Origin of the sequence: Spirosoma flavum (assembly GCF_042686045.1) — a bacterium.
GTDB classification, from domain to species: Bacteria; Bacteroidota; Bacteroidia; order Cytophagales; family Spirosomataceae; genus Spirosoma; species Spirosoma flavum.
Window position 1 is genome coordinate 992,741 of record NZ_JBHUOM010000002.1, and the last position, 115,343, is coordinate 1,108,083.

Annotated in this window: 92 protein-coding genes (2 of these 92 running past the window's edge); 57 read left to right on the plus strand and 35 right to left on the minus strand. The window is 47.4% G+C overall.

Features of this window, described 5'->3' with window-relative positions:
• The 12 genes from rpmA to ACFS25_RS09720 all read left to right on the plus strand — a co-directional run.
• On the plus strand, positions 1-38 hold the 3' end of the coding sequence (gene rpmA / locus ACFS25_RS09665) for a 50S ribosomal protein L27 (RefSeq protein WP_381499273.1). Its footprint begins 280 nt before the window's first position; the window shows 38 of its 318 coding nt (coding positions 281-318); its start codon lies beyond the left edge, outside the window; the stop codon is at positions 36-38.
• Between the two features lie 140 nt (positions 39-178).
• Positions 179-781, plus strand: coding sequence for a NifU family protein (locus ACFS25_RS09670; RefSeq protein ID WP_381499276.1), 603 nt, complete (start codon positions 179-181; stop codon positions 779-781).
• 165 nt (positions 782-946) lie between these two features.
• A complete protein-coding gene (locus ACFS25_RS09675) occupies positions 947-2,368 on the plus strand; it encodes a DUF5723 family protein (RefSeq protein WP_381499279.1) in 1,422 nt (473 codons plus the stop codon).
• A 168-nt stretch (positions 2,369-2,536) separates the two neighbouring features.
• Positions 2,537-4,645, plus strand: coding sequence for an ATP-dependent DNA helicase RecG (recG, locus tag ACFS25_RS09680; protein WP_381499282.1), 2,109 nt, complete (start codon positions 2,537-2,539; stop codon positions 4,643-4,645).
• Positions 4,646-4,796: 151 nt separating this feature from the next.
• Positions 4,797-8,084, plus strand: a complete 3,288-nt coding sequence (locus ACFS25_RS09685) for a SusC/RagA family TonB-linked outer membrane protein (protein ID WP_381499285.1) — start codon at positions 4,797-4,799, stop codon at positions 8,082-8,084.
• An 18-nt stretch (positions 8,085-8,102) separates the two neighbouring features.
• Complete coding sequence (locus ACFS25_RS09690) at positions 8,103-9,953, plus strand: RagB/SusD family nutrient uptake outer membrane protein (RefSeq protein WP_381499288.1); 1,851 nt, start codon at positions 8,103-8,105, stop codon at positions 9,951-9,953.
• A 184-nt stretch (positions 9,954-10,137) separates the two neighbouring features.
• On the plus strand, positions 10,138-13,515 hold the full coding sequence (locus tag ACFS25_RS09695) for a VCBS repeat-containing protein (RefSeq protein WP_381500840.1): 3,378 nt from the start codon (positions 10,138-10,140) through the stop codon (positions 13,513-13,515).
• Between the two features lie 76 nt (positions 13,516-13,591).
• Positions 13,592-14,887, plus strand: a complete 1,296-nt coding sequence (locus ACFS25_RS09700; protein WP_381499291.1) for an McrC family protein — start codon at positions 13,592-13,594, stop codon at positions 14,885-14,887.
• A gap of 20 nt (positions 14,888-14,907) precedes the next feature.
• Entirely contained in the window at positions 14,908-16,224 is a 1,317-nt protein-coding gene (locus tag ACFS25_RS09705; RefSeq protein ID WP_381499294.1) for a gluconate:H+ symporter, read from the plus strand.
• 279 nt (positions 16,225-16,503) lie between these two features.
• The gene (locus ACFS25_RS09710; protein WP_381499297.1) at positions 16,504-16,674 is read left to right on the plus strand and encodes a hypothetical protein; all 171 of its coding nucleotides are present in this window, start codon (positions 16,504-16,506) and stop codon (positions 16,672-16,674) included.
• The gene (locus tag ACFS25_RS09715; protein WP_381499300.1) at positions 16,664-17,110 is read left to right on the plus strand and encodes a hypothetical protein; all 447 of its coding nucleotides are present in this window, start codon (positions 16,664-16,666) and stop codon (positions 17,108-17,110) included. Before ACFS25_RS09710 ends, ACFS25_RS09715 begins: the two co-directional genes overlap by 11 nt.
• Positions 17,111-17,305: 195 nt before the next feature.
• Positions 17,306-18,325 carry a potassium channel family protein gene (locus ACFS25_RS09720; protein WP_381499303.1) on the plus strand — a complete coding sequence of 340 codons (1,020 nt, stop codon included), beginning with the start codon at positions 17,306-17,308 and terminating at the stop codon, positions 18,323-18,325.
• Positions 18,326-18,687: 362 nt separating this feature from the next.
• Here the strand turns inward: ACFS25_RS09720 and ACFS25_RS09725 are convergent, their stop codons facing one another.
• Positions 18,688-19,116 carry a DoxX family protein gene (locus ACFS25_RS09725; protein WP_381499305.1) on the minus strand — a complete coding sequence of 143 codons (429 nt, stop codon included), beginning with the start codon at positions 19,114-19,116 and terminating at the stop codon, positions 18,688-18,690.
• An 85-nt stretch (positions 19,117-19,201) separates the two neighbouring features.
• Here ACFS25_RS09725 and ACFS25_RS09730 point away from each other — a divergent pair, with 85 nt between their 5' ends.
• Positions 19,202-19,558, plus strand: a complete 357-nt coding sequence (locus ACFS25_RS09730; RefSeq protein WP_381499308.1) for a winged helix-turn-helix transcriptional regulator — start codon at positions 19,202-19,204, stop codon at positions 19,556-19,558.
• Between the two features lie 77 nt (positions 19,559-19,635).
• On the opposite strand, the gene ACFS25_RS09735 is transcribed toward ACFS25_RS09730, so the two are convergent.
• A complete protein-coding gene (locus ACFS25_RS09735; RefSeq protein WP_381499311.1) occupies positions 19,636-20,550 on the minus strand; it encodes a helix-turn-helix domain-containing protein in 915 nt (304 codons plus the stop codon).
• A gap of 98 nt (positions 20,551-20,648) precedes the next feature.
• Positions 20,649-21,527, minus strand: coding sequence for an NmrA family NAD(P)-binding protein (locus tag ACFS25_RS09740; protein WP_381499315.1), 879 nt, complete (start codon positions 21,525-21,527; stop codon positions 20,649-20,651).
• Between the two features lie 1,205 nt (positions 21,528-22,732).
• On the opposite strand from ACFS25_RS09740, the gene ACFS25_RS09745 reads away from it, so the two are divergent.
• From ACFS25_RS09745 to ACFS25_RS09760, 4 genes are all read left to right on the plus strand, one after another.
• Positions 22,733-22,915 (plus strand): hypothetical protein, encoded by a 183-nt coding sequence (locus ACFS25_RS09745; RefSeq protein WP_381499317.1) that lies wholly within the window; start codon positions 22,733-22,735, stop codon positions 22,913-22,915.
• A gap of 10 nt (positions 22,916-22,925) precedes the next feature.
• Entirely contained in the window at positions 22,926-26,522 is a 3,597-nt protein-coding gene (locus tag ACFS25_RS09750; RefSeq protein ID WP_381499320.1) for a PAS domain S-box protein, read from the plus strand.
• 35 nt (positions 26,523-26,557) lie between these two features.
• Positions 26,558-26,713 (plus strand): hypothetical protein, encoded by a 156-nt coding sequence (locus ACFS25_RS09755; protein WP_381499322.1) that lies wholly within the window; start codon positions 26,558-26,560, stop codon positions 26,711-26,713.
• A gap of 137 nt (positions 26,714-26,850) precedes the next feature.
• Positions 26,851-28,212 (plus strand): sensor histidine kinase, encoded by a 1,362-nt coding sequence (locus tag ACFS25_RS09760; protein ID WP_381499324.1) that lies wholly within the window; start codon positions 26,851-26,853, stop codon positions 28,210-28,212.
• A gap of 417 nt (positions 28,213-28,629) precedes the next feature.
• Here ACFS25_RS09760 and ACFS25_RS09765 read toward each other — a convergent pair whose 3' ends face one another.
• The gene (locus tag ACFS25_RS09765; RefSeq protein ID WP_381499326.1) at positions 28,630-30,285 is read right to left on the minus strand and encodes a GH35 family beta-galactosidase; all 1,656 of its coding nucleotides are present in this window, start codon (positions 30,283-30,285) and stop codon (positions 28,630-28,632) included.
• Positions 30,286-30,866: 581 nt separating this feature from the next.
• On the opposite strand from ACFS25_RS09765, the gene ACFS25_RS09770 reads away from it, so the two are divergent.
• Complete coding sequence (locus ACFS25_RS09770) at positions 30,867-32,171, plus strand: glucuronyl esterase domain-containing protein (protein WP_381499328.1); 1,305 nt, start codon at positions 30,867-30,869, stop codon at positions 32,169-32,171.
• Positions 32,172-32,267: 96 nt separating this feature from the next.
• Here the strand turns inward: ACFS25_RS09770 and ACFS25_RS09775 are convergent, their stop codons facing one another.
• The 4 genes from ACFS25_RS09775 to ACFS25_RS09790 form a co-directional block, all read right to left on the minus strand.
• Positions 32,268-33,680: a DUF418 domain-containing protein gene (locus ACFS25_RS09775; protein ID WP_381499329.1), complete on the minus strand. Its 1,413-nt coding sequence runs from the start codon at positions 33,678-33,680 to the stop codon at positions 32,268-32,270.
• Positions 33,681-33,694: 14 nt separating this feature from the next.
• A complete protein-coding gene (locus ACFS25_RS09780; protein WP_381499331.1) occupies positions 33,695-35,098 on the minus strand; it encodes a DUF418 domain-containing protein in 1,404 nt (467 codons plus the stop codon).
• Positions 35,099-35,709: 611 nt separating this feature from the next.
• Positions 35,710-37,440 (minus strand): T9SS type A sorting domain-containing protein, encoded by a 1,731-nt coding sequence (locus ACFS25_RS09785; protein ID WP_381499333.1) that lies wholly within the window; start codon positions 37,438-37,440, stop codon positions 35,710-35,712.
• A gap of 26 nt (positions 37,441-37,466) precedes the next feature.
• Positions 37,467-39,971 carry a hypothetical protein gene (locus tag ACFS25_RS09790; RefSeq protein WP_381499335.1) on the minus strand — a complete coding sequence of 835 codons (2,505 nt, stop codon included), beginning with the start codon at positions 39,969-39,971 and terminating at the stop codon, positions 37,467-37,469.
• Positions 39,972-40,657: 686 nt separating this feature from the next.
• On the opposite strand from ACFS25_RS09790, the gene ACFS25_RS09795 reads away from it, so the two are divergent.
• The 5 genes from ACFS25_RS09795 to ACFS25_RS09815 all read left to right on the plus strand — a co-directional run bounded on the left by ACFS25_RS09795 (position 40,658) and on the right by ACFS25_RS09815 (position 50,221).
• Entirely contained in the window at positions 40,658-42,334 is a 1,677-nt protein-coding gene (locus ACFS25_RS09795; protein WP_381500843.1) for a M14 family zinc carboxypeptidase, read from the plus strand.
• A 396-nt stretch (positions 42,335-42,730) separates the two neighbouring features.
• Positions 42,731-43,516: a 2Fe-2S iron-sulfur cluster-binding protein gene (locus ACFS25_RS09800; RefSeq protein WP_381499338.1), complete on the plus strand. Its 786-nt coding sequence runs from the start codon at positions 42,731-42,733 to the stop codon at positions 43,514-43,516.
• A 21-nt stretch (positions 43,517-43,537) separates the two neighbouring features.
• The gene (locus ACFS25_RS09805) at positions 43,538-44,545 is read left to right on the plus strand and encodes an FAD binding domain-containing protein (protein ID WP_381499340.1); all 1,008 of its coding nucleotides are present in this window, start codon (positions 43,538-43,540) and stop codon (positions 44,543-44,545) included.
• A gap of 20 nt (positions 44,546-44,565) precedes the next feature.
• Positions 44,566-46,692 carry a xanthine dehydrogenase family protein molybdopterin-binding subunit gene (locus ACFS25_RS09810; RefSeq protein ID WP_381499342.1) on the plus strand — a complete coding sequence of 709 codons (2,127 nt, stop codon included), beginning with the start codon at positions 44,566-44,568 and terminating at the stop codon, positions 46,690-46,692.
• Between the two features lie 790 nt (positions 46,693-47,482).
• Positions 47,483-50,221 carry a PQQ-dependent sugar dehydrogenase gene (locus tag ACFS25_RS09815; RefSeq protein WP_381499346.1) on the plus strand — a complete coding sequence of 913 codons (2,739 nt, stop codon included), beginning with the start codon at positions 47,483-47,485 and terminating at the stop codon, positions 50,219-50,221.
• Positions 50,222-50,285: 64 nt separating this feature from the next.
• On the opposite strand, the gene ACFS25_RS09820 is transcribed toward ACFS25_RS09815, so the two are convergent.
• Positions 50,286-50,414, minus strand: coding sequence for a hypothetical protein (locus tag ACFS25_RS09820; RefSeq protein ID WP_381499350.1), 129 nt, complete (start codon positions 50,412-50,414; stop codon positions 50,286-50,288).
• A 230-nt stretch (positions 50,415-50,644) separates the two neighbouring features.
• Between ACFS25_RS09820 and ACFS25_RS09825 the strand changes: the two genes are divergently transcribed.
• The 3 genes from ACFS25_RS09825 to ACFS25_RS09835 all read left to right on the plus strand — a co-directional run bounded on the left by ACFS25_RS09825 (position 50,645) and on the right by ACFS25_RS09835 (position 55,726).
• Entirely contained in the window at positions 50,645-51,805 is a 1,161-nt protein-coding gene (locus ACFS25_RS09825; RefSeq protein ID WP_381499352.1) for a glycoside hydrolase family 43 protein, read from the plus strand.
• Positions 51,806-52,392: 587 nt separating this feature from the next.
• Positions 52,393-54,459, plus strand: coding sequence for a glycoside hydrolase family 3 protein (locus ACFS25_RS09830; protein ID WP_381500846.1), 2,067 nt, complete (start codon positions 52,393-52,395; stop codon positions 54,457-54,459).
• Positions 54,460-54,799: 340 nt separating this feature from the next.
• Entirely contained in the window at positions 54,800-55,726 is a 927-nt protein-coding gene (locus tag ACFS25_RS09835) for a Nif3-like dinuclear metal center hexameric protein (RefSeq protein WP_381499354.1), read from the plus strand.
• A gap of 549 nt (positions 55,727-56,275) precedes the next feature.
• Here the strand turns inward: ACFS25_RS09835 and ACFS25_RS09840 are convergent.
• Positions 56,276-56,965, minus strand: coding sequence for a response regulator (locus tag ACFS25_RS09840; protein WP_381499357.1), 690 nt, complete (start codon positions 56,963-56,965; stop codon positions 56,276-56,278).
• Positions 56,966-57,538: 573 nt separating this feature from the next.
• Here ACFS25_RS09840 and ACFS25_RS09845 point away from each other — a divergent pair.
• The 3 genes from ACFS25_RS09845 to ACFS25_RS09855 are packed head-to-tail and all read left to right on the plus strand — an operon-like array spanning position 57,539 to position 63,275.
• On the plus strand, positions 57,539-58,621 hold the full coding sequence (locus ACFS25_RS09845; protein ID WP_381499360.1) for an efflux RND transporter periplasmic adaptor subunit: 1,083 nt from the start codon (positions 57,539-57,541) through the stop codon (positions 58,619-58,621).
• Positions 58,622-58,645: 24 nt separating this feature from the next.
• Positions 58,646-61,849, plus strand: a complete 3,204-nt coding sequence (locus ACFS25_RS09850) for an efflux RND transporter permease subunit (protein ID WP_381499363.1) — start codon at positions 58,646-58,648, stop codon at positions 61,847-61,849.
• Positions 61,842-63,275 (plus strand): TolC family protein, encoded by a 1,434-nt coding sequence (locus ACFS25_RS09855; RefSeq protein ID WP_381499366.1) that lies wholly within the window; start codon positions 61,842-61,844, stop codon positions 63,273-63,275. The genes ACFS25_RS09850 and ACFS25_RS09855 overlap by 8 nt, the downstream gene beginning before the upstream one ends.
• Before the next feature lie 432 nt (positions 63,276-63,707).
• On the opposite strand, the gene ACFS25_RS09860 is transcribed toward ACFS25_RS09855, so the two are convergent.
• Together ACFS25_RS09860 and ACFS25_RS09865 are read right to left on the minus strand one after the other, a co-directional pair.
• A complete protein-coding gene (locus ACFS25_RS09860; RefSeq protein WP_381499369.1) occupies positions 63,708-64,706 on the minus strand; it encodes a vanadium-dependent haloperoxidase in 999 nt (332 codons plus the stop codon).
• Entirely contained in the window at positions 64,607-65,038 is a 432-nt protein-coding gene (locus tag ACFS25_RS09865) for a hypothetical protein (RefSeq protein ID WP_381499370.1), read from the minus strand. Before ACFS25_RS09865 ends, ACFS25_RS09860 begins: the two co-directional genes overlap by 100 nt.
• Before the next feature lie 1,007 nt (positions 65,039-66,045).
• On the opposite strand from ACFS25_RS09865, the gene ACFS25_RS09870 reads away from it, so the two are divergent.
• Positions 66,046-66,435 carry a hypothetical protein gene (locus ACFS25_RS09870; protein WP_381499373.1) on the plus strand — a complete coding sequence of 130 codons (390 nt, stop codon included), beginning with the start codon at positions 66,046-66,048 and terminating at the stop codon, positions 66,433-66,435.
• A 22-nt stretch (positions 66,436-66,457) separates the two neighbouring features.
• On the opposite strand, the gene ACFS25_RS09875 is transcribed toward ACFS25_RS09870, so the two are convergent.
• The gene (locus ACFS25_RS09875) at positions 66,458-66,994 is read right to left on the minus strand and encodes a hypothetical protein (protein ID WP_381499376.1); all 537 of its coding nucleotides are present in this window, start codon (positions 66,992-66,994) and stop codon (positions 66,458-66,460) included.
• Between the two features lie 634 nt (positions 66,995-67,628).
• On the opposite strand from ACFS25_RS09875, the gene ACFS25_RS09880 reads away from it, so the two are divergent.
• The 3 genes from ACFS25_RS09880 to ACFS25_RS09890 all read left to right on the plus strand — a co-directional run bounded on the left by ACFS25_RS09880 (position 67,629) and on the right by ACFS25_RS09890 (position 69,999).
• A complete protein-coding gene (locus tag ACFS25_RS09880) occupies positions 67,629-68,117 on the plus strand; it encodes a ferritin-like domain-containing protein (RefSeq protein ID WP_381499379.1) in 489 nt (162 codons plus the stop codon).
• A 130-nt stretch (positions 68,118-68,247) separates the two neighbouring features.
• Entirely contained in the window at positions 68,248-68,877 is a 630-nt protein-coding gene (locus ACFS25_RS09885; RefSeq protein WP_381499382.1) for a DUF4142 domain-containing protein, read from the plus strand.
• 213 nt (positions 68,878-69,090) lie between these two features.
• A complete protein-coding gene (locus tag ACFS25_RS09890; protein ID WP_381499384.1) occupies positions 69,091-69,999 on the plus strand; it encodes a manganese catalase family protein in 909 nt (302 codons plus the stop codon).
• 83 nt (positions 70,000-70,082) lie between these two features.
• Here ACFS25_RS09890 and ACFS25_RS09895 read toward each other — a convergent pair whose 3' ends face one another.
• Genes ACFS25_RS09895 through ACFS25_RS09915 form a run of 5 tightly spaced genes read right to left on the minus strand, consistent with a single transcriptional unit; the run spans position 70,083 to position 72,543 of the window.
• Positions 70,083-70,373: a hypothetical protein gene (locus tag ACFS25_RS09895; RefSeq protein ID WP_381499387.1), complete on the minus strand. Its 291-nt coding sequence runs from the start codon at positions 70,371-70,373 to the stop codon at positions 70,083-70,085.
• A gap of 29 nt (positions 70,374-70,402) precedes the next feature.
• Positions 70,403-70,585 carry a hypothetical protein gene (locus ACFS25_RS09900; RefSeq protein ID WP_381499390.1) on the minus strand — a complete coding sequence of 61 codons (183 nt, stop codon included), beginning with the start codon at positions 70,583-70,585 and terminating at the stop codon, positions 70,403-70,405.
• Between the two features lie 36 nt (positions 70,586-70,621).
• Entirely contained in the window at positions 70,622-71,119 is a 498-nt protein-coding gene (locus ACFS25_RS09905) for a hypothetical protein (protein WP_381499393.1), read from the minus strand.
• Positions 71,120-71,130: 11 nt separating this feature from the next.
• Positions 71,131-72,285 carry a zinc-dependent alcohol dehydrogenase gene (locus ACFS25_RS09910; RefSeq protein ID WP_381499396.1) on the minus strand — a complete coding sequence of 385 codons (1,155 nt, stop codon included), beginning with the start codon at positions 72,283-72,285 and terminating at the stop codon, positions 71,131-71,133.
• Between the two features lie 42 nt (positions 72,286-72,327).
• Positions 72,328-72,543 carry a hypothetical protein gene (locus ACFS25_RS09915; protein WP_381499399.1) on the minus strand — a complete coding sequence of 72 codons (216 nt, stop codon included), beginning with the start codon at positions 72,541-72,543 and terminating at the stop codon, positions 72,328-72,330.
• 493 nt (positions 72,544-73,036) lie between these two features.
• Here ACFS25_RS09915 and ACFS25_RS09920 point away from each other — a divergent pair, with 493 nt between their 5' ends.
• From ACFS25_RS09920 to ACFS25_RS09940, 5 genes are all read left to right on the plus strand, one after another.
• Positions 73,037-73,225, plus strand: a complete 189-nt coding sequence (locus ACFS25_RS09920; protein WP_381499402.1) for a hypothetical protein — start codon at positions 73,037-73,039, stop codon at positions 73,223-73,225.
• Between the two features lie 214 nt (positions 73,226-73,439).
• Positions 73,440-73,616, plus strand: a complete 177-nt coding sequence (locus tag ACFS25_RS09925; protein ID WP_381499405.1) for a hypothetical protein — start codon at positions 73,440-73,442, stop codon at positions 73,614-73,616.
• Positions 73,617-74,241: 625 nt separating this feature from the next.
• A complete protein-coding gene (locus tag ACFS25_RS09930) occupies positions 74,242-75,555 on the plus strand; it encodes a sensor histidine kinase (RefSeq protein WP_381499408.1) in 1,314 nt (437 codons plus the stop codon).
• Positions 75,556-75,781: 226 nt separating this feature from the next.
• Positions 75,782-76,195, plus strand: coding sequence for a response regulator (locus ACFS25_RS09935; protein ID WP_381499411.1), 414 nt, complete (start codon positions 75,782-75,784; stop codon positions 76,193-76,195).
• A gap of 5 nt (positions 76,196-76,200) precedes the next feature.
• On the plus strand, positions 76,201-77,049 hold the full coding sequence (locus ACFS25_RS09940; protein WP_381499415.1) for a LytTR family transcriptional regulator DNA-binding domain-containing protein: 849 nt from the start codon (positions 76,201-76,203) through the stop codon (positions 77,047-77,049).
• Between the two features lie 15 nt (positions 77,050-77,064).
• Here ACFS25_RS09940 and ACFS25_RS09945 read toward each other — a convergent pair whose 3' ends face one another.
• Positions 77,065-77,553: a response regulator gene (locus tag ACFS25_RS09945; protein ID WP_381499418.1), complete on the minus strand. Its 489-nt coding sequence runs from the start codon at positions 77,551-77,553 to the stop codon at positions 77,065-77,067.
• Positions 77,554-77,790: 237 nt separating this feature from the next.
• Between ACFS25_RS09945 and ACFS25_RS09950 the strand changes: the two genes are divergently transcribed.
• The 4 genes from ACFS25_RS09950 to ACFS25_RS09965 all read left to right on the plus strand — a co-directional run bounded on the left by ACFS25_RS09950 (position 77,791) and on the right by ACFS25_RS09965 (position 82,051).
• The gene (locus tag ACFS25_RS09950) at positions 77,791-79,041 is read left to right on the plus strand and encodes a glycosyltransferase family 1 protein (protein ID WP_381499420.1); all 1,251 of its coding nucleotides are present in this window, start codon (positions 77,791-77,793) and stop codon (positions 79,039-79,041) included.
• A 330-nt stretch (positions 79,042-79,371) separates the two neighbouring features.
• A complete protein-coding gene (locus ACFS25_RS09955) occupies positions 79,372-80,280 on the plus strand; it encodes an LEA type 2 family protein (protein WP_381499422.1) in 909 nt (302 codons plus the stop codon).
• Positions 80,281-80,655: 375 nt separating this feature from the next.
• The gene (locus ACFS25_RS09960) at positions 80,656-81,102 is read left to right on the plus strand and encodes a hypothetical protein (RefSeq protein ID WP_381499424.1); all 447 of its coding nucleotides are present in this window, start codon (positions 80,656-80,658) and stop codon (positions 81,100-81,102) included.
• Between the two features lie 280 nt (positions 81,103-81,382).
• Positions 81,383-82,051, plus strand: a complete 669-nt coding sequence (locus ACFS25_RS09965) for an SGNH/GDSL hydrolase family protein (RefSeq protein WP_381499427.1) — start codon at positions 81,383-81,385, stop codon at positions 82,049-82,051.
• Between the two features lie 126 nt (positions 82,052-82,177).
• On the opposite strand, the gene ACFS25_RS09970 is transcribed toward ACFS25_RS09965, so the two are convergent.
• Both ACFS25_RS09970 and ACFS25_RS09975 read right to left on the minus strand, forming a co-directional pair.
• Positions 82,178-83,614: a DUF1501 domain-containing protein gene (locus ACFS25_RS09970; RefSeq protein WP_381499430.1), complete on the minus strand. Its 1,437-nt coding sequence runs from the start codon at positions 83,612-83,614 to the stop codon at positions 82,178-82,180.
• Between the two features lie 41 nt (positions 83,615-83,655).
• Positions 83,656-86,013 (minus strand): DUF1549 domain-containing protein, encoded by a 2,358-nt coding sequence (locus ACFS25_RS09975; protein WP_381499433.1) that lies wholly within the window; start codon positions 86,011-86,013, stop codon positions 83,656-83,658.
• Positions 86,014-86,184: 171 nt separating this feature from the next.
• Between ACFS25_RS09975 and ACFS25_RS09980 the strand changes: the two genes are divergently transcribed.
• Complete coding sequence (locus ACFS25_RS09980; protein ID WP_381499435.1) at positions 86,185-88,071, plus strand: heparinase II/III domain-containing protein; 1,887 nt, start codon at positions 86,185-86,187, stop codon at positions 88,069-88,071.
• Between the two features lie 63 nt (positions 88,072-88,134).
• Here the strand turns inward: ACFS25_RS09980 and ACFS25_RS09985 are convergent, their stop codons facing one another.
• The 6 genes from ACFS25_RS09985 to ACFS25_RS10010 form a co-directional block, all read right to left on the minus strand.
• Complete coding sequence (locus tag ACFS25_RS09985; protein WP_381499438.1) at positions 88,135-88,908, minus strand: DUF2490 domain-containing protein; 774 nt, start codon at positions 88,906-88,908, stop codon at positions 88,135-88,137.
• Positions 88,909-88,967: 59 nt separating this feature from the next.
• Complete coding sequence (locus ACFS25_RS09990) at positions 88,968-90,122, minus strand: DUF3179 domain-containing (seleno)protein (RefSeq protein ID WP_381499440.1); 1,155 nt, start codon at positions 90,120-90,122, stop codon at positions 88,968-88,970.
• Positions 90,123-90,213: 91 nt separating this feature from the next.
• Positions 90,214-92,376, minus strand: a complete 2,163-nt coding sequence (locus ACFS25_RS09995; protein ID WP_381499443.1) for an outer membrane protein assembly factor BamB family protein — start codon at positions 92,374-92,376, stop codon at positions 90,214-90,216.
• Between the two features lie 147 nt (positions 92,377-92,523).
• Positions 92,524-93,957, minus strand: a complete 1,434-nt coding sequence (locus ACFS25_RS10000; RefSeq protein WP_381499446.1) for a DEAD/DEAH box helicase — start codon at positions 93,955-93,957, stop codon at positions 92,524-92,526.
• 201 nt (positions 93,958-94,158) lie between these two features.
• Positions 94,159-94,932 (minus strand): SDR family NAD(P)-dependent oxidoreductase, encoded by a 774-nt coding sequence (locus ACFS25_RS10005; protein WP_381499449.1) that lies wholly within the window; start codon positions 94,930-94,932, stop codon positions 94,159-94,161.
• A gap of 86 nt (positions 94,933-95,018) precedes the next feature.
• A complete protein-coding gene (locus ACFS25_RS10010; RefSeq protein ID WP_381499452.1) occupies positions 95,019-95,834 on the minus strand; it encodes a phytanoyl-CoA dioxygenase family protein in 816 nt (271 codons plus the stop codon).
• A gap of 177 nt (positions 95,835-96,011) precedes the next feature.
• Between ACFS25_RS10010 and ACFS25_RS10015 the strand changes: the two genes are divergently transcribed.
• Positions 96,012-97,151 carry a BamA/TamA family outer membrane protein gene (locus ACFS25_RS10015; RefSeq protein ID WP_381499455.1) on the plus strand — a complete coding sequence of 380 codons (1,140 nt, stop codon included), beginning with the start codon at positions 96,012-96,014 and terminating at the stop codon, positions 97,149-97,151.
• On the opposite strand, the gene ACFS25_RS10020 is transcribed toward ACFS25_RS10015, so the two are convergent.
• Positions 97,130-97,816: a phosphatase PAP2-related protein gene (locus ACFS25_RS10020; RefSeq protein ID WP_381499457.1), complete on the minus strand. Its 687-nt coding sequence runs from the start codon at positions 97,814-97,816 to the stop codon at positions 97,130-97,132. The two genes, ACFS25_RS10015 and ACFS25_RS10020, sit on opposite strands and share 22 nt — an antisense overlap.
• Before the next feature lie 231 nt (positions 97,817-98,047).
• Here ACFS25_RS10020 and ACFS25_RS10025 point away from each other — a divergent pair, with 231 nt between their 5' ends.
• From ACFS25_RS10025 to ACFS25_RS10040, 4 genes are all read left to right on the plus strand, one after another.
• The gene (locus ACFS25_RS10025; protein ID WP_381499460.1) at positions 98,048-99,160 is read left to right on the plus strand and encodes a BamA/TamA family outer membrane protein; all 1,113 of its coding nucleotides are present in this window, start codon (positions 98,048-98,050) and stop codon (positions 99,158-99,160) included.
• Between the two features lie 34 nt (positions 99,161-99,194).
• Positions 99,195-99,392 carry a hypothetical protein gene (locus ACFS25_RS10030; protein WP_381499463.1) on the plus strand — a complete coding sequence of 66 codons (198 nt, stop codon included), beginning with the start codon at positions 99,195-99,197 and terminating at the stop codon, positions 99,390-99,392.
• Positions 99,393-99,496: 104 nt separating this feature from the next.
• Positions 99,497-100,069 carry an IS5 family transposase gene (locus ACFS25_RS10035; RefSeq protein ID WP_381499466.1) on the plus strand — a complete coding sequence of 191 codons (573 nt, stop codon included), beginning with the start codon at positions 99,497-99,499 and terminating at the stop codon, positions 100,067-100,069.
• A 212-nt stretch (positions 100,070-100,281) separates the two neighbouring features.
• Entirely contained in the window at positions 100,282-101,286 is a 1,005-nt protein-coding gene (locus tag ACFS25_RS10040; RefSeq protein WP_381499468.1) for an IS110 family RNA-guided transposase, read from the plus strand.
• Positions 101,287-102,020: 734 nt separating this feature from the next.
• Here ACFS25_RS10040 and ACFS25_RS10045 read toward each other — a convergent pair.
• Both ACFS25_RS10045 and asnS read right to left on the minus strand, forming a co-directional pair.
• A complete protein-coding gene (locus ACFS25_RS10045; protein WP_381499471.1) occupies positions 102,021-103,103 on the minus strand; it encodes a complex I subunit 1/NuoH family protein in 1,083 nt (360 codons plus the stop codon).
• A 68-nt stretch (positions 103,104-103,171) separates the two neighbouring features.
• Positions 103,172-104,626 carry an asparagine--tRNA ligase gene (gene asnS, locus ACFS25_RS10050; RefSeq protein ID WP_381500848.1) on the minus strand — a complete coding sequence of 485 codons (1,455 nt, stop codon included), beginning with the start codon at positions 104,624-104,626 and terminating at the stop codon, positions 103,172-103,174.
• Between the two features lie 314 nt (positions 104,627-104,940).
• Between asnS and ACFS25_RS10055 the strand changes: the two genes are divergently transcribed.
• The 3 genes from ACFS25_RS10055 (at position 104,941) to gloA2 (ending at position 106,098) form a co-directional block, all read left to right on the plus strand.
• Complete coding sequence (locus ACFS25_RS10055; RefSeq protein ID WP_381499474.1) at positions 104,941-105,444, plus strand: SixA phosphatase family protein; 504 nt, start codon at positions 104,941-104,943, stop codon at positions 105,442-105,444.
• 64 nt (positions 105,445-105,508) lie between these two features.
• Positions 105,509-105,703: a hypothetical protein gene (locus ACFS25_RS10060; protein ID WP_381499477.1), complete on the plus strand. Its 195-nt coding sequence runs from the start codon at positions 105,509-105,511 to the stop codon at positions 105,701-105,703.
• A 5-nt stretch (positions 105,704-105,708) separates the two neighbouring features.
• Positions 105,709-106,098 carry an SMU1112c/YaeR family gloxylase I-like metalloprotein gene (gloA2, locus tag ACFS25_RS10065; RefSeq protein ID WP_381499481.1) on the plus strand — a complete coding sequence of 130 codons (390 nt, stop codon included), beginning with the start codon at positions 105,709-105,711 and terminating at the stop codon, positions 106,096-106,098.
• 130 nt (positions 106,099-106,228) lie between these two features.
• Here the strand turns inward: gloA2 and ACFS25_RS10070 are convergent, their stop codons facing one another.
• A complete protein-coding gene (locus tag ACFS25_RS10070; RefSeq protein ID WP_381499483.1) occupies positions 106,229-107,443 on the minus strand; it encodes an aminotransferase class V-fold PLP-dependent enzyme in 1,215 nt (404 codons plus the stop codon).
• A gap of 82 nt (positions 107,444-107,525) precedes the next feature.
• On the opposite strand from ACFS25_RS10070, the gene ACFS25_RS10075 reads away from it, so the two are divergent.
• The 4 genes from ACFS25_RS10075 to ACFS25_RS10090 all read left to right on the plus strand — a co-directional run bounded on the left by ACFS25_RS10075 (position 107,526) and on the right by ACFS25_RS10090 (position 109,899).
• The gene (locus ACFS25_RS10075) at positions 107,526-108,068 is read left to right on the plus strand and encodes a hypothetical protein (RefSeq protein ID WP_381499485.1); all 543 of its coding nucleotides are present in this window, start codon (positions 107,526-107,528) and stop codon (positions 108,066-108,068) included.
• Between the two features lie 201 nt (positions 108,069-108,269).
• Entirely contained in the window at positions 108,270-108,836 is a 567-nt protein-coding gene (locus ACFS25_RS10080; protein ID WP_381499488.1) for a deoxycytidylate deaminase, read from the plus strand.
• Complete coding sequence (locus ACFS25_RS10085) at positions 108,833-109,453, plus strand: acyl carrier protein phosphodiesterase (RefSeq protein ID WP_381499491.1); 621 nt, start codon at positions 108,833-108,835, stop codon at positions 109,451-109,453. The genes ACFS25_RS10080 and ACFS25_RS10085 overlap by 4 nt, the downstream gene beginning before the upstream one ends.
• Positions 109,450-109,899: a rhodanese-like domain-containing protein gene (locus ACFS25_RS10090; protein ID WP_381499494.1), complete on the plus strand. Its 450-nt coding sequence runs from the start codon at positions 109,450-109,452 to the stop codon at positions 109,897-109,899. Before ACFS25_RS10085 ends, ACFS25_RS10090 begins: the two co-directional genes overlap by 4 nt.
• A 90-nt stretch (positions 109,900-109,989) precedes the next feature.
• Here the strand turns inward: ACFS25_RS10090 and ACFS25_RS10095 are convergent, their stop codons facing one another.
• The 4 genes from ACFS25_RS10095 to ACFS25_RS10110 form a co-directional block, all read right to left on the minus strand.
• Complete coding sequence (locus ACFS25_RS10095) at positions 109,990-111,369, minus strand: APC family permease (RefSeq protein ID WP_381499497.1); 1,380 nt, start codon at positions 111,367-111,369, stop codon at positions 109,990-109,992.
• A gap of 90 nt (positions 111,370-111,459) precedes the next feature.
• Positions 111,460-112,383 (minus strand): heme-dependent oxidative N-demethylase family protein, encoded by a 924-nt coding sequence (locus ACFS25_RS10100; RefSeq protein WP_381499500.1) that lies wholly within the window; start codon positions 112,381-112,383, stop codon positions 111,460-111,462.
• Positions 112,384-112,405: 22 nt separating this feature from the next.
• Entirely contained in the window at positions 112,406-113,476 is a 1,071-nt protein-coding gene (locus ACFS25_RS10105; protein ID WP_381499503.1) for a mandelate racemase/muconate lactonizing enzyme family protein, read from the minus strand.
• Positions 113,466-114,530: a DUF1611 domain-containing protein gene (locus tag ACFS25_RS10110; RefSeq protein WP_381499506.1), complete on the minus strand. Its 1,065-nt coding sequence runs from the start codon at positions 114,528-114,530 to the stop codon at positions 113,466-113,468. Before ACFS25_RS10110 ends, ACFS25_RS10105 begins: the two co-directional genes overlap by 11 nt.
• A gap of 155 nt (positions 114,531-114,685) precedes the next feature.
• On the opposite strand from ACFS25_RS10110, the gene ACFS25_RS10115 reads away from it, so the two are divergent.
• Both ACFS25_RS10115 and ACFS25_RS10120 read left to right on the plus strand, forming a co-directional pair.
• Positions 114,686-115,159, plus strand: a complete 474-nt coding sequence (locus ACFS25_RS10115) for an Lrp/AsnC family transcriptional regulator (RefSeq protein ID WP_381499509.1) — start codon at positions 114,686-114,688, stop codon at positions 115,157-115,159.
• 5 nt (positions 115,160-115,164) lie between these two features.
• Positions 115,165-115,343: the start of a serine hydrolase gene (locus ACFS25_RS10120; RefSeq protein ID WP_381499512.1), read on the plus strand. It continues 2,353 nt past the right edge of the window; the window shows 179 of its 2,532 coding nt (coding positions 1-179); the start codon lies at positions 115,165-115,167; the stop codon falls past the right edge of the window.

Sequence of the window (115,343 nt, forward strand, 5' to 3'; positions counted from 1 at the left end):
TAGCCACTGCTCCTGTTGAAGAAATGGCAGTTGCCTAAAGATAATCAATCAATCATTGAAGCCCGTTTAACAATCGTTGAACGGGTTTTTTTGTGCGTAAAAACTAAAAAAACGACTGAGTTGTTACACCTGTACCAATACCGGTCGATTTATCGGTAAACTGAAAACTTTCTCGACAATGAATCCTACGCTAAGCCGTCCCGTATCCATCTTTACGGAAGGAAGCCCTAACCCGAACTCCATGAAGTTCGTCGTTAATTTTGAACTAGTACCCGCCGGACTTTCGTTCGATTACGCCACGCCGGGAGATGCGTTGCTCGACGGGAAAGCCTCTCCTTTGGCCGTGGCTCTTTTTGGTTTTGACTTTGTGCGCCGGGTATTTATATCGGCCAACTTTGTTACGGTCACCAAAGACGATGAGACTGATTGGGACGAGGTAATGTTTGAGATTAAACTGTTCCTTAAAGAGTATTTTGGCGACCAGAAGCCCGTTTTTGCGCAACGGACAGTGGATACCAACACGACTAAGCTGGACATGGACTCCGAGACCGTTCAGAAGATCAAGGCTGTGTTGGATCAATATATTAAACCAGCCGTTGAGTCGGATGGGGGAGCTATTAGCTTTTACTCATTCGATGAGCCAAGCGGTACGGTAAAAGTACTCCTTCAAGGTTCGTGCAGCGGTTGTCCTTCATCCACGCTAACCCTCAAAGCAGGTATTGAAAACCTCCTGACTCGCCTGGTGCCTGAGGTGAAATTAGTAGAAGCAGAAGGCGTGTAATTCGGCAATTACTGGATAGCAACGAGAACAGGTAGAGAAAGGAAATAGCTTCCCTTTTAGCTCCAATGTCTCGTATAGAATAAAAATAAATCCGCCATTGGCTAACTGCCTGTGGCGGATTTGCGTTTCTTTTGCAAAACGTGTTTTTATTCATTTAGTCACTGCATGAAGTATTTGTTCATTTTTGCCTTATTTTTAGTTAGTTCAACTGCCGGGTCTGCCCAGAATCTGCTCGGTATTTCTACCAGCCGTTACGGCGGAACCAACCGGCTTTACATCAACCCTGCCTTAGCCGCCGACTCTCCTTCTAAATTTTATCTAAACGTTTTTACTGGCAACGGTCACGTCGACAATAATTATGTTCGGTATCAGGCTCCATTCTCATTATTACGCCTGATTACCGGAACTGTACCGGCTCAATACAAAAGCGCGGATGGCTCGGTTCGATTTGCTACCGACTACACGCGGGAAATGCTGGATGGCAGCACCAAAAATGGAACGATCTCGGGCGAAATACGTGGGCCGTCGTTTCTGATGAAAACCGGAAAATATGGAGCATTTGCCGTAACGACGCGCTTTCGGGCGGTTGGGCAAGTGGTTGGCGCATCGGAGTCGCTACTGTCGGCCATGCGGGCTAGCTTAAACGATGGGGCTCTGTATAGTATTCCAAGCAACGACAATAAATTTAGTGCTAATACCAATACGTATGCCGAACTGGGGCTAACCTATGCTGGAACCCTTTGGACAGGCGATGGTCGAAAACTTCTGTTGGGAGCAACAGCGAAATTTCTACTAGGCTACAATGCTCAGCAACTCATTAATCGGGGATTGAATTACCGCATTATAACGGACCCAAATAACTTGAATAGTGCCTTGCTGGAGGTCAATAAGTTAGACGCTACCCTTGCCTATACAACGTTTCTGCAAAACCGGAGCCTAACTCCTCAAACCCTGTTTAGTACGGCGGCTCCCGGCAAAGGAGTTGGCGTAGATATCGGGCTAACGTATATTGATCAGTACGATGAGGATAGCCCAACCCTGCAACTGGGCGTAGCCATAACAGACATTGGGGGGCTCACGTACACGGGTCTGGAGTATAATTACACGGATATCGGCACGAATCCAGCGCGGTTTAAGGGAAGTGATTTTAACGGTATCAACGGCCCTCAGGCCATTGCCGAGGTTATTCAGAACAAGCTGAATACAGGCCGTACCGCTGACCGAAATCGCTTTAACGCGGGTTTGCCTACATCACTTAACTTCACCGCTGATTATCAACTACCCGGTGGTTTGGGTATCAATCTGACCTATCTGAAAGATGTCCGGTCAGTGCAGGCAACAGCTATTCATCAACCAACATTACTGGCCGTAACGCCCCGGTACGACGCTCGATGGCTTAGCTTAGCCGTTCCCATCGCCTATCTGAATGGCGGATTTACAGCAGGAACATCGATCCGGGTCGGACCGGGATGGTTAGGTACAGATAATTTGCTGGGAATACTTGGCAACAGCGCCAACGGTATACAACCGCGTGGGTTAGATATTTATGCCGGATTCGCCTTTGGTATTGGGCGCGTGGATGAATAAAGCGTCTACTTTGTCGGCTTCGTACAATGGGTCTGTTTATTTTATTAATTCTTGCCTTTACAATTGGGTAGAAACGAATGGTCAACTCTGTTTGCAAGTTTTTATGTAATTTTGACTGAATCCTGCCCGTAAACAAGGATTTATTGGTCAATCCCGACCGGGCCTGTTATGACCGAACGAGCTACTTTTTTCGATACATCGCTACTTTACCTGAAAGGGTTAGGGCCGCAGCGTACAGAACTACTTAATAAAGAGTTGAATCTGTTCACCTATGGCGACCTGATTCAATATTACCCATTCCGTTACGACGACCGAACGCGCTATTATACCATCAGCGAATTGATGGAGTCAATGCCTTCGGCGCAGATTCGGGGGCGGCTTCGCGACTGGTACATGGAAGGCGAAGGCCCCAAAAAACGCTTAGTGGCTACGTTCACCGATAGTACCGGCTCAATGAGTTTGGTTTGGTTTCAGGGCGTTACATACATCGAGAAAATTCTCCGGCGCGATGGTGAATACATTGCTTACGGTAAACCACAGTCATTCAACGGCCAGTTCAGTATTGTTCACCCCGAACTGGAAAACGCAAATACGACATCAGAAAACGAGCCGGGTTTCTTTCCGGTTTATAACCTCACCGAAAAACTTCGAAAACGCCACCTCGATAGCAAAGCTATTGGCAAGGTGATGCGGGTACTACTCGAACAGGCATGGCCGCACATTCACGAAACGCTGCCTGAATCGCTCGTGCAACAGTACCGGCTTGTGGGTAAGCGCGAGGCTATGTGGAATATTCACCTGCCTCAAAATCAGGCATGGTTAAAACAGGCTCAACGGCGACTAAAGTTCGAAGAATTATTTTACAACCAGCTACGGCTAATTAAGAACAAACTCCTTCAGAAAGAGGAATTTCCGGGGCAGATATTCCGGGATACCACGCTCATGAAGCACTTCTATAACGACTTACTGCCGTTTGAACTAACGGGCGCCCAGCAGCGAGTTATTAAAGAAGTTTACGCTGATTTCTTGACCGGTAAGCAGATGAACCGGCTTTTACAAGGCGACGTGGGCAGCGGAAAAACCATTGTGGCGTTCATTGCCTGTCTGATGGCGGTTGGAAACGGGGCTCAGGCTTGCCTGATGGCTCCAACCGAAATTCTGGCCGATCAGCATTATAACGGACTTAAACCATTTGCCGAAGCTTTGGGGCTAAATCTCGGTATTCTGACGGGGTCAACTAATAAAAAACGCCGGGTTGTGCTGCATGACGAACTGCAATCGGGCAAAATGCATATTCTGGTTGGTACCCATGCGTTGCTGGAAGATGTTGTGCAATACAAAAATCTCGGCTTGTGCATCATCGATGAGCAGCATCGCTTTGGCGTAGCGCAACGGGCCAAACTCTGGCGCAAAAATGAAACGGTGCCGCCCCATATTCTGGTCATGACGGCAACCCCCATTCCGCGAACGCTGGCCATGACCCTGTACGGTAACCTCGATATATCCATAATTGACGAATTACCGAAGGGCCGAAAACCGATTAAAACGGTTCATAAATACGACAAGCACCGCTCAGAAGTGTTCGGATTTATGCGGCAACAGATTGAGCTTGGTCGCCAGGTGTACGTTGTGTATCCACTTATCGAAGAATCAGAAACTCTAGATTACAAAGACTTGATGGATGGCTTTGAAGGCATGCAGCGCGCTTTTCCGCGACCAAAGTATGAAATTGGTATGCTGCATGGTAAGATGCTGCCTTATGAAAAAGACGATGAGATGAAGCGGTTTCTGAAGCAGGAAACGCATATCATGGTTGCCACCACGGTAATTGAAGTAGGTGTTAACGTGCCCAATGCCAGTGTGATGGTCATTGAAAGTGCCGAACGGTTTGGTCTGTCGCAGTTGCACCAGTTGCGGGGTCGGGTAGGGCGGGGAGCCGACCAATCGTATTGTGTGATGATGACAGGTTACAAACTTAGCAGCGACACCCGTACACGACTCGAAACGATGGTACGGACTAATAACGGCTTCGAAATCGCTGACGTAGACTTGCAATTGCGCGGTCCCGGCGACCTGACCGGTACGCAGCAGAGTGGCGTCATGGACCTGATGATCGCCGATCTGGCCAAGGATGGGGCAATTCTGGCGGTAGCCCGCGAGTCGGCGCAGGCAATCCTATCCGAAGACCCCGAACTTCTACTACCTAAACATGCCCCCATTCGTACCCATCTGGATGGATTAAAACAAACAGAGAGCAATTGGGGGCGTATTTCATAATTGGTAACTTATTGAATGGTGATTGTAGTATAGGCTGATTAAATATAAATATTGTTAAAAAAGAGTATGTTTTGACCAAAAATAGATAGGTATATACCCCTAAGTAATGTGCTTTAACCTGTAATTAATCCCTATTAAAAGCAGGTTAACCATGATAAAACAATTTACACACCAAAAGGTCGTCTACAGACGAGACGAAACCTTCCCAAAAGGCATGAACAGGCCCCGCCGGACTGTAGTCTGTCTTTTGCTGCTTCTCGGTTTGTTTTCATCGATTGGCGCGTTTGCCCAATCGAAAATTACCGGGAAGGTAGTTGATGCCCAGGGCTTATCACTGCCGGGTGTTAGTATCGTAGTGAAAGGAACGACTACTGGCACGGTCTCATCGGCGCAGGGTGATTACGCACTAAACCTTGCCAAGGGAAGTGAAACATTAGTATTCTCCTACATTGGATTTATCAGCCAGGAGGTTGCTGTAAATAATCGGACATCTCTCGACATTACGCTGGCTTCAGATGACAAAATGTTGAGTGAAGTCATTGTGGTTGGGTATGGCGAGCAGAAGAAAGAAACCGTAACGGGTGCCGTTGCAACGGTAAAAGGCTCTGATCTGATTAAATCACCAGCCGTGAATCTGAGTAATTCCATTGCGGGACGGATGCCGGGTGTTGTTGCAATGAACGCTGGTGGACAACCGGGAAGTGATGGGTCAACCATTCGGATTCGGGGTTCCAATACGTTGGGTAACAACGATGCCCTGATCGTAATTGACGGTGTACCAGCTCGGGCAGGGGGTATTGATCGCCTAAACCCGGCTGATATTGAAAGCATGTCTGTTCTAAAAGATGCCTCGGCGGCTATCTATGGTTCGCGGGCAGCTAACGGTGTTATTCTGGTAACAACCAAGCGGGGTAAAAGCGGCAAGCCCGAACTATCCTATAGTTTCAACCAGGGTTTCGCACAGCCAACGGTTATTCCGAAAATGGCGAATGCGGCTGAATATGCTCAGTTAAACAACGAGATCAACCTGTATAACATACCTTCCCAGTACTGGAAAGATGGGTCAGCGGCTTTTAAAGCAACGGGTAGCTATACACTGCCAGACGGATCCATTGCTAAAGCTGCCTATACACCTGACGACATCAAGAAGTTTCAGGATGGTTCGGACCCCTGGGCACACCCCAATACCGATTGGTTTGGTGCTGCTCTGAAAACATGGTCTCCTCAAACCCGGCACACGCTGCAATTAGTTGGGGGTAGCGAAAATATTAAATACCTGACGTCAGTAAACTATCAGAATCAGGATGGATACTACAAAAACTCGGCAACGGGTTATAAGCAATACGATTTTCGTCTGAATCTGGATGCTAAAGTAAGTAAGTACATCAATCTGGTAACGGGTGTTGTAGGTCGTCAGGAAAACCGATTCAATCCAACAGTGGCAGCCGGTGATATTTTTCGGATGCTGATGCGGGGCTACCCTAACAAGCCAGCCTTCTGGCCAACGGGTCAGCCCGCCCCTGATATTGAGAATGGTCAACAACCAGTGTTGGTCACAACCAGCGCAACGGGCTATGATAAGGATACCCGCTATTATCTGCAAAGTAATGCTAGTATTAACATCACCAACCCCTGGATTCCAGGTTTGAAGTTGACCGGTAGTGTTGCACTGGATAAATACATTCAGCAAGGGAAAACCTGGCAGACACCCTGGACCGTTTATAGCTGGGATTATACGTCCTACGACGCAAACAAGCAACCTATTCTGCAACCGGTTCAGAAGGGACCGGCTCAGGCAACGCTCAATCAGTACACAAACGATCAGTTCAACTCATTGCTGTCGGGTCTGTTAACATACGACCACGTATTTGCCGGCAATCATGCCATAACTCTGCTGGCGGGTATCACCAAAGAGCAGTCTAATTCAAATGGGTTCTCTGGCTATCGGAAATATTTTTCTTCGACGGCTATCGATCAGCTGTTTGCTGGTGGTAGCGCCGAGAAAAATAGCAATACCACCGCTGCCTGGCAACGTGCCCGGATGAGTTATTTCGGTCGGGCGGCTTACAACTACAAAGAAAAATACATTGCGGAGTTTCTGTGGCGGTACGATGGCTCGTATATGTTTCCGGCATCCAGCCGGTGGGGTTTCTTCCCCGGCGTAACGGCGGGCTGGCGTGTATCAGAAGAAGATTTCTTCAAAAAAGCCCTACCAGCCGTCAGTTCGCTAAAACTTCGCGCATCGTGGGGGCAGTTGGGTAACGATCAGGTGTATTTCGGAAATCCATCCGTATTACGCGAGTATGACTACTTACCAACCTATGCCTATGGCGACGCAGCTAACTCAGCCTGGGGCTATGTGACGGGCGGCCAGGTAGCACAAACACTCTATGAAAATGGCGTACCAAATACCAAACTAACTTGGGAAGTAGCCAACAACACTGACATTGGTCTGGAAGGATCGTTGTTGAATGGCAAGATCTTCTTCGAGTTCGATGTTTTCCAGAATAAGCGGTCGAACATCCTATGGCGTCAAAGTGCATCTATTCCGCAAACAACCGGCGCTACGTTGCCTGCGACAAACATTGGTAAGGTGACCAATAAAGGCTATGAGTTCCGGATTGGTTACAATGGTCAGGCCGGTGAACTGAAGTATAATGTAAGTGTGAATGGTGGTTACGCAAAGAACACCATTACGTTTTGGGATGAAGTGCCGGGTGCTCCAGAGTGGCAGCGGTCAACGGGTAAGCCTATTCCAAGCGACGTGAACAACCCGAACAATGCCAATGGTACGCTCCTGTACCAGTACGACGGTATTTTTTCTACACAGGCTGAAATCGACGCTAACAAGCTGGATTACAGTGCTGCAGGGGCTAGTTTGCTCCGTCCCGGCGACATGAAGCTTAAAGATATTGATGGCAATGGTAAAATTGACGGAAACGACCGGGTACGGAACGACCGGAACAACCAACCCCGTTTTCAAGGTGGTTTCAATGCCAGTCTGCGCTACAAGAACTTCGATTTCAGCATGCTGATTCAGGCATCAGCCGGTGGCCAGATCTTCCTGCAAACGGAATCAGGTACGATTGGTAACTTCCTGCAATACAGCTATGATCACCGCTGGACTGTTGATAATCCAAGCACGGTTGATCCACGTATCGTGGACCGGAGTAACCAGTATTTCTCGAACGGAACCAGCTACTGGCTGAAAAGCACAGACTACGCCCGTCTGAAGAATGTTGAACTGGGTTATACGCTACCGGGTACAATTGGCAAGAAGATTGGCCTGAACAGCCTTCGTATTTATGTGAACGGCCTCAACTTGGCGACCTACTCACCCGCTATGAAAGGCCTGTTCGATCCTGAGTCGACCAGTGGCAGCGCACAGTATTATCCCCAGGCGCGGGTTATCAACACGGGTGTATCACTTAGTTTCTAAACGATCAATCAGCACATTATGAACTATATAGTAAAGTGCCTATCGTTCGGCCTGTTTTTGGGTGTAACGATGGTGGGCTGTAATGCGGATTTTTTGAATACGCAACCGCTCGATAAAGTGCCAGCGGATGCTGTCTGGTCTGACGCATCCCTGTCGGAGGCTTTCGTAACCGATGTCTACAATGGACTTCGTGATGGCATTCTTAGCCAGATGAACTTCGACTGCCAAACCGACAACGCCCTCTATAGCTTTGGGAAACAAGCAGTTAATGAGGCAACCGTGAGCCCGTCGAATCTAGGGGATATCCCAGTCATGACGGAATGGAGCGCTCTATACGCCCGCATTCGGGCAGCTAACATTGCGCTGACTAATCTGACAAAACCCAAGTTTGATGATCGTAGTGGTGTTGCCAGCCGGATGAGAGGAGAAATGTATTTCATGCGGGCCTATTTTTATCAACAACTGCTGCGCTACTACGGAGCAATTCCAATCATTAAGACGTCGTACACGTTAAATGAAGGCGATTTTACCGTTGCCCGGAATACTTACGAAGAATGCGTAAATGCAATCGTGACTGATCTGGATTCGGCTGCTGTATTACTGAAAGGTAAATCATTAACCAGTGGACGGGCAACCACAGGGGCTGCCCTGGCGCTGAAAGCGCGTGTGCTGTTATATGCGGCTAGTGACCTGCACGATATCCCGACGGCTAAAAGTAAGTCGGCTGTCATTGCTGCTGCTACAAAGCCTGAATTACTGGGCTACATGACTGGTGACCGGGCAGCGCGTTGGCAGAAAGCTAAAGATGCTGCTAAAGCCGTTATAGATTTGAACCAGTATGGTTACAAATTGAATCTGACGGCTCCGGTAACGGCGGCAGAAGGGCAGCAGAATTACATCAATCTATTTCTGTCGCGGAATGGGGGCGAAGCCGATGGCATTTTCCTGAAATACAACATACGTACTTCCTTCGATGACTGGGCTTCCTGGTATCCACGCAACAATATGCCGAACGGCTATCATGGCTGGACATCGAGTGAGCCAACCCAGAATCTGGTCGATAACTACGAGATGATGGATGGTTCCAAGTTTGACTGGAAGAACCCCGCTCAGGCGGCTGCGCCTTACGTAAATCGTGACCCTCGTTTCTACGCATCCATTCTGTATGACGGAGCCCAATGGAAACCACGCACCGCCGATGGAGCCGGTATCGATCCCGCCGGTCAGATTCAAATGGGCCAGTATGAAGTTGGAACTGCTGGTGCTACCACACCTTATAACGGTCTGGATTCTCGTAACAGTACTATCGAGAACTGGAACGGTACCTGGACGGGCTACGCTATTCGTAAGTTTATGGACCCCGACCCAACCCTGGTAGATCAGAATATTCGTCAGGAAGTACCGTCTATTCAGATCCGCTTTACGGAAGTTGTCTTGAACTATGCCGAAGCGTGTATGGCACTTGGGCAGGATGCTGAAGCTAAAAAGTGGATTAATGCCGTTCGGTTTCGGGTGGGTATGCCCGCTATCACAGAATCGGGGGCAGCCCTTGTCGCGCGTTATCAAAACGAACGGAATATTGAAATGCTGTTTGAAGAGCAGCGGTTCTATGATGTTCGGCGCTGGATGATTGCTCCGGCTGTCTTAGGCAAACAAGCCCAAATTATCGTCATCACGGGAAAACTGAAGCCGGGTAAAACGGTAACGACCTATAAGTACAACACGGACAACTATTCATATGCCTACAGTGTCCAGGACTTAGGTACGGGTAAGGAAAATCGAACATGGAAGGATAATATCTATTTCATGCCGATTAGCCGGGATGAGATTAACCGGAACAGTAAATTGATTCAGAACCCCGGTTATTAATAAGAACGACTGAGCTATTCGTTTGCTAAAAATGCCAGTACTCATGGGTACTGGCATTTTTAATTTATTTTTATAGGATTTTGTAACGCGGACGGTCTGCCGTGGGTGGAAACCCGCGTTACGTCAAAATAAAAGCCTACCGTACGTGAAAACGATTCTTCGTTTACTTTTCTTTAATGGTGTTATGTTTTTAATGGGTTGTACCAATTCGGACTCAACCCAAAAAAACACTGAAGCGGCTGGCCCTCCGCTTTTTACATCGCTGACGCCTGAGCAGACCGGCGTTACGTTTGCTAACAACCTCACCGAAGGACTGAATACCAACGTGCTGATGTACGAGTACTTCTACAACGGGGGGGGCGTGGCGGTGGGTGATCTGAACGGCGATGGATTAGACGACATTTACTTCAGCGGTAACATGGTGCCCAATCAGTTGTACCTGAATAAAGGGGGGATGAAATTTGCCGATGTAACGATGCCTGCGGGTGTGGCCGGACGCGAAGGCCCCTGGCGAACGGGCGTGTCAATGGCCGATGTGAACGGCGACGGACGACTTGATTTATTTGTGTGTTACTCCGGGAGTTTGCCGCCCCAAAAACGAATCCCCCAACTGTTCATCAACGACGGAGCAGATGCCCAAGGCGTTCCTCATTTTACAGATCAGACAGCGCAATATGGCTTGGACAAACCAGGTCAAACCACACAGGGGACATTTCTTGATTATGACCGCGACGGTGATCTCGACTTGTTTTTGCTGAACCACAATCCGCGCCTGTTGCCGATACTCGATCCGGATGCTACAGCCGCTATAATGAAACAACCTAATCCGGAGATTGGCGTTCGGTTGCTCCGAAATACGAATAATCATTTCGACGATGTAACTGAGCAATCGGGTCTGAGTAGTTCGGTACTGAGCTATGGGTTAGGCGTTGGCGTGTCGGATTTTAATGCCGATGGCTGGCCTGATCTGTATATATCAAACGATTATGGTGTGCCCGATTACCTCTACATAAACAATCATAACGGTAAGTTTACCAATCAGTTGAAGACTAGTATCGGCCACACATCCCACTTTTCAATGGGTAACGATGTTGCCGATGTGAACAATGACAGCCGCCCCGATATCATGACGCTCGACATGTTGCCTGAAGACAACCGGCGGCAGAAACTGTTGATGGCTCCAGACAATTACGACAAATTCGACCTTAGTGTTCAGTCGGGGTTTCATTATCAGCACATGCGAAACATGCTGCAAATCAATGAAGGTATTGGCAGCATGGAGCCTAGGGAAAAGGGTAATTCATTGATCGTGTCTGCCCCCTTATTTAGTGAAGTTGGCCAATTAGCTGGCGTTTCGAATACCGATTGGAGCTGGTCCCCGCTGCTAGCCGATTACGATAATGATGGTTGGAAAGACCTGTATGTAACAAACGGCTACGTTCGCGACTATACCAACCAGGATTTCCTGAAGTATATGACCGACTACATGCAGAACCGCCCGTCGAATTTCCGACGTGAAGATGTACTGGAACTGGTACATCGAATTCCTTCCTCGAACGTGATGAACTACATGTTTCAGAATCGTGGGAACCAGTCAGACGAGGTGACTTTTACCAACGTCGGTTCGGCCTGGGGATTAACTCAACACTCCAACAGCACAGGTGCCGCCTACGCAGATTTAGACAACGATGGTGATCTGGATCTTGTCGTAAATAATACAAACCAACCCGCTTTTATCTTTCAAAACCAAGCGAATAAGGAACGTAAACACCATTACTTGGCCGTTCAACTCGCAGGAAGCGGGGCTAATACGCAGGGTGTTGGCGCAAAAGTGACTCTCTATCGTAAAGGCAAACAACAATACATTGAACAGATGCCCATACGGGGTTATCAATCGAGTATGTCACCCCGGCTGCATTTTGGCTTAGGTACTGATCCTGTAATCGATTCACTGAGAGTCGTTTGGCCATTGGGTAAACAGCAATTGCTCACGAATGTAAAAGCCGATCAACTGCTTAAGGTTGATGAAAAAGAGGCCCACTCAGTGTACAGGAATCCTGAGTCTGCACCCGCACTTTTTCGGGAGGTGAAAACACCCATAGCTTATATCGATCTAACTAAGAAAATCAACGATTTCAAGCGGCAATCTCTGTTAGTCAACGCGCAATCGTTTAATGGTCCATGCCTGGTCAAAGCCGATGTAAATGGGGATGGTCGTGAAGATTTGTATGCGGGAGGCAGTGGCGGACAGGCCGGTGCTTTATTTATCCAACAGGCATCCGGTCAGTTCAGCCTCAAGGTACAACCTGCTTTTGAGGCTGACAAGATGAGTAATGATGCTGATGCTGTTTTCTTCGATGCTAACGCCGACGGTTTTCCTGATCTCTATGTATGCAGTGGCGGTTATGACGATCTTTTACCCGATGACCCGCGCTTGCAGGATCGGCTATATTTGAATGATGGGAAAGGCACTTTTAGCAAAACTCCTGACGCCCTGCCTGTCATGCATACCAGTTCGGGTTGCGTACGGGTAGCTGACATCAACGGCGATGGCCAACCTGACCTGTTCATTGGTGGGCGCGTGGTACCGGGCCGCTACCCCGAAACTCCCCGAAGTTATCTGCTTGTCAATGACGGGAAAGGGCGGGGCGGCCATCCAAAGTTTACCGATCAAACGGCTCAGTTAGCCCCCATGCTATCCACACTCGGTATGGTAACCGATGCCGCCTGGGTTGATCTCAACGCCGACAAGAAACCCGAGTTAGTAGTGGTGGGCGAATGGATGCCTGTAACCGTACTGGGTTTAACTACGGGTGGACACGGTCAACTAACTGACCAGACAAAAACGTATTTTGAGAAAGAGTACCGGGGCTGGTGGAATAAACTGCTGGTTGATGACTTTAACGGCGACGGTCGGCCCGATTTGGTAGTTGGTAATCAGGGCCTTAATACTCAATGCCGGGCCAGCGACACAGAACCTGCCGAACTGATTTATAAGGACTTCGATAACAACGGCAAAATAGATCCAATTCTGTGTCTCTATGTGCAGGGAAAATCATATCCCCACGCCACCCGCGACGAACTGCTCGATCAGCTTGGTATGCTGCGCCACCGCTTCACCAACTACGACAAGTATTCAAATGCTACGCTGGCTGATGTGTTTACTGAAGCCGAGTTAACCGGCGCTGGTAAGTTGACAGCTAATCAGTTGAAAACAACCTATTTTGCCAGTAATGCCACTGGAAAGTTAGTTGAGAAGCCGTTACCAGTGGCGGCACAGCTTGCGCCTGTCTTCACCCTAACCGCGTTAGATTTTGACCATGATGGCCGGAAAGACCTCTTGCTCTGTGGGAATACCACGCAGGCTCGCTTACGGTTCGGGCGGTCAGATGCGAATGCCGGTTTATTGCTGAGGGGAGACGGGCGAGGGAGTTTCTCAGTGGTGCCACAACTACAATCGGGCTTTCGGCTAGCGGGTGATGTACGGGCCGTACTGCCAATAGGAAATACATTTCTATTCGGTATCAATCAGCAGACAGTGCGGGCTTATCAAGCAAAATAAAAATCAGTTAACTATTATCTTAGGCCCTCGACCGTCTTTTAGAGGGTAGGAGCAGACTGAAAAAGTAGCGCGTAGTATGACCACCCTGATTTCGGTTGTTGAGAATAGTTTAATTGGTGATGCCGGTCAATTGACTGAGCCACCACCGGGTGGAATACTCGTGCCTGATACGGTTTTTGGGGCACTGCGCCGATTCGTGTTTGAGAATGAAAACGCCGATGGATTACTGGCATTCACTGTGCAAAAAGGGCGCGAGTTCATTCGCGTACGTAATTATGTTGGTTTGCTACCCTTGTCTGATGGAACGCAACTCGAAATTCTGCCAAAAATTGAGCAGCAAACCAACGCCCGCCCCATGCTGCTTGCCATGCTTCGGCACCTGCGCCATAGCCCGTTCCGAACGCTCAGAGTAGCCCATACAGGAGCTGTCGATTTACCTTTGTGGGAGATTTTTATCACCGCTTTCCTCGACTCGGTAGAATCATTGGCCCGGCAGGGTATACAACGGGCGTATGTAGCTGTTGAATGTAATGAACGCTTTTGGAAAGGCAAATTTCAGGCCACTCGCCAGCTGCGCGAAAATGCCTGCCATGCTGAGCGATTGGCGGTTATGTACGACGTTTTGACCGCTAATGTGCCTCCTAACCGTATCCTAAAAACCGCACTGCTCTATCTAAATGGGAAAACAGCAGATAGGGCAAACCAGCGTCGAATCCAGCAGTTACTAGGGGGTCTTGATGAGGTATCGGTTACCGATTCTATAGTGGGTGATCTGAACGCTATTCGGCGAAGCAGTCGCCTGTTTGTACGGTATAAATCGGCTTTGAGTTGGGCGGAAACGCTGTTGCTTGGGCAGGGTCTTGGTGTAAAAACGGGTCAGATACAAAGTCTGTCGCTGCTGTTTCCGATGGAACAGGTATTTGAAGATTACGTTGCTCACGGCATACGAATGTACTGGCCAAATGCCGACGACGTACGGGTGCAGGAGTCGTCAGCGCATTTAGTCGATGAACATGTTGGCATGCCCAAGTTCAAGCTTCGACCCGACATTGTAATTCGGCATGCCGACCGAACATTTGTACTGGACACTAAATGGAAACAGATAAATGGGCAAGAGTCGAACGCGGCACAAAATACGGGCAACTACGGTATTGAACAGGCTGATATGTATCAACTGTATGCGTATGGTAAGAAATATGCCGCCGACGATCTGTTTTTGATTTATCCAGCTAATACAACCTTCCGTCAGCCGTTGGCCGTATTTGGCTACGACGCCACCACGCGGCTGCACGTTGTGCCTTTCGATGTGACCAATTCGCTGGTAAATGAAGTAGAAAAGTTGTCTATTTACGCTTTGACAAGCAGAAAATAGTTAACCGACCACCGTACAGTATGCCCCTTCTCCTGACCTTAATTGGTATTCTAACTCTTGTTGTTCTAGTCGCCTTTGTTCGCTTAGATACCTTTATCTCATTTGTTATCGTGTCGCTCGGCATTGGTTTGGCCTCCGGTATGGATGTTGTTGCGGTTGGTAAATCGATTCAAACCGGTATTGGCGGCACGCTGGGCGAACTGGTGCTAATCATTGGTTTTGGAGCAATGCTGGGCCGTTTAGTGGCCGAAAGTGGGGCCGCCCGTCGTATTACCAATGTATTGATCGGCTGGTTTGGCATCAAAAACATCCGGTGGGGATTGGCCTTAGCGGGCTTTGTGATTGGTATTCCCCTATTTTATAATGCTGGCTTTATCATCGTTGTTCCCCTGATTTTTACTATTGCCGCTTCATCGGGATTACCCTTAATGTCGGTAGCCGTCCCGATGCTGGCCGCCCTATCAGTCGCACATGGCTATCTGCCTCCGCACCCATCACCTTCGGCGGTGGCGAGCCAGCTCAATGCTAATATTGGGCAAACACTCATCTACGGTATTATTGTTGCCATTCCGGCCATTGTCATTGCCGGGCCATTATTTGGTAAAACACTCCTGCATATCAAGGCGACACCCAACCGGCAATTATTCAACATTCGCGAAATACCCGACCATAATCTGCCGGGCGCGGGCATTAGCTTTTTTGTGGCTCTATTACCGGTGCTTCTATTGACGACATTCGGCCCGCTTAAAAATGCATTACCCCCCGAATCGCCACTGAAAACCATCGTTACCTTGCTGGCCGAGCCCTATATAGGTATGTTGGTGTCGGTATTAACGGCCATGTATGCACTGGGTATCCGGCAGGGGCTGACAATGAAGGCTATTACAAAAGACCTGGAAGAAGCGGTGAAAGCCATTGCCCCGATTCTATTGGTTATTGCTGGGGCAGGGGCGCTGAAGCAGGTTTTCAGCGACAGCGGCACCAGCAAATACATCGGCAGTTTACTGGCTGATGTAGCCATTCCGCCCTTACTATTGGCTTGGGGTATTGCGGCTTTTATCCGGGTATGCGTTGGTTCGGCCACCGTTGCCGGTTTAACAACGGTGGGTATTATTCTGCCACTGGTGCAATCGCAGGCCATAAAACCTGAACTGATGGTGTTGGCTATTGGATCGGGAAGTCTGATGTTTTCGCATATCAACGATGGGGGATTCTGGCTGTTCAAAGAGTATTTCAACCTGACGATTGGGCAAACCATCCGAACGTGGTCGCTGATGGAAACAATCGTCTCCATCGTTGGCTTACTGGGTGTGCTGGCGTTAAATATGGTGGTGTAGTAAGGACAGGTCAGACTACATTTAGCTTTAGCGAAGTACCAGGAAGATTCACCATTGATGATATCCATTATCTAGTTGATAATCAGGACTTATTGCCTGTCTCGGATACACCTTTTTGCCAGCGATGTAGTGTTTAAATACAGCAACGCCAATCTTATATTGTAGGTAGAAGAAAAAGCAAAAAGCCGGGTAAAGGCATCGGACGTAACTTCCATCTCAACTAATGATATACTGACTGGTGGTCTGCAAAGGATAAGTGAAAAATTGAAAGATTGTAAGGTGGGAACCGTATGTATTGTCAATGCCACTAGTTATAAAGGCGTTGGGGTTGTTGTTATGAAACTGATGCTGGCCGAAAAGTCAGAGAAAATAGTTCTGCATCGCAGTTCGGCGACGATTCTTACCGGAATTTTACGAACAACAGATAAAATTATCAAAAATGGTCAATGAAAAACTGCAGCAAGTAATCAATAAAATGCTTGACAGCCTGTCGGCTCAAATACCAGCCTTCATAAGCAGTGAAGTAGATTGGCGTATTTCAGAGGGAAATGTGGCGGTTTGTATCATTGATGATGCCGGAACTATTTATGGAAAAATTTGGGGTACTGATAAAGTAAGAGGACGCGGGTTCTATGATGTGGCTTATCGGAAAGCCTCACAGGTTTGGATAACCGGCTATAAAACCGGCGAGTATGAACGATTGGTATTCTCTGATCAACTCAATCATAAAGATTTTGGTATAGAATTGCCCGACCTGATGGGTTGGGAAGGTGGCCAGCCTATTCAATTGGATGCTGAAACCCGTATATCATGCGGATTCAGTGGTTTTCAGGGTGTTAATGACCTGGCCATAGTGAAAAAAGCAGCAGAGGAAGCCATGAAGTAAGTGTACTTACCCGGTTGCCGGAGAACATGGTCCTTATCCATATGCCGGTTCCTTTAGTCAAACACGCACAATAGAGCGTATGGGTGAATATAGTATGTCTTATATGATACCAAATATAATTCTGCCTTTATAATCTATTGTAGACGTATATTTCGTATATTTCCCTGTCATTGATAATATATAGTAAGGATAAACATGTTCTCGAAGCTAAAGCAACCTTTTTCGCTTCTTTCGCCCTTACTGGTTATACTTGGGATTTCGTTGCTGGGAATTATCGGCTACATGTACATCGAACAATACAATTTTGTTGATGCGCTGTACATGACCGTTATTTCCATTACAACGGCGGGATATACGGAGGTACGGCCTTTATCGCCAGCAGGACGTCTTTTTACCGTCTTTTTGCTGATTTCCAGTTTTACAACCTTTGCGTATGCGCTGGCTCTCATCACTCAATATATAGCCAGTGGCGAACTGACCCACTATTTTGTACAACGAAAAATGACCAGCCAGATTGACGCACTAAGCAACCATGTTATTCTGTGTGGCCTTGGACGTAACGGTCATGAAGCCGCTATTACACTACGCCAGCACAAAGTACCCTTTATTGTTATTGAGCAAAACGACGAACGTATCCGGGCTTATGAGTCAAAAGATGCGTCGTTGCTCTACGTAATTGGCAACGCGACGGAAGACGAAATTCTCGTAAAAGCAGGAATCGGGCGCGCAAAGGCTCTATTAACTGCCCTTCCTACCGACGCTGATAATGTATTTATTGTGCTCAGTGCCCGCAGCCTTAATGATAAATTGACGATCATCAGCCGGGCTTCACAATACTCTGCCATTAGTAAATTGCGAAAAGCCGGAGCTAATAACGTCGTTATGCCCGACAAGATAGGAGGGGCACATATGGCCAGCATCGTGAGCCATCCTGACGTTATGGAGTTTCTGGACTACCTAACCGGCAATGCAGAAAATGGCTCAATTATAGATGTTATGGAGATAAACAAGCTGGTAAAAAATTACCGGGGACTTTCGCTACAACAACTAATCGACGATCATCTGGCCGAAGGCGTGGTCATTGCTATCCGAACAGCTACTGGATTTCTCATTACACCCGAGCCAGGTTTACTGCTTCAGGCTGATATGAAATTGTTCTTTCTGCATCAGGCTTCCGTTCAAAACAATTCGGCTTCACTGGAGCGGCTTGCTTAGCTCACAGGTTGAACCATATATAATGGGTGGACAAATAGTATTCAACAGCCTGAATGATAAGCCGTTTCGGTAATGGTATGGTCTGACGGCTCCATACTGGTAGCTAAGATTGTCACCCTGTTCTCGAAAGTTCTTCATCTATTGCTCATAGTAATATCTGCTATTGCTGGTCGATAGACGCATAACAGTATTCTTTCCGTGACCAACACTCGGGGGAAACATAGGCTTTGTAAAAGGAGAATTTAATGAGACAACCGTGATTTAGATGACTTTTTAGCCTGAATAAATCTTGCCCTGTTCCAACGACTGGCATTGTTGAGTTTACGGCGGTAACACGAGGGTATATACGCGATAGGAAATGTTTATGCCAAGGAGCCTGCTTTACCCCGAGGGTTGATTGGTGCTTTCATACGACGTCCCCAAAAAACGAAAAGGACGAGTGCCAGCATGACAAGGTTAAAAGGCGTGTTTGCTGCCTCGCCACGAGACAAATGAAAGCCAATGGCGCACATCAGAAGTACAGCGCAACCCAAGGCTGCAAGTACAGTCAACTCTGGTTTGATACGGGTAAGCGCCGGTAAAACGATACCTATGCCGCCACATAGATCAATTACACCCGTTAAACGAAGGAGGTTCGGGTATTCTCCTGCCCAGGGCCACATTCCGGCGAGCGTAGGAATAGGCGTAACCGACTTAAATAGTCCCGTGCCGATAAAGACCAGGGCAACCAGTGCCTGGACGATCCACAAGGCAATGTGAAGGGTTTTTGATTTCTTCTGCTGACTTATCATACTGGTTAAGTAGTAGTTGATTGGTCTAGCAAAGGTCCCTACTTTTACTTTCAAAAAAGTAATCAGTTACCTGAACGTAAGCAGTATGATTTTAACAGAGGGCAAAACGAAGCATGTCGATTGTATAGAACAGATGCTCCCGATCCGTGATGCGCTGGATGTTATAAGCGGCAAATGGAGAATGTTGATTTTAACGTCAATTATGCATGGCAACCGGCGTTTTAAGGAAATAGAGACGAGCATTCCCAAAATCAATCCCAAGGTTCTTTCCAAAGAATTGAAAGATATGGAAGAACATCAGTTGATTAAACGAATAGTCCATAACGACCATCCTATTTTAATTGAATATATAGCCACCGATTATTCACGTTCGTTAAAAAAAGTAATGATGGAACTGCATACCTGGGGTGTTAATCACCGTAAACAACTATTCGGAAAATAACTGCCAGCCAAATTCAGCATAAAAGTTGTACCGTGGCACAACTGCTTAATTACGTCCTACATAGAGCTAATAATTTATTAATTAAAGGAATTGCGAAATTCTAAAGGCGAAAAATTAGTTTTGTTCTTGAATAATTTGCTAAAAGACTGCGAATGTTCAAATCCTAATTCATAGGCAATTTCGCTTACGGTTAAATCGGTAGTGGATAATTTTTCCTGCGCCTTTTCTATCAATTTATCGTGTATATGTTGCTGCGTAGTTTGACCTGTCAATACTTTTAACAACACACTTAAATAATTAGGTGACATGTTCAACGCTTCGGCAATATATTGAACAGTTGGTACTCCTTTTTTTGCTAAAGTATCGCTGTTGAAATAGTCTGTAAGAATACCTTCCAAGCGATTAAGAAGCTTATGGTTTGTGATTTTTCGGGTTATGAATTGACGATGATAAAACCGTTCAGCATACGTCAATAATAATTCAAGCTGAGCAATAATTAAATCCTGGCTGAATTTGTCAATAGCCGAGTGATACTCCTGCCCAATGTTTTGCATAATGCCCGTAATCATGGCTTCTTCTTTTCCTGAAAGATGCAACGCTTCATGTACCGAATAGCTAAAATATTCGTATTGCTTTATTTTTTTTGCTAAAGGTGTATTCCATAAAAAGTCGGGATGAATGAGTAATAACCATCCTGTATGTTTTAAATCCTCATCTGCCTCGATTGAAAAAACCTGACCGGGCGAAATGAAAATTAGTAAACCTTCGTCAAAATCATATTCCTGCTGACCATACTTCATCTTTCCATTAAAATTTCGCTTAAGAGCGATGGAATAGAAATCATGTATAAGACTTTTCGGCTTATCGTCTGGTAGACGTTTAATAGCGTCAAAATTGATCACACTAATTAACGGATGCTCCGGTTTTGGCAAACTCATGAGCTGATGATATTCCGTTATGGTTTTAATTTTATGAGGTTGTGTATTTTTCATTAGCCAAAGAATGAGGTTTATACGGTTAAGTGGTACAAAAAAGGTAATTGTGGTTGATGTGGTGGCAGATTTGACCCACATCAACCACAATTACCTTTTTAAAAAGCAGCCGCAAACTCCGTTGCAAAATCTGCCAGCTTTACATTGCCCATAGCGATTGGTTTGTGTCGATCATAATCTTCCCGTAGTGCTCCACTGTGAACACTATCAAACATTTCAACAAGATTAGCCGCAAGTTGCGTTGGTACTCCATTCGCTTCTAAACCGCTTTTCATTTGTTCACTAGTAATAACTTCCCATTTCAACGCTGGTTTTCCAATAGCGTCACCTAAAATACTCGCAATTTCATTGCCAGTAAGTTCATCACTAGCAATATATCGCACTTTTTCGCCGATGGTGGGTGTCACAATTTCTTCGGCAATTACAGTAGCAATATCTATTGGGGACACCATTACTATTTTGTCTTCACCGCCATAGTTTGCCGCCATAAAGCCTGCCCCTTTTATCATATCGACAAAGCTGTACAGATTGTAATAGAAATAAGTAGGGCGCAGATGCGTAATGGCTACATCTGACAATTTATCCAAAATGCCTTCTACATCGTGAGCACCAAGGATGGGTCCAGTGCCCTTATCTAAATCCGCGCCGTAACTGCTAAGATTAACCACACGCTTTATACCCGCCTGCCCGATGGCTTGTGCATAATTACTGCCAATTCTCTGGTAATGCGGTCTCGAATCGGGTACGGTAAAATTCGGCGGTACCATAGTATACACTGCATCGGCACCGGTGAAAGTAGCAACCAAAAAATCTACATCTTCCAGTGAGCCAATAGCAGCGGTGGCGCCTAGGGCTTCAATGTCTTTCTGTTTTTCGGGCTTGCTGCTGATAACCGTCACTGCGTGTCCTTCTTCTACCAACTCCTTGGCCAGTGGCTGGCTGATGTTCCCTAAGGAACCTGTAACTATAATTTTCATTTTTCTGTTTTTTTTACTGTTGCAAAGGTCCTCAGCAACACAGAGACAGGTGTAGTCAAATCTATTGTTGTTGTAGTCAAAACAAGAATTCGTATTGTTAATACCCTTTACTGCTTTTTAAGCCAGTTATCTAATAAGACTAATCATTAAAAGTAATTCTATTGAATTGTCTCACAGCCACGCCCGTTCTGAACAGATTCTGGAGCTAGTAGAAATAGGCTGGTAAAGATTTGTAGTAGGAATAATTCGTCTAGTTCGATACTGGGTTCGATTAACCTTATCAGCTATCTCGGCGTATGTCAGGCCTTCTGTCCCATAGAGCAGGGCAATTCTATAGCCTGAATACTGTCATTTTACATATAAGTATTTTTGGCTTGTGTGGTTACTTCTTTATGAGTGGCCTGTACAGTAAATTTTTTTCGGTTTACCGAGTTTGAAGTTTTGAGTCTTTTTCTGTGCCAGATTGAAGCGCGTCCCGCTTCATATTGAGTAAACGCGGCACCAGATAGTGCGATTCGATTTTACGCTCACCTTGTCCCATAAGTAGAGAGACCAGTTTTCCGATAGGCGAAATGTAACCCTCAAGCTTTACCGTTTTGGCTTATATTCTTGTAAGTTTGGGTATTCTCTCCGAAGTGAAAAACGCTACTTGTGTAGATTTATTTCTCCTGAAAGTGGAAGCTATCAGCCGTAAATAAAAACAGATTCAGCTTTTAACATATTTAGAACAATAGTTAATATACTCTATTAATGCTTGTCATTAGTTATGAAAAGTATATTAAGGTATCTTGTAAGATAATTATATGATCATAAGGTAACTAAGGGGTAGGTAAATCAAATTTACGGTTATAATTGAACAGCTCAATAGTTAGAATGTATCCGGGCTGTTGTTTTAGTAGTCACCAATCGATTATATCAACCAATTTTTAATTAAAGGTTCGTTACTAATTTCGTTATTATTGAAAACTGCAAATCTCGTCGCTGTTTTAGTGGTGTTGGATTATCGACCGACATCTGCGTAGCAAGCAAGCTTCAATACCCCGTCGATCGAGTGCCAGGCTTCATCTTGATTCGAACTCTCTGGTTTTATCCGTCAACTCCGGTGTTAGTTGGCGATTCATGAAGATTTACGGATTTAAGCCTCCGTATTTTGTAAATACGACAACATAATGATTAACAAGCCTTTTCCCCTCGAAGTTAAACCTATGTCCTTTTCGAAATCTTCTGCTTCGGTGTTAAATTGGCAATCCGTGTTTGTCTACATTACCAACTACTCAACGGCTAAACGATCCCGCTTGCGACCCTACCCTAATGAATTATACCCGATGGAAACCTATAGGGTAGAGTTGCTGGCTAAAAAAACAGGTGATAAGAGCTGGTTTAACTAGCTTTCCTTCTATGAATATTCCTTTAGGAACTGCCCGGATAACTGGGTTTGCCGAAACTAAACCCGGCGAGCACACCCTGTTTTTTTTTACGCCAGTGCTCAATAAACAGGGGCGAATAGTGGATTTGCAGCTACACCAGACAGCTACGTCCGGGCCAGACAGTTCGAGCGCCTGCTTGTCTGACTGGATGGTGCCCCAATCGAGCGCCTTATTAGCTCCGCTCTGGCCAGCCTTGGAAAAAGGTGCCTGCTGTTCCTTGAGTTATGAACTAGCATCCAATCAGCCGGGTAAATTAACGTTTACACCCCTCAATGGCGGTTATTTGGTCGAGCTTCAGGCGGGTAGTACGCTCCCCTCACCCTTATCACCGGACCCGCTTTGGGGGCTAATGAGGGTTCAGATACAAAAAGAAGAACGTCGGCGGGTGGGGGCTATGCTCCTCCAGTTACTACCACAACGAGTACCTTGCCAGCAAGCCGTTATTTACGCCTTCGATGTTACTCTCCAGACTGCCCAGGTGCAAAGCCAACTGATTGAAGAGCAAACCACCAGGCTGGCCGCCATTTTCGGAACTGACATCGATTTCTTTCGGGTAGGGCAGACCATCGTTTGCCAACAGGTCGAGGCTCACACCACGGGGGTAGCGTTTACGTTATCCTTATACCAGCAGGGCTATCGTTCGTTCATGCTGGTCCCCCTGTTAGAGGATGGACAAGTGATTGGCGCTTTACTGGTGGCGCAGGATCAACCCTTTTTTTTTACGGACGATTATCAGAGTCTTATCCGGAACCTTATCCAGGAGCTGTTCGGGGAACAGCTCCTGGATAAAGCCCTGATAAGTTCACTCTCCCCACCAGTGGACACTAGGAATCAATTGCTGGAGGCTATTGTGTCCAATACACCGGTGGGACTGACCCTTTTTCGCCCCCTATGGCAACAGGGCCAAATCACGGATTTTGCCTTCTTATTGACCAATCCAGCCAATGCGGCCATACTTGGGCATAGCATCGCGGAAATGGCTGGTCAAACGGTCAAAACTTTATTTCCCCAGACATCCAGACTTGGCCTGCTCGAGCGGCTGGTTGGGGTTGTTCGTACGGGCGTATCCCTGCAATACCAGAAACATGTTCAGTCTGATGGTATTTCTTTATGGGGACACTTTACGCTGACTCGGGTGGGAGAGAATGTTCTATTCACCATCATGGATATCTCCGCCCTGAAGCAAGCACAGGCCAAGCTTCACAAAAAAAACGAGAAGTTAGCGAATCAGATTTTAGCCCATACGAAACATGTTAGTGAACTGTCGGTGCTCCAAAACGCCATCCTGAAACATGCCGGTCAGGCCATTCTCTCCACCGGTATTGATGGGGTAATCCAGACTGCCAATCAGGCATGTGAGACGTTAATGGATTATTCTATCCAGGAACTCATTGGTCTGGTTCCTCGCGCAATGCCTGGAACAGCCGAAAACCCCTTCCCCGTAATTTCTTGTCATCCTTACGAAGGAACCAACTCAAAGATACCCTTTTTCCAGCTTGCACTGGCCGGACAGGGTCATGTCAACCAGGAATGTGTGATCATCGGCAAGCATGGCCGACCGGTACCGGTGCTCTTATCGGCCAGTACTCTACAGGATGAGGATGGAACAACGATCGGCTATATTGGGATTGCCTCGGATATCTCCGCCCTAAAGCAAGCCCAGGCCAAATTACGCCAGAAAAACCAGGAGTTGAGTACCTTCTTTGAGGGTGCGCTGGACATGCACTGCATTTCCGATAGTCAGGGGATGATATCGGAAGTCAATAAGGCTTTCCAAACGGCCTTAGGCTATTCGGCCGCCGAGCTGACGGCGATTCCTTTTTTGTATCTGATTCATCCCGACGAGCAGAAATTTGTCTATCAGCAATTGCTGTCGAACATCCTTCAGCAACCGGTTCGCAACCAGATCAACCGAATGCGTCGAAAAGATGGCACTTACCGCATCATTGAGTGGACGGCCATTGGCATTGATGATCGGGTATATGGGTCTGCCCGCGATATCACCGAACGTCAGCAGAACGAGATACAGGTACGCAATCTTAACCAGCGGCTGCAACTGGCCACGCAAGCCGTCGGCCAGGGTATCTGGGAACAAGATCTGGAGACGGGTATCCTCGTCTGGGAAGACCGTCTGTTGAAAATTATTGGTATAGAGCCGGGGCGGACCGATTGGAGTTTTGAGAAATTTATACACATGATGCACCCGGAGGACCGGGCTACTTTTGTGGAAAGCACTCAACAGGTTACGCACCAAGGGTCGCAAGACGATAAGTTTTCAAGTGTTTGCCGGATTATCAAGCTGGATGGTACCACCGTCTACTTAGAAACGCATGGCCTGGTCGTGAAAAACCAGGATGGCCATCCGGTTCGTGCCATTGGCGTCGCCTGGGATGTAACGGAGCGAAAGCTGGCTGAAGCCGCCCTGCGGGAAAGTGAACAGCGGTTTCGGGAGATTGCCGATAATGTCGATGAGGTCTTCTGGATTCACTCGGCAGAGCCGTTCCGTCTACTCTACCTTAACCCGGCCTTTGAGCGGGTCTGGAACCGAAGTCGTCAGACTACATTCGACGATATGACCACGTTTACGGATGACATCGTGACTGAAGACCGGCCTGCTATAGATGCGTTTTTTAGGGATTATATGGCTGGCATAGAAGGCCAGTTGGACTGTCGACTACAGCGACCGGATGGGTCAAGGTGCTGGCTGTCGGTCCGCACCTTCATCATCCGAGATTCGGCTGGTAAAATCACCCGGCATATTGGCATTGCCAATGACATTACCAGCCAGAAAGAAAAAGAGTTTGTCCTCCAGCAATCGTTGCACCGAGAGCAGGAACTCAATCAACTTAAGTCCCAGTTCGTCTCAACAGCCTCCCATGAATTCAGAACCCCCCTGATGACCATCCAATCCAGTGTCGATTTGATCGGGCGGTATCTGGACTTCCCTCCGGACCGCGCCAGACCATCGATTCAAAATCATCTGGGCGTTATTCAAAAAGAAATCGAAAAGTTCAGTACGCTTCTGACCGATATGCTGACCATCGGCCAGATCGAGGCCGGAAAAATAACCTTCATGCCCCGCTGGATCGATGTGCTGGCTTTCTGTGAGACGCTGATCGACACCCATTTCAGTGAGCGCCCTGATGAGCGGCTTGTTCAGATTGTCATCCAGGGAACACCCCGTAGCGCTTATATCGATGACAACCTGATGAGTCATGTGCTGATCAATCTATTGTCGAACGCCTTCAAGTTTTCCAATGGTAATCCGGAGTTGCGGCTGGCCTTTGGGGACCATCAGCTAACGCTGCAAGTCATCGATCAGGGTATTGGCATCCCGGCGGCTGATGTGGCTAATTTGTTTCAGGCTTTTTTTCGGGCCAGTAACACGGTTGGCATCCAGGGTACGGGGTTAGGCCTGGTGATTGCGCGGCAGTTTGTGGAGCTTCATGCTGGTACGCTGGAGCTACAAAGCGAGTCGCATAAAGGAACGGTCTTTACCATCCTCCTCCCCTTAGGCTCACCCGATCAGGCACTGATGGAGGAAGTTATTACCCCCATGCGGGGTTAATGTTGCCCATCACCTACCCATTTACCGCTAAAGCCATGACTACTCAACTCTTACTAATTGAAGATGATGTCCAGTACTGTTTAGTCCTGAAATTAACGGGAGCGTTTACCCTGCTTTACTACACAAGTTTATTACGGTTTTTCCACGGGTCTGAACAGCGTCTGCTCCCATTATTGCCAGAAAGAATTTAATGCTTTTCTATTCGGCAGAGGTGTAAAGAGACCTACTGATACACCTTGATAAGTCATTTTTATTAAACATACTTTTTTGTCTCCGAGTTATACATTCTTACTCGCTTTAACAGCGTGCAAAATGGCTGTACTAAACGATGCTGATTCCTCCACCTCTCGCAGAGGAAACCAAGAGGCTGGATGCCTTGAAAAGTTATGATATTCTGGACTCCTTGCCCGAGTCCGACTATGACGATATTACCAACCTGGCGTCTCAAATCTGTCAGACCCCGATCTCGCTGATTAGTCTGATCGATGATAAACGCCAATGGTTTAAATCCAATCATGGGCTTGATATCCGGGAAACGCCCCGTGAATTTTCTTTTTGTGCTCATGCCATCACCAATCCGCAGGAAACCTTAATCGTACCTGATTCACGGGAGGACGAACGCTTTGCAGAAAATCCGCTTGTTACGGGTGACCCTCATGTCGTTTTTTATGCAGGGGTGCCCCTGGTCGATGCTGACGGTTTAGCCCTGGGCTCCCTGTGTATCATCGACGATAAACCGAAGCAATTGAGCCAGGCTCAACTGGTCGCCTTACGAACGCTAGCCAACCACGTGGTAACTCTGTTAGCTTTACGGAAATCCAACAAGGCATTACGACAAAGCGAACAGCGCTACCGAAACCTGGCGGCTGAACTCGAACAGCAAATACAGGCCCGTACTGAAGCGCTCACGGTAGCTAATGCCGAGTTAGGTGAAGCAAATGAATTGTTGATTCGGGCCAATGACAACCTGCAAAAGTTTGCCTCTGTGGCCTCCCATGATCTGCAGGAGCCGCTACGTAAAATCCAGTCGTTTGGCAATATTCTGCAAAGTCAGTATGCCGACCAGCTTGGCGAGGGACGTACTTACCTGGAGCGTATGCAGTTGGCAGCCGGTCGCATGTCTGCCCTGATCCGAGACTTGTTGAGTTACTCGAGAATAGCCGCTCTTCATGACAATCGCCACATGGTCTCCCTGTCAGTGGTGGTCCAGACCGTAATCACCGACTTAGAGCTGGTGATTGCCGAAACGGGGGCAGTTGTCAGGGTCGAGTCATTACCCGACGTGTTAGGTGATTCCATTCAGTTGGGCCAGCTCTTCCAGAATTTACTCAGTAACGCCCTGAAATTTAGTCGGCAAGACCGCTCAAAACAGGCTGTTCCGGCAGTCCCCCTGATTCAAGTTAGTTCTCAAACCCTCCTGGCCAGAGACTTGCCGTCCGGCGTGAAGCCCTCATTTTCGGCCCCTACTTATTACCGGATCGATGTGACTGACAACGGCATTGGCTTTGATCAGAAATATGCCAATCGGATCTTTGAGGTCTTTCAACGTTTGCATAGTAAAAGCGAATTTGCGGGTACAGGCATTGGCCTGGCCATCTGTGAGAAAGTGGTGACTAATCATGGGGGCGCGATTATGGCCACCAGCCGACCCGGTAAGGGGGCAACTTTCAGTGTGTATTTGCCCAACTAAACAAGTAGCTTCCTTCAATGGCTAAGAGTCTACGAATGGCGCTATTTGGTTCTGAAACCAACTGGCTGTGTGTCAGGACGTAGTGACCTAGTGGGAGGGAGGAACTTACAATTAGGTCCATTGAACTACATAATCCGGCCTCTTTCTGATTTTATCGCCAGACACAACTGCGCGAAATTTGATGGCAAGGTTATTTTATAAACGATTCACATAGAGTCTGGTCCTCGGAACTATCGTCAGGGTACTAAACCTTATTTTGCGTTTTCAATCAATCGACTATGTACTGAGAATGCCATTTGTGAAACAGCCTCCCACAAAAACCGGCAGCGCTGTTGACTTACAGGCTGAAGCGTGCCAAAGAAATAATCCAATCTACACTATCATCAACGGCATTGCTACTCAGCTAATGTTAAAATGCTAGTAGCGGTACAGTGTCAGTTTCTGAATACCAAATTCCCCTACCGGAATGCGAATATGTCGTCCCTGGTGATCCTGGTCGCCGTTCATTCGCCGGGCCGGTTCCCATTTTCCATCAACGTAGGCTCCGTCGTCTAATTGCAAAATGCCTGCATTCGGTCGATCGGCCTTATCAGAGCTGCATGTGATAACGATTCCCGTTCCAGCCACGGTAAACTCATCGGGGCCCGTCTGGATAATCATCCCGCCCGTCATCGGCCATTCTTCCTCTCTGGCCTTTGCTGACCAGCCCAGTGTATAGTCGTGTTTGCAGGTAAAGGTATAGTCCCCCAGGTGAATGGTATCGGTTGCCATTTTCTTGTCGAACAGCATTCCATTCATCCCTCCTTTGCCCTGATTAGCCAGAATCAGAGGACTGAGACTAGACAGGATAACATAGCTTCGAGCAAGGGGTTCTTCTGCTGGTTTAACCGTCGATTCTATCGAGAAGGGGGAAAAGCCCATGGCATTATAATGACCGATGGCATAAAAAACCTGAGCCGCATTAGACGGCTCGAAGCGAATTTCCGGAATAAAAAATGGATTGTCTGGACGGGTATATAGATCGTTCCAGTATTTAAAGTCCGGGTTATAAAAGTCTGGGGAGAAGAAATCCAGCGCGGGCGCGCCCGCTTTCCAAATGTCGATGATATGGGGCAGCGGACCACCGCTTGGGTAATCACCCGGTTTTACGTTTGGCCGGTTTAGTGCCGCATTTACAAACATGGGGAGGGGGTATATGGCCTTTCCTGCTTCCGTTATCTGGTTGGTATACTGCGCCAGATGCCAGGCGATAAATACCTCGTCAGTAGCCAGACTCTTGCCAAATAACGTTTCCCAATTACCACTACTTTTAGCGCCGTTGGCTTGCCAGGCGGTGCGAACCGCTGGTGCCAGCGACGCTTTATTCGTTTGTAAATACTGAATAAGTGGTTGAGGTACAGGCTGCTCAAAAGCCGCATTCGCCAAGGCAGAATGATCTCTGGCATCAGGTAGCATACCGATCTCATTTTCGACCTGAATCATAATAATCGTTTGCTGTCGCCCATCAACGTCACGAACATGCCGCATCAGGGCGCTGAATGCGTTGAGGTCAGCATTTAAATTATTTTTGGAAAACGGAGTCAGAATTTCGTGCGCTTTCCATTTCTTATCTTGAATTCGGGGAAATCGTTTCGTGTCCGTTTTAACCCATCCCGGTACGTAACAGGACATGCTGTTTTTCCAGCTGCCAAACCACAGCAGGACGAGCTTAATCTGGTGCTGGCGGGCGTCTTTGATCAACTCATCAACCAGGGTAAAATCGAATTTGCCCTCTTGAGGCTCCAGTAACTCCCAGTAGATGGGGGCCAGAACAGTATTGAGATGCATCTGCTGAAGCTTAGGCCACATAGGTTTCATGTAGTTCATGTCTGATGCGCTGGAATTACCTAACTCACCGCCCAGCATTAGAAAGGGCTTTCCGGCAACGACTAACTGCGAGGCCGTTCCCTGTTTTTGAAGATGGGGCAGGCTCGTCAAACTTGTGGGAGACTGTGCAGTCGCTGTATAAACGAGCAACAGCGCAATGGCCTGGAAGCCTGCGCGAACTAGCAGTGGAACGAATCGCTTGTTCATACTAACTGAGAGTACAAAAACTGGTTAAGTGGACAAATCTCGCAGATAAGCGACAACGTTTCATTACCCCAATCAGGAAATGATGAAATTGTGAACTAACGTTTATTAATCACTTGAGCGGTTACGAAACAATACCACGAACGATTAATTTCTTGTTAAAGTAGTAATAATAGTGGGTAAAGTTTCTTTGGAGTTAGCTAACGTCCGGTATGAGACTCTATTTAACTGCCTTGGTTCAGACCCCATTAGTTGGGGCATGCTTACTGACTCACCAGTATGGCTCCTGTCAGGTCCGACTTCCCCGTTTGGTCAGTGGCGGAATGGTTTTGCAGCGAGGGGCACCTATAAACATATGGGGGTGGGCTTGCCAGCCTCGCCGTTCACGGCTAAATAATGAGTCTAAAATCGTTGACAACATTCTTCCACTTTGTCAAATGATTAACCCTAGCCGAAGTTCATAAACCCTTAATGATCCGTTTATCACATGAAAACGTTAACCTCTTCTCTAGCATTCGTAGCCCTTTTTTGGCTTGAGTGCTAAAGGACAAGCCCCGGAATCCGATTCAGCCAGACGTGTCTTTATGTCCGCTCAGGCAGTCATTCAAAAACAGTCGGCAGAAGACCACAAGCGGATGATGGATCAGTTGAGCATCAGCTCGCTCCGGCCTGGTCCATCGGGAAATCCGAGTGCGCCTAATGCGGCTAATGTCGATGAGTCGCAGGCAACGCCCTACACCAGTCTGCCTGACCCGCTGACCCTAAAAAATGGCAAAAAAGTGACGACTGCTAAACAGTGGTGGAATGAGCGTCGGCCTGAAATTGTGGAAGATTTTGACCGGGAAATATACGGTCGCCAACCAAAGAGCGTGCCGAAAGTAACTTGGAAAGTGGTCAGTGAAACCAGAGAGATGAACGGCGATTTTTCGGTCATCACCAAAAATCTGGTAGGTCATGTGGATAATTCGGCTTATCCGGCCATCAATGTTGATATTGAACTGACGCTTTCCACCCCGGCCAATGCCACTGGTCCTGTACCCGTGATGATGAGCTACGGCTTCCGGTTTCCGGCGGGTTTCCGCCTGCCAACGTCCACGACAGCGACGTCGGGTACACTGGTTCAGACTGTGAAGCCTGAACCAACCTGGCAGCAGCAACTTCTGGCTAAAGGTTGGGGCTATGCCATTCTCTATCCAACCAGCTACCAAGCCGACAATGGTGCCGGTCTAACAACGGGAATTATTGGTCTGGTCAACAAAGGTCAACCCCGTAAACCCGACGATTGGGGCGCACTGCGAGCCTGGGCTTGGGGAGCCAGCCGCGCAATGGACTACTTTGAAACCGATAAAGCAGTCAATGCGAAAAAAGTAGGGATTGAGGGGTTATCACGCTATGGGAAAGCAACTATTGTCACGATGGCTTATGAGCCCCGCTTAGCGATCGCTTTTGTTGGCTCCTCGGGCGAGGGCGGTGTAAAAATTCACCGGCGTAAATTCGGGGAGCAAGTCGAGAACGTAGCTTCTTCGGCTGAATATCATTGGATGGCAGGAAATTTCATAAAATACGCCGGGCCATTGACGCCCAATGACTTACCCGTCGATGCCCACGAACTAGTGGCGCTGTGTGCTCCCCGCCCGGTTTTTATTAGTTCGGGCTCGCCTAAAGTAGAAGGCAACTGGGTCGATGCCAAAGGTATGTTTCTGGGTGGTGCCTACGCTGGGCCCGTTTACAAACTTCTGGGCAAGAAAGACTTGGGCACTATGGAATTTCCCCCTATTGAAACCGCATTAGTTGATGGAGAAATTGCTTTTCGTCAGCATAGCGGTGGGCACACGACTGGTCCCAACTGGCCGACATTTTTGATTTTTGCTGATCGCTATTTTAAATAGTTACTGGTCGCTAAAGGGGTAAATTCCGGCTCTTCATCCGGAATTTACCCCTTAACTAATTTCAATGCCTGTTAAACAAGGTTTGTAGCAGGTAGGTCAAACCCGCATCGGTTGTGGCTTCCAGTATGTTAAGCTACGCCAGACCCACTCGAAAGGACCGAACCGAAAGTAGTGAAGCCAGAGGGGCGATACCAGTAGCTGAAATACCCAAACGGCACCCACTACGTAATAGAGTTGGTAGTAAGCCAGTTTGCCATAGTAGCCAAAGCCGTAACCGAAGAAAAAGAATGTACAGATAATGCTCTGTAGCAGATAATTGGTGAAGGCCATTTGACCGACCGCAATCAGGGCCTTCATCAGCCAGGGTATCACACGGGAGCGGTATATCAGCAACAGCAAGCTGGCGTGACCCAGGGCCAGCAACACCCGCCGGAAGTCGTAAAGAAGTTGGGGCGACACCCGGTAGGTCTCGACTGTCAGCGCCGGATGCTGGTAAAAATCCACTGTATACTGGACAAAAAACCAACTCAGGGGCAGGCCCAATCCATAGCCCACCAGTAGGATACTAACATAGGTTTGAGTCGTTAATTGGTTGGTCAGAAAACCCCACCCCAGCAGGGCCATGCCGATAAACATCATACCCAGCATGTCCCACGCCCCGTGGTAGGTGAAATAAACGTTGCTACTGACTATTTCCGGCATTAACTGCTTAAAAACGGTCGGGTAGTCGCCCCGAAGGGCCAGTAGGGTTTTGGCATCGGCTTTGGGATCGGGGTTTATGCGGGCCACAAAGCGCTCCCAGCTTGCTTTAGCTTCAAGCTCTTTTTCGGATGGCTTCTGGTGCGCTTTTTCGAGCCGGGTGGCAGCTACATAGCCCAACCGGGACTCGCGAACCTGGTTGGTCCAACTATTGGTTTTGTACAGAGTAATGCCCATACATACCAAGCCCATACACACCAGCCAGATGGGCCTGAGCCGACGGAAAGGATACAGTAACATGCCCATCAGGCCGTAGTTAAACAGGATATCACCCCGCCAGAGCAGGACGAAGGCATCGAATACGCCAAACAACACCAACCACAGTAAACGGCGGTAATAGTATTCCACCACCGTCGGACCATGTATCGAGTTGGTTTTACCACTGGCAAATAGAATCATGCCCGCCCCGAACAACATCGAAAACAACGCACGCATGGTTCCCTCGAAGGCTGTGCCTACGGCTACAAAGGCCACATAATCGTGACTGCCGAGATCTTTGGTTACCGCCGTGATGCCTGAGTCCAGGTAGCCGAAGACCGGAATATTCATCATCAGAATACCCAGTAGGGCTATTCCGCGGATCAGGTCCAGACTCGGAAGGCGTTCTACTCTAGCCACAGGGCTAACGTGACTCGGCCTGACGTGGTCCGACCTGATCTCCCAAGAGCTCAGCTCGGCCTGATGGGGTCCGGCGGAGCGGTGATCATTCGCTATGTAAGCGACTGGGGTAGGCGGGGAAGATGATTCCATAGTTGGAGTATGGGTTAGGCTGGAACAGAGGTTGAGGCAGGCCAAGACAGGGCCACTTTCCGTCCGTAAGTCAATGACGCCAAAAGCCATTCGGCAGGGCCAATCCGGAAATAGCGCAGCCAGACCGTGCTGAAAACAACTTGCAGTAGCCAAATTTCAGCCACGACGAGGTAAAGCGTTTGGAGACGCAAATCACCGAAATACCCAAACCCGTAGCCGTAAAAGAAGATCGAACAAAGCACCGTCTGCAACAGGTAATTGGTTAGGGCTAGTTGACCAACCGCAGCCAGGGCCCGACCCAGCCCGGCACTCCGGCTCAGCCGAAAAGAAAGCATTACCAATGCGGCTAGTCCTACCGCCGAAAATCCCCACTCAACCGGTTGCAGCCAATCGGACAGTGGCCAAACCCCAAGGCTGATGAGTTTGGTAGAATCAATCCATTTCAGTTCGTACGACGGCCAGGATAACCAGGCCAGCGTTTGACTAACGCCCAAGCCAAGCACCGTCACCCCCAGCAGGCGGTAGATGCTGAACTGATTCGTGAAAAAATTTAGTCGAAACAGTCCCATGCCCAGTAGTGTTATTGACATGATTTGCCATAGGTCAAGGGTGTAAAACTGCCACGAATGCCGCCCTTGCAGGGGACGCAGCAGAAAGCTCCAGGCGGTGGGGTAGTCAGTCCGTAATGAGATGAGGTTGGCCTGATCTTTCTTCTTGTCGTAGGCCACCCGTTTGAGCATTCCTTCCCAAACCGATTTGTCCTCTTTCTGCTGGTCGGTTAGCTTGATGTGCTTCTTTTCGAGCGCTACTACGTTCGTATAGCTGGTGAATTTGTCCTGTTGCTCCGTATAATTCCAGTAACCTTTTCCACTAAAGATCAGCCCGGCCACCACCGCCCCAACTACTAAAGCCTGCCCCGATAGCCGCTGCAAAGGGAAAAGCAGCAAGCCTACCACACTAAGTTGAAACAGCCAATCTACGGGTGAGAGTAACAAAAAGGCGTTGACTACGCCTAAGAAGCCCAGCCAAAGCTGTCGCCGAAGGTAACGTTCGTGCTGCTCCGCCGATGCGGTGGCTAAGCCGCCGGTTGCGCTGGGTTTGGTTAGAAACCGTAGCATACCGGCTCCAAATAGCAGTGCTCCCAAAGCAGGTACAGTATTGTCGAAGAAGAGATGTGTAAACTTCAGCAGCCAGTAGTTACCGCCATGTGGCCCTCGAAGCAATTGACCCGATTGGGCCTGCGTTAGCCCAAATACCCGGATGCTTACCAGCAGCAGGCCCAGCACCACTACCCCCCAGAGCATGTTGCCTACCGTTGGAGGAGCTGGTCCGCCACTGACTAAGTTGGCCCCTGGGGATTCAACTTCATGACCGGAATCTGGTGATGGTTGGGTTGAGCGAACTACGAGTGAATCCATGAACGACCTGTTTCGGATAGAAGTGTCTATCGTAAATATATGAAAAACAGGTAGTTAAATAGTAGGAATGCGTTGGTTTTGATTAAACGGTTGTTTGCTTCCATCTCCAAGGAGCCTATTCCATTGGTACAAACTTCTGATAATGCCCAGTTACTGGCTCACGGACCAAGGAGACCACTTTTAGGTAGCAAAAATTCCTCCGGTGTGCCCGGGGCTTATTTAGGCAAACATAACGGGTGATTTTGTCAATGTATGAAGCGCCAGTAGCTAGCCAACGATTCTGTACCGTTAAAGCACTCCTTTTTAATAGGCTCTACTTTTTGTATCTACCCAGCATAATCTATACTGGTATAGGTGGTGTTCTGCGCGGTTCGAATCAAATACCTCTGGGTAGTTTGCGGGGGTATGTAGCTAAACCCACTTAGTAGAATTACTATACCATCGATCAGTTTTATCGTGGCATTGGCGGGGCCATTATAGGTGTATTCAATTGGTATAGGCTCGAAAGGGCCGACAACGTCTTTCTGTACGGCTCGGACTTATATAAATAGATTGTGAATAACACTTGCCTATCGACAGAAGACTGCACAAGATCAATAAAAGTCTAACCATCAGGATTTTAGTAATCGGTATGTTAATACTATTTGATTGACATTGACCCGCAGAATATAGATACCGACTGGTAAATCACTGACGGGCAGCGAGATAGTTTTAGCTGGCTGGTAGGTTTCACGTCGGACCAATCGACCATCTGCCGACCACAGTTCAACCTCCAGAGGTACCAGAGGTAAATTTTCGATAAAAATGCTCTGACTTACCGGATTAGGGAACACCCATATACCTAGCCCAGCCGGTTCTATTGCGGTTAACAACTCTAAACGTACAATACCGCTACCCTGAATTATTCCGGGACCGCATTCATTACGTATTCCCAGGAGCCGAAACGTTGTAGGCAGCGAAGTTGTCGGCAGGCTAAAAAACGCTACAGGTTGGGTAATTTGCCACATCAGGGGAGGACTCCCGTCCGGCCCCAGTGTTACCGAGACTGGTGCAGAACCCGTCACGGTAATAGTTAGGTTGGCAGGTTTGCCAAGATCAGCGTAAGGTGGTCCCAGAATTGACCCTGTTGCTTTTTCCAGAATTGTTATCGGCGACAGCATTACCGAACTGGCAACGGTGGGATCAGAAGCCGTAACCCGAAAGCGGTAATTAATACCAGTCGGCAAGCCTATAGGCAACACAGCCCGCAACGGGTTATCCTGGCCGACAGTTGGCACAGATGTATATTGGTCACCGTTACGGTCGGAAAGCAGAACCGTCAGCGGGCTATTGGTAATTCCCACTGCCGTATACTCAACTACCACTGTATCACCCCCGCAGAATCTACCGCTTACCCGATCGGTTGTAATAAATCTGGTACTTGTCGGGTTGACCGAAATAGTTAATGAACCGCTGGCAGAACCAGGACCACACATATTACTGACGGATGCGAGCCTATACGTACCACTCTGACTGGGAGCCAATTCAATTGTGGGGGAATCCGTTTCCCATACGCCGACAGACCCGTTAGACAGACTGTAATTTATCGGCAACATGCCACTGACCACTGGCTTGATAACAAGCTTCTGCCCTGCGTTAATCACAAGATTACCCGTCAATTGGGCTGTTACGGGAGCAACTATCTGTATGTATATGGATGCGCTTAGTGCAGAATCAGTCGAACGGAGTCGTAAACTATAGTTACCCGGTGGCAGATCGGCGGGTAGTGGGAGCGAGAGCGTTCCCTGACGGGCGGTTGTCCGGCCTAGTTCACGACTGGAATTGTTCCCGCTAATCAGCTCGGCCACTATGTTGATACCATTGCTCCAATCGCCGGTGGTGGTATAAGCAACGGTCAGTGGTTTGCCAGCGCAGGTCTGCTGCTGCGAACCGGGCGTTGGTGTGGTAATAGATAATGTCGGCTTTACGGTAACCGTCGCTTCGCCGAGCCCCGTTCCGTAGCCACAGCCATTGCGAACAAACGCCAGTGAATACGTCGTCTTGTGTCGGGGCAAAAGGGTATACAGGATTCCACTGGGGTCCGTAAGCGCATCAGCGAACGTGCCGGAATAGTCTGGCTCGTAATTGCGGATGCCATAAGTCCCAACATTGGTTAGGCTTACCAGAATCGTTACGGTTGGGTCGGCAACCGGTGAACCCCTTAGGGAGAGCGTCGCCGATGGCAGGTCATAAACTCTGAAATTGGGCGCTGTCTGACTGATGGTTCCGGTTCTTCGGCCAACGATACGCACCTTATAGTATCCGTAGGGATCGGCGGTAAACGAATCGGGTAAACGGGCCACCAGCGGATTACTCGTTGAGGTCAGCGTTATCGTTTCAAACAGGTCGTTGTTCCTCTGGAAACCTGTATGTCGAAGACTTCATCAGATGGAACCCGTCCAATTGTGGCAAACGGAACGGTGAGTAATCCACCCCGGCAAGTGACCGCCTTCTGCTCCAGAGTTATTGTGGCGTAGTTGTTGGGATTGCTAGGAGTTGTAATATAGAGTCGATACGGCACTACAGTTATCGTTCGTTCATCGGTTACGATTGTTGTGCCACAGGTATTCGTAATCGACTTCAGACGATAGGTCGTTGTTTGATCGGGTTTGACCGGAATATAAGCCCGCCCATCCAGCGTAACCGAGTTGCCGTCATAATCCGGAACGGTGTAAGCTTCCCCTTCAGCCGTCAGCAACGCGTACGGGCCGCCACCCTTTGCTTCCACAATCAGTGTTGTTGTTTCACCGCCAATGAGTTCGGTAGTACCGGGCAGAATGGCGGCAGTAGGCTTTTTATGAATCGTTAAAAATACGTCCCGACTGGTCAATGCTATATTTTCAGCTTCTACCCGCAGAGAATATGTACCCGCCAGAACATTGGGTAATACGACTGATATCGGGCTTTTCAGTGCCCGGCCAATGACTACCGGCACAAACGAACTGAAGCCATAGATACTATATCCATAGACGGTTACCCGATACCGAACGGAGTCTGCAATGACGCCCGTGGCCTGAAAAGGAATGGCAATGGTTTCCCCGGCACAGAAGATTCGACCCGGCAGATCTTCTACTAAAATCTGTCGATTCTCTGCTTGTTTAATAACTACTTGTTTTGACTTATCTGAAAACTGACGCGTACCGCATTTATTGCTTACTTCGGTAAGCATATAGGTCGTGCTTTTCGTAGGCATATCCCCAAACACAGCGTAAGGATAATCACTCGAATTAGGTAATTGATTGGCTGGAAATCGCCATTGTCGACTACCATCGGTCACGCTAATTGTTATGGGAAGGTTGCTTTTTGCATCAGCCATAATCCGAATTGGCTCCGGTTTATTGAGTGTTGATGGAAAACCTATATCCCAGCTACCAGCGCTCTTTTGCGTATATAAATTGATGTTAGCCAGCAGGGGCACATATCCAACCTCGAAATGGCTGGGGCTGACGGTACTGACAATGGCAGGGTTCTGCGTTACAACGCGTACCTCCGAGCCAACGTAATACGTTCCATCCAACCCCAGCGATACACCAAGCGCCTGATTTGTCAACGTAGCCACGATGGTATCTTTCTGTAAAACAGCAGGCAGTAGGATAGACCCTCCAAGCTGTACCTGAAAGATGGTCTGCGCTGTAAATTGAGCATTGGTCTGGATGGGGATGCGAATAGTCTGACCAATACAGGGCCGCTCATCTGGCAGTTTACCCGCAATAATCCCGTCTGTAACGTCAACCCTCACCGAACCCGTAGTCATTACCGGACCGCAGGTACCAGTAGCCGAGCGGATAGTGTATGTCGTGGACACACTTGGCTTTACCGTTATGGTGTACTGTCCGGGCACCGGCTGGTAGGTGTCCGGTTTATACTCCAGTTGGGTACCCTCACTCAGCGTGCACTGCACATTTTGCCCCGTCAACCGAACTGCCAATGTAGTGGTTTCTCCGAAGCGGATTGCTTTTACCTCCGTTTCCAGTATTGCCGACGGGGCAGGATATACCGAAAGCGCACGGCTACTATACTGTCCTCCTATCGGGCTACTTACTAAGGCGGGCGATGTTGATACTAACCGAACATAATTGCCCCAGTCTTCGGGAATGCTGAGTGGCAGCGTAATTTCCAGCGGACTCCGATCGCCTTTTGTTGGTAAGTCAATGTAGTTGCCTTTTTCATCGGTGACCTGCACTGTGAATCGGTTACTGCTGTCAAACGTACCATTTGCACTAAAACCGATCTGAACTGTTGCACCAGGGCAGGGTGCTTCTGGCGCAATGGAGGTTAGCTGTAGGCCGAAAGGAGCCACAGTAACGGTTTGCTGGCCAGACGAGGTGCCTTCTCCACAGGCATTTTCGACTTTAGTAACCCGGTATGTAGTTGTTTTAGGACCCGGATGCGCAACGAAGGAGGACGCTTTGTCTTGACTAAGAATCAAACTGTCATTGATTGTAACCCGGTACGAATTGTAGGCAGTTATACCCGAGCCGGAAAGCTGGATGGGAATCGTGACATTTTCATAGGGCGCAATGGTCAGCGGGCGCTCAACAAGTCGGGCTGTTGGCTTGCGCTGAGGATAAAAATAGGGGCTGGCAATACCCGTTGTTTTCGGGTTTGACGCCAGCACACGCAGCCGATAAACATCTGGCAGAACCGTGTCAGGCAATGTAATTTCCAGGGTAGGAGCATTTCCCCTCGTGGGAAGATCCTGGTAAGTCGGGGCCGTCGAACTACCACCAATCAGTTGAATGCTGAATACATTATCAGTCCCGTACGTACCCGTAGTTGTGATTGGTATTTGGATCGTTGTTCCACCACATATTCCATTGTAAGGCGGCTGCAAAACGCTGACACTATTCGATTGAGCGCAAACGATAATACTTGAACCGATTAAACATAAAAAAAGGCAAAAACAGCTTCGTAAAATTTGACTCATACAGTACGCTTCAGATATATACGTAAAAATAGTTAAAACAGACAACGACGGGGAATTGTATGACACCTTCCTCTTAGTAAGCGAATCGAAATTCGTCCTATAAATAGATCGTTACAGAGAGCCAGCCTGTTTAAAAACGGGTTTTACCTATTAAAAAGATCATGGGAGTATTTATTCGCTACCGCCAACCCGTAAACGTTAAGGACTCGCTTCATTTTAAATATACTACAGTAGATCGTGCTTAATGCAGTGTCCAGTTAAATGTAGCAGGTACACCCAACCGTAGGCAAATCAATCATTACCCAACAGTCTTATCTTAAAATCATGGGGCCATTTTCTAGACGCAAACAGAGTCGAAGATAGTTACTATCTGTTCATCTTATCCGTGGGGTATGGTTACTCGTTTACTAAACTATATTTACTTCATTTTTTGCTAATAACGGGTAAAAAAGGTAAGACTCGACAACTTATCCAATAGGAAAATGCTACCTGAGCGTAACACAAATGATTACTTTATGAAATCAAGATTACTTCTAGCGCCTTATCATTTACTGAGGTTAATGACGGCGATTTGTTTGCTAAGCAAACTAACTATGCTGCCGTTGATGGCGCAGACTAAACAACTGGTTCTTAGTCCGTTTGAGCGCGATTCGAATCAAACGGCTACATATGCCCAGATTATTGGTTGGTATCAGCAGTTGGACCGTCAATATGATCAGGCTAAACTGATTGAGATCGGTAAGACGGACGTTGGCAAGCCGTTACACCTGTTTCTTTTAGCGGCTGACAAGCAGTTTACATCCCGACCAAATCGGGTCACGATACTGATTAATAATGGTATTCATCCTGGCGAACCGGAGGGAATTGATGCCTGTATGATGCTGGCCCGAGATTTATTGAAGGCCAATAAATTACCTAAAAACACACTAGTGGCTATTGTGCCCGTATACAACGTGGGGGGGTGCTTAAACCGGGGCGTCTCGCGCGTGAACCAGAACGGGCCGGAGTCATACGGGTTTCGGGGAAACGCCCGAAATTTAAACCTGAACCGCGATTTTATTAAAGCACAATCCGAAAATACGCGGGCCTTTCAGCGGATGTACCAAGCCTTGAAACCACAGGTATTTGTTGATAATCATACCAGCGATGGAGCCGATTACCAGCATGTATTGACGTATTTCGCTACGCAGAAGGATAAGTTACATCCGACCTTGTCGAGCTATATGATCCAGACGTTTCAACCGGAATTAGATAAGGCCCTGATCGAAAAAGGTTTCCCGCCAGCGCCTTACGTAAATCACCAGGGAGATACCCCTGAAAACGGTCTTATCGGCTACAACGACACCCCCCGCTATTCAACTGGCTATGCCGCTCTGTTTAACTGTTTCGGCTTCACGTTGGAGACACACATGTGGAAAGCTTATCCGGCTCGGGTTAAAGCCTCCTATGTGTTCGATGAAGCCGTAATTCGGTTGTGCGAACGTGATGCCTCAACCATTCTGGCGAATCAGCAGCGGGCCAATGCGGCTGTTCAAAAACAGACAACGTTTAGCCTAAACTATATCCTTGATCGCAGTAAAATTGATTCGGTTACGTTCCTGGGCTATCAGGCAGCCTATAAACCTAGTAACGTGTCGGGGCTCAAGCGGCTTTATTACGACCGGACGAAACCGTATACCAAACGCGTTCCCTATTTAAACAATTTCGTGGCCGATATCCAGGTCAATAAGCCTGCGGCCTACATTATTTCTCAAGCCTGGCCGGACATCATCAGCCAACTAAAGCGCAATGGCGTAGCGGTACAAACGTTGCCCAACGATACGTTGATGACCGTAGCCGCTTATTACATTACTGATTATAAAAGCCCACCGCGACCCTATGAAGGGCATTTCGTTCATACGGGCGTGAAGTTGCGGACTGAATCGCAACCAATCCAATTCTATAAGGACGATTACTTGATTCATACCAATCAGGCGACAAATCGATACATTGTAGAAGCTCTTGAACCACAAGGCGTTGACTCCTTTTTTGCCTGGAATTTTTTCGACAGTGTTCTCGACCAGAAAGAGTATTTTGCCGATTATATTTTCGAAGATACGGCGGCTGACCTAGTGAAAAGGAATCCCGCGTTGCGAAAGCAATTGGACGAAAAACGGGCAGTCGATAAAACCTTTGCCGAACAAGCGGATGCTCAATTGAACTTCATTTATCGGCAGACGCCTTACTATGAGAAAAGCCACAACCGCTATCCGGCCTATCGATTGGACTAATGCCGCTATGAGCAACGGGGCTATGCTCATATCTACCTAGAGTCTACTCGATTCACAATAGGAGCCATTTTTGCTGAAATCCACATACTGACCAAGACAGCCGAAGCTGTTGAAACCCAACTGCTTGCCAAAGCGGACTTAAAACTAATGCGCGTAATCGGTAAGCAGTCGATGTTGTTTAGCCTTGTTGATACCTGGTAAGAGCAAAGGCATGAATTCTTCGAAAAGATTCAGAAATTGTCCAAACGCAGGTCGTAAAACACGTTTTATAAACGGAATAATACTTCACTCATAACAATAGCCTTCACACAACAGTTACTTTTTATCAATGCTGCACCCTGAAAAGTAACCTCACAAGCGGCTTAAATTTAAACTTGTATTTCCCCGAAGAGCTGTATGAACGATGAAAATGAACCATCTCAACTGTCGGAGGACGAAAAGAAGTTGTTCGAAGACTTAATGCCTGAAGATCTGGAAGAAATTCTTGATTCAGGGGTGAATCGGCGTCATTTTTTAAAGTTAATGACCTTGGCTGGCGGGGGTGTTTTAGCCGCTCATTCAGCTGTTGCCGAGCAGCTACTGACAAAACCACTCAACCCATTACCAACGGAATTTGCCTCCGCAACGCTCGAAAACGGCGTTAACGTATCGCTCAAGGTCAATGGTACGACCCGGAAGCTGATGGTTGATTCCAGAATGACCTTACTCGATACATTGCGGGAGCGGTTGGAACTGACTGGATCTAAAAAAGGCTGCGACCACGGGCAATGTGGTGCTTGTACGGTAATTGTAAACGGGCAGCGTGTATTGTCATGTCTGACGCTGGCGGCAAGCTGCGAAGGGAAACGTGTTCAAACGATTGAAGGACTAGCGCAGGGAGACACCCTTCATCCGATGCAGGCCGCTTTTCTGAAACATGATGGATTTCAGTGTGGCTTCTGTACACCGGGACAACTATGCTCGGCGGTTGCCCTGATGGATGAAGCCAAAAACGGACATGCCAGCTACGTTACCGAAAATGTTCGTAAGCAGGCAGGCGCGGTTCAACTGTCGAACGAGGAAATTCGGGAGCGGATGTCAGGAAATCTGTGCCGCTGTGGTGCTTATCCTAATATTGTTGCCGCCATTCAGGAGGTCCATAGTGGAAAGCCAGTCGAGCAGACCTTTCGGTTTTCCGCCTAACCATTTACTACCCGCAGTCCAATGAGACCCTTTACCTATACCCGGGCAAAAGATCCCTCTTCCGCTATAAACCAACTGGCGGGGAATCCGAATGCGAAATTCCTCGCTGGTGGCACTAATCTGCTGGACCTGATGAAGGAGGACGTCGAACGACCTAATGAGCTTGTTGACATTACAGAACTGGGCCTGAGTGACATCAAGGTTATAGCTGCCGGACCCCAAAAAGGAGGAATTTCGATAGGCGGATTGGGAAAAAATACCGATGCCGCCAATCATGCATTGATTCGCCAAAACTACCCGCTACTGTCGCAGTCTATTCTGGCCGGCGCATCCGGGCAGATCCGAAATATGGCTACTAATGGCGGCAACCTGCTGCAACGAACGCGTTGCCCGTATTTCTATGAGGTGTCGATGCCCTGTAATAAACGCGAGCCAGGCTCGGGCTGTGGTGCCCTGGAAGGCATCAACCGGATGCATGCAATCTTTGGCTGGACAGAAAAGTGTGTCGCCGTGTATCCATCTGATATGGCCATCGCGCTGGCCGCGCTGGATGCCGTTGTTAAAGTCAGGAATGCCAGCGGCCAGGAACGAATTATTCCTTTTGCCGACTTTCATCGGTTGCCGGGCGACAAGCCTGAACAGGATACAAACCTGGCGCATGGCGAACTGATTACTGCCCTCGAGTTGCCTAAAAACAATTTTGCCGATAGATCTTATTATCTCAAAGTGCGTGACCGGGCATCATATGCGTTTGCTCTGGTATCGGTGGCAGCCGCTTTGGAGGTAAGTAATAATACGATTGTACAAGCGAGAATTGCGATGGGCGGTGTTGCCCATAAGCCTTGGCGAGCCTTGAAAGCCGAAAAAATGCTGATTGGCAAAGAAGCGACAGTCGCTAATTTTAAACTGGCCGCCGACGCCGAAATGGCCGATGCAAAGCCATTGGAACACAATCGATTTAAGGTAGAACTTGGCAACCGAAGCATTGTCCTGGCGCTGCAAATGGCTATGAACGGGGGTAAAGCTTGATCTTAACGTCAATCGATCACATGAAAGACAAAAACAAAGTAATCGGCACGCCCATCAGTCGCATTGACGGGATCGCCAAGGTGACGGGAAAAGCAGCTTATTCGATGGATTATCCGGTTAAGAATGTTGCTTACGCCGTTCTGTTCAAAAGCACCATTGCCGCCGGAAAGATTCTGACTATCGACACGGGCGCTGCCGAAAAAGCGCCCGGAGTCCTGGCTGTTATTACCCATACGAATGCCCCGAAGCTGAACCTAAATGGTGGTATTCGTGGTGGTGCGTTGCTGCAAAGTCCTGAGATTGAATTTTATGGACAGCACATTGGACTGGTTGTTGCCGAAACTTTTGAGCAGGCCCGGCACGCGAGTCGTCTTGTAACCGTAACGTACGAAAAGAGGGAGCCGAAAACCGATTTCGACAAGCTGGCCAACGAGGCTGTACTGCCGAAGGATAAAGAAAAAGCCGATGCCATTCGCGGTGATGCGAAAGCAGCCCTCAGTAATGCCACGTACAAAGTTGAGGAAATATATGGAACGCCCATTGAACACCATCATCCGCTGGAGCCGCATGCTACCATTGCTGAATGGAACGGCGACCATGTAACCCTCTACAACAGTTCGCAGATTGTGAACGGGGCGCAAAACGCAGCCGCTTCAACGCTGAATATCAAACCGGAACAGGTGCGTATCATTTCGCCTTATATCGGTGGCGGCTTTGGTTCGAAAGGTGGTCAATGGGCTAACCTGGTGCTTACGGCTGTAGTGGCCAAACAGGTCAATCGACCGGTAAAGCTGGCCCTGACCCGACAGCAGATGGTAAACTCGGTGGGATTGCGACAACGGAACTTCCAGAAAGTGAGTTTAGCGGCAACCAAAGACGGTAAGCTAACGGCATTAGCGCACGAAATCACCACTCATAGTGCTATAAAAGATGAATTTGTCGAACCCTGTGGCGATTGTTCAAAAATTATGTACGATGTGCCCAACTCGCTCATTACGTATCGAGTGGTTCCTTTGAATATAATCCTGCCAACCTACACACGCGGCCCTGGAAAATCGACCGGGAGTTTTGCGCTTGAATCAGCGATGGATGAGCTGGCCTATGCCCTGAAGATGGACCCAATTGACCTTCGCATCAAAAATGAACCCGAACGTGATCCGTCCAATGGCAAACCCTGGTCGTCGCGAACAACAGTTCAATGCTTGCAGGCAGGAGCCAAAGCCTTTGGATGGGAAAAGCGCAAGGCTGAACCCCGCCAGAACCAGCAGGGAAATTACCTGATCGGGTATGGCGTATCCTGCGGTACATACCCCGCCCACCAGCGACCCACGTCGGCCATCGTGAAGCTGAAACGGACTGGCAGCGATGTTTTCGCTACTATTGAACTGGCCGCTGCGGACCTGGGAACGGGCACCTACACCATACTGACGCAAACGGCAGCCGATGCACTGGACCTGCCCATCCATAACGTCAAGGTGACGATTGGCGACTCTGATTTGCCGCCTGCTGCCGGTGCCGTGGGTTCGGTGGGGGCAGCCAGCTACGCCAACGCAGTGAATGATGCCTGCCAAAAGATTACGGATGAATTGATTGGCAGATCAGGTAAACAGTATTTTGCTCGCCCGACGGCATCGAAGTTGATGATTTCGGAAAAAGTGGCTGATTTTCAGACTAGAGTTGATGCTAAACCACTGGACAGCGCCGAAGAGTATTCGGCCCATAGCTTTAATGCCAATTTCGCGGAGGTGGCCGTGAATAGGTCAACGGGTATGGTTCGGGTGTCCCGTTTTCTGGCGGTGACTGGAGCAGGTACCATTCTGAATCCCAAAACGGCTCGTTCGCAGATCATTGGTGGAAATATATGGGGCATCGGTATGGCACTGACCGAAGAGTCCGTTATAGATCCCCGTTGGGGCAATTTTGTAACCCGGTCATTCGCTGATTATCACGTTCCATCCAATTTGGATATCGGCTCTATGGACGCTATTTTTATTCGGGAAGACGACCAGCATGCCAACAAACTGGGCGTAAAAGGAATTGGGGAAGTAGGCATTGTTGGCGTAGCTGCTGCCGTAGCCAATGCCATTTTTAATGCAACTGGCAAACGTGTTCGTCAGTTGCCCATAACGCCTGACAAACTTTTATAGGCCCATACGTTACAAATTCTACGAAATGGGTTTGCTAGGAATACTAATAAACGTGCCAAGAATGCCCATACTATTAGCATGGGCATTCTTATTTTATACCCGTAAACTACGCTTTCGAGCCTGTCTGTCTACTACTACGTGATTTGGTGAGTTTTGTGGCATCGTAGTCACTCTCGGTCGGGTTATCTTCGTTACTTCTCTCACAGGTAATGGTACGTCCACCATTTTGAACGGCTTTAACGGTCATCGGCGAACTGCCATCCAGCAGAGCGACCTGGTCACCGGGCTGAAATTGAGTGGGTAAATAAGTGTTCTCTACGCTACTGGGTCAGAATTTTCGCGGTAATGCCTAATTTCTTATCGGTCGTTTTTAGTGAGATTTTTGGCAGCTGACGGCTTCACGGCCATCTGTTTAAATTCCTCCGGGGCCGCTCATGCGCTCGTACTGTCTCTTGCTGGTTTTCATGACACCCTAGAGTATGCTCAACTTAATGTCCAGTTAAAGGTAGCAGATCCACTTTCGCCGTGGTCGAGCTCGAGGAAAACTATGCCTCAACTTATCTGCCAATTTTGCGCTCACTCGCTAGATTTTTAATACAGTTCATGTTAATTTATAGATAAAGTAGGATTAGAGCTATAACTTAACGCATTCTCCCTAGAAACATAACAGCGAAGCCAGTCAGTACCACGCCGATACGGCTTTCGAACGGCCTAAGAAACTGTATCGATTCGACATATCCCGCTACTAAATCAAACCGACTAAACCAGCCAATTCAATAAAAACTCAATCATGAACCACTTCTCTCTATCTCTTCCGCCTGGTAAAGTAATCATGTTCATACTGCTTTTTGTACTCCAACACCAACTGGCTGGGGCACAAAGCTTTCCAAGTAATTTTGCCGGTGTTCAGGTTGCCACCGGCCTTGATCCGGTCGGCATGGATGTTGCACCCGATGGTCGCGTTTTTATAGCCGAGAAAAATGGCAAGGTGAGAATCGTTAAAAATGGCACGTTGCTATCTACCCCTTTTGTCGCTATTCCCAACGTAGACAACTTTAACGAGCGAGGATTGCTGAAGGTAGTATTAGATCCTAATTTCAACGCTAACAACTTTCTGTACGTCTATTACACCTATAAAGCATCGGGGAGCTCAGTTAGTAATAATAGGGTAAGCCGTTTTACGGCCAACGGCGACGTGGCCGTCGCCGGGAGCGAGCGGGTGTTAATTGATATTGATCCCTTAGGCTCAGTCGGTTACCACAACGGCGGGGGCTTAGCTATTAAAGAAGATAAGCTTTTTATCTCGGTGGGCGAGAACACGGTGGCGGCTAACGCGCAATCCCTGACTACGTTGAAAGGGAAAGTCCTTCGTCTCAATTTAGATGGCAGCATTCCTACCGATAACCCGTTCTATACGACTGCTACAGGCACTAACCGGGCTATCTGGGCGCTGGGATTTCGTAACCCATTCCGGTTAGCCACCCAACCCGGCACTGGCAAGCTTTTTATCAATGATGTGGGCAATAGCAGTTGGGAGGAAATTAACGAAGGCGTTGCCGGGAAAAATTACGGCTGGCCTGGTATTGAAGGTGTTAGAACAAATCAAACGCTACCGACAAATTATCAGGATCCGTTCTATGCCTATGATCACGGGCAGGGTTGTTCCATCACAGCCGGCGCGTTTTACAATCCTGCCACGGTTAAGTTCCCGACGGCTTACGTTGGCAAGTATTTCTTTGGCGATTATTGCAATGGCTGGATCAAACTGATTGATCCGTCTACGAAAGCGGTCACCAATTTTGCAACGGGTATTAACCGGCCACTGGATGTGGCTGTGGCCAGAGATGGAACGCTCTATTTTATAGCCAGAGGTGGTATCGCCGGGGGCTCGGATGCTGCTAACACATCGAGTACAAATGGCGTATTATGGCGCGTGGATTACACCGGAAACGGCGTACCGGTCATTGCTGTGCAGCCGACCAGCAAGACGGTCTCGGTTGGGCAGTCCGTTACCTTTACCACCGTTGCTTCCGGCAATCCGGCTCCCAGTTACCAGTGGCAGCGAAATGGCGTTACCGTTTCGGGGGCCACTTCACCGAGCTACACCCTGTCAAGCCCAGTTCTATCGGATAATGGGGCCAAATTCAAGGTGATTGTCAGTAATTCGGCTGGAAGTTCGACCAGCAGTGAAGCGACCCTAACGGTCATCACGAATCAATTACCGGTTGCCACCATCACCACGCCTGCATCGGGGGTAAAGTATGCTGGTGGGGATGTTATTTCGTTTTCCGGCACGGGTACCGACGGAGAAGATGGCAATTTACCTGCCAGTGCCTTCACCTGGAAAGTTGATCTATATCATTTCGATTCCCCATCTCACGTGCACCCCGTCATGGAACCCACCAGCGGCATTACTGCTGGTAGCTTTACCATACCCACCGAGATGGAAACGTCGGCCAACGTACTGTTCCGATTATTTCTCACGGTAACGGACTCTAAAGGGGCTACCACTACAATATCCAGGGATGTGGTCCCCATCACCTCAGCCATTACTTTAGTTACCAATCCTGCCGGATTAACCCTTAAACTGGATGGCAGTGCCGTGATCGCCCCTTATTCATTCAATGGCGTGAGTCGTATCATCAGGAGTCTGGAAGCCGTATCGCCACAAACCGTAGGGGGCATCACCTATACGTTCTCTTCCTGGTCAAACGGTAGTGGGCGCCTTCAGAACTTGTCTACACCGGGTGCCAATACTACCCTGACGGCTACTTTTGTTCCGTCAACAAGTGGTAGCACCGGCATCGTAGCGGGTGGCATTTACGAACTTGAACCCCAAAATGCCCTTGGCAAGCGCCTGGATGTGAGAGCACTTAGTACAGCGGATCAAGCTATAGTCGAGCTATATCAAAGTAATGGTGGGGCTAATCAGCGGTGGAAGTTTATCGACAAAGGCAATGGAATCTATGAACTCGAACCTCAGCACGCCCCAGGCAAGCGCCTGGATGTAGCTGGCCGAAGCGCTGGTGATAACATCAAAGTACAAACCTATTCCAGTAACGGAGGTAGTAATCAGCAGTGGAAATTGATTGACCTGGGTGGGAACATTTATGGGTTAGAACCTCAGTGCGCTATTGGCAACCGCCTGGATATTGGCTTGGTAGACGGTGTAACCAGGGCAGTAAGCAAAATCGCTAACGTGAGTACTAGTCAGCGCTGGAAGCTGATAGCCACCTCGTCTGCCCGCCTGGGAGCCGCAACAGATACCGAAACGCTTGACTTGCTGTCAACGACTCCCAATCCATTTACGACAGAGACGACCCTCCACTTTCGCCTGCCCGCCAAAAGCCAGCAGGCGACTATTAGGATTCATAGCCTACAAGGTCAGTTGGTGCGCATGATCGACGTGTCATCCAACACCGAGGGGCGCATTCAGGTAGGTCGTACGGGATTGGCGGCTGGCGTATATGTATATAGCCTAGTGGTTGATGGTACTTCGATTGCTACAAAACGGTTGGTCGTGAATTAAGGAGAGGGATGCGCCACTATATAATACAGCTTTGGCGTGATTGTGTAAATTTTCCCCACTAAGTCTAACCGACATTTAAAGGAACGCCAGATAAATAAAGCAGAAGGAAAAACAGGAATTTTTGGGTGCGCTCATAGGTTTCATACTGCCAGAAGTCGGGCAATGCCTCCCGACTTCTGGCAACGGATGTCATTGGAGACTTCTGAGAAAAGTACCCAATAGGTCATACTAAAACGCTGTTTATCCTTGAGCTGCTGTAAATTACGGGTCATCATAGTAAGAGCGTAAGCCATTTCCCGATCCGTCAGTCACTATTAAGCTTAGTTTTAGTTAGTAATATACGGGCTATCAATGCCTTTTAAGTTTGGATGCGCTTTTAAGAAAGCATTCGGGTGTTGGCTAGAGCCAAAAAAGATCGTTACCATGAAAAAATTGTTGCTTCTATTTTTCTTTTTCACGACACTGTTTTTGCGTCCTCTTCTGGCACAAACGACACAACACATGGCCAAAGCCACTTATTCCAATCCCTTGGGTGTACAATTCGGTGACCCTTACATTTTGTATACCCAGGGTACGTATTACCTATACGGCACGGGCGGTGGTGCAGATAAGGGGTTTATGGCTTATTCATCAAAAGACATGGTGAACTGGAAGGCGGAAAAACAGGTGTATTTTCACAACAACAAAAATGGCTGGAGCGATCCCAAAGCAAGTTGGGGCGGTGCCTTCTGGGCACCTGAAGTATATGAGGTAAAGGGGAAATTTTATCTGTTTTACAGTGCACAATGGCAGGTAAACCCGTCTAGGGAAGTGGAAAATTTCCGCATTGGCGTAGCCGTTGCTGACAAGCCGACTGGCCCGTTTATTGACTTGGCTGATAAACCCATTTTTGATCCTGGGTATCCCGTTATTGATGCCAATGTGTTTTTTGATACTACCGGCAAAGCCTACTTGTACTTTTCGCGTTGCTGCTACAAACATCCGGTCCAAAGCGAAGTGGCCGATCTAGCCCGTAAAAAAGGGTGGTACAACGAGATTGAAGAAAGCTGGGTGTACGGTATCGAACTCAAACCCGATTTTTCCGGCGTCATCGGCGAACCGGTTTTACTGCTGCGGCCCCCCGTTAGCCTCAGCGACAAGCAGGCTGAATGGGAAAGCCGATCCGTTACAGCCCACGAAGTAAATCGCCGTTGGACAGAGGGCTCGGTTACGTTTAAAAAAGACAATATCTATTATATCATGTATTCAGCCAATCATTTTGGCGGTCAGTATTATGCCATCGGGTACGCTACGTCTGGCTCGCCTTTAGGTCCGTATACAAAAGCGGCCAATAATCCGGTATTGCAGAAGAATACCGACCAAGGGGGTTCGATAACGGGCACGGGGCACAACAGCATTGCCTATTCTCCAGATGGCAAAGAAATGTTTTGCGTCTACCACGGCAGAACTGAAAAGACCGGCGACGAACGGGTTGTTTGTATAGATCGCATGGCGGTGAAAAACGGAAAAATAACGGTCTTCGGCCCTACCACCACGCCCCAAAAACTACCCTCAGGCGTAATAACAGCGGTTAGCAACAACTGATGACGTTCGCGTAAGTCGTCGTCAGAATAGTCACCGGCAACGGTCCAATAGGAATGACTGTAGGGATGACTGAACGAGTCAAATCACAACGCTAGGTTATAGTTTGAACATTTCCCTGTTGGCCTGGCTTCCTGGATCGTTGAGAATTTTTATTTCTTTTTTCCGAGTGTCTTGTAGATGCCGAAGCCTATCGTTCACCCTACTACCTCATCCCGCTGGGCAAAGTCACCGAGTGCCCGGCCTAGACCTGAACCAATCAAAACAGACAATCCACAAACAGGTATTATCAACTCATTTTATTCACTGTTAGTACACGGGAGCCTGTTCCGTTGGGGTAGTGAATCATTAGGTTGTGATTGGTACGTATCCTGATGAACCAGCAAGAATTTGTCAAGCCACAGTTAGAAGCGCCTACTCTTGCACTTTATCCCGATAGCGGACCTCAGCTTTTCTCCTGAAAGCTCATAGCTAAACGCCAGCATTGAACGAAAGCCCCAGCTTAACTCCTTTCCCATATGATACGCTCAAAACCGATGAAGACTAGCCGGGCTGGCATCCATCGTAGATTAACCCGTAACCGCATGTCGATGCGTGTGATACCACTTTTATTAACAGCTTTTGTCTCGCTCACCAATCAGGCTATAAGCCAGTCCAAATTCGCTGGTAAACAGCCCGTACTGGGCGTTCGATCGGTTCAACTACTGGAGCAGGATGGGTTGAAGTTTAAAGATTTGAACCGAAATGGTCAGCTAGATAAATACGAAGACTGGCGATTGTCAGCCCAAGAGCGGAGTCGCGACTTGTTGACAAAAATGTCGCTGGAACAAAAGGTTGGCTTCATGCTCATCAGTACCACCCGCATGAAAAACGACCAGTCGTTTGGGGCGGCTCAATCAAAAGAGCCCATTACCAGCGATTTCAACGAGGAAGATTTAGTGGCCAGCCAGAACATGTTCACTCGCAAACCACTGCCTACCCCCATTATGAACGCAGCGGGTACGACTAAAGCCGTGACGCACTATCACCTTCGTCACTTCATTTTACGGGCTAACGTGAGTGCCCGGACAACGGCTGAATGGGCCAATAAACTGCAAATGCTCTGCGAAAGCGACGGCTTAGGGATTCCGGCTATCGTCGCATCTAATCCGCGTAACCACATCACCGGGGCTGCCGCGATTGGCACCAGCGTCGGCAAAACGGTTTTCTCGGCTTGGCCGGGTGAATTAGGCCTGTCGGCGATGCGTGATTTGACACTTGTTCGGGAGTTTGCCGACATTGCCCGGCAGGAGTGGGCGGCTGTTGGCTTGCGAAAAGGGTATATGTATATGGCCGATTTAGCCACTGAACCCCGCTGGCAGCGGATAGAAGGTACATTCGGCGAAGATGCTCAGTGGACAGGCCAGATGATGACCGAAATTGTGTACGGCTTTCAAGGAAAAACACTCGGCCCTGCCTCTGTAGCGGTGACGACCAAACATTTTCCGGGGGGAGGGGCCGGGCTGGGTGGCCAGGACCCGCATTTCGAATGGGGTAAGAAAGAGGTTTTTCCAGGAGGCAAGTTTGCTAATAACCTGATTCCCTTCAAAGCGGCTATCAAAGCCGGTACTTCGGCTATTATGCCCTATTATTCGCTCCCGGCTGATACCAAGTATGAACCCATTGCTTACGCCTACAATCGGGCTGTCATTCACGATCTTCTACGCACCGAATTAGGTTTTACCGGCATCATTAATTCCGACACGGGGCCGATTGAAATGATGCCCTGGGGAGCCGAAAACCTCTCGATTCAGGAACGCTACAAACGTACCCTGGAAGCGGGGGTGAATCTCTACTCGGGTACAGCCGACCCAGCCAACTTGCTGGCAACCGTAAAAAGCGGTATGGTAGATGTCAAACTGATCGACGATTCGGTGCTTCGTTTGCTGATGGAAAAATTCAACCTGGGGCTTTTCGAAAACCCCTACGTGGATGAAGATGCGGCCGAGCGTCTTGTGGGCAATGCACAGTTTCAGGCAAGAGCCGATCTGGCTCACCGGAAGTCCATTGTGCTGCTTCGCAATGAGGCCCAAACACTGCCGCTCAAGCCTAAAACGAAAGTTTACTTCGAAGCCTACGCGGTAAAGGCAGGCGGTGCAGCTACGGCGGCCAATAGCTACACGATCAACGATGGAAAATACCCCATTACTTTTGTCGCTACACCCGATGAAGCGGATGTGATTATGATTTGGCTAAAGCCTTCGGCCAAGTCGCTGTTCGCGTCGGATGGTTCGCCGATTTATCTGTCCTTATCGAAGAATTCAATAGACGTAGCCTACATTAATTCGCTGACGGCCAAGAAACCGACCATTGTGGCTATTAACTACAGTAACCCCTGGGTCATCGACGAAATTTACCAAAAAGACGCTAGTAGCCGGATCAAGGGCGTTCTGGCAACGTTTGGCACGACACCCGACGCCTTACTGGATGTTGTAACGGGTAAGTTCAGTCCAACGGGTAAAATGCCCTTTACCACCCCCCTTTCAGAAGCAGCTGTTCAGAAGCAGAAAGAAGATGTGCCAGGGTACGAAGAAGGAGCGGGTTATGCCTTATTCAATTACAAGGAAGGGTTAACGTATAAAGGAGGTACTACCAGTCTTTCTGCTAGTAAGCCGTGATTCTGCCTTGAATTCGCCATAAGAAACTTATTGCTAGCGTGAATCTCAGACAGAAGCAAGGTGTATGTCGTTAGCCGAAAGTGGACAGATGGGGCCATTTTATTCTTAAGTACAATTTGCAAGAAAACCCTTTTCTGTCGCGAAATCCCTACTTTATCTAACCGATCGGTTTAACTGCTTAGATACAAGTTGCAGCATACGTCGAATAAGCATCGTACTTCTGGTGACATTACGTTGATAAACAGTTTTCGGATAATGGCAAGTTAAAACCAATCCTAGGTAGTTTTGACAATAGGTTACTTTTAATGTAAACGTCTTACCCTTATACCCTTATTAGTTCATGAATGAGAAGGACAGTCATAACCTACTGGAGAGAAGAGAATTTTTTACCTGTGTCACCGGACTGGCAGCGGTCTCTATACTTACTGCCCTGCCAACTATAAGTCCCGCTCAGCAGTCGGAACCACCGACTGCTACGTTGACCGTAAAGCAGGTCATTGATACTGTAATAAAAGAGATCCCAGGTGCCCCGTTTGCCAAAACTGTCGATCAGTTACGGTCGGGAAGTATGGATCAGCCAGTTAGCGGTATTGTGACGACAATGTTCCCAACTATAGAGGTCATTGAGAAAACGGCCAGGGCTGGTGCTAACCTTATTATTGCCCATGAAACGCCTTTCTACAATAATGAAGACCAAACCGACTGGCTCAAGCAGGATGATGTATACCGCTACAAAATAGACTTATTAGCTAAATACAAGATTGCCATATGGCGCTTTCACGATTACTGGCATGCCCACAAGCCCGATGGGATCGTTATGGGCAATTTGTCGAAGTTAGGATGGGTGGAACTTTACGATGCGGACAATCCCAGGTTAATTACCTTGCCTAAACCGATGCGAATACAATCCATCGTATCCTTGGTAAAAGAGAAGCTGAACATACCCTCGGTACGGGTCGTTGGCCATAAAGAACAACTGTGCAGTAGTATTTATCTGGCCTTTGGTTATATGGACAGTAAACAGCAAATAAAAGCCATCCAGGAATACAAGCCTGATTTGATTCTAAGTGGTGAAACCCGGGAATGGGAAACGGTAGAACGAGTAAGGGATGGCTTATTGATGGGACAGAAGACGTCTCTGATGGTGCTCAGTCATGCCGTTAGTGAAGAAGCAGGAATGGAGTATGCGGCCAAGTGGTTACAGCCTAAACTGGCAGGTGTCAAGATAACCCACATTGCCAGTGGAAATCCTTTTCAATTTCTATAAACCAATAGTTGCTGGTAGACGTATATGACGAATAAAAGTGAAAAATTGGCAACTATCTGCTGATGAAATCCTTCATTAAAAGGTTTCTGTTAGTGAAGGATCGTCATACATTCCAAGAATGGTAGCTTGGTGAACAAGATATTACTATTGGTGGCAAAGCGGTTAATTCGTTCCTCTTAGCTATTGAGTAACGCGTCATCAATAGTGTCCGTCTGCTGAAGTTCGAGTAATACAGATCGGCTCGGTCAACCCCTCAATTATTCCCCTCAAGCTATAGGCGAAAAAATGAACAATCAACGAACGTATACCGGCAGGGTGCGGTTTCTGTAATGACTAGTTAAATACAGTGAGGCCATTCGGGGAACGTACCGTAATTGTAGAGCCATTCAGTTTAATGATTTTCCAGTCAGCGAAATCCCAATTCCATTGCCTTTAAAATGATGTGCATTAGCGGCCCAATAAAAGGGTTGAAAAATGCAGTACACTCTCAATCTCTAGTAAAGGTTGAAGAAAGTTGGGTTTGAAAGTCCGTAGTGATTTAGACATTATCTACTCTTTCATTACAAAACCGATTCCCTTTCGAGTGTGAATCAGTTTTGTATCGAAATCCTTGTCAATTTTTTTTCGCAGCGAATTGATATATACGTTGAGTAGATTAGCGCCTACACCAATGGGCATGTCCCATACATTCTGCGCAATTTCTTCGCGACTGAGTACCGTTCCTTGATTTCGTAAGAAATATTCCAGTATAGCAAACTCGCGGGGTGTTACATTGATCTGTTTATTACCGGCTCGGTTTACGGTCTTTTTGCGTAAATCCAGGGTTAGGTCGCCCATAGTTAGCTGAGTCGACTCAGCTAATCCGGGTTCATAGGACCAATAACTGCGCTTTATACTAGCCTTAATCCGTACCAGCAATTCGCTAAACTCAAATGGTTTAACGATATAGTCATCTGTCCCGGCGTCAAACCCCGCCAGTTTACTTTCAATCGTTCCCTGCGCCGTAAGGATAATAATAGGAAGCTGGGAATTTTGGGCGCGAATGTCGCGACATAGTTCATACCCGTTTACATCTGGCAGGCTAGTTTCTAATATAACCAGGTTAATTCCCCCATACTCTATTAACTTACGCGCAGTTGCTGCATCCAGCGCTATAGAAACCCCAAAACCGTACTCCTTCAAGCCACGCTTTAGGGACATTGCCAGTTTAATTTCGTCGTCAACTATTAGGATTCGCATAAGACAACTGCTTTAACAGCTGCCAAATTAGTGAACCTATACTCTTTATGTAACCCAGTTAGGATACTTCTAATCCACTTTTAATTTACTTTTTAGGATTCTTTAACTCATTCCGACGTCGACTACTATAACGACAACTTATTATTTAAATAGTACAATTTCAGGTAGCTACCAATCGGTTAAACATGTACCATCCTCGGTATTATCCTAATAAAATTGATTGTTTAAAGGTTTTCTAATGATCTTTTAAGTTTTTTTTAATGTAACCCGCCTACGGGTAAAATACCTTTGCATTAGTCAACAACAAGCCCATTGGCGACTATACTTTATTGGCTTTTTTTTGATCAGCGAGCCCTGCTTCAACGTACCGAAGTCGCTAACGACCCGTTTATAGAATCCTGCAATTTATGGATTTGGGATCAGATCAAATTAAGTATGATTCATATAGCCAAAACTGAACTCGAACGGACTGATGCAAAATTGGAAACTGAACTAGTTCGGTGGCAAATAAACGTAGCCGATCCCTATCTCTTGAAAATTGTCAAAATAGTTTCGTGTAAAAAAAAGATTATTATGAATAGACTGCTCATGCTCATGAGCTTATGTGCCTTGTTATGGTGTACAAGCTGTGCGAAAAAAGAAGAAGAAAAGGAAGAGGAAATCAAATATTTGGTGACCAGTCCATTAAAAAGAGACACAACAATCACGAATGATTACGTGTCTCAAATTCGGTCAATCCAGCACATCGAAATAAGAGCGTTGGAAAAGGGCTTCCTGCAGAAAATTTTCGTGGATGAAGGACAGTTTGTCAAAAAAGGGCAACTCATGTTTCAAATTCTGCCCATACAATACCAGGCCGAATTATTAAAAGCACAAGCCGAAGCCAATTATGTAGACGTTGAATTCAAAAACACAAAATTATTGGCGGATAGTAATATCGTTTCGAAAAATGAATTGGCTTTGGCCAGAGCCAAGTTAGATAAGGCAAAAGCTGAAGTATCCGTAGCACAGATACATCTTGGATTTACAGAGGTAAGAGCGCCTTTCGATGGTATAATGGACCACTTCCAGGTACGGTTGGGCAGCCTAATTAATGAGGGAGATTTGCTGACTACACTCTCCGACAACAGCAAAATGTGGGTGTATTTCAACGTGCCGGAAGCCGAATACCTCAACTATAAAACCCACGCGCAAGAGGAAAACATGCAGCACGTAAACCTGATGATGGCTAACCAAAAGGTGTTTAATTACCCTGGCGTGGTTCAAACAATTGAGGCTGACTTTAACAACGAAACCGGTAATATTTCGTTTCGGGCTACGTTTCCCAATCCTAACGGGCTGTTACGGCATGGCGAAACGGGTAATATACAAATGACTTTACCGATGAAAAATGCCCTGATTATCCCGCAGAAAGCCACCTTTGAAGTGCTGGAAAAGAAGTATGTTTTTGTCGTCGATAAAAACAATGTGATTAAATCGAGGGAGATCACCATAGCAGCCGAAATGCCTCACATTTTTGTTGTTCGAACGGGTCTGAATAAAGACGATAAGATACTTCTGGAAGGCTTACGTCAGGTAAAAGAAAACGAAAAAATACAATACACATACATGAAGCCAGAGTCTGTTATCTCGAATCTAAGTTTATATGCCGAATAATCAGACATTCTAAAATCCGAAGCTATGTTTAGTAAATTCATCCGCAGGCCCGTATTCGCTATTGTGATATCAATCATGATCGTCTTTATCGGCATACTGGCTATCACGAAGTTACCTATCTCTCAATTCCCCGATATTGCCCCTACAACGGTCAATATATTTATTGCTTATCCCGGAGCCAGTGCCGATGTATTGGTGAAATCCACGCTGATTACCTTGGAACAGGCGATCAACGGCGTTCAGGATATGCGGTATATAGCTACCGATGCAACCAGTGCTGGTGAGGCTACGCTTCGGATTATTTTTGAACCGGGAACAGACGCTAACGTCGCCGTTATCCGGGTGAAAACAAGGGTGGATCAGGTTATGCCGCTCTTGCCCGAACTGGTGCAGCGTGAAGGGGTTATTATCTCGCCTGTTCAACCCAGTATGTTGATGTACGTCAATCTCTATTCTAAGGAAAAGAGCATTGACGAAAAATTCCTGTTCAACTACGCCACCGTTAAAATGATCCCCGAAATCCAGCGGACCAAAGGGATCGCCAGAGCACAAATACTGGGTAGTCGGCGATATGCGATGCGCCTTTGGTTGAACCCAGAGCGCATGCGGGCCTACAATATCTCTGTAGAAGAGGTAATGACGGCAGTTGGGGAGCAAAGTATTGTAGGTCGCCCAGGCCGGATCGGTCAAAGCTCCGGTATTGCTGCCCAATCGCTGGAATACGTACTCACATACAAAGGCAGGTATACCGAGCCAAAGGAGTATGAAGGTATCATTATCCGGGCCAATTCAGAAGGGCAAAGCATCCATTTACGGGATATAGCCCGAGTTGAACTAGGCAGCGAATTCTTTGACATTTATTCTAACCTGGATGGCCATCCGTCGGCAGCCATTGTGTTGCGGCAAAACTATGGCAGTAATGCCAGTGATGTAATTGAAGAAGTAAAAAAGAAGCTTGAGATAATGAAAACCTCCTTTCCTCCGGGGGTGGACTATAAAATCAGCTATGACGTTTCCAACTTCCTAGATGCGTCTATCGAGCAGGTAATTGACACCCTGCGGGACGCGTTTTTACTGGTTGCCTTGGTTGTTTTCATATTCCTGGGTGACTGGCGTTCTACCCTGATACCGATCCTTGCGGTTCCGGTATCCTTAATCGGGGCGTTTTTCGTTATTCAGGCTTTCGGGCTTTCCATCAACTTAATTACACTCTTTGCCCTGGTGCTGGCCATTGGTATTGTGGTCGATGATGCGATTGTCGTCGTCGAGGCCGTCCACGCCAAGTTTGAAGAAGAGCCGGGCATATCGCCCTTTAATGCGGTAAGAAAAGTGCTTGGTGAGATCAGCGGAGCCATTATTGCCATTACCCTGGTGATGGTGTCGGTATTCCTGCCTATTTCATTTATGTCGGGTCCGGTCGGTACTTTTTACCGGCAATTCTCCATCACTATGGCCAGTTCCATTGTGATTTCGGCTTTGATCGCCCTAACGCTGACGCCCGTGTTATGTGCCATGTTGTTGAAAAATAGTCACGGACATGCCAAAAAGAAAAACCTGCTGACCAGAGCGCTCGACAGTTTCAATAGGGTATTTGATAAACTGACCGGACGATATGTGAGCTTGTTAAAATTAATCGTCAGCCGAAGAGTCCTTACGTTCCTGATATTGATAGGTTTCTGTCTGGGAATAGCCTACGAAAATAAAATTCTGCCAGCCGGATTTATTCCGAACGAAGACCAGAGTACTATTTATGCCATTATCCAGACGCCACCGGGTTCTACTCTGGAAAAAACGAACGAGGTTTCCCGACGGCTTCAGAAAATTTGTGAAGAAGTTCCGGGAATAGAATCGGTATCGTCGCTGGCCGGTTACGAGATCATGACAGAAGGACGGGGTTCCAATGCCGGTACGTGTCTGATCAACCTAAAACCTTGGGGAGATCGCGAGCATAACGTGAAGGAAATCATGGAAGAGTTGGAAGGGAAAACAAGGAGCCTTGGGGCTGTGGTTGAATTCTTTGAGCCACCGGCTATTCCTGGATTTGGTACGTCAGGCGGTTTTTCCATGCGTTTACTGGATAAAACAACCGACACGGACTATCGTGAGTTTGATAAAATCAACAAGGAATTCATGGCGAATTTGGGCAAGCGTAAAGAGCTCACGGGCTTATTTACCTTCTTTTCGGCCAATTATCCGCAGTACGAACTGGAGATAGACAATAATCTGGCCATGCAAAAAGGCGTATCTATCGGAAAAGCGATGGATAACCTCAATATCATGATTGGTAGTACCTACGAACAAGGGTTTACCAAGTTTAACCAGTTCTTCAAAGTGTACGTACAGGCCGATCCTAGCTTCAGAAGGCTCCCATCCGATCTTTTAAAGCTTTTTGTTAAAAACGATCAGGGAGAAATGGTGCCCTACTCAGCATTTATGAAGCTTAAAAAAGGCCAGGGCCCCAATGAAATTACCCGGTTCAATTTGTATAATTCAGCCGCTATTCAGGGCCTTCCGGCTAAGGGATTTACCACAGCCGATGCCATTCAGTCCATACGGGAAGTTGCCAAAAAGACGTTGCCAAGAGGATACGACATCGCTTTTGAGGGTCTTTCTTACGATGAATCGATCCGAGGGAATGAGACGCTGTATGTGTTCCTGATTGTATTATCCTTCGTTTACTTCGTGTTGGCAGCCCAGTACGAAAGTTTTATAATTCCTTTTGCCGTGGTGTTATCGCTGCCGGTTGGGATATTCGGTTCGTTTTTGTTGCTCAAGTTAATGGGGCTGGAGAACAACATTTATGCCCAGATCGGACTCATCATGCTGGTTGGTTTGTTGGGTAAAAATGCCGTACTGATCGTTGAGTTTGCCGTTCAGAAGCGACAGCAAGGAGAAACGATTCTGAACGCAGCTATTGAAGGGGCCAGGGTCCGTTTCCGCCCGATCTTAATGACCTCATTCGCCTTTGTGGCTGGCTTGATACCGTTGATTAGCGCAACGGGTGCCGGTGCTATTGGTAACCGTACCATTGGTGCTTCTGCTATGGGTGGTATGTTATTCGGAACCGTTTTCGGGGTCATCATCATCCCTGGATTGTACTACATATTTGGCACGTTGGCCGATGGTCGCCAGTTGATTAAAGATGAAGAAGATCATTCGTTGACTGAAGGTATGGTTCATGCAGTAGACAATTTTCCACAACCTGAAGAAGTTGAAGATAATGCGTAATAAAAGACGATTGACTTGGGTAGGGATAACGTTGGTTGCCCTATTCTTTAGCGGCTGTACTGTACCGCGCCTGGTTCAGAGAACAGAGAATAAATCAGTACCTGCGAGTTTTTACGACTCGCAGGACTCTACCAACTCGGCAAAGACGATTTGGCGGAGTTATTTCACCGATCCTAACCTGTCGTCCCTGATTGATACAGCTTTGTATAACAACCAGGACCTGAACATTACGTTACAGGACATTCAGGTGGCCAATAACGAAGTGTTAGCCAGAGCCGGGGCCTATCGGCCCTTCGTTAGTCTTGGCGGGGGAGCGGGTGTTGACAAAGTGTCCCGCTACACCAGCCAGGGAGCTGCCGATGATTATACAGAAATAAGGCCAGGTGTGCGAACACCCACTGTTTTGCCGAATCTGTATTTTGGCCCGACTGTCAGTTGGGAGGTGGACATTTGGCGTAAACTGCGTAACTCCAAAAAAGCGGCCGTATATACTTACCTGGCTTCTGTTGAAGGGAAAAATTTCCAGGTTACCAATCTGGTTGCCGAAGTCGCCAATAATTATTATGAGCTGATGGCTTATGATAATCAACTGGATATCATTAAGAACAACCTTATCATTCTTAATAATGCCCTATCCATTACAAGGCAGGAAAAAGAAGCTGCTAAAGTGACCGAACTGGCTGTGCGCCGGTTTGAGGCCGAAGTATTCAAAACGCAGAGTCTTCAGTTCGAATATCAACAACGGATTGTCGAAACGGAAAACCGAATCAACTATTTGGTGGGTCGATTTCCGCAACATGTTCAACGGAATTCCCAGAGTTTTGTTGACTTAACGCCTATTAAACCTAACGCGGGTATTCCGTCGCAGTTACTGGCGAATCGGCCTGACATTAAGCAAGCTGAATTAAGTTTAGAGGCCGCTAAGCTGGATGTGGTCGTAGCAAGGGCAAATTTTTATCCTTCGCTAACTGTTTCAGCATTTTTGGGTGTTATGTCCTACAATCCGCTGTATTTGCTGAACGCTCCTCAATCATTAGTTGCTTCTCTGGTAGGTGGTTTAGCCGGACCATTGATCAATAAGAATGCCATTACGGCTACGTATAAAAGTGCTAATTCAAAGCAAATACAGGCCGTTTATAGTTACGAGAAAACGGTTCTGAATGCGTATATCGAGGTGGCGAATCAGTTGTCAAATATTGACAACCTGGAAAAGAAATACAACACAAAAAATAATCAGGTGCAAGCCCTTACTCAGTCAACCAGCATATCGCTTAAGTTATTCACCTCAGCAAGAGCTGATTACATGGAAGTGCTGCTGACTCAGCGTGATGTACTGGAAGCAAGAATAGAGCTTATTGAAACCAGAATGCAGCAAATGAATGCTCAGGTTAATACGTACCGGGCACTGGGTGGCGGATGGAAATAAATACGTGATGTCAACCAATGAATAAGCTGTTCAGAAAACTAGTCGAAAATTATATAGACTGGATTGCAGTATAGAGAGCGTATGCCTTAGGTTTAAAGGATGATACGAAGAATCGAGCGGGGCCGTTAATGCGGTCTCGCTCGATTCTTTTTACCTCATTCTCAACCGGGTTGCCGATACGACAGAAATTTAAGATGGCAGTCCCACTAACAAGCGGAATGTTTTATAGCTAGTGGGTGAGCAGTAAGTGTCTGATTGCCGACCCGCTTATGCCCCGTGGCCTTTATAATGCGCATGCGCTGAAAGTGCCAAGCGAGTGTAAACAGCGGATTGAACTAATGTTAGCCGAACGTATCTCCCTGGAACGTGGCTGCTAGAGCGGGTCTCTGTCAGTTAACGTAGGCTTCTCGACGACTGTACTAAGTGTAGTTATTACCGTTTAAATTTTACTTTCTGCGCCACATTACGGGCGATCAATTTACCCTGCTCCCGGCTTACATCGCAGGATTGGCGATAATGGATACCCGCATACACGCGCGAGTTGCCAGCCTCGATAGCCGCTTCTTCAAACGAGTGGTACAAACGCCCAGGGAAGCCCACCAAGCGGTATGAATTGTCCGTGAATGTATAATTGGCCCCGAATAACTGGGTCAAGGTCTGGGCAGCAGCCCCCGAAATCAGCGCATGACCCGAAGGATATTCAGGATGAGGTGGAGTGGCGATCAGCGCATTCCAACTAGGTTCATTCATCACCGTGCGGATGTATGTAACGGGTCGACAACCATTGTATTTATACTTCTCTTTAAAGATACAGATGGCAGCCTCTGAGCAAGCTATCCCCATCTGAGCATAGGCCAGTGTGGCTACATCTAATGGGGGCTTCTGAAGGGCGAGCACCTGATTCAAAATTGACATCCAGTGCCCACCTCCATAGCTTTTACCATCCGGATCGTCTGCCCAAAATAAGGCAATCGTTTTCTGTTCAGGGGTCAGGCTCTTGGAAATGTCATATACTTCTTTAACCTGGACGTAATAAGCCGATGATGGGGCTATCGAATAGGGGATAGGTTCTTGCTGATCCGTTCCCATATCACTGCCAGAGACTAGAAGCCGATTTTTACCCCAATTTGGTAGAGCCGCTTTAAAAAGGCCCGGCGGGGTAGGTACCCACAAGCCTTCGCCAGCCGGTAGGCTAAAGGGCGTAGTGTTATCATAGCCATCGGTTTTTGACCACTCGAAGACGGCTGTAGCAATCGTTTTTTCAAAATCGGCTGAACGATTCAACTCATCCAGGGGTCTATCTTTTTGGTAGAGAGCAGTATTAGCCGCTTCTAGCGAGTCGATGGCGGCTTTGTTGGCGGCAGGGCAGAGGTCATGGGGTGAAAGTAGCGGCTCATAGTTGCCATAGCGGCATTGGCACAGGCGGGCCAATAGTAGTTCAGCCTGGCAGCAGGCTTGGGCAAAGGAGGAAGCCCGTTTAGTTGGGTAGCCATGGACTGATAGCTGGCCAATCCCGGAACAACGGATTCGTAGAGGGCAATGCCTGTATAGGCAAATCGCCGGACAGTAAAGGGCGGCGGAGCAGGTGTAGTTTGGGTGAGTTGGAGTTGCAGGGTTAACCAGGAGGTGACTACCTGCGAGGAGAAAGTGGCCGCTGGGGGGATATCTCGCTGAGGGACCGGGTGGGATGCGGTCAGTAGAGCACAAGCCAGCAGCCAAATAGGAGTCTGCAGGAAGCGATGAAAGTTGATAGACCAGTGCATATAAGATGGACCTTAGGAGTAAATTCCAAACGGATATGGCTGGGTAAAATAACACTAGGTATAGGTCTGTTGAGTTGGCCACATGTTTCAATGTAGAAAACAAAGCCACGTTGATCCTCACTTTTTTCGTAGTCGACCTTTCTTTTTAGTAAACGGTAAGCTGGTTTGCTACTAGCGTAGGTGGACGCTTTTTGTACGTGTCAATGTTCAAGAAATTCCTCTAAATACGGTACTGTGAAAAACCAGGTCGGGCCGGCAACGATTGACTATTTGCCCGGTTCGGATATGCTGCTCAACCAGTTTGTTGCTGGGGGCTGCTTTTTGGGAAAGGTCGAGTGTACGGTGCCGAATTTTTTTTGTGAAAAAGAATAAAGGCACATTAAGAAGTTGGGCCGGTTATACCTTATCCAGAACCGAGCGACTGGTCGAGACAATCAATAATGATTGGTTTCCGGCCCGGTTTAGTAAACCGCATAACCATACACCTTGACGATTAACCATGAGACCGGAGCTAGAAAAATAAATATACACACAGCCCCAGTAGGACGCCCGTAGCCAGCAGGGCAAGGACCATCATGATATCGAGGGCGTCACCAATCTTCAAGAATGGCTTTTTTTCAATCTCCATACTGCGAGATACGAGAAAACACGAAGACTTCCAAAAGCCATCTGATTATGTTACTAGAATAAAGTAATTATCAACTAAAGATTGCACACACTCCACGTAGACAAAGCGATTGCCCTGCTATAAAAATAGCCGACTTGCTCACGGTTTCGCTGTACGTCAACGGTCAATAAAAGAGTAAGTATAACAAAAATGCTAAATCTGTAAATTCTTGTGGGTCGGGTGAAAGAGAAAATTTATTTACTTAATATGTAAACTTATACTTAAAGACGTTAAACAAGATATTTATAAGTATACCGAATAATAAACTATACTTAACATATAGTTTATTATGAAACATTTTACGAAACTATGTGCTTTACTAAATTAAATAAAACAAGGTATGATGAATTATCTATCAGGAAGTAATGTATCGAATAAAGATGAATTTAAGCCCGAGAAAGTAGTAGCTGACTGGCTTGAGGCCATTTCCAAATTATATACATATTATGGGCAAATGTATACCTATATAAATAAAGAAGTAGTGCAACAAGAACAGATGAGGTATGATCCGTACAGAGATCAGTGTCCTGTTAATCAACTAGTAACGTTAGCTATTACGGTACGAAGTGAATTAGAAAAGTTACACCAGGACATGGACCAACTTACTAAGCTCAAACAGCCTATCATTGAAAAAAATTATAAAAAGCTAGCTGATCATACCATTATTATAAATCAATTGAATCAACACGCACAAATCAGGCTTCACTTGGTTAGTGTGTCGGCCTCTTAACCTTGTGCTACCTAATCGATAATTATTGGTTTAATTTACTGAATTGCTGTTGTTGAAGAGCCTGAATTTTAGCTAAGTAAACTAAATATCTATCTTTTAACGATTGATAATGATCAATCAACGGACTAGTTTCAGAGGTACCAATTATGGTCTTTTCAGCCCTCTCTACCAACTTTTCTACTTTAGCGATATTAACCAGGGTATGTTCTATCTGGGTTTGATAAACGCTTACTAAGTGTTTGTTATTTTTATTATGCTCATCCTGATAAGTGTGGTTGAGCGCAGGAGGTTGGCTGAGTGCCTTTTGCCACTGCTTTTCCAAATCTACCGTACAAGATTCGGTAGGCAAATCATCCTGTAAGTCATATGAAAGCTCGGCCTGGTGGTTGTGGGTAAAACCGATGTCGTTTTCCATCGTTGGAGATGCTTGATCAACATTAATAAATAACCTGATTAGTTTGGTTTGCGTTTTCTCATCAACTAGATCGATAAAGTTGGCTGTAGCCATGAATACATATTGTTCCAACAACTTGCCGAGCGGTCTATTAACGTTTCCCATTATAGATACTTTTATAGCGTCATATTATAACCTGTTATAAGTAAATCAACTATGTTGTTAACTATAAGTTTAATTTTTATATGAATACTATAAGAAATAGTCGATAGTGTTTAGCGGCTTTGTAATAGAATAGCCTTAGGTTGACCTTATTCGGAAAATTACGACCAGCCTAATTTATCCATAGCTAAATATTGTCAGTCTCACCTACGCTTGTTTCAAGTCGATTAATCAGTGGAGACTGGTCTTGCCACGATATAGGGCACAAATTCTTAATCCATATTTCGTACTTGTTCTCTGCTATAGTAGGCAAGCCATTTTGTCAATAGGATAAAGGGTATAAGGTGAGCTGTATGATGAGCCAACTAGCTTCTTTTTTCAAAGGTCTGCATTCATTTAACCGGCTGATATTCGCTGGAAAAATACCAAGGAATTTGAATTCTAACTTAGTTAAGCTTGTGTCCATACGTTGATTTTTGGACAATTTATCTGCCAGGCTGTTTCCAACTATCTCCAAACAAGTCTTATTTCGAGTCCAGACCGCTGCCTCACTCGAAGAGTTTTATTCTAATCTATGGACCTACAGTCGGCGTTTTGTCTGTAGTCAACGAGAATAAAGCATCTTAACGATACATGTATGCAAACAATGGATGAATTTTTTGAGCACACGATCCAGGATCTGTACTCAGCCGAGACACAAGCGCTTGAAGCGATGCCCCAGTTAGTTCAACGGGTACAAAATGAACAGCTTCGACAAGCCTTACACGTTCATCAACGGGAGACGGAAAGTCAGGTTACCCGACTGGAGCAGATTGCCAAGCAGTTGGGGATTGACCCCGATGGGGAAACCTGTATGGCCATGCAGGGGCTCATTGAAGAAGCTCAGGACTTACTGGCTCAACTAAAGGATGGTCCCTTAGCGGATGCGGCTATTATTGGAGCCGCCCAAAAAATGGAACATTACGAAATTGCCAGCTATGGTACGGCCCGAACACTGGCTCTACAAACCGGTCTGGACCAGATTGCCAACATACTGGAAACAACGTTGAAGGAAGAAAAAGCCGCCGATGAGAAACTAACCTATGTTGCGACGACTTCGGTGAATCAAAAAGCGGCTCAATTGTAGCCGAATTAAATCAAAAACTAATTCTCAAAATTGTTTTTGTGAGTTTTGCTAAATCCTCAAACGGTTGCCTCTGGCAAGTCGTTAGGCAGCAAACACTATAGTTTTACCTAGATTAATAACTCAACACGTTATGAAAATTCAGTCAATTTCAATGGGCTTGCTAATGACCCTGTGCCTAACAGGCGCTTGCTTCGCCCAGCAGAACAGTGGAGCCATGAGCGCTGGTACAACCACCCAGGTAGGCAAAGAAAGTAAAGCCGAATTCGATAGCCAAAACAAGAAAGGGGCAGCTGCCGTAGGAGCTGTGACGGCTAGCCCGGCCAAGCTTTCTGCTGCCGATCAAGGTCTGATGATGCAGGTGGCTAAAGGGGGTATGATGCAGCTGGAGGTGAGCAAGGTGGCTCTGCAAAAGGCCAGCAATGAGGAAGTTCGTCAACTGGCGCAGGCTGAAGTCGATGAACAAACGGGACTATCAGCGAAATTGAAAGAAATTGCTGACGCTAAAGGCATCACCTTACCCTCGACTCCCGACCCAGAAACTCAAGCGATGGTTACCAAATTGCAAGGTATGTCTGGCGCTGCTTTGGACAAAATGTACGTGAGCGAAAGTGGCGTGAAAGGGCATGAGAAACTCGACAAAGTGATGTCGACGGTGAAGTCAAGTGCATCTGATCCTAGTTTGCTGGGCGTTGCTAAGGCGGCTCATCCGCTGGTAAAAACTCACTTAACCGTAGCCAAGCAGATCATGAATAAGTTGTGAGGTAAATCTTTTTCATAAATCAGTAAGGGTGGTGACGTCTAAGGTCATCACCCTTACTGATTTATAGATGTTTGCTACCAGTTGAGAATTATGTGATTTTAGACGAGCAGGTCCGTTGCCTCGTAGGGGACTGTTCGTTTATAACTATGCTGAACGGGAGTGGGTTGGGTTAGTGAACAAGTGTTTCAGGTTTCCTTACTAAACCACAAGGTTATGATTTTAAAGATGGACCGGCTTCCTATTGAGTTGCCCATGCCCAAAAACCCTTCTGCCAACGATGCAGCTGCCATTCAGGAACTGTTAGGGGGTAAATTCGGCGAGATGTCCACGCTGATGAACTACACGTTTCAATCCTTCAATTTTCGGGGCCGCAAGAAAATACGCCCCTTTTATGATGTTATCGCCAGTATCGCTGGTGAAGAATATGGCCACATCGAGGTGGTTTCCTATGCCATTAATCTATTGCTAACAGGTGTAACGAAACGTGGACATGACCCTGTCGCGGGTCCACTTGCTGATGCCGCCAATGCCCGCAACACGTATCATTATATCGCCAGTGGGCAAGGCTCACTACCCGTTGATTCGATGGGTAATTTCTGGACTGGTCAGAATGTATTTAGCAGTGGTAATTTAAAGCTGGATCTGCTCCATAATTTTTTTCTGGAATGTGGCGCACGGGCCAACAAGATAAAGGCTTATGAAATGGTGACAGACCCAACGGCGCGTACTATGGTAGGTTATTTGCTGGTACGTGGGGGATTGCACGTAGTAGCCTATGCCAAAGCACTGGAGAAATTAACGGGTGTAGAAGTGACCAAACTTTTGCCCATACCTAACCTAAGTAATAACGCTTTTCCTGAAGCCCGGAAATTTATGGAACAAAAGCTCCATTTATCCTTATACACCTTCAGCCAGGACGATTATAAACAGTCGGGTTTGATCTGGAATGGACCACACCCCGATGACGGTCAGGAGTGCTACGTCGTAGAAGGCGGAATGCCCGGCTATCCAGTCCCTGACTTGGACGAGGAACCGCAATTGAATGCGCCGGGCACAGAGGATTTCGACCCTCAGGTGTTCTCCGATATGGCAAAGAAAATGGGCATTAAATACGACTATTAAGCCCGAACATTTATTGACTATTGTTATAAAAAGAGACTCACCTTTAATTAAAGGTGAGTCTCTTTTTATAACAATAGAACACTTTATAAGGCGTTCTTATCTCGATTCCATTCCAGCCGTAGCTGTTGATTCCCTAGAACCTGACACTCCTGAAACGTTTTAGCTGTTTCGCTGGGCTTGAGCGGATCGCTGTCGGAAACGTCCTCATCGTAGAGATGTACCGTGGGCAGGGCTCCGCTTTTGGCCAGCAACCGTACCCGACAGTAATAGGTGGCTGTACCTGCCAGCCGTAGAATTAGATAACCACTGGTTTTGCTGGTTAACTGGTATTCGGCCTGATAAATGGGATAGTCAGCATACACAACAACCGGCACGTTGGCGAACCGTTTATACGCGTAACCCGTCAGTATATAGGCGACCAGCCATTCACATGTAGCAATTTCGTTACAGAGTTGGCAAACGCTTCTCTGGCCGCCGATTCGTCAGGATACGTATGCTGACTAGCATAGGTCATATCCTTATTAGCCTCACCCTGCATGACCTTACTTTCGTGTTGAATCTGCTCAACAATAGTCTTGAGTTTCATACGCGTTCAAGTGCTATAAAAGCGCTTTAAATCGCTTTACACAATTGACTTCTTCTTTTTTCGTAACAGCAACGCGACCACTGTCGTAGTGACAACTACCCCGATGAGCACGTTTTTTGCCAACCCTATGCGGTTGAATTTCCAGTCGGCTTTCCAACCCTTTTCGGCAAAAATATTCGGTATATGCCCTTGCCGCAGATCATCTACGATCCCTTCCACTACGTTGATTCGATCGGCCAGCAGTAAAGGAAGCCAGTGGCCGTATTCGGATTCACTTGATTTGAACGCGTACCGTCGGATAATACCACTCAGGCCAGATGGAGGAGTAGACGTACCAAAAACAGCGGTGAGATTTGGTCGTTCGTTGGATTTGAGAATTTCTACGGTTACTTCCTGAAGCGGGGGTCTTTCCCAGTTGAGCCGTTTGTGATCGTCGCCAGTGTAATTTTTTATAGGGTACGTAGGCTCGTTTTTTGGGTCGGCATCTACTCCCCACCCGTTAATATGGGAATACTCGTTTGGTGTCGGTTCCATAATTAGTTGACTTATTTTCTGGCGGATGGGGGAATGAGAATGGGTTTGATGCAATTGTCCAGTTTAGCCGAAAAAATATGATAGGCATCGGCAACTTCTTCTAAAGGCACCCGGTGCGTAATGATGGCCTTCGGGTTCAGACGCCCAGCCTGAATATGGTCGATGAGCCTGGGCAGCAAGCGTTTCACCGAAGCCTGATTAGCCCGAATAGTGATCCCTTTGTTCACTACGTTACCAATTGGAACTAGGTTATCGGTGGGACCATACACGCCCACAATTGACACGATACCCCCTTTCTTAACCGAATTTATCGCCCAGTGAAGCGCCGTAGCGGAACCCGCCTGGAGCAGTAATTTCTTTCCTGTAATGGTTTGTAAGGCGCTGCCCGACGCATCACTGCCTACGGCATCAATACAAACGTCGGCCCCAAACCAGTCAGTGGTTTTCTTGATAAATAAAACGGGGTCTTCCATCGACCGGAAATTATAGGCTTCACACTGGGCATAGTTCCGAACGAAGTCGAGCCGGTACTCCAGGTGATCGATAACAATGACGCGACCTGCGCCAAACAACCAGGCGCACTTGGCAGCCATAATACCCACAGGCCCAGCGCCGAAAACTACGACCGTATCGCCCGTCTTTATTCCGCCCATCTCGGCTGCCTGATACCCCGTTGGCACAACATCGGTTAACAGAACCGCATCATCATGATCCATCCAGTCCGGAATAATCGTAGGACCCACGTCGGCGTAAGGTACCCGAACAAACTCAGCTTGTCCGCCATCATAGCCACCAGCCGTATGGGAATAGCCAAATATGCCTCCTACTGCCGTGGCCTGCGGATTCGATTCATGGCAATTACCAAAAAGACCTTGCTTGCAAAAGGCACAGGTTCCACAGGCCACATTGAATGGAACAATGACGTTGTCGCCTACGGACAATTTTTGAACCGATGAGCCAATTTCTTCGACGACGCCAATAAATTCGTGTCCGAACGTCATCCCTACACGGGTGTCAGGAACAAGTCCGTGGTACAGGTGCAAATCCGATCCGCAAATGCAGGAACGGGTTACCCGAACGATGGCATCGCTGGGATGTAGAATCTCGGGATAGGGTTTTTGGGCGGCCCGGACCCTGTAGGGGCCCCGGTAATTCATGGCTAACATAAGCGTATATCTTTTTTACTGTTAATTATTTATCTGGATAACCTACTGGTTGCCCTTTTGGGCGGACGCACTATTTCCCGTTTTGTTTCCACCCTTCATGTTACCTTTTCCCGAGGCTGTTCCTGTCGAAGTGCCGGATTGCCCCGATTTGGATGACCCTGATCCGGTCGATGAACTACCCGAAACCTGACCTGTCCCCTTCGTTCCTGCCCGGCCCTGCTGTTCCGCATCTTTATTGAAGGGCACGCCTTTTCCCATGATTTAGCTGTTTTTCGCCTTACCTGTGCTGCTCTGCGTGTTGACACCTGACTGAGCCCATCCGCTTATGCTGCCTACGAGCACCGTCATGGCGACGGTCATTATGATTTTTTTCATTCGTTGAGTTGGTTTACGTAGGTGATGATCACATTAGTAGCAAACCTTATCCCTCCTGTGCATAGCCATCTGCTATCGCCGGAAGTAAGGCAACGGTACCCTACATGTGAATGTATTCAGTGGATCTTCCCAAAAAGGTCTTTTACCGTGTGGTTAGGTCTATGCCAGGCCGTTGCCTCACTTGGACCACTGGCAAAGAAGAAGCTTTAAGGTGATAGTGGTATAGATTAAGGTGTTCCGATCTTGATCGAACGAAAACACCAGACGATTTTACTTGTGAACTGCCCGTCTACAGAGTAAGTAAACTACTGATAATCAATGAATTAACTTAAAATTTATTGATTCAATATCCTTAAAACAACTTAGCAAAAACATCATGGAAGACGAAGAGAAAGAAGCCATTATTCGGGCTAAACAGGCCATTTCGCCAGCGGGCTTAATGGATCGCTCCGACAAAGCAACTACGTTGCCCGGAAATGATTCACCCGACGATAGCCCCATAGAGGGTATGGATTCTCACGTAGAGGAACAGGATGACACTATGTTGACGACAAACACCGATTAACATTGGTATAAGATTGTCGGTGATCACTGGTGACCAGACGATTTTAAGCAAATTAAATCTAGTTAGGTTCGGGGCGTTTTCAGGTGAAAACGCCCTTTTTATACGGCCATCTTTTAAGCTAAACGCTTCAATTTATCTGTCTGCCTGATCCCGTTTAACCCGGAGAAAGCAGTTGGTTTGACAGGATGTCAGTACATTATTTACTCACATTAGTATGAAGGATAATCGCTTAATCATTATCTCGTATCGCTTACCCTTTTTGTTCAAGACCGAAAACCGAGTGACGTCCGTCAAATCATCGGCGGGGGGCCTGGTAACGGCTGTGAAATCGCTGGATTTACCCGAATCGGCACCAAAGCCACTCAGGCACACTATCAACTTGACAATGTAACCCAGGTTCTAACTCTCCTGACGGAATTAGCTGCCCAGTTAAAATACGTGCCAGCTTAGGTAAACTGAACGTAATAACCTTACCACATCCCACTAGGAAGAACAAATTAGTATAGTAATCTAGGCCGTATCCTCATTGCTACCAGTTATTTCTCCATATAACCTGTAACAGGCTCTGTTCAATAAGTAGGTGTATCATTTTTTGGGGCGCTGAGCATTTTAATCATAATCGAGCAGTGACGATAAAATCAATAGGTACTATCAAGTAAGCTTCAACTGGATCAGACATGTAGGTTGAGAATGTCAGTTCGTATGGTGACTTGACATTTTCTTAAGGCTGTTCTATTATTGTAGGAATCAGGCGAGAAGGCTTCTGCCCAGACTCATTCGATCATTTAGATTGGTTGCATAAAAATAAGGTAGTTGCTAGTTAATTAAGGAATGAGGCTAGTTCATTATCGTAGCACCTGATAACTGCGCGTTGGATAGTTATCACTTTGTGTGATTAAATCTTATATTTAATTGATAGCCAATAACTTAACTAGCATCTGGCCGCTGACTTAGTGATTTTTTTTTACCCCTGTTGAAGGGACATAAATTGATTGTCAGGCTTTTGCCACATCCGTATGGAACCCACTCTATCAGATACTCCCCAGCCTTTATCAACCATAGTTTCCTACTTATTCGCTCAGCGGGAAACCATCTTAAACAACTGGCGAACAGTTTGCCAGGAGGATACCGTTTTAGCTAAAGGTTTTTCGCTGAGTCGGGAGGAATTTAATAACTTACTTCCGCTGATTTTAGATATTCTGGAAGCGCGTTTGCTGGGAAAATCACCGGAAGCTGATACGGCAATAACCGCCCAGGCACATGGCTTGCATCGCTGGCAAAAGTCCTTCTCCTTAATCGAAACGATGCGGGAAATATCCCACTTAACGCAAATTCTTTATGATGAGCTTAAACGATTTCAACGACTTTTCCCCCAAACAGATGCTCAACTCTTACTGAACGTCAACCAGCATATTTCTCGGATTATGCAGGAAGCTATGGAAGGTAGTGTAATTAAATATGATGAATTGCAACGGTTGGAAGCCGTTCAGCGGGGGGCTGCACTTCAACAAGCCGTCGAGAAAATGACGGCCCTATCCCAGGAACGGGTCAATATGCTGCGAACATCTACCCATGACCTGCAAGGGGGTTTAGGAATCATCAACGGAGCGGCTTACATGCTAAAGCTTGAGGGATTAAGTGAAGAAAAACGGGAGCAGTATTTAGATATGTTGAACCGTAATCTGGCTAACGTGGAGGTTATGCTAACGAATTTGATGGACTTATCCCGTTTGGAAGCGGGTGAAGAACAAGTCCGGCTTGAGTCAATTGATGCCGCCCGCCTACTTCACGAAATGGCCCAGAGTGGACAAGCGCTCGCCGTTGAACGAAACCTACTCCTCAGAGCCGAAGGTCCTGCTTCCTTACAAATTGAAACCGATCCAATCAAACTGCAACGGATCGTGCAGAACTTACTGCTAAACGCGTTAAAGTATACCTCAACTGGATTCATATCACTTTCCTGGGCTCTGGAGAATGATGCCCGCTGGCTAGTGAGCATCCAGGATTCAGGGCCGGGTTTGCCCCCAACGTTAGCGGGCCTATTCGGTGATCAGCTTAAGCCGACAGTTGAAGCAACCAGTGTACTAGCCGTTGATGCCGCTGAACCTGTAACCGTTTTGCCCATAAATGTGCCAACTATTCCTAACAGTCATGAACTTAGTGAATTAAGCCATCAGGCCAATCACGGAGAAGGAGTAGGATTACAGATTGTTAAGCGGTTATGTGAACTGTTAAGTGCTAGCCTGGAAATCGAAAGCATTACGAGCCGGGGTACCTTATTTCGTATTCGGCTACCGATACGTTATAGCGCTAGACATACAGATGAATGACTGCCTGTTTCACTAAGAAAAGCGCTTATCTCGAGCGCATATACTTGTTGAGAGTCACACGCCAGGATCTGTTAAATCTTTATTTATAATGCACCTCGCTGATTTACCAAGCCAGATGCACTTATAAAACTAGTCTCGGTTGGCTTGTTACCTGATAACAAAAATTGCTCCGCGAGTCTAACCAGTAAAAAAGAGTGTTTCCAACAAACAAGAAAGATAAGTCTGCATGAAGAAGCACTTAATTTATGTAGTCGATAATGAGGTTGACTATTTAAATCTGGTTCAATATGTATTTATTGAATCTTTACCTGAGTATGCAGTTTTATTTTTCCCGAGTGGTGAGACAATGCTCAGTAGCCTACAAACGAGTCTGGAACAGCCAGCTTTAATATTACTTGATCTACATATGCCTAGCATGAGTGGGCAACAGATATTAAGGCAACTGAAAGCAAGACAGGACTGGAAACCAATTCCGGTGGTTATGGTAACCAGTGAGACAGCAGAAGGCGAAATTCAGGCCTGTTACGAGGCCGGAGCAAACTCCTGTTTGGCAAAACCCATGAAGATAGATTCCATGAAGAAACTATTTAAACAAGTCTGTTCGTACTGGGTTGATACCAATGGGTCTGTGATCTCCTGACGTAGTTGAAAAATCCAACAAATTTTCTCAACTATCGGTTATCCCAACGACAAAATGCAACGAACGTGCTACTGATTCACCAACTTCTTGAACAGCCGTCCTTGCTGGCTTACTTCATCGGAGCTGATAATTATGCCTGGCTTCAGTTCCGAAGTGGCGAACGACGATTGCTGGCAAAGCCATTAATTTATTTTGAAGAACGGCTACCTACCTTTATTCGCATTCATAAAACAGCGCTGATTAACCCGTCTTGTGTCGCCAGTATTCACCATCCCCCCCGGCCCAAAATGGCAGGATCTGTGCGATTGGTGGATGACACAGAACTACCCGTCAGTCGTCGTCGATGGAAAGATGTAGTTCAGTTACTTCAAACTAACTGTGACACAGTTGATTTAGCCAATTCATTGTTATCTGATCGGCCCAATCCAGACCAAGAGAAGGAAGATGTATCACCGCTCCGGGTACAAGTGATTATGAGTGGTGATACGTTGCTGCTGACCGAGCAATGCCTTAGTGAATTAAATGTCCCCTATATATTGCAGTCAACCAAAGTTGGAGCGGAACTGGCCTCTGCATTACTGCTTAGTCCCGAGAAGCAGTGGCCTGCTCTCATTCTTATTGATTCTCGACTACATTGGGCAGACAGCATTTTGACGCTACAAACGCTCAAAGGCCATGCCAGGTTGCGGGCAATTCCGGTCATTTATCTGACATCACCGGGAGAAAACATGATGCAAGCCTACCTGCTGGACGCCAATTCAGTCGTAGCTGTTCCGGAAGATCTAACTTCATTCATTCGAATCCTAAAGCAGTTAGTTGATTATTGGTTGATGACTGTTCAATTAGTTGCTTAGTCAAATGACTTGCTACTAGAACAACGAAACCTCAATTTTGGGTAAGGTAACGGTTTCCCACCAATACGTTCGCAGGCTTTGAAAATAGCGCAGCCAATCGGCAGCCAACTGGGGTTTAACTAAATACGAGGAGCAACCGCGCTGGTAGGCTTCAGAAATATCACTTTTGCTATTCGAGCTACTTAATAGCACGACGGGAATTTTACCCATTGCCCCTGGCATCGCTTTAATTTGCTCCAGCAATCGCCAGCCATTTTGCCGTTCGGGCAGGTACAGGTCCAGTAGAATTAGTTTAGGATAATTCCATTCTTCGGTGCGACATTGGTTTAGATAGAGCAGGGCTTCTTCCTCAGAAGAAACAAGAGCGGTTTTGACTTCCGGTAAGCATTGAACAATAGCTTCTTTCATCAATATCCCATGATCCGGATTATCCTCAATGATTAATAAATTGGCATTTCTAAAGTTATCCCGAGCGGCTGAGTTAGTAAGTGATTGACTCTTCATGAACGTTGATTATGTATATTCTCATAACAAAAATACAACATAACATAGCTAAAAACTAGCCACTTACTAAGCAAATACGCAACTTTTACGCTAATCTGTTTCCCTAAAATGAGGACCATTCCCTCACTTGCAGACTAGTTGGGACCATCAAAATTCTGGCTGACGGGTTGGGTATATACAAGCTCTTTAATTAAACAAATTAGCAATTGTGCCCGACAAAATACGACGCTTTCAACTATGAATGCCACTCCTGAATTGCTTCCAACCTCACCTTATAAAGTAAAGCCGAATCAACCCTTACAAAATGAATGGTCAACTCGACTGGGTACGTCCGCTTCGGTAGGAAGTTCGACATTAAGCCGGGGTTTCAATGATCTAATTTGCTTTGCGCACCTGCGCTGGAATTTTGTCTATCAGCGGCCACAGCACCTACTCACCCGAGCGGCACACCAGTGTCGGGTTTGGTACATAGAAGAACCTATCTGGCAGGAAAGCCTAAGGCTTGACATACGAAAAGTGTCTGAAAATCTTACCGTTGTAGTGCCGTACCTGCCCCAGGGAACCGATGAGCAATCGGCGATTCGGCTCCAACGGCAATTGATTAATCAATTAATCGATCAGTACGCTATAACTGATTTCATTGCGTGGTATTACACACCGATGGCACTTCTCTTTACAGATCATCTTCGTCCGAAGTTGGTTTTGTACGACTGTATGGATGAATTATCTGCCTTTTTGGGGGCGTCCCCACAACTTCTTGAGCAGGAGCAACGGTTACTGAGCCAGGCTGATGTGGTGTTTACGGGTGGTTACAGTTTATACGAAGCCAAGCAAAAGCGCCATTCGAACGTATATGCATTTCCAAGCTGTATTGACTACGATCATTTCTCCCAGGCCCGTTGCAGCGACACGCAGACAGGTCTGGATGATCCCCTGGATCAGGTAGCGATTCCGGGTCCCCGGATTGGTTATAGTGGTGTCATTGATGAGCGACTGGACCTAGCCTTACTTAATGATCTGGCTCAACAGAAGCCCGATTGGCAGTTTGTTTTAATAGGGCCAATCGTCAAGATAGACCCCGCTACGTTGCCACAATTGCCTAATGTGCATTTCCTGGGTATGAAGGATTATAAGGAGTTACCGGCTTATTTCAGCAATTGGCAGGTAGCTATGATGCCTTTCGCTATCAATGAAGCAACGCGGTATATCAGTCCAACAAAAACACCTGAGTACTTGGCCGCTGGTTTACCCGTCGTGTCAACCCCAATTCGCGATGTGGTACGAACTTATGGCGATTGGGACCGGGTCGTTGTTGCCGATTCTGTATCGGCTTTCCAGCGCGGTATCTCGTCGGTATTGGAGAAGCCAATTGGCAACGATGAAGTAGAACTGGATCAGTTTTTACGTAAACAGTCCTGGGATCAAACCTGGCGGCATATGCAACGTATCCTTAATGAACAGGTAATGCCTGTTAGTTTGGAGCAATAGCGCAGTTTGCGACAAACTAGTACCTACTAAATCCTTTGTTCAGCCGACCATAGTTTTCGGTTATGGCTACCAGTGACGAAGCACGCCATTTTTTCTACTTCGAACACTGAATGAGGTTGGCTGACATCAAAGCCATGCATAGACAATTAACGGGCAAAAAGGGAGAATGAGCCTTTACACTAGGTTGAGTAGCTACCTTTCCGGAAGCTCATAAAAGGTGGCTACTCAGCCTGGTGCCACAGGGTATTTGTTATACTTAAAGTCGACTAGCGATTATGCGTTAATGAGTTTATTATATCTGACGTACTGGACTTATAAAGACGTAGCAGAATGAAAAAGGGATGGATGATTGCACTTATACTCCTGCTGATCGGTAGTATTGGGGCTTACATTTGGTATAATCGAGTGAAAGACAAGGCATCAGTTGAAGGGGGTGCCGCTAACAATACGCTTAAACCCCACCTGGAAATGGGTACGGTCGAAATTACGGATATTGATGATGACCGCATCAAAGTGAATGTAATACTGCTGATTGACAACCCGTTACCTGTAGGTTTTAAAGCCAGTCGGCTGGCTTACACGATCCTGATGGCTAATACGCCCGTCATCGAAGATGTTTATGCAAAGCCCATTGAGGTAAAATCGGGGGATAGTACAGAGGTGACCTTACCTATGGAAATACAGATTAAAAAGCTGATGCAGGTGCTAAAGACGCTGGATCGAAAAGACATCGACAGCACGACCTATACTATCCGCAGCCGCTTTGATCTGGATATACCCATTCTGGGTGAGCGCACATTTAGCCCAATTATCACCCGTCGATTGCCCACCTATTATTTGCCCGAAATCAAAATTGAAGATATTGATTTCGGCAAGCTGGGTCTGAAACGAACTGATGTAGCTGCTAAAGTAGCAATAACCAACAAAAACAAGTTTCCATTTAATATCACCGATACTCATTATACCGTCTCTATTGACGGGAAAGAAATTGCTCAGGGAGATCAGCCCGAGCCGATTCTGATTAAAAAGCAGGCCACTACGCCGGTTGTATTTCCCGTAACGGTCAAGCCCGGTCAGACGCTGGGATTACTACCGAAGATGCTGTTCGACAAAAAAGATACCCCGTTTCTGGTGACGCTCCGATGTAGGTTGATCGATAAAGAAGGAAATCTGGCTTTTAAAAATAGTAAGATGCGCACCGCAATCCGGGGAACGCTGGCCGACTTTAAGAAGGATTAATTCTGCTCTGTCGCCGGTTGCCTAACTAGGTTATTCAGCGCGGGTAGGCTTCTGCTACTACTCGGTTTAGGCCGACAATTTATTTGATTCCTTTTTGTAATCAGGCTTGGATTACGTGGTAGCAACAAATGGTGCGTGAATTTAGGTAATAGTCAGCTTTTTTTTTAGACCGTTACCTAACTCGCAAGGTAGCTCGCTGACGTATCTGACAAGTAACTTGTTGAAGACTGCTATCATTCTTGTCTCCTACTATGTACTATGAAACGCTTTTTTGAGTCATATAAGTCTATAGCTCAATTAGTTACTTCATGCCTCTTCTGGCCAGGGGAAATAAAGCATTCTGTCTGCATTGGAGCCCTACTGTGTTATATCTTAATGGGCTGCAACAGAAATTCCTTTTCGAATTGGTTTGTAGAAGAAGTCTCCAAGCCCAATGCAACAAAGATCACGGCTGTCCGACTAACTCCAACTTATACGATTCTGGACGTACAATTTACCAATCAGGGAGAGACCTTTTACACCCATAAAAAACAGGCTTTACCAATTGGCTACATTGGTGTCAGCCCCAATACTAAACTTATTGCCGCACAGGGAAATCGAAGTTTTGCCTTCATCAAAGCCGAAGGTATTCGGTTATTACCCCACTTAGTCAAGGTATCGCCTTTTGAACAGGTGAGCTTCTCGCTGTACTTTGAGCGCCTGGATAAAGGGATTGAAACCTTTAATTGGGTCGATACCATAGTAAAACACATGCATACGTTTCACTATGAATTTCCTGGTTTGTATGTTGACAATCCAGTTGAAGATATCTCCACTCACTAGCGCAAGGATGTCTAGTCTCGAAAAAGAACTGGATGGTTTTGTGAACGATCGTAGCCAAAGAACAAATCGCACTATCAAGGAAACCACTTTGCATCCCTGGCGCTGGACAATGGCCTAATTAAAGGCCATCTACTTTGTGTAGAAGCCGATAAAGTTTTTAGAAATCAAGATTTTACCGGCTTCCTCTAGCCACCAATCGGCATCTGTTTGTCTAGCCCTCTCATTCCACAAATTGAGGAAATAAATGAGTAATGGTTATTAGCTTGCTGCTTTAGAAGGTATGACTATACTTTCTCGATCTCTGATTTTTCTCTTAGTTGCTGGTTTGCTCGCCATGAGCTTCGCCAAGCCTACCCGTGTCGTTTTCTTTGGTGACTCAATCACTCAGGCTGGGGTTGGCCCCGGTGGCTACATCGACCGACTCAAAAAAATGATGCCTGCCGACCAGTTCGAGCTGATTGGCGCGGGTATCGGTGGAAATAAAATCTATGATTTGTTTCTGCGGATGGACGATGACGTACTGGCGAAACAGCCTGATGTTGTCGTGGTTTGGGTAGGCGTTAACGATGTTTGGCACAAAGCTACGTTTGGCACTGGCACCGACCCTGATAAGTTCGTGAAATTTTACGAAGCCGTCGTCAAAAAACTGAAAGCAGCTAACGCCCGTGTAATACTCTGTACACCAGCCACTATCGGCGAAAAAACGGATTTCAGTAATCAGCAGGATGGCGACCTGAATCAGTACAGTCAGCTTATCCGTGACCTCGCTAAGCGGCAAAACTTACCGCTGGTTGATTTGCGGAAAGCCTTTCTGGAATATAATCTCAAGAACAATCCTGAGAATAAAGAAAAGGGGGTTCTAACTACTGACCGCGTTCATCTGAACGAAGCGGGTAATCAATTCGTGGCCGAGCAAATGCAAAAAGTATTGATGGAAGGAGGGAAATAGGGAAGGAATGAAATAGATAATAAAACTCGCCCTTGAACACAGTTCAGCCGTGTTCAAGGACGAGTTTTACTAAAGTGATGATCTTGTGGCTGTCTGATTTCTGGGTTGATGCAGGTCGTGCATAGTTTAGGTAAGCAACTCCATTACGGGCCGGGCTACGCCATCTGGTGTCATATAAAAAGGTCGTTTTTCAATTTCATAGTGGGTATCGGGCGCAATGCCAAGCGCGTGATAGATGGTTTGGTGAATGGCCTCAATACGCACCGGGTTTTCGATGGTTTTGCAAGGCCGTTCATCTGCTGTTTTCCCATAAACAAACCCCTTTTTTATGCCGCCCCCAAACATGAGAAGTGAGCATCCATCCGTAAAATGGCGGTGCATCCCGTAAAATTTAAGCTCCGAAAGAATATCGGGCTGCTGAACCTGCTCCTGAACTTTCTCACCGGGGCGGCCTTCGACCATCATATCCCGACTAAATTCACTGGCCAGAATAACGAGTGTACGATCCAGATGCCCGGTTTTATCTAAATCCTTGATCAACTGAGCAACGGGTCCGTCAATCATTTTCTTCATTTCTTCCAGACGCGTATGGCCATTTTCGTGTGTATCCCACCCCTTAAATGGTTCATATTCGGTCGTTACGCTGATAAATCGGGCGCCTTTTTCGGTTAGGCGACGGGCCATAAGACAGCCTAATCCAAATCGTCCGGTATTGTAAATATCATAACTCTCCTTCGGTTCTGTACTTAAATCAAACGCCTTCGCTTCGGGTGAATTCAGGAGTATATATGCCTGTTCCATAGAGCGCTTAAGCGATTCTTTTTGGTAATCACTGCCAAACGCGCCAACCGGACTATCACTAATGAGGTCGTTGTACAGTTGATTTCGACGCTCGAACCGGCGCGCATCCATCCCTACCGGTGGTCGAACGCTCTCCAATCCCTGACTCGGATCAGAAATCAAGAAAGGGCCATATTCGTTGCCTAGAAAACCTGCCGTGTGAAACGCTTTTAATTCTTCCCCTTCGCCGAGTGTAAACCGTTGACCAATGTCGATAAAGGCGGGAATCACGGAATTTTTTGGCCCCAACTCCTTCGCAATCCAAGACCCTATATGCGGGGCTGCCACGGTTTGGGGTGGTTCATAGCTGGTATGCCAGTGGTATTGATGGCGTGAGTGCAGAATATGACCCATATCGGCGGCTACATACGACCGGATAAGTGTGCCCCTGTCCATCACTTTACCAATGGATTCGAGTCCCTGCGAAAAGTGAACCCCATCTAGAATAGTAGGCACCGACTTAAACGTACTCAGCACCCGATTCCCTTCCATGCCCTTAGAAAAAGGCGTGTATTTCTTGGGATCGAAAGTTTCGGTATGAGCCATGCCTCCGGCCATCCACAGGAGAATTACCGTATCGGCGGTTCCGGCGGTCTGCCCCGGCTTACGGGTTCCTGTGCAGCCTGATAGAAGACCGGATACCGGAGCGCCTGCCGCTAAAGCGGATAAGGTAGCCGCACTGGCTTTTTGCAGAAATTCCCGTCTATTCCAATTCATATTCATAGAACTATTGGCTTTGGTAAGCAATCAGGCAGAATTACTTATCAATAAATTAATTGAAATTCAGGATGTAGGGTTATTGCCCAAACTAAATCCTGGATTCCGTCTATGCTGAGGTTTTTACCGACTATTTTTTTGGCAACGGCTAGTTCCTGGGGTCGGGGTTCCCTGCCTAACGCTTTCCAGTACAGGTCTTTTACTAACAAATCGGGTGACGAATAAGTTAGTTTCCACTTCTGGGCACCTGTTTTTAGCGCTGCATTGAAGGTTGTTCCATTCGTTAGTTCCAGTGCTTGCAGAAGGTTTGCCTGCGACATTCGACTAGTGCTGACCGTTTCCCGATTCGGGCGACCTAAGGCCGTTAGGAAGGGATCATTTTTAACTAAAGATGCTCGTGGAAACGCAATTTCTTTCTGGATATTCTTAGGAAGCAGTTTGCTGACAATGGCCGTATCGGCATAGATAGGCGTAAAAACAGTGCTAACAGCGTCGGAAAATTGCTCAGCCGTAAGCCGCCGACGAACCATACCTGCAAAAACAAATGTAGGGGCCGTAATCAATTCAGCGTCTTTGATACCAATGGACGGCAATTGATAGGTTCTGGACGTAAGAATAGCATACATCAGGCGTTTTATATCGTAGCCATTTGTTGCAAAGTCAGACGCCAGCCAGTCCAGCAAATCCTGGCTCCAGGGTTCATTGTCCATTACATCTACCGGTTCGACAATGCCGCGTCCCATAAGTTGTGCCCAGATTCTGTTGACTAGGGTTCTATAAAGTCGGCCATCTTTGGGCTGAGTCATAAACTGAGCCAATTCGCGCAGTCGTTCCTTAGTGGCGGCTTTTCCATTTATCGTCCCTAATTCGGTGAATAAAATGCGGGAAGTAGCTTTTTTGCCGGTTGGCTTATCGCAGCGGTTGATCTCAAGGGTTGAATCGGCAAACACATTGGCAAAACCATACGCATCACTCAGCTTCCAGTCGCTAATAAAACTATCATGACAGGAAGCACATTTGAGGTTTAGTCCTAATAACACCTGTGACACATTCTGGGCCGCCTGCATCTCGGTACGCTGGCTCGAATTTATCGTTCCGCGCCATTGAATCCCACGGATAAATCCTTCCGATTCTTTCGTAGGGCTGATGAGTTCCCGCACAAACTGGTCATACGGTTTATTCGTTTTCAGTGACCGATATAGCCATTTGGTCATATCGAAGCGCCCGTTGGTAACATACCCGGTACCCGTGTAATCGTTGCGTAATGCATCATTCCAGAACGTGAGCCAGTGCTGCGCGTAACCTTCCTTATTGGCTAATAGCTCTTTAACCAAAGTTTCTCGTTTATCAGGCCGCGTATCGGTCGTGAACGCCTGTATTTTTTGAGGGGTAGGTAATAAGCCAATCACGTCCAGATACACTCGACGAAGATATATACGGTCATCAACGACGGTTTTCCAGGGTAGTTTGTTCTTCTGAAAGTAAACGTTAACGAATCGGTCAATGGGGTTCAATAGGTCGGTGGTAGCAGCCGGAATGACGGGTAGGCGAGGGGCCAAAGTAGCCACCCGATAAATGCTTTTTTCTGTGCCACTGGGCCAGGGTGCACCTTGTTGTATCCAGAATTCGAGCAGTGCTATTTCTTTATCCGTTAGCCGTTTGCCTTTCGTCGGCATGGCTTCTTTGTCGCTGGCAGGGAGTTTGATTCGCCGAATTAACTCACTTTTTTCGGGATGACCGGCAATCAGGACAACGCCATCTTTACCGCCCTTCATGACCAGTTCTTTCTTATCTAACCGAAGTTCGCCTTTAGTTTTCGTAGCACTGTGGCAACTGTAGCAGTTGTGTGCCAAAATAGACCGTACTTCCAAATTCAACTCTTCGACCTGTTTATCAGTGATAGGCTGGTTGGCGCGGATAAATTCAAAATTTGTCGTACCGGCTATTAGTGGTTCACTTTGGCTGTTGATGGGCAGCACGCTGGTCAAGTAATCATCGCCGTGTGTTAGCAGTGCCCCATAATGGCCTGCCAGACTTACCCCAAATACGGTTAAGAACAGAAAACTTCGGTACAGAGCCATCCGGCCTGACCGAAGTGCGACTACTGTACTAATGGCTAATAGCACCGTTGCAAGGCCTGACCATTGGTGGATAGTAACCGTATCGCCACCATATTCTTCCTGGTTAACCAAAAGTAATCCTAACGACGCGGCCACTACCGAACTGATCGTTCCAATCCAAAGTATGGCTGTAATACCCGCACGCCATTCCGTGGATTTACGGTACCACCCGATCACCTCCAATAGTAAAGCCACACAAAGTAAGCCAACCGGAAAATGAACAAGCAATGGATGTAAGCGGCCCAGGAACTGCCAAAGCCAGAAGGTTTCTTTTACGAGTAGCACAGCGTCTTCAATGAATTAAATCCTTGATACAAGAAAGCAATATCTGTGGTCTCTCTACCGTGTCCCGCTGAAATGGTGCTTCAAACGAGAAGAAAGTCGGTTTTTTACGAAAGTCGAAGTAACATTAAGTGGAAGATGCCTTATTCTCATTGGATACTCACTACTATAAGCATGACTTATTTCTACTCGTTTATAAAAACCACAAGCTTACTGTTGCTGATGCACTTCTGCGCAACAGCGCAAACCAGTTATATCAGTGCCACCGCAAAACTGCCCGATCATCCGCGCTTGTTGCTGCTAAAGGGTGAAGAGGAAATCATAAAACGTACCATAAAGTCAGATAAAACATGGAGTAGCCTGAATCAGGCTATTCTCACAGAATGTGATGCGATGGTAAATATCGCCCCGTTGGAACGGATTAAGATTGGAAAGCGGCTGCTCGATAAATCCAGAGAAGGGTTACGTCGGGTGTTTTATTTAGCCTATGCCTGGCGAATGACCCACCAGGAAAAGTACCTAAAACGGGCCGAGATGGAATTACTGGCATTGTCAGCTTTTTCTGACTGGAATCCATCTCACTTTCTGGATGTGGCCGAAATGACAATGGCCGTGTCGATAGGCTACGACTGGCTATATAACGACTTGTCTGAGCAATCGCGGTCAGTTATCAAAGAAGCTATCTTGAAAAAAGGAATTGAGCCATCGATGGACCCACAATACAACGGGTGGCTTAAGATAACTAACAACTGGAATCAGGTTTGTAATGCTGGTATTACGTATGGAGCAATTGCCATTTATGAAGACCAGCCGGAACAGTCTAAATCCCTCATCAACCGGGCTATTGCCTCAATTGTCCTGCCAATGGGAGACTACAAGCCGGACGGAGCTTATCCAGAAGGGTACGGGTATTGGGGCTATGGAACGAGTTTTAATGTGATGTTTATCAGCGCTGTTGAGAAGTTGTTCGGTAGTGATTTTGGCCTTGCTCAACAGCCCGGTTTTTTGAAAACAGCAGGCTACCTGGAAAATATGACCGGCCCATCAGGGAATGCCAATAACTACTCCGATTCAGGTTTGCGTGGTGAGCTACAACCCGCCATGTTCTGGTTTGCCAAAAAATTAAATGACCCTTCACTGCTGTGGGTCGAACGTAACCGCCTGATGAACAGTGACCCAAAACAGCACGTCAAAAATCGACTGTTGCCAGCTACACTATTATGGAGCAACGGCCTCGACTTGACCAAAATAGCTGAACCTAAGGCCACGATGTGGGTAGGTGAGGGGAAAACGCCTGTTGCGCTCATGCGCACTTCCTGGTCTGATCCGTCGGCTATTTATGTCGGGGTAAAAGGCGGAAGTCCATCAACCAGTCACGCTCATATGGATGCCGGGTCGTTTGTGATGGAAGCTGATGGTGTGCGTTGGGCAATGGATTTCGGGATGCAGGAATATGAGTCGCTCGAGTCCAAAGGGGTAGACTTGTGGAATATGCAGCAAAATTCGCAACGCTGGCAGGTGTTGCGATACAATAATTTTGTACATAACACACTAACAATCAATAATAAACTGCAACGTGTTGACGGGAAAGCTCCTCTTACGGGTCATTCCAACACGCCATTATTTATGAATGCCACATTCGACTTAACGAGTCTTTACAACGAATCACTCGTAAAAGCAACTCGTGGCGTGGCTCTTGTAAACAAAGCTTACGTGGTTGTGAGGGATGAAATCGAGACCTCGTCTACTGAAACAACGGCCCGCTGGACTATGCTCAGTTCGGCCAATGTGAGTCTGACGGGTACGAATAAAGCCGAGCTGACAAAGGATGGAAAGACGCTGATTCTTCAGGTTTTGGAACCCGCTACCGTAGTGATGAAAACGTGGCCAACTGACCCAACACATGATTACGACACCCCCAATCCCGGAACGATTTTGGTTGGGTTTGAGGTAAAAATACCCGCCAATACGAAAACGGCTATCACCGTATTGCTCACGCCTGCATCATCTGCCAGTCAGAAAAAGCAACCTGTGCCGCCCCTGCAACAGTGGCCTCACTGAGCAAATAGCAAGTGATTTCGGTGTAACCGGGTCTATGGGTGTTCATTAATCAAACGCCCTAACCTACTGACCACTGAAATCAAGATCATATTTTATGTTCAACCGGAAACCGTTGTTGATTTCAAAGACGGGTTTGTTCGTGATTGGATCAACTTCGGGGTGTTGGGAAATCTGATTGAGGTAGTTTAATTCGATCTTGAACGTATCCCGAATCTGATAGCCCAGACCACCAGAAATGCGATTCTGATTAAATATGTTTTGCCCAACGTTCCGACCAAACCCGATAAATAATTCGTCGAAGAAATTAGCATACCATTCGCCATCATCAACAGTAACACCGTTGAGCGGAATAGTGCCGGAAATCTGATAGCGTGCCCGGTTCTGGTATTCCCAACTCTCGATCTGGCGCGGATTCGTATCAGTTCCTATCCCAAGCCATCGCTGTTCGAGCCGAAAGCGGTGACTCAACTTTATAATTCCTACTTTATCGCTGATCTGGATATCTTCATGTGTCCGGCTTTCGATGGTTGGCACGCCCGCATCAGCCACGGGGTAATCGCCGTACGGAAACGTCGTGAAAAATGTATAGCCACCACCCAATTTCACTTGATCAGTCAGCTTGTACCCAAGTCCCAGCCGCGCCAACGACTGTTGCCAGGAGCGAATCAATTCTACGCGTCGCCACTGGTATTCTGTATGCAATTCCCAGCGTTTGCTTAGTTTGTGGTCGCCGTTATAGACATACCAGCCGATGGCATTACGATCAATAATTCGGTTTTGCTGCCCAAAACTGGTGGCTGAAAGCAGAGCAAAGAAAAGAAGGCAACGGAAGGTCATCAGGCCGAATCAAGTACGTATCAAACCTACAAGACTTTTACTGCCTTCTAGGTTTGAAATTAGTACCGTGCGGTTCCGGGATGAAACGTTTGCCAGCTATGCCAGAATTCCTGATGCGCCGGAAGTCGGACCAGATTGGGACCCGAACTCAATGACCGTCCCGCGAGTGAATACGTTTGGGTACCATTTGTGAGTGTGTCATTTCGCAGAATAAAATGATCACTAAGAGTAGAGCGTTTGTAGGCGAAAAAAGATCGGTTGTCGTTCGCCAATACGAGTAATACGGGCTGGTTGGCAAGCGTATCGTGGATGAGTCGTTCGCGTTTCAACCGATTCCAGTCGTATGCTTTGGTTCCGCCTGGATTGGCTTTATTGCCAACAGTTAAGCCCACCACCCATGATTTATCGTGCCACGAGAGGCTATCCATCCTGGTGAGGTCGCTGCTGCCCTTGCCCTGTTCGTAGTTAGACATCTTGGCATAACGCTCGTTGAAGGTTGTATCGGGTTGCATGACCATACTATCGGGATGCAGTGCCAGCCATTGTTTCAGTGTCATCTGCTCGCTGAATACTTCGGGCAGTGTGTCACCTTTTAGTGCTCCTGCAATCGCTTCTCCATTAGCTTGCCGCCACCAACTGCCGGTTGTTGCATCTTCAAACATGGCATTGAAATGATCCATGCCCACTAGCCTGAACGTCTCAGACTTTCCATTTACGACAGGTTTGAATACCCGCCCTGTACGGCAAACGGTGCAATACGTTACCATAACCACCTGACCACCAATAGTATCTAATACCTGATGATGATAGCCAATGAATTGAATAGGGTAAGCTTTGGCCTGTCCGTTCACCTCAATGCCTAAAATTTCCCGGTCTGGTTTAATGGTGTTTTGATTGCCCGCTTTGAGTTGCACACTTCCCGGCTGATAAAACATATGGTCGGCAGCCATTTGGAAATTAAACGCATAGCCAACGCCCGCTACGAGGATTAACGCCATTAAAGCTCCCCATTTTGACCGTCTTACAGCCGGTACAACACCCCCAATAATCAGCAATCCAAAAACGGCCCGAAATACCCATCGCCAGGAGTATAGAAAATAAGCCAGGTCGAGGCTATTCATCCGCTGACTACCGGGCATAGGCATGATGAAATAGACGTTTGCTACTTCAAACAATAATAACCCGGCAATACCGATATAAAAGAGGTTTTTCATGTTTTTTGCAAATTTGGTAGAACGCTGATTTTTATGATTCCTGAGATCATCTCAACTAGTAAAAATCATTACAATCAGTGTTCCATTGACATCACTTAGAAGGCAGCGCGAAGGCAACGTACTGGTTTCCTTTTTTAGTGCCTAATTTTGCTCCGCCACAGGCAATAACCACATACTGCTTACTGCCAATCTGGTAGGTTGCCGGTGTCGCGAAACCAGCCGCTGGTAGAGTCGTTTCCCAAAGCAGTTTGCCGGTCTTCTTATCGAACGCGCGGAATTTTCCGTCTTTTGTAGCGGCAATAAATAACAACCCGCTGGCCGTTACGACTGGGCCACCGTAGTTCTCGGCACCCGTATTGTGAATACCCTTTGCGGCCAGTCCAGGTTCTTCACCAAGTGGGATTTTCCACACATACTCACCCGTGTTCAGGTCGATAGCGTTGAGGGTGCCCCAGGGCGGAGCAATGCCTGAAAGTCCCTTACTGTCTGTGAATTTGATGTATCCCGAAATCTTGTAGGGAACATACGGGTTCTTGCTGTCTTTCGATGCCGATCCAGATGCTTCAATCTTTTCATCGTCAAACAGAAACCCTACTAAGGCTTGTTTCTCGGCTGCGGATAACTGAGTGAAACCTGGCATCATACCTTTACCGTGACTGATGATCTGTGTTACGTAGGCCCGGTCGTGTCGTTGGCCAATATTCACTAAAGATGGGTAGCCGCTTGCAACATTCCCCTTACGTTCGGGGCCGTGGCAGTTAATACAAGTAGTAGTATAAAGCCGGTTGCCGAGGCTAAGATGCGCTAACTCATCCTGTTTCGGGGCTTTGTTAAGAGCAATAAGCCAGGCGGCTTCGTTTGCGTTGACATACATAATTCCGCTGGGATCGGTGGCAGCACCACCCCACTCGGCTCCCCCATCGAGACCAGGGAAGATAAATGTACCTTGTCGGCTTAGCGGCTGGAATGTACCCCGGCGGCTGCGCCGATATTGTGCCAGCAACGAGTCACGTTCGTCCGAATACGGGTTTAAATCGGCTTCGCTAAAATTTTGCCGGGCAAACGGGGCAGGGCGGGTAGGTAAGGGTTGCGTTGGCCAGCTTGCTTCGCCCGGTACGTCGGATTTGGGCACGGCTATCTCTTTAATTGGAAAAAGCGGCTTACCCGTAACCCGGTCAAACACGAAAATATGCCCCGATTTAGTTACCTGCGCCACCGCGTCTACCCGCCGGGGCCGACCGTCGGGGCCATTGCTGGTTACGGTCAACAGATTAGGCGGTGCCGGAAAGTCGCGGTCCCAAATATCGTGGTGAACGGCCTGAAAGTGCCATAGTCGTTTGCCCGTGCGAGCATCGAGTGCCAGTAAACAGTTGGCAAAAAGGTTTTGCCCTTTTCGATTGCCTCCGTAAAAATCAAAAGCCGCTGATCCGGTCGGTACGTAGAGAATACCACGTTTCCGGTCAACCGACATGCCCGACCAGTTATTAGCGCCACCAACGTCGGTATTCTTGTAAGTATCTTTCGGCCAGGTATCGTAGCCATACTCGCCGGGTTGGGGTATGGTATGGAATGTCCAGACCAGTTTGCCCGTGAGGACATTGAAGGCCCGCACAGGACCCGGCGCAGCATCGGCTCCTTCCGAGAGCCGAACAGGCATAATAATGAGGTCATTAAAGATAGTGCCGGGCGTATTGGAAATGACGAATTTGTCTTTTGCCTGCTCGCCCAAGCCCTCATGCAGATCAATGTGCCCTCCCTGTCCAAAACTCAGCAGTGGCTTTCCTGTTTTGGCGTTAAGCGCGTAGAGCATCGACCCAACGGTGTACAAAATACGGGCTTCCGGTTCTCCGTTGCGCGATTGACCCTCCGCCTGCCAATAGGTAACACCCCGGCTGGTACTTAGTGATTGCTTGGTTGGACTGCCGAACTTCCAGATTTCTTTGCCTGTAGCCGCATCGAGCGCGAAAGCCTGTACGGTTGGCGTGACGCCATAAAGTACACCGTCAATAATAATTGGATTGGTTTGAATCTGACCACTGTCTGGAGCTGCATACGTCCAGGCAACTTGCAGATTTCTGACGTTTTCGGGCGTTATCTGTGTTAGGGCGGAATAATGGCTGCGGTCAGGTCCACCGAGATACTCGCCCCAGTTGGTGTAGTCGTTTGGTTTTGTGTCGCTTGTGTTCTGGCTAAATCGGGACCAGCCAACCGCTAGTGCGACCAGCGCAATGAGCGTTAAAATCAATCGTGTCATACGGCTTTAGGAGTAGTACGACAAATCTACACTAAAAGCGAAAACGATAGCTACCGCTTAGGCTGTCATCAATCAACTACGACCGAGCGATGACTATAAACGGGCACTAATACAAAAAAGCCCCGGATTTTGTCCGGGGCTTTTTTACTAATAATTCTTATCAGAACTGGAATTGCTGAATCGGCTGTTTCCAGTGCCCCGACTTTGGGGCTGAGTGCGGCCGCCACTTCGCGGCTGGCTATTACCTCCATCTTCACGCCGGACAGAGGAGTTGCTCTGACTCTCAGGTCGGCTAGGTTGACTTCGTTGCTGACCACCGTTGTTCGATGATCCGGCTGACCGGCCATTATTACTTGGGCGACCACTACCGCCACCACGTCGGTTGTCGTTACGGCCTTGACCCTGCCGGGCGAGAGAAGGGGTAACCGAAGAAGCGGCTATATTGAGTACGTAAGGATGATTTTCGATCACCGGAACGTGTTTGCCAATGAGTTTATGAATGTCCCGCAGAAAATCGGTTTCTTCGGCATCGCAGAATGATAACGCGATACCATCATGTCCGGCCCGGCCCGTTCGACCAATACGGTGAACGTAGGTTTCTGGAATGTTTGGTAGTTCGTAGTTGATAACGTGCGAAAGTTCGTCCACATCAATGCCGCGAGCTGCAATATCTGTAGCGACCAGCACCCGTGTTTCTCTACTCTTGAAGTTCGAAAGTGCCCGCTGACGGGCGTTCTGCGACTTATTGCCGTGGATAGCCTCGGCTCCAATACCTGCTTTTAAAAGGTCTTTAACAACCTTATCGGCTCCGTGTTTGGTACGGGCGAAAACCAGGGCTGATTTAATGTTCTTGTCGTCCAGTATGTGTACAAGCAGTTTACGCTTGTCTTCTTTTCCGACAAAATACATGGCCTGTTCAATCGTGTCGGCTGTAGAGGATACAGGCGTCACTTCAACTTTGGCCGGATTATTTAAAATTGTATCGGCAAGTTTAGCTACATCGGGCGGCATGGTTGCTGAGAAAAACAGCGACTGACGGCGATCTGGCAACTTGGTAATTACTTTCTTAACGTCGTGGATAAAACCCATATCGAGCATCCGGTCGGCTTCGTCAAGTACAAAAAACTGCACATCGCGAAGCGCCACAAAACCCTGGTTCATCAGATCGAGCAGACGGCCAGGTGTGGCAATCAATATATCAATACCTGATTTAAGGGTGTTTACCTGAGAATGCTGCGAAACACCGCCAAAAATAACGGTATGGCGTAGATTTAAATGGCGGCCATAAGACGCAAAACTTTCAGCAATCTGGATGGCTAATTCGCGCGTTGGGGTTAGAATCAACGCTTTAATACGCCGGGGTCCGCTAGGGTTTTTGCTGCGTTCTTCGTTCAGTTGTTGCAGTATCGGAATGGCGAAAGCTGCTGTTTTTCCGGTACCGGTTTGGGCACAACCGAGCAAATCCCGGCGGCTTAATAAAATCGGTATGGCTTGTTCCTGAATGGGGGTGGGGGTGGTATATCCTTCTTCGGCCAGAGCCTTCAGGATAGGATCAATAATTAATAAATCGGAAAATTGCATGTGTTGGCTGGACGTCGGCAGGCAATGGAATAGGGTGATGATTTAGGTCCAGCATCCAACGTCTTTGTAAAGTTATATGTGTACAACGGCAGCAGTGCAAATAAAGTGCCATTTATTAGCGGAATACAATTTCTGCTATCAAAGGAGTACTGCTCTACCTGTAAGGCAGCGCAGTATTCCCTGGCAGTTCATTATTTGCCTTTACTCGTAAATACTTCCGGCTGCTTGCTCGACCAACCCTTTGGGCAACAACCATGCCATCAGCTTTCCGGCTTTGTTAAGAAAGCCAGTGACCACCTCAGTTTTGCCGGATAGCGTTGCTTCAACAGCTTGCCGGGCAACATCGGCGGGCGTCATATTTACTCGTTCGGCGGCTTTACGGCCTTTGTCGCCAATCTGCGCTCGGTCAACAAAATTTGTATCGGTAGCACCGGGACACACACAGGTAACGGAAACCGACGAGCGTTTCAACTCCAGATGAAGTCCCCGGCTAAACTGAAGCACAAACGCTTTAGAAGCAGCATATAGACTTAGCCCCGGAATGGCCTGATAAGCCGCCGAACTGCCAATATTCAGTATATAAGCTTTGGACTGTTGTCGAAGCTGAGGTAGAAACAGATAACTCAATTCCACCAGCGCTGTCATGTTGACAGTCATCATGCCGGTATGCTCGGCGAGGGAGTGTTTTTCGAAAGGGCCACTCAGACCGTATCCCGCATTATTAACCAGCATTCGAACGGCGTATTGCTTTTGATTACACCAGTCAAATACACGTTGAGCCGCGCCGGCTTCAGCCAGATCAATAGTCAGGTAGTCAGTCTTGATATTATGTTCTGTAGCTAACTGGTGGGCAACTTGGTCCAGTAGCGACGCTGACCGCGCCACCAGTAGCAAATCGAACTTCAGGCGGGCCAACTCGTTGGCAATGGCCAAGCCAATGCCCTTGCTGGCTCCCGTAATAAGGGCGTAGGCCATATGAGGTAAAGTCGTAAGTGAAAAAAGGCATAAGGCGCAAGTTCTGTCTAGCAACTTGCGCCTTATGCCTTCCTTTCTGCTACTGATTAAATGTTGACTTTTGAAATAAACCGGTGATAGAATGGCGTTTTGCTATTCGCATGTTTCGGCATGTATTTACCCGTTACGACAGGCACGTACATAACCCGACGACGGCTGGCTTCACCAACAAAAGGGGACTGCTGCGCCCGGTGCCAGATGCGGCCATCGTGAACAGATAAATCACCTGCGTTAATGTCGAAGCCAATTTCATGCTTGTCGGGTTCGTTGTCCACGAAATACTTTTTGCGGAACAACATTTTGAAGATACCCTGTTTGTGCGTACCGGGAATAACACGCAAACCGCCATTTTCGTAAGGTGTGGGGTTAAGGTGAATGCCTACGTTAAGCATCGGCATAATACGCTGTCCCAGAAAAATGTCGCGGGGGCTGTCGGTATGCCATCCCATCTGCGAAAATTTACTGTTAGGCGTGCGGATGTAGTGATTCATAATAAGCCCGTCTTTCTCGATTTCAGCAATGCGTCCTTCGAAGGGCTGAAGCAGATCAACTATGGCCTGAAGGCGTGGGTCCTGCAAAAATCCGTGAAGTGCCTTACTGTGCTGGGACAGAAAACACATTCGTTGAATCATGGGGTTTCCTGCTTCATCCTGACCAAATTTCAGCGGCACTCCATTGACTTTGTCGCGGCCCTCGGCCAGCCACTCTTTTTCAATTCGTTCAACTTCGCTGATGAATAATTTTACTGTTTCCGGGGTAATAAAATTACGAAAAACGATAACACCATTTTTGCTGAAAAACTGGCGTTGTTCGGGGGTAATCGTTTCGCCCAACGTAAAGGGCGGCAAGTTTAATTTGCTCATATCGGTGGTTTGCAATTCGGAGATTCCGTAGTTGATGCCAACCGGTGACCGCGCTCTGACCGACGGGCGCAGGTTTCACGGTATAATAAAGGCCCAAATCTACGAAATTTACAATTTTAGGATTACTTTGCTGTGATTTAATTAATGCGAGTTTAATTAACAGTCATTCTAGTTGTTGTGCACATTTTACTTGATAAAAGGTTGATTTCGCTGTTAATCAGCCTGTTAATTGGTACTTTGGGTCCTCTACTGGCCCAGCCAGATAGTATTCAACTGCCCCATCAGGCGGTACCTAATCAGCTGTTAAAAACCAGAAATACCCTAATTCTACCCTTAATAGCCCGCTCTATTGAAACAGACTGGTCGATTGGGTTAGCCGGTTCGTTTACATTTCGGCTTAATCAGCAAGATACCCTTAGCCGGACATCCAACACACAGGCTTTGGCATTATATTCGTTGCGGAAGCAGTTCATTGCCGCCATTAATGGTACGACTTACTTTCCCGGCGAACGTATTATTCTCAATTATCAGTTGTCGTACAGTAATTTCCCCGATAAATTTTGGGGGTTGGGAAAAGAAGCGCTCGACCGCAATGAGGAGTCTTACACCTTTCAGCAATATTATGTCTATTTGCATTTTCAACGTAAACTTAAAGACCGCATTTTCGCGGGGTTGATATACGAATACCAACGGTTGTTGGCAGTCGATTATCAGTCTGGCGGCCTTTTTGATCAATTAGCCGTGCGGGGGCGCGATCCGTATCACATTTCGGGGGCAGGGTTAAGCCTAACCTACGATTCGCGTAATAACGCCTTTGCTCCCGACCGGGGAGGCTTTTTGCAGATATATTTTAACCACTTTTCGCCAGCCTTTGGTTCCAATTTCCGGTATACTAATTACGTAATTGACTTTCGCCGGTTTATTCAAATCTATCGGCAACAAGTGCTGGCTATACAGGCCTATGGCTTTTTTAATTCGGGTGAAGTTCCCCTGCGAAGTTTAGCCAGTTTTGGTGGTTCCAATAGCATGAGAGGTTTCTACGACGGGCGCTACCGCAGCAAAAATCAGGTAGTCGTTCAGGCCGAATATCGAGTACCCCTGTTCTGGCGATTTGGTGCGGTAGGGTTTATGGGTGTAGGTAATGTAGGCAGTCACGTCAGCAACATAAACTTTCAAGATATAAAATATTCCTACGGTGGCGGGCTTCGACTAGCTCTAAACCGTAAAGAACGCCTAAACCTCCGCGTCGATTATGGATGGGGGTACGGAGAGAGCGTATCCAACGGCTTGTATTTTCAGCTAGGCGAAGCGTTTTGATTTACTTTAGATTCAGTGGTGTTCCAGCCGCTGAGAGCCAGCTTCTTACCAAGCCAATAGAGAGGATAGGTAAACACGAAAGCGCTCAATACGTCAACCGTATAATGAACATGCTGAACGAGCAGTAACCCCCCCACCAGCAGTGAACCTAATAAGACAATTAACCGATCCCATCGCTGGCGCAAACACAGAAATATTAGAAAAATAGTAGACGTGTGGCCTGAGTAAAATAGATCTTTGGTAATGTACACCTTGCCATAAAAGGCGTTGGTGAGGGGATCAACCATTGGTATCAGGCCAACGGGTGGATTGAGTGGGACCAGATTGATCGTTAGCATTCGCGATAGCGTGATGATGACGTAGCTATACACAAACATCATAAATACAGCCGGATTGCGCCGGGAGCGGATAAGTATTAATAGGCCAGCCGCCCAGATGACCAGAAAAATAATCAACGATACATCATAAGGGGGCAATTGACTAAGCACCCAGTCATTCAGAACTGGGCCGCTATGTTGCTCGATGGTGTGAAAAAAGTAAGGGAATGTCCCTAGTAAGGTGAGGACACCAATTATACCGATTATAAATTTTCGGCGAAATATGGGTGATTGCCAAGCGGTTTGCCAGGCCAAATCGCCTGTTCGATTAGGTGTGAGAATTGACATGTACGACTGTAAAAGGGCGCAAATTTACGAAGTAGAAGGATATTTTAACGATATTCTCTTAAACGAACTTTACTAGCCAATAATAGTTGCCTTATTCTGTAGTATTTTTGAAAGACATTTTCGTACTATTATCGTTTATAGTAAACATGATTCTCCCTTTTATCGACATCTTTTATTGGTGAGGTAAAAGGAGGAAAACGATCATATGTTATTCTTGGACGTGCCTTTCGAATGCGCTATTTTTTTGCTTGGGTTGGATTGCTTTTTCTGCCGCTTTTAGGGGCTGGCCATTCTGTTTCGTTTCGTTCAAATCAGGGTATGTCGGTTCCCGATTCGGCAAAGGAAAGCCATCGTCGGTTTCAGCTTATTCCGTTACCTGTAATTTTCTATACGCCTGAAACCCACGTCGCTTACGGTGTGTTGGGCGTGTGTTTGTTCCGAACAGACAGCACTGCGCGCACGTCAAATATAGATTTTGCCATCATTCATACGCAGAACGCCCAAACCGTTATTGAGCCAACCTATACTATTTTCACGAAGCAGGAAAAGTATCTGATTCGTGGAATGCTTCTCTACACGAAGTTTCCCGAGCTTTATTATGGTATCGGCTCTGGAACGACCAATGCTCAGGAAGAGCTGATTTCTTATAGAAGTTTGCGCGCCTACAATCGATTTTTGCGAAAGGTGAAACCGGGTTGGTTTGTCGGTATTCAACAGCAGTATTTTAAAACATTTAATGTCCATCGATCATCAGACCGGCAATTACCTGAACAAACCTTGATTGGTGGTCTGGGTAGTGTTGTAAATGGGCTAGGTGTAGCGAGTGTCGTTGATACCCGCGACAACATCTACTCACCCGTTCGGGGCTGGTATGCCGATGTATCGTTTATGGAATATGGGGCATTATTGGGTAGCGAATTTGGCTTCACCAATTACCTGTTCGACATTCGCCATTATCGGTCGCTATCGCCTAATACGGTGCTGGCCGGACAATTTTATTTAAACCTGAACATTGGTGAAGTGCCGTTCAAACAGGCGGCTACATTAGGAGGCTCGTCGCTACTACGAGGCTATTACAACGGTCGTTATCGAGACAACGACGCGTTGATTATGCAGGCTGAATTAAGGCAACATTTTTTTGGTCGGGTAGGGGGTGTTTTGTTTGCCGGAGCCGGTGATGTGGCGCATAGGCCCAGTGAATTCTCTATAAGTGATTTGAAGCTAACGGGCGGACTTGGTCTACGCTATTTAATCAGTCGGAAGGAACACCTCAACATTCGAATCGATGCAGCAGTGGGGAATAAAACCCACGGTTTTTACGTAAATATTTCGGAAGCTTTTTGAAAATAGGTATCAGGGCTGTAAACTATTTAAGCGAATGGAATCTGTTAAGTCTACTAGAGAAATTTCTGATTTTTATGAAAAATATTTAATTGCAATCCGAATAGATGATAGTACTCATTATTTAGTTTGGGGAGCCGCTTTAACAGATAATGGTAACGATGAAATCTTACTAGATAGCGCTAATAAATACTGCTTTTTAAGAGTACGGATGAAGCTTTACGGTCTAGTCTAAACCTTCCAGTAGTGCCTTTTGATGCAGCTACTACTAAGAACGTGTTGGGAAATTGAGAAAGGTTGAGGGTCGTGCCAACTTTGTTGTCGCCAAACGACAAAGTCATGACCAAACAGTGGGAACCACTGACCGACCTCCAATGGGCCGCAATTTCGGCTTTTTTCGACCTTCAACGCAAGCGTAAACACGAATTACGTACCATCATGGATGCCGTTTTCTGGTTGTTACGCACCGGCTGTCAGTGGCGAAACTTGCCGCCTAACTTCCCCCACTGGCAGGCCGTATACTATTATTTTGATCGCTGGAAAAAAGCCGACTACTTTGAACACATCAACGCGGCTCTCAACCAACTCGACCGACAACAAGCCGACCGTGAGCCTTTGCCTTCGGTGGCAAGCATTGATACACAATCGGTTAAACTTGCTCCCATGATCGGTGAATGGCGGGGTCTAGATGCCAATAAGAAGGTCAATGGGCGTAAACGGACCTTTGTCGTGGACACACAGGGGCGGCTTTGGGTGGCCGATGTAGATGCGGCCAACTGGGCTGATGGCTCATTGGGCAAAGCCTTAGTTGTAGCTATTCTCTGGCGGGTGGGCGAACGCCTTGAAAAGATGTTTGGCGATCAAGCGGCATCGGCCTTTAGATTTACTCCGTTGCACGATTCTAAGATTTGACCGTGTAACTTAATGCCATTCACAGCTAGTGAAAACCAACTCCGACAGGAACACCTTAAGGCTTCGGCAAGGTAAGACCTATGGACGGATTCAGGGACCTGTCGGAACATCTTAGACGCTAACTTCAAATAGAAATGCGGGCTAACGACCCATTAGAAAGGTATTGAGGAGTCTAAACGTTGGTCAACCCTGTTTTTTTACCCTGTACTACTATGCAGTTTACTTATTTCGTTGGAGTGGATGTCTCCAAAGCTACCCTCGACTTTGCGGTTGCCAAAGGAAATCAAATCTTGTTTCATCAACAGGTAGCTAATGATAAGAAAGGTATCACGCAGTTTCTTAAAGACTTACGTCAGCAAACAAATACAAGCCTAGACCAATGCTTATTCTGTATGGAATTTACGGGGATCTATAATAACCCCTTGCTGAAAGCACTTCACCAGCAGTCTGCCAATATCTGGGTGGAGCGAGCCGCTCATATTCAAGAAAGTATAGGGCTCACAAGAGGTAAGACTGATCAAGTGGATGCCAAACGCATTGCCCTGTTTGCTTATAAAAATCGCGACGAAGCTCGCTTATGGACACCACCCCGCGCCGTTATTACTCAACTGGACCGATTGACGGCGCAACGTGCCCGACTGGTCAAAGTTATTAAAATGTTACAGACCCCCTTGACTGACACCAAAGGCTTTATTGAAAAAGCTGATCGTAAAACTGACCAACAAGCGTGTGCCGCATCGCTTAAAGCCCTCAAAGCGGATCTAAAATCGGTCGACAAAGCAATTGCAACTTTGGCTCAGCAAGATCCTGAATTGAAGCGACTTTTTGAACGTGTCACTTCAGTCGTCGGCATCAGCCAGATCACTGCCGCAGAAGTCATCGTGGCTACAAATGAATTTAATGCGATATCGGATCCTAAGAAATTTGCCTGTTATGCCGGAGTGGTACCCTTTGAACGAAGCTCCGGTCAGCGAAAAGGCAAACCTCAAGTGAGTCATATGGCGAATAAGAAAGTCAAGTCTCTACTGCATTTAGGCGCTATGTCAGCTATTCAGCATTGTCCTCAACTAAAGCTCTATTACCAACGAAAAGTAAGTGAAGGCAAGAATAAAATGTTAGTTCTCAATAATGTTCGGAATAAAATGGTTCACCGCATTTTTGCCTGTGTTCGCCAGGATCGAAACTATGACGAAAAATATACCCCCGTGCTTGTTTAGATCATAGAAATCCGTCCGACTACAATGGTGTATTTGCCAAAGAGCTTGACCGGTGGAGTATCGATTTTGAGAAAGCGTCGCGGCCTGAATCAACACAAGGTTTTGTGCCGGTGGCCAAACGATGGGTCGTGGAACGGAGCATTGCCTGGACGAACTACTTTCGGAGAATCGTCAAAGACTACGAGCACACCGTATCTTCTTCGGCCAGTTGGCTGTATCTGGCCAATAGCCAGATCATGTTACAACGAATCGAGACTTATTACCAAATATGATTTCCCAACATGTTCTAAAGAATGGGCTACATCTTGTTTGGAACATGGAACCTACTCAAGTTATATCTATGATTTAAATCGTTTGCTGAATTTGATAGAAAATGATCAATTTCTTGACATGCCTGACAGGAATGGAGACGATTATTTATATGTAATTAATTTTGTTAATTTGATTGGCGATTACGCTTATCAAATTAACGATCAATACCTTTTAGTGATACACAAGGGAGAAGCCATACGAGGCTTTTTTGATTATACGTATAACAATTATTTTTGGACGATACCTCAAAACAAATTCTCCCTTCGCCGAGAATTATTATTGTCGAAATTTGACTACTCGACGTTCAAACAGGACATGCTTGACTTATTTTATTATTTCAAATCGCTCCTTGTGACTTATTCGTCGGTTTCCTGAACGGCTGTGCTCATACTTAGTAAAGATAGGTAGGATTTTGGTACAAGCTAAATCATCAGCAACCGCCAAATTCCTGAAATCAGCAGAAGAATTAATCCCACTGGCGTCAGAACTTTCCAGCATAAAAACATCATCTGATCGACCCGAACGCGCGGGAAGGTCCAGCGTACCCACATTTGCAGCAGCACGGCAAAGAATACTTTCGACAAAAGCCAGAATGCGCCCGTGAGGTTGCCCCATAAGGTACCGGGCGCACCACTCGTCCAGTCAGCCAGTCGTACAGGGCCGAAGTTGGGTAAGGGCGTGTTCCAACTGCCCAAGAATAATACAGCACCCAGAAAGGATACCAAGAGCATCATCGCGTATTCGGATAGGTAGAGCAGGGCAAACCGCATCCCCGAATATTCGGTGTGAAAGCCACCCACAATTTCGGATTCACCTTCGGGAAGGTCGAAGGGTGCGCGGTTACTTTCGGCCAGTGTACAAATGAAAAAGACGACGTAGGCAATTAGCAGAAACGGATTGCGCAGGATATTCCAGGAGAAAATACCCCCCCAACTTGTCACGTCGATTCCCAAGGCTTTCAGGCCGAAGAGGTAATTCGTTTCGTGGGTATAAATGCCCTGCTGGAAACTGAGCGTCTGTAAATTGAGCGTTTGGCAAATCATCACCACGCATAAAATGGTGAGCCCCAGCGGAATTTCGTAGGAGATAATCTGCGCTACCGACCGCATGGCGCCAAACAACGAGTATTTGTTGTTGGAGCCCCAGCCCGCCATTAGAATGCCTACTACGTCGAAGGAAATAATCGCCATCAAGTAAAACACACCAACAGCCGCGCCCGAGCCCTGCAAATCGGGGGTGAGCGGCAGTACGGCAAAGCCCGCAAATACTGACGCAAAAATGATAGTAGGAGCCAGTAGAAAAAGTCGCCGGTCGGCTGCCGTTGGAACAATATCTTCTTTCTGAAGCAGTTTCAGTAAGTCAGCGAAAAGCTGCAACATTCCCCATTTGCCCGTTTCCATTGGGCCTAGCCGGTCTTGCATAAAGGCGGAGACTTTACGTTCGGTATACACCCCGACAACGACAAAGCCGGATGCAAGAGCGAGAAAGATGGGGAGTGCAAGCATAATGTAGTGCCGGACTCTGATCCGGTGGTGAAATTTTTATACAATCGAACCAGAGGTCCGGCACTACGTTAAAATTCTGCTGTCTTTGGTGCCCGTGGGAACGGGATTACATCACGAATGTTACCCATGCCCGTTACAAATAGCACTAGCCGTTCGAAGCCCAAACCAAAACCTGAATGGGGTGCCGATCCAAACCGTCGTGTGTCCAAATACCACCACAGCGCTTCCTGTTCAATGCCGACTTCGTGCATCCGGGCCGTAAGTTTGTCAAAATCATCCTCCCGCTGTGAACCACCAATAATTTCGCCGATACCTGGAAATAGCACGTCCATCGCCCGAACGGTCTTACCACGGTCTGTTGGACGGTCTTCATCCTGCTTCATGTAGAACGCCTTGATATCACGGGGATAATTGGTCAGAATCACTGGCTTCTTAAAATGCTTCTCAACCAAATACCGTTCGTGTTCTGACTGCAAATCGACTCCCCAACTCACCTCGTACTGAAACTGCCCTTTCTTGGCGGCTTTCGAGTTCACCAGAATGTCGATAGCGTCGGTGTAGGTCAGCCGCACAAACTCGTTGCTGATCACGAACTGGAGTTTTTCCAGCAGACCCAGTTCGCTTTGTTCTTCTTTCCTTTTGGTTTTTTCCTCGTCTTTCAGTCGGTTGTCTAAAAAAGCCAGATCGTCTGCGCAATGTTGCAGAGCGTAGCGAATAATGGTCTTGACGAAATCTTCGGCCAGATTCATGTTGTCCTCTAACTCATAAAAGGCCACTTCCGGCTCAATCATCCAGAACTCGGCAAGGTGGCGGGTCGTGTTGGAGTTTTCTGCCCGGAACGTCGGCCCGAACGTATAAACTTTTCCCAGGGCCATGGCCCCTAGTTCACCCTCTAACTGGCCCGACACGGTTAGGTTTGTTTCGCGGCCAAAGAAATCCTGACTATAATCAACCTTACCCTCTTCGGTCAGGGGTGGCTTTGTTGCATCTAATGTTGTTACGCGGAACATTTCACCCGCACCTTCGGCATCAGAAGCTGTGATGATAGGCGTGTTCAAATAGAAAAATCCGTTGTCGTTGAAGTACTTATGTACCGCAAATGCCAATGCATGTCGAATGCGCAGAATGGCGCTGAACGTGTTGGTGCGTGGGCGCAGGTGGGCAATCTCGCGTAGAAATTCCAGCGAGTGGCGCTTTGGTTGCAGTGGATACTTGTCAGGATCCGCCGGTCCGTAAATAGTAACGGTTGAAATTTTGACTTCAACAGACTGCCCGGCTCCCTGAGATTCCACTAATTTACCGGTAATGGCCAAACAGGCCCCGGTTGTGATGAGCTTAAGTGTCTCTTCAGGAAGTTGACCTGTTTCGGCTACGGCCTGGATATTATTGATGGTTGAGCCATCATTGAGGGCAATGAAAACGGCGTTTTTACTCTCGCGTTTGGTGCGGACCCAGCCTTTCACGGTCACGTCGGTACCGATTTGGGCAGTCTTTAATATTTGCTGAATAGGTAAATAACTCATACGAAACTGGCGACCAGTATAGTGGTTGTTGGCGCAAAAGTACGGATTGTCACCCGAATCGTCCATAAGGGTGTAGTACACATTTGGCGTAGATAAGCGTTTTACCCTTATACTATCAGCGAAATGTATTCAAACGGCTACGTTTCACTGTTTTTGTATTGGCTAAATCGTTTCAGTGGGTTTGATGGCGGTTTCTTTTAGCTATTCCGCTGATTTTATTCGGTGGCTGACATAAAGTTGTTGCACATCCGTTAGTTACGTGCCGATTGCCGTTCTATTTTTGCACACACTTGGTGGAAGCCAACGCTATATTTATGCCCATTACACTTTACATCGTTCGTCACGCCAAAGCCGAAGAGCGGGCTATTTTTATGGACGACCACGACCGTCAACTAACTTCCGATGGCATTATGGCTGCTGCCCGAATGGGTCATCACCTACGTGGGAAAGCGATTCTGCCCGATATTATTATCAGTAGTGGCGCTCCACGGGCCAAAGACACGGCTAAAGTTATAGCTGAACAGATAGGGTATGATCCAGCGCAGATTCAGTTAGAGGATGCTCTATTTGATGGCGGCCCCAAAGCGTATCTGGCGGCTCTCAATGCCTTGCCCGATACAATCCAAACGGCTATGATTGTGGGCCACAATCCTGATGTGTCATATTTGGCGGAGTTTCTAACCCACCAGAGCATCGGATCTATGAGCAAGGGCGAGATTGTGGCCGTCGTGTTTGAAGACCTAACCTGGGCCGAAGTGTCTGGCCGAACCGGTAGTGTGGCGTTCGAGATTAAACCAAAGCAGCTTCCCAATGATTAATTGAGGTGATGTCGGTTTCCGCAATGGCGAATCTCTCAAAACTGACACCACTGGTATCGTTATTATGAATCGCAACCGTCGAATTTTTATTATCGTTTTTGTCGTTTTTACGACCATCGTCGCCTTAATCGCTATCGATATGGGACGCCGGACTACGGCTCCCTGGAACAAACGCCGGGAAGTGGAACGGGCGTTACCAGCGTCAAAAGATGGCATTGCCGTTGATACAATGTTGACTGATACCCTGCTTACACCCTGAACCTCATGCTAAACCTGTCTGCTGTACACCACATTGCCTTAATTTGTTCGGATTACGAAACGTCGAAACGGTTCTACACCAATATACTTGGGCTGTCGATTCTGGGTGAGTATTTTCGGGCCGAACGGCAATCGTATAAACTAGACCTGGCTCTGAACGGACAATATATACTTGAGCTGTTCTCGTTTCCGAATCCAGCCGAACGCCCTTCCCGGCCCGAAGCATTGGGATTGCGTCATTTAGCCTTTGCTGTGCCAGACCTTGACGCGGCCATAGCGCATTTAAACGAAAAGGGTATAGTAACCGAACCCATCCGCGTAGATGAACATACGGGCCGACGGTTTACCTTCTTCGCTGATCCCGACGACCTGCCGTTAGAGTTTTATGAAGTGTAGTGTATAATGCCGGGCAGTAACCCATTCAAGTGAATTCTGCGTGATTACTTGTACCGGGTAGCAAATACTTGGTTACTGTTGAAGACAACGTTGGCAACGTTTTGACCTTTGCCAACGTTGTCTTCAACGGCTAGTTCTTGGAAAGCACTTTTGTCAGCACGTTAACGAGGGCATCGACATCGGCGGGTATGTTGTATACGTGTGGTGCGATTCGCAGTGCCCGCGCTCTGGCTGATACAGACACTTTTTCGGCCTGTAATGCCTGCTGAACAGACATCGGGTCGGCATGGTCAGGCAACCACAGCCCAACAAGGTGATGGCTACGCCCCCGACTCCCGTTTATTGGTTCGACATGACAGCCGAGATTCTCCAGCGCAGGCCAGGCATCACGTAAAAGAGCCTCAGTGTAGGTTTGAATCCGGGCCGGTTGCCAATCGAGAAGTTGTTCCAACGCGGCTTCAAGCATGGGCATCTGGATGAAATGAGATTGCTCGCCAACATTATAGCGGTAGGCTTTGGGACGGTAAACGGGCTGATAATCCATCAAGCGATGAAACTGGTTGCTATCGAGCCGATTCATCCACCCTTCTTCGAGAGGAATCCCTTCATCGAAGGCCGGGCCGAAATAAGCCAGACTGAGGGAATACGGTCCCATCAGCCATTTATAGCCCGCACAAATCACCGCGTCGGGCTGAATCACGCTCAGGTCGAATGGCAAGGCACCAATGGCCTGCGTCCCGTCTATGGCCAACCACGCACCTACTTCCCGCGCCCGCTGCCCGACTGCTTCCAAATCAAACCGAATTCCATACATCCAATGCACTGGCGGCACGATCACTAATGCCGTGTCTGGGCCAATGGCATCCAGTAATCGTTCATTCCAGATGGCTCCTTTGGGAAATTCAGCTGGCATATCGACTGTCGTGACTGTCAGGCCCAATTCGGTGCAGACACGGTCCCAGGCATACACATCGCTTGGGAATTCGCTCCCAACCAGTACAATATGCTGCCCCGCCTTGATGCCTGGTTTACGCGGCAGGTTGCGTGCCACTACTGCCATACCATAGGATACCGACGGCACAATGGCAATCCGCTCTGGGTCGAGCGTTCCGGCGTTCTGGTTATTGATAAGCTCGGAGAAGAGTGTTCGGGCGCGAACAGTTCCACTAAAAAAATCATCGGGTCGCAGCCCAAACGGATTGGTATCGCGACGAATGGCATCGTGCCCGGCTTGTTCAACGGTCCGGCTAAACGGCGAACGGGTTGCACAGTTCAGGTAGTGAATGTCTTCGGGAAGGGTAAATTTGTCCTTTTGAGTAAGCAGTAATGAAGTGTCAGTTGGCATACGGAAGAAAAGCGAAACGGTTAATTTAGTCTGGCACGGGGTTTGTCTATACTATACTGAATTCTTAACTACTATCGTCTTTATGACTACCCTGTTGGGCATTGGTTCACGCATTAAGCACGATGAGTTTGGTACTGGTGTCGTTATCAATCTGAAAGCTAGCGGTTATATCGTTACGTTTCTCGAGCATGGCGTGAAAATACTCCAATTCGACGCGCCCCTGACCATCATCGAGGCTCTTGAACCTGATGGTGACATGGTTAGTTTGTTTGATGTTGAACAGTCGATTACGCGGGTTCTCCAACGCTGGATCGACCAGACGGAAATCGTCCCGCTCGGCGATAAATGGAAAGGCGGCAAACTAATTTTAAAACCCGGACGAGTCGATTTGGCGCAGAAGGAAATGTCAATTGATGGATTCTTTCACAAAATTGTGATGGTACGTGATCGCCTTCGAGTGCTCGAACAGCGTGTAAATGCCAGTTCAATAGACGACGAAGAGAAGATTAATATTCAACAATATATTACCCGAATTTACGGTAGTCTGACTTCGTTTAATTTATTGTTCAAACACCCGCAGCATCAGTTTGTTGGCGAAAAAAATACTGAAGATGTATCGTCTTAACGTAAAGATTTACATCATTTTGGGGCAGTAAGAATAAGGCTCCCATTACCGGCTTCGACAGGGGAGCTTTTTGAAACGTGTTTCACGAAGGCTGGAAGTGGGCGGGAAATTACCGGAAAAACGGGTGTAGCATGCGCTAGGTTTGATGACTAAATGCCTATACACCTATCATTTGCCTTATTCGTGCCTTATCTTTACTGAATGTTACGTACCACCGACACGCCCATTTCTGAAGCTAAATCAAACCTCGCCGGTGACCGGTCGGTCCGCCCTCACTTCGACGATATTTTTATGGAGTTGGCCGTTAATCTGGCCAGACGATCGCACTGCATAAAGGCACAGGTTGGGGCGGTTTTGGCCCGCGATACGCGAATTATTTCTATTGGCTACAATGGACCTCCATCGGGAACGCACAACTGCGACGAAGAATTTCCGGATGTCGGCTGCCCACGGGATTCGAAAGGGTCATGTTCGCTGGCTCTCCATGCCGAGCAAAATGCCATTTTGTATGCGGCTAAAAACGGTTCTGAAATTGAGGGGTCAACTATTTACGTAACGCTGTCGCCCTGCATTTCCTGCGCCCGGATCATTTTTAGTATGAAGATTGCGCGGGTTATTTTCCTGCATTCCTATGCGGAATATAAAGGTATTGCGTCCGATGAAGGCGTTGATTTTCTGCGTCGGTTTGGTGTTACGGTCGAACGGTATGTGCCCGGCGAGGGGATTGCCTTGCTGTCCGAGCCTCCTTTAACCAAAAAGACGCCATGAATATACTGGCGCACGGCTACCTCTCCGGAACCGGTTTGACGGACCGACACACAGATTTGCTCATTGGTAATTTTATCGGTGATTTTATCAAAGGTGATCCATCCAGTCCGCGTCATAACCTGACATCTGGGGAAATTGTCGGTGTTCGAGTGCATCGCGCCATTGACTCGTTTACCGATGCGCATCCCGATGTGGCCGCTGTGCGCGAGTTACTTCACCCTCGTTGCCATAAATACGCCGGAGCCGCCGTAGATATATTCTTCGACCATTTTCTGGCTATTAATTTTGAGCAGCTTACCGGCGAATCACTACCCGATTTTGTTCATTACTTTTACAAGACATTGCAAGCCAATCGGGCTCGTTTGCCAGCGAGTGCGGCTCACATGGCCGACTACATGATTCGGCAGGATTGGCTCACCAACTATCAATTTGTCGAAGGCATTGACCGTTCGCTGAAGGGCGTTTCCCGCCGAACGGCATATCCATCGGGTTTGGATACGGCCATTGAGGATTTGGAACGATACTACCTCCAAATTGGCGAGCATTTTACCAATTTTTGGCCTACATTAGTCGAACATATTCAACGGACGCGCACAGCGTTTGCTTCCCTATTATGAACCGCAAAACACGCTTATTTTCGCTCGCCATGATGGCGATACTTCTATCTGTATTGGTTTTTCAGGTTGGCTGGAAGAAGGCTGAACCCTGGAGACCCGAACAACTACTCGAACCAGCTGACTTAGCGGCTACTATTAACAGTACAGATGCACAAAAGCCACTAATTATTAGTATCGGGCCAGCGGCTACAATTAAGACATCTGTGGGTGTTGGGCCAGCCGGAGAAGCGGAGAATATAGCGAAATTAGAAAAGCTGCTGAGCAAAGAGCCGAAAGATCGGGCTATTGTGATTTATTGCGGGTGCTGCCCATTCAGTAAATGTCCCAATGTTCGCCCGGCGTTCACGAAGCTCAATGAAATGGGTTTTACCAATCACAAGTTGCTGAATATCGCCAAAAACTTGAAGACCGACTGGCTCGATAAAGGGTACCCGGCTATTGATTAACGTAGAACAGTGATGCCGCAGATTAGTATGATTCACACGGAGATTATCAGCGTGAATCATACTAATCTGCGGCATCACTGTTCTATTTTATTATTCATTAAGTACGGTATCGTCAACGGGGGATTCTGTCGGTCGCTTCCGCCAGAACCAGTAAAACGGAAGCCCAGTGGCAATCAACGCCAGACCCGTTAGAGCTTCGCGAGGTTGGTTAATGAGCGTCATAATCACGAGTAACGTACAGCAGCTACAGAAAAATATGGGTACAAATGGATACCCAATAACCCGGTAAGGGCGATGCTGTTCGGGTAGTCTACGACGAAGTAGAAGAACGCCCAGTGCCGTTGCTCCGTAAAAAATAAACGAGGCAAAAACCAGCATATCAGTGAGTTGGTCAAAACTCCCGGACCAAACCAGAATAATGGCCCAAGTGCTCTGTAGCAAAATGGCTACCGAGGGAGTTTTATATCTGGGATGAATGACGGCGGCAGCTTTGAAAAACAACCCGTCGCGGGCCATCGCGTAGAAAACCCGGGCGGGCATCAGAATAGAGGCATTGGTTGAATTTGAGGTTGTTACCAGAATCAAGACAGAAATAAAGGTTGCGCCAGCCCAGCCAGCAGCCTGACGTACCACTTCGACAGCCGCAATTTTGCCGGGTTCGCTGGCCAGACGCGCCAGCGCATCTATGGGTAGCACATATACATACACGACATTCAGCAAGACATAAATCCCGATAACGATACTTGTACCCACTCCGAGGGCGATTGGTAAATTTCGTTGCGGATTTTTCACTTCCTCCCCAATATAGGCTATCTGATTCCAGCCTTCATAGCCCCAGAAAGCGCCCAGCGAAGCTACGACGAGCGAACCGAGCAAACTACCACGTGTGTTAACCCCAGTTTGCTGAACAGACTGTGTTAAATTGGCAATACTACCTGATTCGGCTTGAAAGCCAAGTACGGCAATGATGGCTACGGCTCCGAATGTGAGGTAAATTAGTGTTCGGCTGAGACCTTCGGCAAACGAAACGCCCCGGTAATTGATCCAGCTCAAAACAACGATAAGCGCGGTTGCAACAAACTGTACGGCAAGCTCGGTAGACTGTCCGCCTGAACCAGTTAAGGTAATTAGCGATTGTCCGAAAATGTGGGCGAGGGCAGCAATGGTGGCCGTTCGCATAACCGTAAAAGCCCCCCATCCATACAAGAAGGCGAATAAGCGACCATACACTTTCTTGAAATAAACGTACTCGCCCCCCGATTGTGGAAACATGCCCGCCATTTCAGCATACGTGAGTGCTCCAGCCAGACTAATTAGTCCTGCCATAACCCAACACGCCACAACTAACAAAGGTGAGCCCAACTCAGCCGCCATCGGGGCAACCTTTTTGAAAACGCCTGACCCCACAATGCCACTGACGACCAATAAGATAGCTGAGCGTAGGCCAAGAGTACGAGCGAGTTTGATCATGTATTAGTTAGTAATAGCTCGATAAGTTACAGAAAAATTTGGCCTACATGTGGTTTTGCAAAACATTTAACTGACAAAAGGCTGTTAAGCTTATTGTTTGTGTTTATTCAGATAGCTTAATAAAGCCGGTAAAAACGCAGTCATTCCCTTGTAGTCGATCATGGTTCGGGGCGTCGTACTAAACACCTTAGCCATGCGGTCGGCTCGGGCCTGGTCGGTGGCTTCATGGGCGAGTAGATTCTGATGCGTATGGATGCCGAACAAAATGGCACCTGATTGGGGCATTCGGGTGAGGGTTTGGCGTTCGATACGAATGTATATATGTTCGCCAATGGTTTCAGGTGTCAGGTAAGGAAGCCGGTCGGCCAGGAGTTGATCAAGCGCGGGCGTGTGGCGGCTGGTCATGTCCAATTGATCGGTTACTTTTACACTCCAGTTGATTCGTAAAACCGGACGGCCAACGGGTAGCCGTTCCATGAGTTTCTGGGCGGCTTGCATCATGGGCTCCACAATTGGAATAATCGGCGCATGAATCTGCCAGAAGGGTAATCCTACCTTTTCGTCCAGACACCAGCCGTTACCAAAACAAAGCTGACCGGCAACCAGCGCGGCCTCTGTACCCGTGAGCAGAATGAGGTCTTCCTGTACTTGTCGTCCTACCCAATCGAGCGGGTCGAGGGGCAGCGTTGCCGCATCACCAAATGTAAAGACCTGTTCTTCAGTCAATAACTGGTTAATCCAGTGCCAACGATTGCCCGCTTGATGGAGGATAAACTGGTCAGGCGCGAACCGTACCAGGTTTTGCAGGACCGTTTCCAGAACTTCCCATTGAGCTGTCTCGTGACCCGGTAACGTCTGGTAATAATAACCCGGCAACTCGGTCAATAGCTGACGTTTTAGCGCGATTTCAGCCTGATAATGTTCGTCTACCTCAACCAGCCTATCGCTTTCGGGCAAGGGAGCCGTTCCCATTTTGTCGTTAAACTGCTGGCCGAAAGGAAAATAGGGAAGCATCGGGTAGGTTTGACGTTACGACTTATGATAAACGAGTTAAGCCTAACCCTGCTCCGTCCGTTGGGCGCATAATCCCGTTTTCGAGTATAAAACCGCCCGAAACTACGTCCTCAGCTAAATCTAAACTGCCATCAAGGTCGAGGTAGCGGGTGTTCGGACAAGCAAAGGCTGCGTGAAGAGCTGCCGCAATACTCACTCGACTTTCGTCATTGCAGCCCCAAAACAAGGAGATGTTGGCGGGGCGGGCTATGGTGGCGATGTCGAGCGCGGCCTTGATACCTCCGCACTTCATCAATTTAATATTGTAAATGCCGAAAGACTGTGGCTGATGGGCCAGTTTCAGGGCCATCTCGGGTCCTTTCAGGGATTCGTCAGCGGTTAGCAAATGGCGGATTTCAGTGGGTAAAGATAGTAATTCACGTTCCAGGCCAACGGGTAATGGTTGTTCGATTAACTCCACATCGGCGGAGCGGGTTGCTGTTAGAAAACGTTGTAAATCAGCCAGCGAATACCCTTGGTTGGCATCAACGCGAATAGTCATCGAGTGGCCATAAACTTCCCGAAGCTTTATAATACGCTCGCAGTCTTCGGCGGCATCCAGCCCTGTTTTGACTTTTAGCACTCGAAATCCCAGACTATAATATCCAGCGGCTTCGGCCAGTGTGTCGGCTACGTTCATGATGCCAATGGTCACAGAGGTAGGCAACGAGCGAATTTTTTGCCCGTAAAACTGTACTATTGGAATACCCAGAAACTGCCCAAATGCATCATGCAGTGCAATATCCAGCGCGGCCAATGTGCCGGGCGCGTTCGGAAACTGCTGGTGAGCCTCATCAATGAGCGTATAAAAAAGCCGAATGTCACGCCCAACCAAGCCCGCTATCCACTCACTTTGCAGATTTTGGTGAGCCTGTTCCGGCGATTCGCCTACGACTTCGAGCGAGGGGTTTGCTGCCCCAAGACCCATAAGTCCATTCTCAAGTTCAACTTCCAGGAAGACATTTTCTACCTCCGAGGTCGTTTGGTAAGCAATGGTGTAAGGCTTGGTCAGAGCCAGATTCTGACGAAAGGCCCGAATCGATTTAATGCGCATGGGCCGGACTGATTAAAGACTGGATGATAGGTAAAATTGTGTCAACACCTTCCTGCAAAGGTAATAATACCGGAATGCCGAGCCGTTCCGTGTACTGTTTCTGATATGCAAATGCGTCATCCCGGCTGCACTCTTCCGTATTGAGGGCTACAGCGATAACGTCTGACCCATACGCCCGAATCAGCGCGATTTCTGACTCTATAGATGGAATTTCACCCCAGGCTGGGTCATGGTCATAATACACACGTTTGGGCGCATGAACAAGCACTACATGCCGGGCGTTGCCTGATACTAAGAATTCAGAGCCACAGGGCCCGCTGGGATTTCGGAGCGCGGCCTGACCTTCAATGAGTAACAGATCGGCTCCAGTTTCGCGCCAGCATGACACCAGTGCGTGTTCTAACTCGCCCGACACAAAATCGTTGAGTGTTGAATCAACAATGAAACCGTAATTTACACCTTGTAACCAACCGGTTTGGCCCGTATAAATCATCTGCGCGTTCAGGTTGTGTCGACCGCAGGCTTCCCGAATCAGGCGGGCGGTAGTGCGTTTGCCCAACGCGCAGTCGGTACCTATAACGGCAATAATTGGAGCGGTAATCGTCTTGACCTCCCCCGTCCAGAAATGTAATTCGTTACGGGGTTTTGGCTGGCGCACATCAATAAGTTGGCCGCTATGTAGGTTCGCCAGCGCGACTAATTCGGGTTTGTCATTCAGAAATTCATGGAGCCCATTGACGATTGAGAGCCCATTTTCGAGACCCTGTTTAATGTCGGTCAGCATAGTTGACGGCAAAATACCCCCGTTTGTGGCTATGGCAACAATGGCGTAAGAAACAGGCCCGGCCATTGCCATCGCCTGACTGACCGAGGCAAAAACCGGAATGTCCCGAAGGTGCCCATCAAGTACGACACCCGCATCCTGACCAGCGGTGGGTACATCGACCACACCAACAACGGTATACCGTTCTGTACCACGAATCAGGCCGTGTGCCGTTTTAGCAAAAGGCGTACTCAGCAAGCCATCGGTGAGAAGAATAGCTCGGTTATTCATCTGTTAATTATTCTAAATTTATTGATAAATGTATATCTTTATTCTTACTATTGAGTGATTTTGTTTGAATAAGGACGCAATTGCTAAAATGATAGAATATTTTTCTTTTTATGTATTCTTTTGGTTCTCTAAAAAGAATAGGATTCGCCTGTGTTATGCTTGATGATATCGATCTGCGTTTGCTGGCCCTGTTGCAGCAAAATGCCAAACTCACGATTAAAGACCTGGCCGAGCAACTGGGTATGACCACTACGCCCATCTTTGAGCGAATCAAACGGATGGAACGCGAAGGTGTTATTATGGCCTATGTGGCTCTGGTTAATCAGGAAAAAGTAGGTCGTCCATTAGTCGTGTTTTGCAACGTATCCATGCCGGATTATACACCCGACAATATTGCTGAATTTGAAAATCATATCCGTCAGATGCCCGATGTTCTGGAAGCGTATCATCTGGCCGGAACGATTGATTACCAATTAAAAGTGGTTATGCGCGACATCAAAGAATACGCCCATTTTCTGCAACAGATGGCTAAGTTGCCGATGGTACGTGTCTATAGCAGTGCCATTGCTCTATATGCCGTTAAACAGTCTACCATTATACCAACGCCTACCAAACCCGTTATACAATGATCTCTATGTTTCGCTACCTTCTGGTTTGTGCATTAATTGGGCAACTCGCTGTTCCAACACAGACGATTGGCCAGCCATTGACAGGTCGCCTGAAAACGCTCGACTCCGCTCTGACGCTGCTTCATGAGCGTGCTATGTTCAATGGTGTCGTGCTGGTAGCCGAACAGGGTAAAGTTCGCTACAC

Excerpts from the sequence above, each read along its gene's own strand:
- ACFS25_RS09670 (WP_381499276.1), top strand. The coding sequence starts at position 179 with ATGAATCCTACGCTAAGCCGTCCCGTATCCATCTTTACGGAAGGAAGC.
- ACFS25_RS09675 (WP_381499279.1), top strand. The coding sequence starts at position 947 with ATGAAGTATTTGTTCATTTTTGCCTTATTTTTAGTTAGTTCAACTGCC.
- recG (WP_381499282.1), top strand. The coding sequence starts at position 2,537 with ATGACCGAACGAGCTACTTTTTTCGATACATCGCTACTTTACCTGAAA.
- ACFS25_RS09685 (WP_381499285.1), top strand. The coding sequence starts at position 4,797 with ATGATAAAACAATTTACACACCAAAAGGTCGTCTACAGACGAGACGAA.
- ACFS25_RS09690 (WP_381499288.1), top strand. The coding sequence starts at position 8,103 with ATGAACTATATAGTAAAGTGCCTATCGTTCGGCCTGTTTTTGGGTGTA.
- ACFS25_RS09695 (WP_381500840.1), top strand. The coding sequence starts at position 10,138 with ATGTTTTTAATGGGTTGTACCAATTCGGACTCAACCCAAAAAAACACT.
- ACFS25_RS09700 (WP_381499291.1), top strand. The coding sequence starts at position 13,592 with ATGACCACCCTGATTTCGGTTGTTGAGAATAGTTTAATTGGTGATGCC.
- ACFS25_RS09705 (WP_381499294.1), top strand. The coding sequence starts at position 14,908 with ATGCCCCTTCTCCTGACCTTAATTGGTATTCTAACTCTTGTTGTTCTA.
- ACFS25_RS09715 (WP_381499300.1), top strand. The coding sequence starts at position 16,664 with ATGGTCAATGAAAAACTGCAGCAAGTAATCAATAAAATGCTTGACAGC.
- ACFS25_RS09720 (WP_381499303.1), top strand. The coding sequence starts at position 17,306 with ATGTTCTCGAAGCTAAAGCAACCTTTTTCGCTTCTTTCGCCCTTACTG.
- ACFS25_RS09725 (WP_381499305.1), bottom strand. The coding sequence starts at position 19,116 with ATGATAAGTCAGCAGAAGAAATCAAAAACCCTTCACATTGCCTTGTGG.
- ACFS25_RS09730 (WP_381499308.1), top strand. The coding sequence starts at position 19,202 with ATGATTTTAACAGAGGGCAAAACGAAGCATGTCGATTGTATAGAACAG.
- ACFS25_RS09735 (WP_381499311.1), bottom strand. The coding sequence starts at position 20,550 with ATGAAAAATACACAACCTCATAAAATTAAAACCATAACGGAATATCAT.
- ACFS25_RS09740 (WP_381499315.1), bottom strand. The coding sequence starts at position 21,527 with ATGAAAATTATAGTTACAGGTTCCTTAGGGAACATCAGCCAGCCACTG.
- ACFS25_RS09745 (WP_381499317.1), top strand. The coding sequence starts at position 22,733 with ATGTCCTTTTCGAAATCTTCTGCTTCGGTGTTAAATTGGCAATCCGTG.
- ACFS25_RS09750 (WP_381499320.1), top strand. The coding sequence starts at position 22,926 with ATGAATATTCCTTTAGGAACTGCCCGGATAACTGGGTTTGCCGAAACT.
- ACFS25_RS09755 (WP_381499322.1), top strand. The coding sequence starts at position 26,558 with ATGACTACTCAACTCTTACTAATTGAAGATGATGTCCAGTACTGTTTA.
- ACFS25_RS09760 (WP_381499324.1), top strand. The coding sequence starts at position 26,851 with ATGCTGATTCCTCCACCTCTCGCAGAGGAAACCAAGAGGCTGGATGCC.
- ACFS25_RS09765 (WP_381499326.1), bottom strand. The coding sequence starts at position 30,285 with ATGAACAAGCGATTCGTTCCACTGCTAGTTCGCGCAGGCTTCCAGGCC.
- ACFS25_RS09770 (WP_381499328.1), top strand. The coding sequence starts at position 30,867 with ATGTCCGCTCAGGCAGTCATTCAAAAACAGTCGGCAGAAGACCACAAG.
- ACFS25_RS09775 (WP_381499329.1), bottom strand. The coding sequence starts at position 33,680 with ATGGAATCATCTTCCCCGCCTACCCCAGTCGCTTACATAGCGAATGAT.
- ACFS25_RS09780 (WP_381499331.1), bottom strand. The coding sequence starts at position 35,098 with ATGGATTCACTCGTAGTTCGCTCAACCCAACCATCACCAGATTCCGGT.
- ACFS25_RS09795 (WP_381500843.1), top strand. The coding sequence starts at position 40,658 with ATGCTGCCGTTGATGGCGCAGACTAAACAACTGGTTCTTAGTCCGTTT.
- ACFS25_RS09800 (WP_381499338.1), top strand. The coding sequence starts at position 42,731 with ATGAACGATGAAAATGAACCATCTCAACTGTCGGAGGACGAAAAGAAG.
- ACFS25_RS09805 (WP_381499340.1), top strand. The coding sequence starts at position 43,538 with ATGAGACCCTTTACCTATACCCGGGCAAAAGATCCCTCTTCCGCTATA.
- ACFS25_RS09810 (WP_381499342.1), top strand. The coding sequence starts at position 44,566 with ATGAAAGACAAAAACAAAGTAATCGGCACGCCCATCAGTCGCATTGAC.
- ACFS25_RS09815 (WP_381499346.1), top strand. The coding sequence starts at position 47,483 with ATGAACCACTTCTCTCTATCTCTTCCGCCTGGTAAAGTAATCATGTTC.
- ACFS25_RS09820 (WP_381499350.1), bottom strand. The coding sequence starts at position 50,414 with ATGACATCCGTTGCCAGAAGTCGGGAGGCATTGCCCGACTTCTGGCAG.
- ACFS25_RS09825 (WP_381499352.1), top strand. The coding sequence starts at position 50,645 with ATGAAAAAATTGTTGCTTCTATTTTTCTTTTTCACGACACTGTTTTTG.
- ACFS25_RS09830 (WP_381500846.1), top strand. The coding sequence starts at position 52,393 with ATGCGTGTGATACCACTTTTATTAACAGCTTTTGTCTCGCTCACCAAT.
- ACFS25_RS09835 (WP_381499354.1), top strand. The coding sequence starts at position 54,800 with ATGAATGAGAAGGACAGTCATAACCTACTGGAGAGAAGAGAATTTTTT.
- ACFS25_RS09840 (WP_381499357.1), bottom strand. The coding sequence starts at position 56,965 with ATGCGAATCCTAATAGTTGACGACGAAATTAAACTGGCAATGTCCCTA.
- ACFS25_RS09845 (WP_381499360.1), top strand. The coding sequence starts at position 57,539 with ATGAATAGACTGCTCATGCTCATGAGCTTATGTGCCTTGTTATGGTGT.
- ACFS25_RS09850 (WP_381499363.1), top strand. The coding sequence starts at position 58,646 with ATGTTTAGTAAATTCATCCGCAGGCCCGTATTCGCTATTGTGATATCA.
- ACFS25_RS09855 (WP_381499366.1), top strand. The coding sequence starts at position 61,842 with ATGCGTAATAAAAGACGATTGACTTGGGTAGGGATAACGTTGGTTGCC.
- ACFS25_RS09865 (WP_381499370.1), bottom strand. The coding sequence starts at position 65,038 with ATGCACTGGTCTATCAACTTTCATCGCTTCCTGCAGACTCCTATTTGG.
- ACFS25_RS09870 (WP_381499373.1), top strand. The coding sequence starts at position 66,046 with ATGATGAATTATCTATCAGGAAGTAATGTATCGAATAAAGATGAATTT.
- ACFS25_RS09875 (WP_381499376.1), bottom strand. The coding sequence starts at position 66,994 with ATGGGAAACGTTAATAGACCGCTCGGCAAGTTGTTGGAACAATATGTA.
- ACFS25_RS09880 (WP_381499379.1), top strand. The coding sequence starts at position 67,629 with ATGCAAACAATGGATGAATTTTTTGAGCACACGATCCAGGATCTGTAC.
- ACFS25_RS09885 (WP_381499382.1), top strand. The coding sequence starts at position 68,248 with ATGAAAATTCAGTCAATTTCAATGGGCTTGCTAATGACCCTGTGCCTA.
- ACFS25_RS09890 (WP_381499384.1), top strand. The coding sequence starts at position 69,091 with ATGATTTTAAAGATGGACCGGCTTCCTATTGAGTTGCCCATGCCCAAA.
- ACFS25_RS09900 (WP_381499390.1), bottom strand. The coding sequence starts at position 70,585 with ATGAAACTCAAGACTATTGTTGAGCAGATTCAACACGAAAGTAAGGTC.
- ACFS25_RS09905 (WP_381499393.1), bottom strand. The coding sequence starts at position 71,119 with ATGGAACCGACACCAAACGAGTATTCCCATATTAACGGGTGGGGAGTA.
- ACFS25_RS09910 (WP_381499396.1), bottom strand. The coding sequence starts at position 72,285 with ATGTTAGCCATGAATTACCGGGGCCCCTACAGGGTCCGGGCCGCCCAA.
- ACFS25_RS09915 (WP_381499399.1), bottom strand. The coding sequence starts at position 72,543 with ATGGGAAAAGGCGTGCCCTTCAATAAAGATGCGGAACAGCAGGGCCGG.
- ACFS25_RS09920 (WP_381499402.1), top strand. The coding sequence starts at position 73,037 with ATGGAAGACGAAGAGAAAGAAGCCATTATTCGGGCTAAACAGGCCATT.
- ACFS25_RS09925 (WP_381499405.1), top strand. The coding sequence starts at position 73,440 with ATGAAGGATAATCGCTTAATCATTATCTCGTATCGCTTACCCTTTTTG.
- ACFS25_RS09930 (WP_381499408.1), top strand. The coding sequence starts at position 74,242 with ATGGAACCCACTCTATCAGATACTCCCCAGCCTTTATCAACCATAGTT.
- ACFS25_RS09935 (WP_381499411.1), top strand. The coding sequence starts at position 75,782 with ATGAAGAAGCACTTAATTTATGTAGTCGATAATGAGGTTGACTATTTA.
- ACFS25_RS09945 (WP_381499418.1), bottom strand. The coding sequence starts at position 77,553 with ATGAAGAGTCAATCACTTACTAACTCAGCCGCTCGGGATAACTTTAGA.
- ACFS25_RS09950 (WP_381499420.1), top strand. The coding sequence starts at position 77,791 with ATGAATGCCACTCCTGAATTGCTTCCAACCTCACCTTATAAAGTAAAG.
- ACFS25_RS09955 (WP_381499422.1), top strand. The coding sequence starts at position 79,372 with ATGAAAAAGGGATGGATGATTGCACTTATACTCCTGCTGATCGGTAGT.
- ACFS25_RS09960 (WP_381499424.1), top strand. The coding sequence starts at position 80,656 with ATGGGCTGCAACAGAAATTCCTTTTCGAATTGGTTTGTAGAAGAAGTC.
- ACFS25_RS09965 (WP_381499427.1), top strand. The coding sequence starts at position 81,383 with ATGACTATACTTTCTCGATCTCTGATTTTTCTCTTAGTTGCTGGTTTG.
- ACFS25_RS09970 (WP_381499430.1), bottom strand. The coding sequence starts at position 83,614 with ATGAATATGAATTGGAATAGACGGGAATTTCTGCAAAAAGCCAGTGCG.
- ACFS25_RS09980 (WP_381499435.1), top strand. The coding sequence starts at position 86,185 with ATGACTTATTTCTACTCGTTTATAAAAACCACAAGCTTACTGTTGCTG.
- ACFS25_RS09985 (WP_381499438.1), bottom strand. The coding sequence starts at position 88,908 with ATGACCTTCCGTTGCCTTCTTTTCTTTGCTCTGCTTTCAGCCACCAGT.
- ACFS25_RS09990 (WP_381499440.1), bottom strand. The coding sequence starts at position 90,122 with ATGAAAAACCTCTTTTATATCGGTATTGCCGGGTTATTATTGTTTGAA.
- ACFS25_RS09995 (WP_381499443.1), bottom strand. The coding sequence starts at position 92,376 with ATGACACGATTGATTTTAACGCTCATTGCGCTGGTCGCACTAGCGGTT.
- ACFS25_RS10000 (WP_381499446.1), bottom strand. The coding sequence starts at position 93,957 with ATGCAATTTTCCGATTTATTAATTATTGATCCTATCCTGAAGGCTCTG.
- ACFS25_RS10005 (WP_381499449.1), bottom strand. The coding sequence starts at position 94,932 with ATGGCCTACGCCCTTATTACGGGAGCCAGCAAGGGCATTGGCTTGGCC.
- ACFS25_RS10010 (WP_381499452.1), bottom strand. The coding sequence starts at position 95,834 with ATGAGCAAATTAAACTTGCCGCCCTTTACGTTGGGCGAAACGATTACC.
- ACFS25_RS10020 (WP_381499457.1), bottom strand. The coding sequence starts at position 97,816 with ATGTCAATTCTCACACCTAATCGAACAGGCGATTTGGCCTGGCAAACC.
- ACFS25_RS10025 (WP_381499460.1), top strand. The coding sequence starts at position 98,048 with ATGCGCTATTTTTTTGCTTGGGTTGGATTGCTTTTTCTGCCGCTTTTA.
- ACFS25_RS10030 (WP_381499463.1), top strand. The coding sequence starts at position 99,195 with ATGGAATCTGTTAAGTCTACTAGAGAAATTTCTGATTTTTATGAAAAA.
- ACFS25_RS10035 (WP_381499466.1), top strand. The coding sequence starts at position 99,497 with ATGACCAAACAGTGGGAACCACTGACCGACCTCCAATGGGCCGCAATT.
- ACFS25_RS10040 (WP_381499468.1), top strand. The coding sequence starts at position 100,282 with ATGCAGTTTACTTATTTCGTTGGAGTGGATGTCTCCAAAGCTACCCTC.
- ACFS25_RS10045 (WP_381499471.1), bottom strand. The coding sequence starts at position 103,103 with ATGCTTGCACTCCCCATCTTTCTCGCTCTTGCATCCGGCTTTGTCGTT.
- asnS (WP_381500848.1), bottom strand. The coding sequence starts at position 104,626 with ATGAGTTATTTACCTATTCAGCAAATATTAAAGACTGCCCAAATCGGT.
- ACFS25_RS10055 (WP_381499474.1), top strand. The coding sequence starts at position 104,941 with ATGCCCATTACACTTTACATCGTTCGTCACGCCAAAGCCGAAGAGCGG.
- ACFS25_RS10060 (WP_381499477.1), top strand. The coding sequence starts at position 105,509 with ATGAATCGCAACCGTCGAATTTTTATTATCGTTTTTGTCGTTTTTACG.
- gloA2 (WP_381499481.1), top strand. The coding sequence starts at position 105,709 with ATGCTAAACCTGTCTGCTGTACACCACATTGCCTTAATTTGTTCGGAT.
- ACFS25_RS10070 (WP_381499483.1), bottom strand. The coding sequence starts at position 107,443 with ATGCCAACTGACACTTCATTACTGCTTACTCAAAAGGACAAATTTACC.
- ACFS25_RS10075 (WP_381499485.1), top strand. The coding sequence starts at position 107,526 with ATGACTACCCTGTTGGGCATTGGTTCACGCATTAAGCACGATGAGTTT.
- ACFS25_RS10080 (WP_381499488.1), top strand. The coding sequence starts at position 108,270 with ATGTTACGTACCACCGACACGCCCATTTCTGAAGCTAAATCAAACCTC.
- ACFS25_RS10085 (WP_381499491.1), top strand. The coding sequence starts at position 108,833 with ATGAATATACTGGCGCACGGCTACCTCTCCGGAACCGGTTTGACGGAC.
- ACFS25_RS10090 (WP_381499494.1), top strand. The coding sequence starts at position 109,450 with ATGAACCGCAAAACACGCTTATTTTCGCTCGCCATGATGGCGATACTT.
- ACFS25_RS10095 (WP_381499497.1), bottom strand. The coding sequence starts at position 111,369 with ATGATCAAACTCGCTCGTACTCTTGGCCTACGCTCAGCTATCTTATTG.
- ACFS25_RS10100 (WP_381499500.1), bottom strand. The coding sequence starts at position 112,383 with ATGCTTCCCTATTTTCCTTTCGGCCAGCAGTTTAACGACAAAATGGGA.
- ACFS25_RS10105 (WP_381499503.1), bottom strand. The coding sequence starts at position 113,476 with ATGCGCATTAAATCGATTCGGGCCTTTCGTCAGAATCTGGCTCTGACC.
- ACFS25_RS10110 (WP_381499506.1), bottom strand. The coding sequence starts at position 114,530 with ATGAATAACCGAGCTATTCTTCTCACCGATGGCTTGCTGAGTACGCCT.
- ACFS25_RS10115 (WP_381499509.1), top strand. The coding sequence starts at position 114,686 with ATGCTTGATGATATCGATCTGCGTTTGCTGGCCCTGTTGCAGCAAAAT.